The following is a 113,503-nucleotide window of genomic DNA, read 5'->3' as shown; positions in this document are numbered from 1 at the left end:
GCCGGCGCCATCATCGGAGTGGTGCTGTTCCTGGGCGTCGCCGGAGTCAGCTTCACGTACCGCAAGCGCGGCGAGGATCTCGCCGAGATGCGGAGAGACACGAAAGCGAAGGACGGACAGGTGGGTGACGGGCCGCCGGCCGGACCGTCACCTGCCACGCCCTAGCGAATTCACCACACGAGCACGGGCTTGATCACCGTGCCCGCGGCCTGATCGGCGACGGCGCGGTTGATGTCGTCGAATCGATACTCGGTGACGAGACGGTCGAACGGGAACTTCCCGTCCGCGTGCAGCGCCAGCAACTGCGGGATGAACTGCTGCACCGACGAATCGCCCTCGACGCAGCCGCGGAGGGTCTTGCCGCTCAGCATCAGATCCTGAATGTTCACGGTCACTTCGGGCGCACCCAGCCCGACGACCACCGCGCTGCCGCGCGCCCGCAGGGACGACAAGGCCTGGCCGATGACGGCGGGGATCCCGGTCGTGTCCAGGGTGTGGGTGGCGCCCCCACCGGTCGCCGCACGGATCGCGGCGACCACGTCCTGCGATCCGGGATCGATCGCAACCGCGCCGAATTCCTCCGCGAGCGCACGGCGTGCGGGGACCGGATCGACTGCGAGAAGCGTTGCGACGCCGACTGATCGGGCGGCGAGCAGGGCGGCGAACCCGACGCTGCCCGTGCCGAAGACGACCACACTCGAATCGTTGCCCGGCCGGAGCACGTTCAGTACCGCGCCCGCACCCGTCTGGAATCCGCAGCCGAGCGGCGCCGCGGCGGCGAGGTCGACGGACTTGTCGACGACCACGACGTTGTCGGCCGTCGCGAGGACGTGCTCGGCGAAGCTGGACTGGCCGAAGAACGCGGCGCGCACGGGCTCGCCGTTCTGGGTGACGGTGGCGGAACCGTCCGCGCGCCGGCCCGAACTGTTCAGCCGGTGCGCATCGACGCAGTACGCCGGACCCGCGCTTCGGCACTGGTCGCAGTCGCCGCAGTGGCGGTAGCTGAGAATCACGTGATCACCGGGCGTCACCCCATTCACACGTGACCCGACGTCCACGACGATCCCGGCACCTTCGTGCCCGAGGACGGCGGGGCCGAGGGCATGGGGGAGGGACGCCTTGGTGAAGAGGTCCGTGTGGCACAGGCCGGTGGCGACGATGCGCACCAGGACTTCGTCCGCGCGGGGCTCGTCGAGTTCGACGGTCTCCAGTGTGAACGGAGAATCGGGTCCGCGTGAGAGCGCTGCTGTGACCTGCATTGGGGCTCAGTCTCTTTCGAGCAGGAAGTAGTAGTGCCTGCCGTTGTCGAGGACCAGTGCGGACTTGCCGTTCATGATGCCCATCAGAGTGGAGTCGTCCACCTTCTTGAAGTGATCGAAGATGGGTGCGCCGTCGTACACCATGGTCGCCGTGACCTCTCCCCGGAACTCGATGTTCCACAGGCTCGCTTCGCCGTTGCCGGCCTTGACGTCGGAATAGAGGTTGTCGTCCGCGTCACGGCAGATCAACGGCTTCGCATCCTCGAGGGAGTGGAACGTCTTTCCGTGCCAGCGGCTCGCGAACAGTTTCTCGTGGAGGCGGTGTCCGGTGGCGAAGTCGTCGCCCTTCCAGCTGCCGAGGATGTCTTCGGCCCTGACGGTGTCGAGCGCGGCCCACACGGCGTCGAGTTCGTCGGGGGAGACGCCGCTCTCGCGCCCCCGGAGCTCGTGGAACGTGGTGCGGGCCTGATCGATGTCCATGGAAGGTCCTTGGGGTGAGTGGTGCGAGGTTTACGAACCAAACTGTTCGTCAACTGCGCACGCTACGCCGAACCAGATGGTTCGGCAACGGGCAAATAGGATGTCGGAATGCGAACAGCGGGAGAAGCCACGCGAGAACGGATCCTCGCCGCGGCCAAGGAGGAGTTCGCTCACCACGGAGTCGCCGGAGCCCGGATCAACCGCATCGCAGAGACGGCCCGAGCGAGCAAGGACCGTCTGTACGCGTACTTCGACAGCAAGGAAGCGCTGTTCGACGCCGTCATCGCGCAGTGGATCGCCGAGACGACGGAGCAGACGGCGCTGCGGGGAGACGATCTGCCGGGCTACGCGGGCCGGTTGTTCGACGGCTACGTGGCGCACCCCGAGAACGCGAGGCTGCAGAAGTGGGCCGACCTGGAGATGAGCGAGCAGATCACCGACAGCGATGCGCGGACCCTCGCGCTGCGGCCCAAAATCGCCGAGATCCGGCGAGGTCAGCAGGAGGGGTTCGTCGATCCGTCGTGGAACGCAGGCGAGCTGCTGCTCGTGATCACCGACATCGCCCTGTCGCTGGCCACCGCGCGTGGTGGACGCAAGCCGGCGGGGGGAAAGTCGGGGGAGCGCACGGTGGCACAGCGGCGGCAGAGCGCTGTCGAGGCGGTTCGTCGTCTGATCGGGGCGCCTGCGACGGCGGACGTGCCAGGGCGTGGGTGAGTGCTCGCTCCCTTACCCGGCATGCGCCGGGTAAGGGAGAGTGCCCCCAGTAGGGCTCGAACCTACGACCTGCGGATTAAAAGTCCGTAGCTCTACCAACTGAGCTATAGGGGCGCGGGGCCAGAGTCTAGTGCGCAGACGGTGGCCGAGAAAACAGGACCCCCGGCACGGCGCGCCGCGCGGGGGGTGAAATGGGTCGGCTCGGGTGCGCACCCCCTGCAGCGCACCCGAGCCGACCCAAATTATACCACTTGGTGTGTTTTCGGCGGCGGTCCGGTTTCCACTCCATAAAGGTCTTCAGGTTGGTTTCTGAGAAGTTTCCATGATTTACAGACTGCTGTGTCGGTTTTTTCAAAACGGGGATACTGTTATGTATGGCTCCACGCTCGTCCCGGGAGGGCGAAAAGCGGGGTTACTACATCTGGGAGAGGGATTCACCGTCATGGCACGTCAGCAGGAGCGTGCGCGACGCACTCGCGCTGCGCTGGTGGAGTCGGCCGCCATCGAATTCGCGAAGCGCGGCTATGCGGCGGCGTCGGTCAACACGATCCTCGAAGGCTCGAACGCCACCAAGGGGGCGATGTACTTCCACTTCCAATCGAAGGAAGAGCTCGCCCGTGCCGTCCTTCAATCCGGAGTGGAGCAATTCACCGCCCTGACCGACAGGTGGACGAGTCGCACGGACATCGGGCCGTTCGAAGCCCTCCACGGTTTCGTGATCGACCTGGCGAAGCTCTTCCATTCCAGCGTCATCGTGCGGGCCGAATTCCGGCTGATCGTCGAACCCGAGTTCTATCCGGACGTGCAGTCCGGCGGATCGCAGGTGTGGGGGCGCACCGCGCACGAGTTCGCGATCCGAGCTCAACGCAACGGTCTGCTGCGCGCCGACGCCGACCCGGAGAAGTTCACCCGGGTGCTGGCGGCGTCGCTCGCCGGCCAGCGGTACATGTCCGACATGACGTCGCTGGAGGGTGACCTCGGCGAGCGGTTCGCGGAATCGCTCGAAGTGATCCTCGCCGCGATGGCTTCACCCGAGTGGTTGGAGAAGTTTGCGAGGGAAGGATGGCCGGATTCCGGTTCGGAACTGCCCGATTCGTAGTCTGACCTGGCGATTTGGGAAATTCTCGATCCGTGTCCTAAGCTATCCAAGCTCCCAACGGAACGCCGTTGAGGTACTGGTTCGGAGAAATCCGGCGGGCCCCCTTCGTCTAGCGGCCTAGGACGCCGCCCTTTCAAGGCGGTAGCGCGGGTTCGAATCCCGTAGGGGGTACGTTTGACCGGTGTCGAGCATGCGGTATGGTTCGACGGCAGTAAAAGTGACACGCAGTAACGCTTTACACTTGTAAAGCACAGCAGGACAAAGCAAGGCCCTGTGGCGCAGTTGGTTAGCGCGCCGCCCTGTCACGGCGGAGGTCGCGGGTTCGAGTCCCGTCAGGGTCGCAAGTGTGTTGCCGATACCGAGTATCGGCAACACAATGCGATAGGCATTCGGTTCGGGTGCCGTCCGGCCAGGTAGCTCAGTTGGTACGAGCGTCCGCCTGAAAAGCGGAAGGTCGCCGGTTCGATCCCGGCCCTGGCCACCACGATTCACCGAAGCTCCGTTGTCGAGAACGTCGACAACGGAGTTTTTTCGTCGTCCGTGTACCTACGGGGCGATCCGCAGTGTGTCGACGAGGCCGTCGCTGAGAACGAACTCGTACTTCAATTCCACCGGGCTTCCGGGGAAATTTCCTTCCACTGTGGTGGTGATCACGTACCTGTCGTCGGCGACCGCTTCCGTTCCGGTCACCTCGACCGTGTAGGTGAACTTCGATTCGAGGTCCCTGCGCCATTGCCGGATGCCGTCGTGCCCGCGGACGGTCCGGCCTTCGTCGGTCACGGCCCCGTGCTCGGTGAAGCATGCAGTGAGCGCATCGAGGTCTCCTGCGTCGGCCGCCCGAAAGTAGCGCGTGACGATCTCGGGTGTGGTGGTGCTCATGGTGTTCTCCCTGTCCCTGCCGGTGCGGCAGTACCGCGGTATAGCAACGCTATAGAAGTAGCATAGCGGTGTGACAACAAGGAGTGTGGCCGGTAACGCCCGGGACCGTCTGCTGAACGCGGCTGCCCAACTGCTCGACGAGGCCAAGGGCAAGCCCGTGTCCACCCGGGCCGTCTGCGACCTCGCCGGCGTGCAGGCTCCGACGCTGTACCACCACTTCGGCAGCAAGCAGGGCCTGTTCGACGCGGTCGTGGAGTACGGGTTCGGCCAGTACATCCGGGGCACGAATCGGCGAGGGGACGACCCGGTCGACGATCTGCGGCACGGCTGGGACGATCACGTCCGCTACGGGCTCGACAATCCCTCGTTCTACGTCCTGTTGTACGGCCGGATCGCCCCGGGGGAGCCGTGTGCGGTGACATCCGTCGCCGAGGCGAAGCTCCTCGAGTTGCTGACCGAGATCGCGCGGCAGGGACGCTTGCGGGTGACGCCGGCAGTCGCCGCCGGGCAATTCGTGGCGGCGAACGTCGGCATGACCCTGCACCTCATCGCTCAGCCGGAGGGCCGGGCCGACCTCGCCCTGTCACGGGAACTGCGGGACAACGTGATCGCCGGGCTGATCCGGCCGGCACCCGCTGTGACGTCGGAGGCCTCGCGTGAGGTGGTCGAGAATGCCCAGGCGCTCGCTGACGCCCTCGACGCCGACGCGGGGCGGTCCGGGCTGAGCGCCGGCGAACTTCTCCTGATGCGGGAATGGCTCGACCGGCTGGTGGCAGCCACCTAGCCCTCCGAGCGCCGCCGGAGGGTGTCGAAGATCTCGCGGTAGTGCAGGTGAGCCATGAAATGGCCACCGGTGCGGATGTTCAGCGTGGCACCGGGAATTCGGCGGGCGAGCGCGGGCGGCCAGTGCGTGGGCACGAGTTCGTCCTCGCTTCCACCCCAGACGTCGACCGGCACGGCCAGATCCTCGGGCGCGAACCCCCACGGCCGCATCCACGCGCGGTAGTCCTCCACCATCCCGGGCGCCGTCCGGAGTGCCTCGCCGGACATGAGCGAGAAGTTCCGGACGGGCTCGGATCGGAGAACGGCTGCGTCCGCGGCACCGAGGTCGCGGGCGCCGAGCCGCCGGAACAGCTGCGGAGCACGCAGCGCGACGCCGCCCATGACGCGAAAGCAGATCCGCGCCACCAGCGGGGCGTGCTGGGACAGCCGGGTGAACGCGCGGTCCCCGGCGGGAAGCTGGGCGAACACCCCCGATTCGGTGAGGGGCAGAGCCCCGGCGATCACCGCGACACTGGTCACGCGCGACGCGACCCCGGAGCCCACCGCGAGCGCGTACTGCCCGCCCATCGACCACCCCATGACACCGAAACGGCCGACGCCGAGGTGATTCACGAGGTCTTCGACGTCCCGGACCCAGTCGAGCACCGTCCGGCCCGGCTGCGGATCGGACAGTCCGATCCCGGGACGGTCGGGGGACAGGAGACGGATCCCCGCGTCGCGGGCACTCCGGTCGGCGGCCGCGACGTCGAGGCGGCCGGCGAGTCCGCCGTGCGCGTTCACGACCGTGAATCCGCCGGGGTCGCCGTACTCCGCGATACCCATCAGGCGTCCGTCGCGCAGGCGGATCACACGATCCTCGGGTCCGACATGAACTCTGGGCACGGGAACCTCCGGCGGTCGAGGCGAGTCTATCCGGGGGAGGCCCACGCAATCCGGACATCGTGACGACCGGAACCGGTGCCGTCGCCGGACGACACCGAGGTGACTGTCGCTAGGCTGACGTCCATGAGCAGTGCTGAAGAGCCGCTGACGGCGGGCCGCGACGGACTCCTGTCGTTGCTTCGCAACGGGCAGCTGCCCTCGCGTGGGGCCAAGGCCCCGCAGCGGGAGCGTTACCAGCGGATCGTCGCCGCGGCGATGGAACTCGCCTCCGAGGGCGGGTACGACGCCGTGCAGATGCGGGCCATCGCCGATCGGGCGGGAGTCGCGCTGGGCACCGTGTACCGCTACTTCCCGTCGAAGAACCACATGCTGGTGATGGGCCTGCTGATGGTGTTCGAGGGAATGCGGTCCCGGTTCGAGGACGTCGCGATCCCGGGGGACACGCCGTCCGAGCGGATCCTGTTCGTCCTCCGGAAGAACACGGAAGTCCTCGAGAAGGACCGGCCCCGATACGAGGCCCTGGTGCGCGCGTTCATGTTCGCGGACGCGTCGGCTTCGGCCGAACTGGATGCGTTCGGCGCCCTGATGACCGAGATGTTCGCCAAGACCATCGGTGTCGAGCAGATCTCCGACGACCAGTTGAACGCCATCCGCGTGATCGGCGACGTCTGGATGTCGAGCCTGGTGTCCTGGGTGGCCGGCCGCATCTCGGTGGACGAGGTGATGGCTCACCTCGGGCTCGCGGTCCGTCTCGTGTTCCGGCGACTCGGCGGGTGATTTTTCAGCCGACGCGTCCGAAGTAGGCGTCGCGAATCACCGCTCTGTCGTCGATCCCGCCCGCGTCCGCATCCATGACGACGCGTCCGACGTCGAGGACCGTGACGTGGTCGGCCACGCTCATCGCAGCGTCGACCGCCTGCTCGACGAGGAGTACCGCCAGCCCGGATTCCTTCAGCACGGTCACGCGTTCCATCACTTCGTTGACGATCACGGGCGCCAGTCCGCCGGAAGGCTCGTCGAGCAGAAGCAGGGTGGGGTCGGCCATCAGCGCCTGCCCGATTGCCAGCATCTGCTGCTGCCCGCCGGACAGCGCACCCGCGAGCAGGCCACGTTTCCGGCCGAGGACGGGGAACAAATCGTAGATGCGCGCGACCTCCTCGCGTACGGCCGACCGTCTCATCTTGCGGACGTACCCGCCGAGAATCAGGTTCTGTTCCACGGTCTGTCGGTGGAACACCCTCTTGCCCTCCTGCACGTACGCCATTCCCTGGCGGACCCGCCGGTGCGGCGCCACCTTCGAGATGTCGCGGCCGTCGAACTCGATCGTTCCCGCGGAAACCTTGTTCAGTCCCGAGATGGCGCGCAGGGTGCTGGTCTTCCCTGCGCCGTTCCGCCCGAGCAGTGCGGTGACCTTGCCGGGCCACACGTCGAGCGAGACGTCCCACACCACCCGGAGGTCGCGGTAGCCGGACTGTACATTCCGCAGGCTCAGTAGGGGTTTCGTCGTCTGCTCGCTCATGAGGTCGCCTCTCCGGCCAGTTCCGTGCCCTCGGCGACCACGCCGAGGTATTCGCTGAGTACGCGCGGGTTGTGTTCGATCTCGGACGGCGCACCCGCCGCGATGACGTGTCCCTGGGCGAGTACGACGATGGTGTCGGCGAGTGCCAGTACCAAGCGGAAGTTGTGCTCGACCAGCACGATCGTGCATCCGGCATCCCTGAGCTGCCGGAGCAGGCCGGCGAGCCGTTCCACTTCGTCCTCGTCGAGGCCGGACGCCACTTCGTCGAGTAGCAGAAGCCGTGGCTCGGCGACCACCGACCGGGCGACCTCGAGAAGCCTCCGCATTCCCAGGGGAAGTGCGGTGGCGGTCTCGTCGCGGAGATGCGACAGCCCCACGATGTCGAGCGCGCGTTCCGCCTCGGCGATGTCGCCGGCGCGGACCTTGTGGTGGCGGGGAAGCCGCAGCACGGTCGAGAGCATCGACACTCGATCGGTGCTGTACCGACCCGAGGCCACGGCCTCGAGAACAGTGACGCCGTCGGGGATGTCGGGTGTCTGGAAGGTTCGTGCCACTCCGCATCTGGCGACCTGTTCCGGCGCCCTGCCCTGGACTTCGTTGTCACCGATCAGGATTCGCCCGCTGTCGGGACGGTAGAACCCGCAGATCATGTTCAGCATCGTGGTCTTGCCCGAACCGTTCGGTCCGATCAGTGCGGTGATGTTGCCGGGTTCCGCACGCAGCGACGCGTTGTCGAGTGCCTGGTTGCCGCCGAATGCCTTCGAGATGCCGTCGACCACGAGCGTCCGACCCGACATCGGGTCCATCGCGGATCGATCCGTCTCCGCGGGGCGGGTTCCTGTTCGACTGCCGGTCAGGCCTGCCGCCCGGTCCAACCGCGCCGTGGCCTGTTTGGCGACCTTCGCGAGGCCACCACTGAGGAGGACGCCGCCGAGTATCAGGAATCCACCGTAGAAGACCAGCGCGTACTGCTGGAACTCGGACGACTGGTTCGGACCGAGCTGCATGATCGCCGCCCCGACCGCGGCGCCGTAGACGCTCGTCGCGCCGCCGAGGATGCACGCCGCCAGAACTGCCGTCGCGAAGGTGAACCCGAACGCCTCGGGAGAGACGTACATGTCGATGTTCGCGAACAATGCGCCTGCGAGGCCGGCGGGGAACGCGCCGATCGCATAACCGAGCAGTTTCATCCGGAACACCGAGATACCCACCGAGGAGGCCAGGACGGGGCTCTGTTTCAGTGTGCGGAACGCGATACCGTGCCGGGAGACCACGAGGTTGCGCATGACCGCGAACCAGAGGATCGCGACGACCACGACGACCATGTAGAACCGGTCGGCGTCCACTACTTCACCGAACAGGGTTGCCGGTTCGATGCCGCTGAGTCCGTTCCGGCCACCGGTGGTATCGCCGAAGACGGCGATGATGTCCGGTACGAGGAGAACGAGGAAGAACGAGGTCATCGCCAATGACCAACTGCCGAGCCGCAATCCGGGGATGCCGGTGACGATGCCCACCGCGAGCGCGACCACACCCGAGGCGATCAACTGCAGCACGATGTCCGTGTAACCGGCGATGGACATGAGCCCTGCGGTATACGCCCCGGCCGCGTACATCGCGGCCTGGCCGAGCGCGAGTTCACCCGCATAGCCGAGACCGAGGTTGAGTCCGCTGACGACCAGCGCGAGGATGCAGGCGAGTTGCACCTGGCGGGACAGCGCGAAGTCGAGACCGAACTCCGGCAGGAACAGCACGAGGAGGCCGACGGCGAGCGGGAAGAGCCAACTCGGAACCGATCGAATGAAGCGCCACAAGGACATCGTTCACACCACCCGTTCCCGCACCCGGCCGAACAGTCCGGCCGGACGCACCATGAGGATCGCGATGAGGACCACGAAGACCGCGATGTTGCTGTACTGGCTACCCAGCTCGAGAGCTGCGAACGACTCGACGAGACCGACGGTGAGACCCCCGACCAGTGCGCCGGGGAGCGAGCCGAACCCGCCGATCGCCAATGCGACGAAGCCCTTGATGGCCAGCGTCGAACCCAGGGTGGCCACCGCGAACGTCTTGGGACCGACGAAGAGCCCGAGGAATCCGGCGAGCGCGCCGGAAAAGGCGAACGCACCGAGGGCGAGCGCCCGGACGTTGACACCGCGCAGCAGGGCGGTTTCGCGGTCCTCGGAGATGCCCAGGAGGGCGAGTCCGGTCATGGTCCGTGTGCCGACCCGGCCGAGCACGACCACCAGCACGATCGCCAGAATGAGCAGCACGATCTCGACCGGATACGTGCGGCCGCCGAGTACCGTGATCGGATCGTTCGAACCGAAGAACGGGACGGTGAGCGGTTCGCTTCCCCAGATCAGTTGCGTCGCACCGTTGATCAGTGTCGCGGCGCCAAGTGTGGTGACGAGCTGATTCTGGTGATCCCGGACCGGCCGGACTGCGACGATCTCCTCGATGCCGGCCAGGATCGTCACCGTGGCCGTCGCTGTCACCGCCACGACGAGGATCGGCAACTTCAGGGTGACCAGCCCGGTGTAGGCGACGAAGGTTCCGACCATCATCAGCTGGGCCTGAGCGAAGTTGAACGTGTGGGACGAGATGAAGACGATGTTGTAGCCGATCGCGACGAGCGTGTAGACCGCCCCCAGCGCGAGGCCCGACCAGACGATGGTCATCGGGATCTCCTGTGGTCGAGTGTCACGCGCTCGGGTTTCCGTACTGGCCGTTGAGGAGTGGGCTCGGAGGCACGAACTTGTACGCCTCGTCTCCGGGTTTCGACGCATGCGAGTCTGCCGAGAAGTGATAGGAGGGGGAGAACGCGGTTTCGGCGCTGTCGAGGACTTCCTGGTTCTCGAGCGCGTCGGCGAGAGCCTCGGGGTCGGAGGAAGATCCGGCCTTGTTCGCGGCGGCCACGACGAGGGGCAGTGCGTCGTAGTTGTCGGCGAGGATCAGCGTCGACGGGATGTCGCCCATGGCCTTCATGTTGTCGACCATGGTGTTGACAGCGGTGTCGTTGGCGTCGTAGACGGTGCTCGAGAGGACGTGCATGACCAGATTCGCCGTTGCCGGAGTGCCGAGCACGCCTTCCGGTGCAGCCTTCGAAACCAGTGACGTCCCCGCGACCGAGGTGTTGCCGACGAGCGGAATGTTCCAGTCGAGCCGCTGAAGGCTCGCGAGAAGATATCCGAGTGGCGCCCCGTAGGCGTCCACGACCAGCGCCTGCGTGCCCCGGTTCTTCAGCGATTGCAGCTGCGCCGTCATGTCGAGGGCGGCGGTGTCGTACTCCTCGGATCCGGTGCTGCTCACACCTTCACCGCTCAGCGCGTCGTCCATCGCCTGTCCGAACACTTCACCGTAGGCGCTGCTCCCGTGGACGACGCCGACGGACTGATATCCCTTGCCCTTGATGTATCGCGCGATGGTCTCGGCGTTCTCGGCCGGCCCCGACGCGAGGTCGAAGTTGAGCGGGTACTTCTCCGGATTCGCCGAATCCTCGGTGGGCCCGATGTTGAACGAGAGGATCTTGTTCTGCGCGAGGATCGGCAGGGTCGCCGTGGTGATGGTCGACGGGCCGGAGTTGAGGAAGAGGTCGGGCTTCTTTCCCGACGCGATGGCCTCCCGCAGCTTGGACACGGCGGTGGTGGCGTCGCCCGCGTCGTCGACGACGGTGATCTCCACTTGGCGTCCGCCGACGCCGCCGGCCAGGTTCACCGCCTCGGCGCTGGCTTTCGCTGCGAGCACGGACGTCTGAGCATTCGCGGCGAGCGCACCCTGCCCGCTGATTCCGCCGGTCACGAGCACCCGGTACGGGCCGTCTGCGGCGTCGGCGGAGTCTGCGCCCGCGCCGGAACAGCCGGTGAGCGCGAGTGCGGTCACGGCGAGCGCCGCAGTGAGAGCTGTGGATCGAATTCGCATGGGCGCCCCTTTGACGTCACGGAAAGCAAGCAAGTGCTTGGTTCGGCAAAAGGTAGCAGAACTAACGGTCGGTGTCCGCCGAATGTCCCACTCGGCGGGAGGATCTCGACGGACCGCGCTCAGCGGAACGACTGCCGGATCACCGGTTCTCGCCGCTCGAGGATGGTGGCGGTGTGCTGGCGCACCATGCTGTCGAGGTGCTCACCCTGCGGTGCGAGCCAGAAGTCGCCCCGGTCGATGCCCGCGAAGACCAACTCGGCGAACGTGTCTGGGTCGAGTCCGTCGGTGCCGAGCAGTTCGCGCATCTGCGCGACCATGTGGTCGACGGCCGGATGGGAGACCGACCCGAACGGGTTGTCGAAGACGGACGTGACGACGGGCCCCGGCGCCAGCACGCTCGCGGACACCGGGGCGCCCACCATGCTCAACTCCATCTGCAGGCACTCGGTGATCGCGACGACCGCGAACTTCGATGCGCTGTACGGCGACATCATCGGACCGGGCGCGAATCCACCGACCGACGCCGTGTTGACGACCCGGCCCCCGCCCTGGTCGATCATGCGCGGAACGAACGCCCGGATCCCGTTGACGACACCCGTGACGTTGACACCGAGGGCGGCGTCCCAGTCGGATTCGCCGAGTTGCCACAGGAACCCGGCGCGCATGATTCCGGCGTTGTTGAAGAGCAGGTCCACCCGGCCGAACGTGTCGAACGCGAGATCGGCCAGGGCGTGAACGGACCCGGAGTCCGCGACGTCCGTTGCGCACGTGAGGGCGGCTCCGCCCAGGTCCGCGGCCAGACGGTCCAGTGCGGCCGTGTCGATGTCGGCGAGCACCACCGTCATACCGCGGGCGTGCGCGTGCCGGGCGATCCCCGCCCCGATTCCCGAGGCCGCGCCGGTGACGACGACAACCTGCTTCTCACGTGTTTCCGGTTCCGTCACGGCTCGACCGTAGGGCCGTCGCCGGCCGCCTCGGCCCGGGTTTCTCTCTCAGCGGGACGTATTCACGTGCCGCGCCGCCACAGCGGTTCGAGGTCCGGGCCCTCCTCGCCCTGCTGTTGCGCGCCCCGGAAGCGTGCCGCGAAGACGATCCAGCCGATGGCGGCCATGAGAAGGAAGCTGACCAGCCGGTAGACGACGATCGCGGATACCGCTTCGGCGCCGGTCATTCCGCTGGCAGTCAACGCGGGGACGAGCACGGCATCCATGACGCCGAGTCCGGCGGGCAGGAGTGGAATGGCCGAGCCCGCGGCGTTGCCCGCCGCGTACGCGACGGCGAGTCCGGCGAACCCGGGATGCGCGCCGACCGCGTAGCACGCGAAGGCGAGGCACGAGGCGTCGGCGATCCAGTTGAACAGCGACCACCCGAACGCGCGGGCCGTGTCGCGGCGATCCATCCGGACGGCGCTCATCTGGTTGACGATGTGCTTCCACTGGCGAACACCGGTCAGCGGAGGCTTCTTTCGAAGCCTGTTGAATCCGCGCAGCGCGGTGATGCCGACCCCCTCGAGGGCGTCGGGTCGCGATGCGGCGTACTGGGCCACCACCAGGAACGCGCACAGGCCGCCGAATGTGAAGATCAGCGAGAACGGGTTGGTCTTCGCCCCGACGAGCAGTGCGCCGGCCAGTCCGACGAGTGCCAGGCCGATCGCCTGGAGGACGCCGGCCATCACCAGTTGCCACGTCGCGAACACCGGTGATGCACCCCAGAGGCGCGTCTGCCGGTACGTGAACGTCGTCGCCAGAACCGGGCCGCCGGGCAGTGTCACGCTCATCGAATTGGAGGCGAACGTCACCGCGAGGGACTGCCGCTGTTTGATGTGCACACCCGCGACCCCCAGCAGGCAGCGCTGGACGCGGGCGAAACTCGACATCGACGCCAGCGACGCCACGACGGCTGCGGCCACCCATCCCCAATGCAGGTCGCCGAGGTTCTGGACGCTCTCCGACAGGTCCGGCCAGATGAGGACGATCTCCACCGTGAGCACGACGACGAGCAGGCCGCCGATCACCCATTCGACACGACGCCTGCGGGGCGTCGGGCGAGTGTCGTCGGCGTCAGTCATACGCGTCCATTACACATGGCCGGTGATCACACCGTGTATCCGCCGTCGACGTCGAGCTTCTGTCCGGTGACGAACCCGGCCCGGTCGCTCGCGAGGAAACAGACCGCCTCGGCGACGTCGACGGCGGTGCCGAACCGGCGTAACGGTATCCGGCTCATGGCGGCGTCGAGTGCGCGCTGATCGAGTTCTTCGGAGCTGATCAGCCGCTCGGCCATGCCGTCGGTGAGCATTCCCGGGCCGACCGAGTTGAAGCGGACGCCGTAGCGGCCCTCCTCGGCGGCGAATCCCTTGACCAGCTGTTCGATCGCGCCCTTCGTGCCCGGCGACAGTCCGTCGCGCACCGGGAATCGGCTGGTGGCCGCGGTCGTGACCGCGACGACGGATCCGGACGCCTCCCGCAGCGCGGGCAGGGCGGCCTTGACGACGGTGAAGAAGGCGACGGCCTCCTGTTCGAGGTGCTCGGCGTAGTCCCGGGGAGCGACCTCGGACAGGTGGATCATCGGAATGTGCGGTCCTGCGGCGTGAACGAGGATGCCGATGCCGCCGAAGTGCTCGACGATCTGCATGACGACACTCGCGACGCGGGGCTGGTCGGTGAGGTCGGCGGAGAACGCCTGCGCTCCGACGCCGCGGCCTTCCAGCTCGCCGACGAGGTCCGCGGCGACGTCGGCATTGGATCGGTAGGTGATGGCCACGTCGTGGCCGTGGGCTGCGAGTTGCCGTGCGATGGCGGAGCCGATGCCGCCGGTGCCGCCCGTGACGAGTGCGGCGCAACGACGTCGGGGGGTGCTGGTGGCGGGTGTCGCCATGAGGAACTCCAAGCGTGTGAGGAACGAGCGTCCCTAACCTAGCAACTGCTTGGTTTCGGTGTGCGGGGAACGGTGCACCCGGCCGAGCGCAGCCTAGCCTGGCTATCCGACCAGGCCTTTTCGTCTTAGCCTGAACGCATGTCAGCAGAGAACGCCGAGCGGGCCGAGCCCTCGGGGCATCCCGACGAGCCGCACGCACCCAGTCTGGCGAGCCGCCTCAACTGGTTGCGGGCCGGGGTCCTCGGCGCCAACGACGGCATCGTGTCGACCGCCGGGCTGGTGGTCGGCGTGGCCGCGGCCACCACCGAGCGAGCGGCAATATTCACCGCCGGATTCGCGGGTCTCGCGGCCGGCGCGGTGTCGATGGCGCTGGGCGAATACGTCTCGGTGAGCACCCAGCGCGACACCGAACGCGCGCTGCTGTCGAAAGAACGGCGCGAACTCACCGAGACCCCCGACGCCGAATTCGAGGAACTCGTCGCGATGTACGAGGCCAAGGGGCTGAGTGACGACACCGCCCGGACGGTCGCGCGCGAACTCACCGATCACGATGCGTTCGCCGCCCACGTGGACGTCGAACTGGGCATCGACCCGGACGATCTGACCAACCCCTGGCAGGCCGCCGGGTCCTCGGCGCTGTCCTTCACGCTCGGCGCCCTGATCCCGTTGCTGGCGATTCTCCTACCGCCCGTGCACCTGCGCATTCCGGTGGCGTTCGTCGCGGTGCTGGTCGCGCTGGCCCTCACGGGCACCGTGAGCGCGGCTCTCGGCGGCGCACAGCGCACCCGGGCAGTGCTCCGCGTCGTGCTGGGCGGAGCACTCGCGATGCTCGTGACGTACGGAATCGGTCAACTGGTGGGGACGGGCATCGCCTAGCGTCGGGCGACCGTCACTCGCTCCGGCAGATCATGACCGGACATTTCGCGTGGTGGAGCAGATTCTGGCTCGTCGAGCCCATCAGCGCGCCGAGCCACGGTCCCCGGCCGTGGCTGCCGACGACGATCAGCTGAGCGTCGTCTGCATGCCGCAGGAGGACGTCGGCTGCGGCGCCCTGTTCGGCCACCCTGGTCACGGACACGTCCGGGTATCGTTCCGATTCGCCCGCGAGGGCCTCGGAGAGCAGCGCCTCCTCTTCCTGCTTGACGGCATCCCAGTCGACGAGCATGCCGGTGCCGCCCGCGCCGAGTGTGGGGGAGCCCTGCCACGTGTGGACGGCGCTCAGCGGCGCCTCGAAGAACGACGCGAACTCGAATGCATGGGCCACCGCGTCACGGCTGAGGTCGCTTCCGTCGACCCCGACCACCACCGGACGCTGGTCGGGGGTGGTGACTTCGCCCCGGAGAACGGTCACGGGGCAGGGTGCGCGGTTGGCGACGTGCAGTGCCGTCGAGCCGAGCAGCACCGAACGGATCGCCCCCGTCCCCGTGGATCCGAGCACGATCAACCGGGCCCAGTCGGCGGCCTCGAGCAGTGCGGTCCCCGCCGGACCGGGACTGATGGTCGTCTCGATCTCGAGACCGGGGAACTTCGGTCCCAGCAGCCTCTTCGCCGTCCCGATGATGGCCTCACCGTCCTCACGCAGCTGACTGAGGAACTGCGATTCCAGCATGATCGCAGCGGGGCTGTACAGCGGACCGTCCTGTGGCAGCGCGTGCACGAGCGACAGCGTGGCACCCCACTTCGACGCGACTGCGGCGCCCCACAGGGCGGCGGCGGTGGAGGCGTCGGATCCGTCCAGGCCGACGACGACGGAATGACTGGCGGGTGTGCTCACGTCTGGCTCCCTTCGCTCACGCTGTTGGGTACTCCCCGACTGTGCCCTACTTCCAGACTTTTCGGGCCACCTTCTTCGCGCTCTTCCACTCCGGTTTCACTTCTGCTGCCAATGCATCGCCGTGCTCCAGTTCGCGCTGCAGCAGCATTCCGAGACCCAGGCTCGACTCGGCGGAGTGCTGATCCTCCGCGACCATCGCCAGGATGTGGTCCCGTGCGACGACCGCGTCCTGGTATTCGCCGAGGATGTCCTGAAAGCCCTTGAACTTCGTCTGAGCGCGGTCGGACGCCTTCGGAGCCAGTGACCGCGTCGCCTCGACCGCATAGCGCATTCGTTTGGCGCGCTTGCGCGCTCGGTGTGTCAGCTCGTCGCGCTCGGCCCGGGCGGTCGCGGCCGCCGCCTTTCCCACGCGCTGGTGCACGGACTTCGACAATGCGCGCAGCGATTTCGTGACGGCCTTCTTCGACGGGCCGCCGCTCCCGGACGCCTCGACGGCGACGAGGAACGTGTCGAGCCCGGCGAGCAGGTCGAGGTAGCGCCGGGAGTTCAGGGCGGCCAGTGCTGCGGGCCGGGCTGTCGCGGCGAGTGCCGAGAAGTATTCGTCGAGGCGTGCCCGCACGACCTCGCGGTCGGGTATTTCCTCGGCGTCGCCGAGCCGATCCACGAGCCGGCTCCACTGCACCTCGGTGTCCCGCGCCGAGCTGAGGGCCTGACCGACCCAGCGGAGTTCGACGATCAACTCGTCGACGGTTTCCTGGTCGCGCAGGCTGGTCCCGTACACCTGGAGGACACTCCGGATGCGCCTGGCCGAGACCCGGAGGTCGTGGACGGACTCGTCGAGGTCGCGGCGCACGCCGAGGTCGGCCGTCACGAGAGAATCCTTCTGCGCCGCCAGATACTCCAGCAGCATCGTCCGGGGAGTGGACCGCTTCTTCCTACCCGCGGGGCGCGGGGTGCCGGTCACCGCGTCGCCGAGCGCCCGCCGCAACTTCGACGGCGCATCCGAACGGGTGATTCCGGCATCGGTCAGCCGGGAGTCGATGGCGTCGAACAGGTTTCGGTCACCGGCTGCGAGTTCGACCTCGACCTCACGCCACACCCGCTCGTCGGATCCGGTCCCCGTCTCGGGGACGGCGGCGATCACGACGTCCGAGACGACCTCGGCGAGCGTCGTTCCCGCCGCGTCCACGAGCCGCCGCCGCTCGCGGTCGGTGCTGATGAGCGCGACCGGGTTCAGGGCCGCGCCGCGGGTGACGGCCGTGAGCAGCTCCGCGAATTCCCGGGGCACCTCCGTCTCGGGGTGCTCGGCGTCGGGCGCCAACTGCAGCTCGGTCCGTTCGTCCGCGCCTGCCGGGATCTTCAGGTGCCAGCCGGCGTCGTCGCCGCCTTCCCGGCGGCGGAGGGTGATTCCGGCGCGGAGCAGCAGGAGTTCGCCCGTGTCGTAGTACAGGGCGGACAGCTGGATCGAGTCGAGCAGAGGTTCGCCGTCCACACCGGGCAGTCCCGAGAGGCTGGGTATCTGCTGCTCCGAACCGGCCTCGTACTTGCGTTCCACTTCGGAGACGGATGTCGCGGTACTCATGTCACCATCCTTCCGGCTGAGCGGGCCGGGGGAAAGAAGCCGAGGTCAGCTCGGCCAGTCGAGGCTCCGGAGGCTCGCGAAGCGTCGCGTGACTCCGGAGTAGGGGTCGACGAACTCGACGGACCGGGCCAGCAGCCGCAGCGGCGTCGAATAGTCGTCGGCGGCAACGTCGTAGAAGTCGGGATAGAAGTTGTCGCCGTGGATCGGGATGCCGAGCGAACTCATGTGCAACCGCAACTGGTGCGTCTTGCCGGTGTGCGGCAGCAGCCGGTACCGGGCCGCGTCGCCGTGGATCTCGAGAAGTTCGATGCGGCTTTCGCTGTTCGCGGGACCGTCCATCTCGTACGCCTTCAAGACGCCCCGCTCCTTGACGATTCGACTGCGGACGGTGGCGGGGAGCCGGAGATCGGGGTCGTAACGGGCGACCGCCTCGTACTCCTTGACCACCCGGCGCTGATCGAACAGCGACTGGTAGTCGCGCCGGACCTCCCGCCGCACCGTGAAGAGCAGCACCCCGGCGGTCAACCGGTCGAGCCGGTGCGCGGGTGTCAGTTCCGGAAGGTCGAGGTCTCGGCGCAACCGGACCAGCGCCGACTCCGCGATGTACGCGCCGCGCGGGGTGCTGGCCAGGAAGTGGGGCTTGTCCACGACGAGGAGATCCTCGTCGCGGTGCAGGATCTCGATGTCGAACGGGACCCGCTTCTCGACCGGCGGATCCCGGTACAGGTACACGAATCTGCGGGGTGCGAACGGGGTGGCCTCGGTGATCGGCTGCCCACGCTCGTCGACGACTTCCGCTGCGGCGACCTTCTCGCGGAGGCGGGTTTCGTCGTGCGGAAAACGTGCGAGCAGGTACTCGAGCACGGTGGGCCACGCGCCGACGTCCGGCATCCTCAGCCGCGTCGGGTTGAGGCCGTCGCGGACGGGAAGCGGGGCGTCGGGCACCTCGTCACGGTAGTCGACAGGCTGCGGAAATCCGTCGTTGACCGCCGGGGGACTCGAGGTTACTATCCGGTAAGTTTGTGACGCGGGCCACCCTGACTGGCCGCTGAGGCGCGTCATCGGGATTTCACGGGGGTTCGAAGTGATCGTGCGTCGATGGGCGTTTCGACCGGGCGCGGTGGCAGTCGCTCTGGCGGTGGGGGTGGGGCTCGCGGTGGTGCCCACGGTGACGGCGTCGGCGGATCCGACGGGTGGGGCGGCCGGGGCCGCGTGGACCGCGGCGGTCGACGCGCCGCCCGAGTACCCGGTGATCGCGATCGACTGGGACGTCCCCATCACCATGAGCGACGGAACGGTGCTGAAGGCCAATGTCTATCGCCCCGCGGACGCCTCCGGCAAGCCGATCGACACCAGGATGCCGTCGGTTCTGGGCGTCACGCCGTACACGAAGCTGGTCGGCAACGTCGTCGATTCCGTGTTCGCGGTGCCGGGACTCGAGGACACGGTCGTCGACCTGGTGAACTCGTTCGATCTCGCCGGAACCCCGTTCGACGGTGTCGGGGAAGCGGCGAAGGTGCTCACCGGTGGCGGCATGCGCGTCTTCGGCATCAACCGCGACCTCATCCGGAACGGGTACACCCAGGTGGTGGTCGATGCGCGGGGCACCGGCTTCTCCCAGGGGGAATGGCAGGCGCTCGGTCCGCTCGAGCAGCAAGACTCCGTCGAGATCATCGACTGGATGAGCAAGCAGGGATGGTCCGACGGCAGGGTCGGCATGGCGGGGGTGTCCTATTCGGGAATCAACTCGCTACAGGCCGCCGGGCATCAGCCGCCGGCATTGAAGGCCATCTTCCCGACCGAACCGGGCAACGATCTGCTCCGCGACATCGTTGGAACGGGCGGTGGTCTCGGTGTGGGATTCATGCCGCTGTGGCTTTCGCTTGTCAACGGTCTCAAGTTCGTTCCCGACATCCAGGCCATCGCGCAGGGGCGTTTCGACCAGCGGTGGCTGCAGGATCGGTTGCGGGATCCGCTGACACTCTTCCCCGCGCTGATCGAGGCCATGACCGCGCCGGACATCAACGGTCTCGACCCCGGCACGCTGCGGGTGGCGCAGGACGGCCAGTTCTACGAGGAGCGGAAGGCGCAGGCCGCGAACATCGAAGTGCCGACGATGCTCTACGGCGCGTGGCACGACATCTTCGCGAACAGCGAGCCGCGGGTCTACAACGACATCCCGCTGCCCGCCGGGGAGAAGCAGCTGATCATGAGCGACGCCTACCACATCTCGTTCGGGGGCGGCTTCGGTGAGCAGGGTGCCCCGCCGCGACTCGACGTCCTCGAACGCGCCTGGTTCGACAAGTGGCTGAAGGGCATCGACAACGGCATCGACGAGTACGGTCCGGTCACGCTGTATCAGCAGGGCAACGGCTGGACCACCACCGATCAGTTCCCGCGGGCGGGTGTCGACTACCAGCGGATGTACCTGTCGGGTGTCTCCAGCGGCACCGCCGGGCACGCCGCCCACGACGGCAGCCTGGTGTCGGCGAAACCCGGCGACGCGGCACAGCTCACCGTCGCACCCGGACTTCGCGGGCTCTGTTCCCGCGACGGCGCGCAGGGCACCGCAGGCGCGGCCGTCGTCTTCGGATCGGTGTGCAGCAAGGACTCCCGGTTCGCCGAGGCCGAGGGACTGACGTTCACCAGTGCCCCGGTCACGCAGCCGACCGAGCTGTCGGGTCCGGTCAATCTGCACCTCGAAACCGTGCTCGACGCCCCGGACGGATTCTGGGCGGTGACGCTCAACGACGTCGCACCGGACGGCACGTCGACTCCGCTCACCAACGGCGCTCTCACCGCTTCCATGCGGGCCGTGGACGATTCGAAGAGCACCAAGTCGGCGAACGGCGACTACACCGAACCGCACCACTATCTGACGGTGGACGCCCGTCAGCCGCTGGTCCCGGGTGAAGTGACACCGGTCGATATCAACTTCGTGCCCACCGACGCGGTCCTCGAACCGGGGCATCGGCTGCGCGTCGATGTGTACGCGGGCAGCGTCCCCCGGTACCTGCCGCTCGGACCGATGCTGGCCGACAGCCAACTGAAGCCGCAGCACGTCGCGTTGTCCCCGGATCGCCCGAGTTTCCTCAATCTGCCGCTGGTCGGAGCGCGGGCGTGGTGAAAGGTTCACGCCATGTCCCGAGATCCGTAGGGTTGACGCCATGACCAAGTGGACAGCTTCGGACATCGTCGATCAGAGCGGCCGCACGTTCGTCGTCACGGGCGCCAACAGTGGTCTGGGGGAGGTGGCCGCGCGGGCTCTGGGCAAGGCTGGCGCGCACGTCGTGCTGGCCTGTCGTAACACCCACAAGGGGGAGGTCGTCGCCCGGTCGATCGGTGACAACGCCGAGGTGCGCCGCCTCGATCTGTCCGACCTCGCCTCGGTGCGCGAGTTCGCCGCCGGCGTCGAGTCCGTCGACGTGCTCGTGAACAACGCCGGCGTGATGGCGGTGCCGCAGCGCACGACCGCCGACGGATTCGAAATGCAGATCGGCACAAACCATCTCGGGCACTTCGCGTTGACCGGCCTGCTGCTCGACAAGATCACCGATCGGGTCGCCACGATGTCGAGTGCCGCACATCAGGCGGGAACGATTCACCTCGACGACCTCAACTGGGAACGCCGCAAGTACAACCGGTGGAGCGCGTACGGGCAGTCGAAACTCGCGAATCTGCTGTTCACATACGAATTGCAGCGCAGGCTGTCCGCGGCGGGGTCACCCGTCAAAGCCGTGGCCGCGCACCCCGGTTACGCGTCGACCAATCTGCAGGCCCACACCGAGTCGGTGCAGGACAAGCTGATGGCCGTCGGCAACCGGATCTTCGCGCAGTCGGCGGAGATGGGGGCGCTGCCGATGCTGTACGCGGCCACCGCTCCCGACGTGATCGGCGGCAGCTACATCGGGCCGGACGGCCTGTTCGAGCAGCGTGGCCACCCGAAAGTGGTGGGCTCCAACAAGAAGTCGCGGGACGAGCACACCGCGCGGGCGCTGTGGTCCCTGTCGGAGGACCTGACGGGCGTCGAGTTCACGTTCCGGTGACCCGACGCCCGTCAGGATTTCTCAGTCTTCGGTGACCTCGAGGGTGACGTCGATGTTGCCGCGGGTGGCGTTGGAGTAGGGGCACACCTGGTGTGCCTTCTCGGTCAGTTCGAGCGCCTCGGCGCGGGGCAGGTGGGGGAGGGAGACCTCGAGGGTGACGGCGAGACCGAATCCGCCGCCGTCCGTCGGGCCGATGCCGACGCGGGCGCCGACGGCCGAGTCGGCGACGTTCGCCTTTGCCTGACGGCCGACCAGCTGGAGTGCGGAGTGGAAGCATGCCGCGTATCCGGCGGCGAACAGCTGCTCGGGGTTGGTGCCGTCGCCGGACCCACCCATCTCCGTGGGGATCGCGAGGTTCAGGTCGAGCCGGCCGTCGGACGTGCGGGCGTGGCCGTTGCGTCCTTCTCCGGTGGCGAGGGCTTCGGCTGTGTAGACGATCTTCATGGTTACTTCTCTCCTGTAGGGGTGTTGACGCTGTGGAGCGATTCGGTGAGCCGCGACAGGGTGTTTCGGAGGGCGACGAGTTCGTCGATGTCCATTCCCGTCGACTGGGCGAGTTCCGCGGGGATGGCCTCCGCGGCGGCGCGGAGGCCCGCACCCTTCTCGGTGAGGTGGATCCCGACGCGGCGCTCGTCGGCGGACGAGCGCCTGCGTTCGACCAGGCCCAGGGTTTCGAGCCGCTTGAGCAGTGGCGACAGCGTGCCGGTGTCGAGGTCGAGGGCGTCGCAGATCTCACGTACTCCGCGACCGTCCTGTTCCCAGAGAACCAGCAGCACGAGGTACTGCGGGTAGGTCACTCCCAGCGAGTCGAGCATCGACCGGTATCTCGCCGTCATCGCCCGGGAAGCCGAGTACAGCGCGAAGCACACCTGGCGGTCGAGGGCGAGGTTGTCGGTCACCACTGAATAGTTGCACACAACTAGGTTGTGCACAACCAAGAATCAAAAACGGTGATTGCGCTTACACTGTTGGCCAGTGACACGGGGTGCTGCCCGGCGACGAGCCGGACGGCTGAGAACACACCCGTCGAACCTGAACTGGGTAATGCCGGCGAAGGGATGTCGCGGAGACGGCCGTATGCGCTCATCCGATATCTCGTCGCCGACCGAACGGAAGGTGACAGCATGCAGCTCGACAAGCAGATCGTCCTGGTGACCGGCGGTGGACGGGGCCTCGGCGCCGCCATCGTGCGGTCGTTCGCGGCGCAGGACGCGCGGGTGATCGTGAACTACCGGAACAGCCGGGAGGCGGCCGAGGAACTCGCGGCCTCCCTGGGCGCGGACCGTGCGGTCGCGCTCCGGGGCGACGTCACCGATGCCGGACAGGTGGCGGCGCTGTTCTCCGCGGCGGAGGAGCACTTCGGCTCCCCGGTGACCACGGTGATCAACAACGCGCTCGCCGACTTCTCCTTCAACGGCGACGCCCGCGACAAGGCGGACGTCATCACGTGGGATGCCTTCGACGCGCAGCTGCGTGGCAGCGTGAAGGCGACACTGCACACGACGCAGGCCGCGCTACCGGGCATGCGTTCGCTCGGGTTCGGCCGGATCGTGAACATCGGCACCAACCTGTTCCAGAACCCGGTCGTCCCGTACCACGACTACACGGCCGCCAAGGCGGCGGCGCTGTCGCTGACCCGCACGCTCGCCTCCGACCTCGGTCCCGACGGCATCACCGTCAACATGGTCTCGGGCGGGCTGCTCCGCACCACCGACGCGAGCGCTGCCACTCCCGACGAGGTGTTCGACCTCATCGCGGCGAGCACCCCGCTGCAGCGGGTCACCACCCCCGACGAGTTCGCCGACGCGGTGCTGTTCTTCGCGTCCCCGTGGTCGCGTGCGGTGACCGGCCAGAACCTCGTCGTCGACGGCGGACTGGTCAAGGACTGACATGAGCGACGCCCGGCAACTGCACTTCAACGCGTTCCTCTACAGCTGCGGGCACCACGGCGCCGCGTGGCGGCACCCCTCGTCCCAGGTCGAGCGACTCTGCGACATCACCTACTACGAGGAGTTGGCGCAGACCGCGGAGCGGGGCTGCCTCGACGCGGTGTTCTTCGCGGACGGGCATTCGGTGCGCGACCCCGCGTCCGGAGGCATGTGGTTCCTCGAACCGCTCACCGCGCTGTCCGCGATGGCGCGGGCGACGGAGCGGGTCGGACTGGTGACGACGGTGTCCACCACGTTCTACACACCGTTCCACGCCGCCCGGATGCTGGCGTCGCTCGACCACATCAGCGGCGGCCGCGTCGGCTGGAACGTGGTGACGTCGATGTTCGACGCCGAAGCGCGCAACCACGGGCTCGAGGAGATGCCGCCGCACGACGAACGCTATTCGCGTGCCGCGGAATTCGTCGACGTGGCACTCGCTCTGTGGGATTCGTGGGGGCCCGACGCGCTCGTACTCGACCGGGACGGCATCTTCGCGGACCCGGCCGAGGTGAAGGCGGTCGAGCATCGGGGCAAGCACTTTCTCGTGGACGGTCCGCTGAACGTGCCGCGCTCGCCGCAGGGTCGTCCCGTGCTGTTCCAGGCGGGCGCGTCCGATCAGGGCCGCGACCTGGCCGCCCGGTGCGCCGAGGGAATCTACGCCGTCGCCTACGACCTCACGGCCGCGCAGAGCTACTACGACGACGTGAAGCGGCGCATCCGCGCGGCAGGCCGCGACGCCGACGCGGTGACCGTGATGCCCGGTCTCGTGACCTACGTCGGCTCCACCACCGAGGAGGCCCGACGGAAGAAGGCGGAACTCGACGCGCTCCTGCCCGTCGAACAGTCGCTGGCGCAGTTGTCGATGTTCGTCCAGCAGGACTGCAGTGCCTGGGAATTGGATGCACCCGTTCCCGCGCTGCCGCAGCTGTCGGAGTTCACCGGGCCGCAGGGCCGGTACGACACGATCCTGCGGATCATCGAGAAGGACCGTCCCACCGTGCGGTCGCTGCTGGGCACGTTGGCGGCCGGCGGCGGGCACTGCACCATGATCGGAACCCCGGAATCGATCGCCGACGAGATCGAAACGTGGTTCCGCGGCGGCGGGGCCGACGGCTTCAACCTGATGCCGCCGTTCTACCCGAACGGCCTCGCCGACTTCGTCGACGAGGTGATCCCCGTCCTGCAGAAGCGGGGGCTGTTCCGCGCGGAGTATGAGACAGAGACTCTGCGCGACCATCTCCGGGGGCGCCCGTAGTTGCCACCACAAAGAACACAACCTTCTCTAAGTACGCAACAGTGACTGTGAGCGTCCCTCCCCCCGACACTGGCTGTTATCGCGATCACACCACGACGCGAGTTCGGACGAGGAGTGGCAATGCTGGTAGCACTCGGCTTTCTGATGGTGGCCGTGTTCATGTTCTTGATCATGTCCAAACGGGCCACTCCCGTGGTCGGGTTGATCGCCGTCCCGGTCGCATTCGGCATCGCGGCCGGGGCGGGCCTCGGAATCGGCGACATGATCACCGACGGGATCAAGTCGCTGGCACCGACGGCCGCGTTGCTGTTCTTCGCGATCATCTTCTTCGGAATCATGATCGACGTCGGCCTGTTCGACCCGCTGGTGAAACTCATCCTCCGGCTCGTCCGCAACGACCCCATGCGGCTCGTCGTCGGCACCGCGGTGCTCGCGATGGTGGTGTCGCTGGACGGTGACGGATCCACGACGTTCATCATCGTGACGTCCGCGCTGTTGCCGCTGTACATGAAGCTGAAGGTCAGCCCCGTGATCCTCACGGTGGTCGCCGGCCTGGCGAACGGCGCGATGAACATCGTCCCCTGGGGCGGACCGACGGTCCGGGCCGCCGCTGCGCTGGGTATCTCGCCGTCGGACGTGTTCGTCCCGATGATCCCGTCGCTGGTGGTCGGACTGCTCGTCGTGCTGCTGTTCGCCGTGCAGCTGGGCTACAGCGAACGCCGCCGCATCGGCACGCTCGAACTCACCGACGAGCGCCTCCTCGTCTCCGCGGGCTCCGGCCTCCGGCGGTCCGCGACCGGCTCCGGGGGTAACGGCGACACACCCCGAACCGGTGGCGGCTCCGGCGATGCCGGATCGGACGACGGCCAGGGCTTCGTCGACGGTCTCGACCCCCAGCGGCCCACGCTGCGCCCGAAGCTGCTGTGGTTCAACGCGCTCGTGACCGTGGCGCTCCTCGTCGTGCTCGTGATGGACGTGCTGCCGATTCCGGTCCTGTTCATGGTGGCCGCATCGATCGCGCTGACGGTGAACTTCCCGCGGGTCAAGGAACAGCAGGAAGCGATCACCCGCCACTCGTCGAGCATCGTCTCCGTGGTCGCGATGGTGTTCGCCGCCGCTGTCCTCACCGGCGTGTTCCAGGGCACCGGAATGGTCGAGGCCATGGCGCAGTGGCTGCTCGAGATCATCCCGGCCTCGCTCGGACCGCACCTGGCCGTCATCACGGGCATCCTGAGCCTGCCGTTCACGTTCTTCATGAGCAACGACGCCTTCTACTTCGGCATCATGCCCGTGCTCGCCGAGACGGCGGCCACGTACGGCATCGAGCCGGTCGAGATGGCCCGCGCATCCATCACCGGCCAGACGTTCCACATGCAGAGCCCCCTCGTCCCGGCCATCCTCCTACTCGTGACCCTGGCGGGTGTCCCGCTGGCGGACCATCACAAGAAGGTGCTGTGGCGCGCAGCGCTGGTGTCGCTGTCGATGCTGGTGATCGGTGTGGTCCTCGGACAGATTCCCTGGTGACCTAGTCCTCTGTGTCGGTGTCGGTGGCGGGCCCCTCGGGGGTCGCGCCACCTTCGCCGCTCCAGTCGGCGCCCGAACTCTTGTCATCCTCGGCCGGATCGGACATCACGTCCTTGTCCGCGCCCGGGGCGCCGCTGTCGGTGGTCGTGGTCTTCGGTCCGGATGAATCCTTGGGTGTCATGTCCGACGAATACCCCGACAACGGGGTGCTCCAATCAGGCGGACCCGGTTCTGCAGTTCGAAAACTCCGTCGGGGATTGGCAGGTGAACAATACTTCGACGTAGTGTTCCCCGGGTTATCGACGATGAAGGAGTGGAACTGTGGCGCGGAAAGTTGTTGTCGAACGCATCGACGACATCGACGGAACTCCGATCAAGAACGGTAAGGGGGAGACCATTCCGTTCTCTGTCGACGGCGTCGACTACGAGATCGATCTGAAGGTCAAGAACGCCAGGGAATTCCACAAGACTCTCGACTACTACATCGAACATGCAACTCGGGTCGGTGGAAGGAAGCGTCGGTCGACTCCTGCAGTGGCATCACCGTCGCAGGGGCGTAGCCAGGCGAAGGAAATTCGAGAATGGGCGACGTCGCAGGGGTATGAGTTGTCCACGCGTGGACGTATTCCTGCCGAGATCGAGGAAGCGTACAACGCCGCTCACTGAGCCCACGGCGCCGCGGGTGGTCACGCCTCTGGCCGCTGTTCAGGTCGACCGGGGGCCGTGGTCGGTCGTCAGTATCGGCGTGCTGCGTGAAATGACATGGAGCTCATGGCTACTCGCGTGACCGGGCGTCCCGGAGCGGGTGCGTGGACGAGCATATCGTTTCCTGCGTAGATCCCCGCGTGGCCGCCCCCGTAGAAGAGGACGACGTCACCGGGCTGCAGGTCGCTCGCGTCCACGGCGGTCCCGTGTCGGAGTTGCTCGTAGGTGGTGCGCGGAACCGGTATGCCGGCCTGCTTGTAGGCCCATTGGACGAGACCGGAGCTGTCGAAGGCGCGGTGGTCGCCGGCGCCGAGGGTGCACGGGATTCCGATTCTGGATGCGGCGGCGTGCAGTGCCTGGCGCCCCGGCCGCACCGGAGGCGGGGGGAACGTGTGAACCAGCTGATATCCGTGGTTCCCGGTGTGTGGGTTCATGCCGTCGTAGCTCCAGTGCACTCGCTGTGGTGTCGCGTCGCGGAGGACGCCTGTTTACAGAGTGGTCCCGTTGCGGTCCGGGCGCATCGGCTGAACTACCCGGGTACGTGCCTGTCTTCTCTGCCTCCGTCCCCCGGACTCGACGGCCTCCGGGTAAATCATTCGATCTGGTCGGTTTGGTACTCGCGAGTAGTGCAGGCCCCTCGTAACGTCGGACGGGTAATTGTCAGGTCAAAGGGAGTGGTCCGCTACGTCCCGTGGACTGGGATGAAGGAGCGGGCGATGACGATCAGAGAATCGGCGAACTGTGCTTTCGGTGTCGCACGCTTGGCGTTCGACGCAGGAGCTGCCCTCCTGTCCGTCGCCGTGGCGGTACCGGTCGCCTTCGCTGCGGGCGAGGCGCGATCGATGGCACACGCGGCACGTGGCGACATCACGCCGGCCACCGAACCGTCGGACAGCGAGCATGTGCACGACCTGGGAACCGTCGTCGAACTGATCTAGCCGGCACACCGGGTGCTGCTCGAACTTGTGGTCCTCGTGGGTTACTACCGGACCCTGTCTCAGATGATGAACGTCTTCGACATCGGGGCACCGGCGGGTCTCGGCGACGAGTAGAACACCGCAGCATCTGTTTCAGCGTCGGCGGGAACGGCGCAGCCGGAGCCGGCTGTAGGTGACGACCGCGAGCACGCAACTGATGAGCACCAGCATGGCGATGCTGAGCAGCCACCACGATGCGGCGTGCTGCCAGAGCGTATCGGGCTCGGTGCCCGTGGCGTTCGTGCGCAGGTCCACCGTCGATGCGGCGGCCGCGAACCCCCAGCGCGACGGGAAGAGCCACGACACCTGTTCGAGCACCGCGCGTCCGGTGATCGTGATCAGTCCTCCGCACATCACCAGCTGCACCATGATCGTGACCACCAGCATCGGCATCACCTGCTCGTTCGAGCGGGCCACCGACGACAACGCCAGTCCGACCAGGACGCAGGAGCAGGTGGTGACGGCGATGTCCACGATCAATTCGACGGAGCCGGAGGGGATCACGCTGCCCCGGCCCGGAAAACCCTTGCCCACGAAGACGATCATCACCATGATCACCGACTGCACGATGGCAGCGGCGCAGAATACGACGATCTTCGCCGTCAGGTAGGCGGACGGGAGCAGACCGGCGGCACGTTCGCGGAGATAGATCATGCGCTCTCCGACCAGATCGCGGATGGTCAGTGAGCAACCCATGAAGGCGGCGCCGAGGATCAGCACGACCAGGATCTGGGTGAGTTCGCCGGATTCGTCGAGGCCCGACGGACCGAATCCCGTGTCGCCGGGCACGAGCACGGCCAGGCCGCCGAGCACGAACGGGAGAAGGGACAGGAAGATCAGGTACCCACGGTCAGCGCGGATCAGCCGCGCCTGGCGGCGGACGACGGTGCTCAACTGCTTGCGTCGCGACGTGTGCGCGGGACTGCCGAGAGGTCCGGGCGGACTCGGTGGTGGCACCTCTACGGCGGGGCGGGTGGCGCGGTACTCGGCGAACACCCCGTCGGGGTCGGCCGCGACGCGGGCGAAGATGTCGGCCCAATCGGTGCTGCCCAGCGCGGCCCCGACCCGGTCCGGCGGGCCCACGTAGGCGGTCTTGCCGCCCGGTGCGAGGAGCAGGACCTGATCGCACATCTCGAGATACGACAGCGAATGCGTGACGATGACGATGACGCGGCCCGAATCGGCGAGGCGGCGCAACGTCGCCATGATCTGCCGGTCGAGCGCGGGGTCGAGGCCCGAGGTCGGTTCGTCGAGGATCAGCAGGGACGGGCCGGTGAGCAACTCCATTGCGACGGACGCGCGTTTGCGTTGTCCGCCGGACAGCCGGTCGACCCTCGTGTCGGCGTGTTCGGACAGCTGCAGTTCGTCGAGCACCGTCTCGATCACCTCCTCGCGGTCGGTCCGGGTGGTGTCCGGCGGCAGCCTCAGCTCGGCGGCGTAGCCGAGCGCCTGCCGGATGGTCAGCTGCCGGTGCACGACGTCGTCCTGGGGGACCATCCCGATGCGGGAGCGGAGCACCTGGTATTCGGCGTGCACGCTGCGTCCCTCGAACTCGACCACACCTTCCGTGGGGCGTTCCGAACCGGAGATGATGGTGGCCACCGTGGTCTTTCCCGCGCCGGAGGGGCCGATCACCGCGGTGAGACTCCCCGGCTGGGCCGTGAACGTGACGTCCTCGAGCAGCCGCCGCCCGCCTTCGATGGTGAGCCCGACGCCGTCCACCCGCAGCCCGCCTGCGGTCGGAGCCACCGCCTGCCGTGGAACGAGCCGGCCGTCCTTCACACTGAGATCGGTGTTGCCGATCGTGACGACGTCACCTTCGGTCAGCTGCGCGCGCGACACCCGGGCGCCGCCGACGAACGTGCCGTTGACGCTCCCCAGGTCGTCGATCTCGAGGCCGGACGGCACGTTGTGGACGATCGCGTGATGGCGTGAGGCCAGCACGTCCCGGACGACGATGTCGTTGTCGGGTGACCGTCCCACCGTGAGTGATCCCGTCGGGACCGCCTCGTGCGGTGTCGGGGGTGGGGCGCTCGATGCCCCCACGTCGATCGTCGACTCGTCCCATCGGCCGCCCACGTCCTGTCGCGTCGCGTCGGGATCCTCGACCGAGATCCGCACGATCGGTCCCTCGACCGCGTCGCCCAGGCGGACGACGACGTGGTTCGTGACGGGAACCTTTTCTCGACGCTCGCCGTCGACGAAGATCCCGTTCTTGCTGTCGGAATCGACGAGCTGCCATCCCTCGTCCCACGTCAGCCGTGCATGCTCACGTGACACCACGGGATCGATGATCGTGATCTCCAATTGCGGATCCCGGCCGATGCGGACGGCCTTGCCCGCGCGGTAGCTCGCCCGGCCGTGTTCGGTCTCGACCACGACCCGCGGGTGCGCTGTGTTCGCCCGGTCGTCCATCGCCACGGCCTCCGGTCAGGTTCTCGGGCGTAGAGCGTCGACTCCTTCCATGGTCGCACGCACACCCCGGGATACGTCGGCATAACGCTCACTCGGTATCGCCGTGGCCAGGAAGTGAGGAACACTGAGCCGGGTGAGTACGTCCCTGGCGAATCCCGGTGTCGGACTGGCTGTGCTGTGCACCGTGATGGTCGTATGCGCGGCGGTGGTCTACCGCTTCACCCACCTCGGTAGCCCACTCGTCGTGCCCGGTGCGGCGATTCGAGGTGCTGCCCAGCTCGTCGCGGTGTCCTTGATCCTGGCCGCGGCGCTCGCGCATCTGTGGTCGTCGATCCTCGTGCTCGTCGTGATGTTCGCGGCGGCGGTGGGAACGTCCGCTCGCCGCGCGAAAGCCGGGCGGTCCGCCGGGTGGCTGGCGCTGTCCCTCGCCGCGGGTGTCGGCATCGTGTTGCCGTTGATGCTGGTCAGCCGGGTGGTGCCGCTCGAAGGTGTCGCTCTCGTTCCCATCGGGGGAATCGTGCTCGGTGGTGCGATGACGGCCACCTCCCTCGCCGCGCGACGCGCGCTCGATGCTGTCGATCAACGGTGGGGTGAGGTGGAGGCGGGGCTCAGTCTCGGACTCGACGTCCGTGATGCCCGCATGGAAGTGGTCCGGTATGCCGCCTCAGACGCGTTGCTCCCGGGACTCGACCAGACCCGGACCGTCGGGCTGGTCACCCTGCCGGGGGCGTTCGTCGGGGTGCTGCTGGCAAGCGGTTCCGCCGTTCAGGCCGGGGCGGTGCAGATCCTCGTCCTCGTCGGGCTGCTGCTCGCGCAGACGTGTGCGGTGGCCGTCACGATCGAACTGGTGGCCCGGGAAGCCGTTCACCGGCCGAGACTCCACACCTCGCGAACGTGACGGATCCGAGTCTGGCCCGAACGCCGGTCACGTGCATCGTGGGTCCCGCATACTGGTCGGTGGTCGGTCCCTGCTGACGAGGCGGTGTCTTGTGGTGCATCCCGAGGTATTGGTGGTCGGAGCTGGTCCGGTCGGTCTGACGGCGGCGATCGAACTGCGCAGGCGAGGTGTCGCCTGCCGCATCATCGATCCCCTGCTCGAGCCACCGCAGTACGCGAAGGCGGTGGGGATCCAACCTCGCAGCCTCGAGGTCTTCGAGAGCATGGGCGTGCTGCGGCACATCCTGGACGCGGCGATCCAGATGCGCGGGCAGATCGTGTACGTCAACGGCGACGAGGTCGCCCGTCTGGAGTTGTCGCTACCGGCCGACGTCCCGTTCGAATTCATCGGGCTGCCCCAGTACGAGACCGAACGCATCCTCACCGAATACCTGGCCACGTTCGGCACCACGATCGAACGAGGAACGAGACTGACGGCGTTCGAACAGGACGACGACGGCGTCGTCGCCACGGTCGCCGGCGCGGACGGCGACGAAACCGTCCGAACCCAGTACCTTTTCGGCTGCGACGGCGCCCACAGCGTGGTCCGCAAGGGCCTCGGCCTGACCTTCGAGGGCGGTGCGTTCCTCGAGCAGTACATGCTCGGCGACGTCGAAGTCGACTGGACGATGCCCCGCGGCTACGGGATCCGGTCGATGCACCAGACGGACGGCGAGACCGACGACCTGCTCGTGTGCATTCCGCTGCCCGGGCGCCGCCGCTACCGGATGTCGATGCTGGTGCCCAGCGACCTGGCCGGCACCGGCACCCCGGCGGCCGACAAGATCGCGCACGGTTTCGAGGCGGGACCGAAACCGGAGCTGAGCCACATCCAGGCCGTGCTCGACCGCCTGTCGCCCGAGCCGACGCGGGCGTCGAACCTCCGCTGGTCGTCCATCTTCCGGATCAGCCACCGCATCGTCGACTCGTACGGGCGCGGGCGGGTGTTCGTCGCGGGCGACGCCGCCCACATTCATCCGCCGACCGGCGCGCAGGGCATGAACACCGGCATCCAGGACGCGCACAACCTGGCGTGGAAGGTCGCGCTGGCCGTGTCCGGCGCCGCGGCCCCCGACCTGCTGGACAGTTACGACGCCGAACGGCGACCCATCGGGGAGGAGGTGGTGGGACGCACCGTGCGCAGCGCCCGGGAGGGGATCGGGGCGGGGTCGTCGGATCCCGACTATGTGATCCGACGCGAGGCCCAACTCCTCATCAGCTACGCGGACAGTCCGATCGTCGCCCAACCGGAGTCGAATGCGGCGCTCGCGCCCGGCAGTCGGGCGCCAGACGCCCGCGGGCTGACACGCGCCGCGGTCGCATCCCCCCTCCGGCTGTTCACTCTCCTCGCGGGACGCAACCACACGTTGCTGCTGTACGCCGACGAATCGGTCGACGCGCGCGGGCTGGAACTGCTCGAGGCCGCGGCGACGTCGGTGGGCGCGGCGACCCAGGGACTCGTCGACACGTACCTCGTCGCGTCGCCTTCCGCCGAGGTCGGGGAAACGGTGCTTCCCCTCGTCCGGGACCGTGACGGCGAGTTCGCGCACGCGTACGGCGCGGAGGGTTCCGCCGCGTTCGTCGTCCGACCGGACGGCTATCTGGGGTTCCGGCAGAGTCCGGTCGCGGTCGACGGTCTCACGGAGTACCTGAAGTCGACTTTCCGCTGAGCTCGGGAGTGGTGGGCAGGCCGCGCCGGATGTCACCCGGCGCGGGCTTGCCGAGCGGCGCCCCGACCCGGGTGGCCGAATCGAGCAGCCACGGCACGCTTGTGACCATCACGCCGGACGTGAACAGCAACCTGCCCTTGAGGCGCAGCGCATTCTGGTTGTGCAGCAGGTGTTCCCACCATCGACCGACCACGTACTCGGGGATGAAGATGGTGACGACGCCGTCCGGGATCCGCTTCCGGACGGATTTCACGTACCCGACGATGGGCCGGGTGACTTCACGATAGGGCGATTCGAGGACTTTCAACGGCACCGGAATTTCGTACTTCTCCCACTCCCGCTGCAGTTTTCCGGTGTTGTCGCCCAGTACGGTGACGGCTTCCAGGGTCGTCGGATGGGTGGCGCGGGCGTAGGCGAGGGCCCGGGCGGTGGGTTTGTTGAGCACGGACACCAGCACGATCGTGTGCACCTGGGAGGGGAGGGTGAAGCTGTCCTCGTCGACGACGAGGGCAGCTGCAATCCGGTCGTAGTGCCGCCGCACCCCGCGCATCAGGAAGAACAGGATCGGCATGGCGATGACCACGAGGTAGGCGCCCTGGGTGAACTTCGTGATCGTGACGATGATCAGGACGGTGCCGGTGAGGACGGCGCCGGTGCCGTTGAGGGCCCGCCTGCCGTGGATGCGACGACGTTCACGGGCGTCGGATTCGGTTGCCAGCACACCATTCCAGTGCCGGACCATGCCCGCCTGGCTGAGGGTGAAGGACGTGAACACGCCGAGGATGTACAGCTGGATGAGGTGGGTGACGGACGCGTCGAACAGGACGATCAATCCGCCCGCCGTCACGGCGAGGAGCACGATGCCGTTGCTGAACGCCAGCCGGTCGCCGCGGGTGTTCAGCTGGACCGGGAGGTAGCGGTCGCGGCCGAGCACCGAGGCGAGCAGTGGGAAACCGTTGTAGGCGGTGTTCGCGGCGAGCACGAGGATCAGCACGGTCGCGGCCTGGACGTAGAAGAAGCCGATGTTGGTGGTGCCACCGAACACGGCCGCCGCGATCTGGGCGATGACGGTGCGCTGCGGATCGGTCTCGCAGTTTCCGGCGAACCCGATCAGATCGCACGGGTTCACCGCGACGTGCACCTTGGCGACGATGGCCAGCGCGGTGATTCCCGCGAACATCACGATCGCTGTGGCCGCCATCGCCATGAGTGTCTTCGCGGCGTTGGCGCTCTTGGGTTTACGGAACGCGGGCACCCCGTTGGAGATCGCCTCCACACCGGTCAGCGCGGTACATCCGGACGAGAACGCGCGCAGCGCGAAGAACACGAGGGCCAGACCGGTCAGCCCGGACAGTTCCGGTTCGATGGTGTACCCGGCACTTTCGGCGACGGGTGTCGAACCGGCCGCGACACGGACGAACCCCGTCACGATCAGGATCATCACCCCGGCGATGAACCCGTACGTCGGGAAGGCGAACGTGGTTCCCGATTCGCGGATCCCGCGCAGGTTCATCACCGTCAGCAGCACGACGAACGCCACGGCCAGCGCCACCCGGTGCGTGTTCAGCGCGGGCACGGCGGAGATGAGATTGTCGACACCCGCCGACACCGACACCGCCACCGTCATGACGTAATCGATGAGCAGTGCCGACGCCACCGTCAGACCCGCGGACGGCCCGAGGTTCTTCGTCGCCACCTCGTACGAGCCGCCCCCGCTGGGGTAGGCGTACACCACCTGGCGGTACGACAGGGCGACCACGGCGAGAAGCACCACGACCCCGGCCGCCAGATACGGCGTCAGGTAGAAATAGGCGAGACCGCCCAGGGACAGGATCAGCAGGATCTCCTGCGTCGCGTACGCCACGGACGACAGAGGGTCGGACGCGAAGATCGGCAGCGCCAGACGCTTGGTCAGCAACTGTTCCCCGAGGTCGTCACTGCGCAGGGGGCGTCCCAGAGCCAGCCGCCGGACCGCTCGAACGAGAGCCACCACCTGTTCAGGGTAGAACCAGGCGCTTCGCGCCCGTGCGCCTTTCCGGTTGTTCCCGCTACCGAAAAGGCGCACGGGGGCGGAGCGCCTGTCCGCGATGGTCGGCCGAGATCTCGGCGACGCCGCGACCGTGATCGACCGCACCGACCGGGACGAACCGACGGGCGTGGTTGCACTGTCCGAGACGGTGCGGGCCGCTCACGCGCTGGCGGACGATCTGGCGGTCGCCATGGCGGACCTGCCGGGCCTGCGACCGCTGGTGGTCCGCGGCGACCGCAGCATTCTGCTCGGGATCTTTCCCGCGCTGCGCAGGCACCTGGGTTCGGTGGGACTGTGGTGGCCACCCGAGTGCTCGACTTACTCGGACGCACCCTGCCGTGAGCGGGAAGATCCGGGTTCCTGTCGTCGTTGGACTGGGTCGGTACCCGCCACGGACCTTAGTGATCGAGCTCACATCCACCCCCGCCGGGAATTGATCGCAGGGTTGGCACGTTAGTTGAGTGATTAACGCTCAACTTTTAGGAGGCTGAGGAATGCCAGCATTCTTCGGGCCGGAGGGCCCAGGTCGCATCGACATCAGTCGGCTCATGAGTCGCTCCACCCAGGAGCTCATGGCTGCTGCTGCCCGCTTCGCCGCAGGTCGTGGTGATGCGGAACTCGATGCGCTCCACGTTCTGCGCGTCATGACAGAACACGAACCCGTCGCGTCTCTGATGCGCCGCGCAGGCGCGAACGCGTCGGCCGTCGCCGACGCAGTCGAACTGCGTCTGCCCCAGGGGCGTGACACCTCAGGCTTTGCAACGCCCGCACTGAGCGGCGCGCTGAAGACGGCGCTGCTCGAGGCGCACCAACTCGCGCGCGCCCTCGGGTCCACCTACATCGATCCCGAGCACCTCTTCCTGGCGCTCGCCGCGGATCAGGACCACGCCGCCGGCCGACTGCTCGCGTCCGAGGGAATCACCCCGGAGCGGCTGCAGACCGCGGTGCAGGGTGGATCGGTGGAGGAGTCGTCGAACTCCGAGACCCCCACGCTCGACAAGTACGGCTTCGACCTCACCGAACGCGCACGCGGCGGCGGAGTCGACCCGGTGATCGGGCGCGCCGACGAGATCGAGCAGACCATCGAGATCCTGTCGCGCCGCACCAAGAACAACCCCGTGCTGGTCGGTGAGGCCGGCGTCGGCAAGACGGCGGTCGTCGAGGGCCTGGCCCAGCGCATCGTCGATGGCGACGTCCCCGACCGGCTGACGGGTAAGCGCATCGTCCAGCTCGACCTGTCGAGCATGGTGTCGGGCACCCGGTACCGCGGCGACTTCGAGGAACGTCTCAACAAGGTGATCGACGAGATCTCGGCCCACTCGGACGAGCTGATCGTCTTCATCGACGAGGTCCACTCCATCGCCGGTGCCGGTGGCGGCGCCGAGGGTGCGATGGATGCGGGCAACATCCTCAAGCCGAAGCTCGCCCGTGGTGAGCTGCACATCGTCGGTGCGACGACGCTCGACGAGTACCGCAAGCACATCGAGAAGGATCCGGCGCTCGAACGCCGGTTCCAGCCGGTGACGGTTGCGGAGCCGAGTGTGGAGGATGCGGTGGCGATCCTGTCCGGTCTGCGTGACCGGTACGAGGAGCACCACGGCGTCCGCTACACGGACGAGGCGATTTCGGCGGCCGTCGAGTTGTCGGCCCGTTACATCGGTGACCGCTTCCTGCCGGACAAGGCGATCGACCTGATCGATCAGGCCGGGGCCCGGTTGCGGCTGCGGACGCCGAGCGTCGACGTGGATGCTCTGCGGGCGAAGCTCGCGGAACTCGAGCAGGCCAAGGAACAGGCTGTCGCCGACGAGCAGTACGAGAAGGCGTCGCGACTGCGTGACGAGGCCATGGAGGTTCAGGCCCGGATCGACGGGAAGGCGGTCGGCGCGTCCGACGCCGCGCCCGAGGTGACCGCCGAGCAGATCGCCGAGGTCGTGTCGCGGGCCACCGGAATCCCGGCCAGCCAGATGACCGAGGAGGAGAAGGAACGCCTCCGCCGGCTCGAGGACGAACTGCATCGTCGTGTCATCGGCCAGGACGACGCCGTGCGGGCCATAGCCCGGGCGGTGCGCCGCAGCCGTACCGGCATGAACGATCCGGATCGCCCCGTGGGTAGCTTCCTGTTCCTCGGACCGACCGGTGTCGGCAAGACCGAGCTGGCGAAGGCGCTGGCCGCCACGCTGTTCGGTGACGAGAACAAGATGCTGCGACTCGACATGAGCGAGTTCGGTGAACGTCACACGGTCAGCCGGCTCGTCGGTGCTCCTCCCGGCTACGTCGGATACGGGGAGGCGGGGCAGCTCACCGAGCAGGTCCGCCGGAACCCGTACTCGGTGATCCTGCTCGACGAGATCGAGAAGGCGCACCCCGACGTGTTCAACACGCTGCTGCAGGTGCTCGACGACGGTCGGCTCACGGACGGTCAGGGCCGGACGGTGGATTTCAAGAACACCGTTCTGATCATGACCAGCAACCTGGGGTCCGACATCATCTCCAGCAAGTCGGGTGCGCTGGGCTTCAGCACCGGTGACGCGGAGGCTTCGGAGAAGCCGCTGCGGGATCGGGTGATGGGCCGGCTGCGTGAGTCGATGCGTCCGGAGTTCCTGAACCGGATCGACGAGATCGTGATCTTCCGCAAGCTCGACAACGAGCAGCTGCACCGGATCACCGACCTGCTGCTGGACGACAGCCGGAAGCGGCTGCAGTCCAAGGGCATCGAGATCTCGTTCAGCGAGGCCGCGGTCGATTGGATTGCCGAGCACGGACACCAGCCCGAGTTCGGGGCGCGTCCGTTGCGCCGGTCGATCCAGCGGGCCGTCGACGATCGGATCGCCGATCTGTTGCTCGACGACGTCCTCGTCGAGGGTGGCAGCATCGCGGTCGGAGTGTCCGACGACGAGTTGGATCTCGTAGTCGGCTGATCCCCGACGTGAGTGGCAGAGCGTGCTTCGGCACGCTCTGCCACTCACGTGTGTGGGTAGCCCCTTGCCCGCCCTCGCCGTCTCGGATCAGCACCCGGTGATGAGGTGTGCGTCGTGCACCGTCACCTGTGCGGTGTGCAGGGCTGCACTGTGATCCGGGTGTGTGCCCGGAGCGTTGCCCTCCACGCCGGAGAAGAGCCGAATTACCGTCGACTCGCGGTGCGTGCTCGCCTCCGAAACGGTTACCTACCACCCAGCATCGGTCAGTCGAGCAACTCGACTTCCCAATTCTCCTTCTGCACTTGCAGATCGATCTCCCGGATCTGCCGGGCGAGATCGTCTGCCGTCCGCCGCAGCTCCCGGACGGGCAACGCCGCGACGAAGACGAGTTCGGAGCGGAGTTGCCTGCCGTATCGGTCCTGCTCACGACCGGAGGCGGCATCCGCGGCGGCGGACACCACCCGGTGCCGGATTCGCAGCATGTCCCGGCGGGCCAGCGCGTCCGTGATGCTCGCGTCGCCCAGTGGTGCAGCGGTATTCGTCCGATTGATCCTTCGGACCAGGACCTCCAGGCGGTCCAGGACCTCCTCGAGTTCGACGAGCAGCGCCGCGGCATCCTCCGCCGGCGACTCGCCCTCCTGATGTCGTGCATTTGTGAGGATGCGCGACTTCAGATGCTCCACCCGACGGGTCAGATCGCCGCGTTCGGCCAGTGCCTCAGCCAACTTCACGGTTACCTCCTTTCTCGAAGTCGTTGTAGGGCAGCGTCAATGGTGAATGGAGAAGTGTCCGCCAGGGAGCGGACGGGTCGCGGCACCGTGAAGGTCGCGATCGAAGCGCGTCGAACGCGCGGGTGAATTCCCCGAACCATCGTGTCGGAGAGATATCTCGGTGGGCGCTCATGCGCCTTTCGTCGAGTCGAATTCGAGCATCTTCAATAGGTACCACATCCCCGCCCGTGTGGCGACAATCGATTCGCCCCAGGTGAGTGCCGAAGTGTGTTCCGCCGTTCGTTGGCACTCACGTGCTGGTGGGGGCGACTATCGTCGAGGGTATGCGAGCGGAAGACGGCGAATTGACCTCCAAGCACCAACCGTTGCTGGTGCTGAGCAAGATCACGGAGATCCTCGATGCCTTCAGCCTGACGCGTCCGTCGATGACGCTGGGCGAGATCCACCAGGCGACGGGTCTGCCGACGTCGACGGTCCAACGGCTGGTCAGCAACCTGGTGGCGCAGGAATTCCTCGACCGGACCGGCGACCAGATCCGGATCGGCGTGAAGATGGCGTTCTGGGCTGCGACGGCCACCAAGGGACTCGACGTGCTGGCTGTCGTCACGCCGGTGCTGAAGGAGATCCGCGACGCCACCGGCGAGACCGCCAGCTTCTTCCGGGTCGAGCAGGGCTACCGCGTGTGCGTGGCCATCGCGGAAACCGAGCACGCGCTGCGCCGCAACATGTACGTCGGGAAGATCGTCCCCCTGCCCGCGGGATCGGCGGGCCGGGTTCTGCTCGCCTGGAACCCGGACCTCACCGAACAGGTCCTCGCCGGCCCCATCGAACCGATGACGGAGGGCACCGTCACCGACACCGCGGTGCTGCGCGAACTGATCCACCAGGCCCGGGCCGACGGGTACGCCATCACCGCGGGGGAGCGGGAGGACAGCGCCTCGGGATTGGCTGCGCCCGTGTTCGATTCGTCCGCCGACGTGATCGGTGCACTGGCGATCAGCGGGCCGACACTGCGCATGCCACGCGAACAGTGCGAGAAGTGGGTGGATCTGCTCGTCGGCAGCGCCGAGCAGGTCACCCGGACGCTGGGTGGCCGCTACCCGTCATGAGTTGCGCCGCGATCGTGCGGCCGGCGTCGTGCATGGCCACGGCGTCCGTGGCGACGAGTACGCCGGCGAACCGGGACCGGTAGTCGCCGAGATCGTCGCCGACGGAGCCGACGACGGCGTACACCGGCGTGGCGCCCGCGCGGGCGAGGATCGCGGAGATGATCTTGCCCGCCTTCGTCTGTCCGTCCAGCCTGCCCTCGCCGACGACGATCGCCGACGCGTCCGCGGCCACGGTGTCGAAGCCGATCACGTCGAGGATGTAATCGGCGCCCGAGCGGAGTTCGGCGCCGTACCGTGCCCACATCCCACCGGAGAACCCGCCGGCGGCGCCGGTCGCGTCGACACTCGACGGGTCGCGGGGCAGGGCCCGCGCCTTCGCTTCGAGTTGCCGGGTGAGGAGTTGCACGGCGCCCGCGTCGGCTCCCTTCTGCGGTCCGAACACCCTGGCCGCGTCCACGTACCGGGTGGTGACGTCGGTCAGCACGGTGACGGAGGCGCCCCGGAGTCCGCCGCCCGCCTCGATGGCGGCGATGGCCCCGGTGCCGCCGTCCGTGGTGGCGGACCCGCCGGCCGCGACGACGATGCGCCGGGCACCGCGCCGGGCGGCGTCCGCGACGAGCATCCCGGTGCCGTAGGTGGTGGCGGTGACCGGGTCGCGGGGGCCGTCGTGCGGCGTGGTGATCCCGGAGGCGGCGGCGATCTCGATGACCGCGGTCCCGTCGTCGGACAGTCCGTACGTCGGCCGGCACGGACTGCCCCAGGGATTGCGGGACCGGGTGGTGATCGGGCGCAGTCCGAGGGGGACGGTGAGAACGTCGAGGGTGCCCTCACCCCCGTCGGCGACCGGCAGCCGGATCGCGGTACCGCCGGACGACTCGACCCCCGTCGCGACCGCGTCGGCGACCTCTCCGGCGGTGTAGGTGCCCTTGAAGCTGTCGGGGGCGATCAGGACGGTCATGAGTTCCAGGCTTCCGGGTTCACCGGATGTGGGGGAATCCGGTGCTGCGCCAGGGCCACAGCGTTCTCGGCGCACAGCCTCGCCATCTCGGCGCGCACCGACACCGTGGCGCTGCCGAGGTGGGGGAGCAGGACCGTGTTCGACAGTTCCGCGAGCCCCGGGGCGAGCACGGGTTCGTCCTCGTAGACGTCCAGCCCGGCCCCGGCGATCTCCCCGGATTTCAGGGCGGCGACGAGGGCGGCTTCGTCGACGACGGGACCGCGGGCGGTGTTGATCAGGATCGCGGAGGGCTTCATCGCGGCCAGTACGCCGGCGTCGACCAGGTGGCGGGTCTGTGCGTTGAGGGGCACGTGCAGCGACAGGAAGTCGCTGGTGGTGACGAGGGTGTCCCAATCGGTGTGGGTGACGAGTCCGGCGAATTCGCCGAGTTCCTCGTCCGAGACCGGCCGGTCGCCGGGCGGCCGTGGGCAGAACAGCACCTGCATCCCGAAGGCCAGTGCCCGTTTCGCGGTCGCCCGCGCGATCCGGCCGAATCCGGCGAGACCGAGCGTGCGCCCCGAAACATCCTGGCCGAGGAGCAGGTTCGGTTCCCATCCGGTGAACCGTCCGGCGCGGACGAACGTGTCGGCCTCCACGGCGCGGCGGGCGGTGGCCATGATCAGCAGCATCGCGACGTCGGCGGTGGCGTCGGTGAGCACACCGGGTGTGTTGCCGACCAGTATCGAGTTCGCGGTCGCCGCCCCGATGTCGACGTTGTTGAACCCGACCGCGTAGTTGGAGATACCGCGGATCTTCGCGGCGGCCAGGAGATCGGCGTCGAACGTGTCGCGAAGCTGGGACACCACCACGTCGTAGTCGCCGGACACGCAGACCTCCCGCAGCCGGGCGGCGTCCGGAAGCTCGTCGGGAACGTCGACGCTGCCCGCGGCGCGCAGCAGCGTGAGAGCGGGTTCGGGGATCGGGGTGGTGACGTAGAACCGGCCGCCGCTCATCGGCCGCCGCCGATGACCCACTCGAACGCGGTGGCATTGGAGCGTGCGCCCTGCGCGGCCTTGGACCGATTGGCTTCGCCGAGTTCGGCGAGAGTCTTCTCGGACAGTTCCACGAGGGATCCGAACGTGGTGGGGTTCAGCCAGTCCGGGCGCGTGGCGAACAACAGGTCCTCGCTGGCGGTGTTGCCGCTGGCACCGGGTGCGAACGGGCAGCCGCCGAGTCCGCCGAGGGCGCCGTCGACGGTCATCGCGCCGGCCGCGACCGCGGCGAGGCTGTTCGCGACCCCGAGACCCCAGGTGTCGTGACCGTGGAAGACGATTCCGCGCTGCGGGGTTTCGAGCCGGACCCGGGAGACGAGCGAGTACACCTCGGCGGGGACGGCCTGGCCGAGGGTGTCGCAGACGACGACATCGACGGCGCCGTGGGCGCGCGGGTCGTTGGCGATGTCGATGACCCGCTGCTCCGGTACCCGGCCCTCGAACGGGCAGGTGAACGACGTCGCGATGCACAGCTGGATGCTGCCGTCGACCTGCTGCGCGAGTTCGATCGCGGAGGGCATCGCGGCGAGGCTCTCCTCGGTGGAGCGTCCGATGTTCGCCTGATTGTGGGAATCGGAGGCGGAGAAGCAGTACTGGAAATGTCGTGCGCCGGCCGCGGCGGCCTTCTCCACGTGCCGGGGCGTCGCCACCCACACCCAGCAGTGGTCCAGTTCCTCCGGGGTCAGTTCCGAGATCACCTCGACGGTGTTCGCCATCGGCGGGACCAGGTCGGGGCGGGCCATCGACCCGATCTCCAGCGCGGGCACGCCGAGTTCGAGGAGCCGCCGGGCGATCTCGAGCTTCCGGGCGGTGGGCAGCATCTTGCCCGTCAACTGCAACCCGTCACGCAAGGTGACGTCGCGGAGCAGGGTGCGTGATTCGAAGGACTGCGTCATGAGAGGCCACCTACCGTGTCGTTGACGATGGAGTCGATCTGTTCCGGGGTCTTGCCGAGCACCGTTTCCAGGACCTCCCGGGTGTGCTCGCCGAGGTCCGGTCCGACGTTGCGGATGGGCAGCGACTTCCCACCGATGACCGGGACGATGCCGGGGAACCCGACCTGCTTCGGCTCGGCCTCACCGGTGTCGACGGTGAACTGCTGAATCATGTTGCGGGCCGCGTACTGCTCGTCGCTGCAGATGTCGGCGGCGGTGTTGATCGGACCCGACGGCACCCCGGCCGCGTCCAGGATCTTCAGCGCCTCGTCGCGCGAGTACTGAATCGTCCACTGGCCGATCGCCGTGTCGAGTTCGTCGCGGCGCGCCCACCGCCCGGCGTTGGTGGACAGGTCCGGGTCGGCACCGAGGTCGGGGCGGCCGATGGTGTCCATGTAGCGCTGGAAGATGGCGTCACCGTTGCCGGCGATGATGATGCTGTCACCGTCGCTGCAGATGTACGCGTTCGACGGGGCGATGCCCTCCATCCGGCCGCCGACGCGTTCGCGTTTGATGCCGTACGCGAGGTAGTCGGGGATCAGCGACTCCATCATCGACAGGATCGATTCGTTGAGCGCGACGTCGATGATCCGATGCGGCAGGGACGGGCCCGGCGTTCCGGCGACCTTCGCGGCCTCCCGCTGGAACAGGGCCATCACCGCACCGAACGCCGCGTAGAGGCCGGCGATCGAGTCGCCGATCGACACCCCCACCCGCACCGGTGGCCGGTCCGGGTCGCCGACGAGTTCGCGGAATCCGCCCGCGGCCTCCGCGACCGCGGCGAACCCCGGCCGCTGCGACATCGGTCCGGTCTGCCCGAACGCGGAGATGCGGGTGATCACCAGGTCCGGATTGGCCGCGTTCAACGCGTCCGGTCCGATGCCCCACTTCTCCAGGGTGCCGGGCCGGAAGTTCTCCAGCAGGATGTCGCACTTGGCGGCGAGGTCCAGGACGAGCTGCCTGCCTTCCTCGGTGCGCAGGTCCAGCACGATCGACTTCTTGTTGCGGTTGATCGTGCGGTACAGCATCGAGGTGTCGCCGGAGTAGAGCCGCCAGTTGCGCAGTTCGTCGCCGGTCTTCGGGCGCTCCACTTTGATGACCTCGGCCCCGAAGTCGGCGAGCATCCGGCCCGCGGTCGGGGCGGCGATGTAATTGCCCAGCTCGAGTACCCGAACCCCGTCGAGGGGCCGAATGGTGTTGTCGGAGAACATGGTGATCCTTAACTGATAGTGACGCTCAGAGAACGAGGCTCATGGGCAGGACGAGCAGTATTGCGACGACCGATGCCACCGATACTCCCACCGAACATGTCTTCAGCGTGCCTCGTGTGGTCTGACCCATCAAGGACTGCAGCAGCCAGAACGTGTTGCTCGTGACGTGCACCGCGAACAGGGAGCCGGCGCCGGCCGCGAGGGCGATGAGGACGGGGTCGAGGCCGAGGGTCGGTGCGATGGGTGCGAGGACGCCCGCGGCGGTGATGGCGGAGATGGTCACCGAGCCGACGGCGACGTGCAGGACGGCGGCGATCACCCAGACCATGAGCAGCGGAGCGGCGTGATTGGCGGTGAAGTACTTGCCGAGGATGTCGCCGAGGCCGACGGCTGCGATCGTCGCGGCGAGGGACCCGCCGACGCCGGTGAGGATGAGGATCTGGCCGCTCTCGCTGAAACCGCTGGCGATCGCCTTCTGGATGCGGTGCTGGCCGACGGTGAGGCGTCCGACGAAGCTGGTGCCGATCAGTCCGATCAGCAACGCGATGAGCGGCTCGGACACGAACGCGACGACCGGATTGCTGATCTCGGCGATGTCCAGGATCGCGCCGGTCGCGATGAGCAGGAGGGAAACGAGCAGCGGAGCGAGGAGCAGGATGAGGGGGCGGTCGTGCGCCGCGCGCCGGGCCGTGACCTCGGTGACGGTCGCGGCGCGTTGCGCCTGGGCGACGCCGCCGCCGGCGTCGGGCCGCGGGGTGGTCCCGCCGCTGCCGCCGTCGGTCCACTGGTCTTCTTCGTCGTCGACGACCGTCTGATGGAAGTGCTCTTCGTCCTTCTCCGGGTTCCACCAACCGCGGGTGAACAGGAACGACATGATCGCGACCGAGATCGCCACGGTCGGGATCACCAGAATGAGTCCGAAGATCAGCATCTTGCCGAGCGGCACACCGAGAAGTCCGGCGAGGGCGAGGGCGCCGACACCGGGAACCATGAGCACGATGCCGCACTCCAGGCCGATGGCGAGGGCGGTGGCCATGCGTGCGGTCCCGACCCGGCCGACCTTCGGGGCGAGGTTGCGGGCGAGCGGGGCGGAGATGACGAGCAGGACGTCGAGGAAGATGGACTGCAGCAACGTCGCGATCGTCAGCGATAGCGCATAGGGCATTCGTTTCGGCCCGAACACGCGCAGAAGTGTCCCGACCAGGCGCTGGATCGCGCCCATTTCTTTCAGCATGGCGCCCATCAGGACGCCGAAGGCGATCAGAAGTCCCACTTCGGCCATGATGTCGCCGAAGCCGGTGCTGATGACGTCCACCGTTTCGGCCGTGCCGAGTCCCGTCGTGAGTCCGAGGTAGGCGGATCCGACGACCAGTGACACCACTGGGTTGAACTTGAAACGCACGATCATCAGAACGACCGCCGCTACGGCGACCGTGGTGTTGATCAGGATTGCTACGTCTGACATGTGCGCGTCCTTATCGAGGAGGCGGGGTAGTGACTGGTGTCACAGGTACACCCATATTATGAGCACACACTCACGATATAAGCAATGGGCCGCCGGCTCCCGTGCGCCTTTCCGGTTGTTCGGGCAACCAGAAAGGCGCACGGGGCCGAAGGCCCTGCGGGTGGGATACTCGACGCATGGTCGCGCTGGATCCGTTTGCTGTGGGACGGCCACCGGCCGCCGAGCGCAGAACGTCGGAGGACTGGAGCGAGATCCAGCTCTGGTCCGACCGCGTGTACATGCCCTATGTCGTGCGTCCGCTCGGTGTCGGGCTGTCGCCCCGGTCGAGCATGTACTCCACGAAGATCGGCGACATCACCGTCACCCGGTTCTCCTACGGAATCCCCGTCTCGGTCGGCGACTTCTCGTCCGACGCCGGAAACGCGCTCGTCCTCACGACCATTCGGGGCAACGCCCGGCACCACCTCGACCACGACGCCACCGCGGACACACCGGCGGGCGACACGTTCGTCGCCGACTGCAGTCGCGTCGACTACCTCGTCGAGTTCTCGCCCGACCACGTCCAGCTCAATCTCACCGTTCCCCACACGCTGCTCGCGGACACGGCCGTGCGGTGGTGGGGATTCGACCCCGGAGGTCTTCTCTGGCAACGCAAATGCGTCATCGGGGGCGGTGGATCCGGCTGGCAGGCTCTGCTCGGGTACGCCATGCGGACGACGGGAGAGCTACCCGGACACGCCACCGAGGGGCGCATCGGTCTCAACCTGCAGGAGTTGCTGGTCGGTCACCTGCTCACCGAATGGGCGGCTCGCGCCGGAGTGGACCCGGACAGGTCCACCGGCCCGGCGGCGCCCGGCTATGTGCGGCACGCCGTCCAGTACATCCGGGAGTACGCCCGCGAACTGCCGACCGCCTCCGACATCGCCGACGCGGTGGGGGTCAGCGTCCGGACCCTGTCCGGGGCGTTCCGGAAATACCTCGACACCACGCCGGCCGAATACGTGCGTGAGCAGCGGCTCCAGGGCATCCGCGAGGAACTGCTCACCGCATCACCGGGGGAGACCGTCGCCTCGATCGCCGGCGCGTGGGGATACGTCAACCTCGGCCTCTTCGCGGCGGCCTACCGTCGCCGGTTCGGCGAGAATCCGTCGCAGACCAGGGCCTTCGGCCCCGTGAGTGGTTGACGAGTCCAGAGACTCCTCAACCACTCACGGGTGGCGGAGCCGCCTACAGCTCCGCGCGGACCAGCTTCGCCGCGTCGACGAGGTTGCGCAGCGACGCCTCGACCTCGGCGGGACCGCGGGTCTTCAGGCCGCAGTCGGGGTTGACCCACAGCCGTTCCACCGGCACCGCCTTCAGCGCCTCCCGCAGCGACGCCGCGATCTCCTCGACACCGGGCACCCGCGGCGAGTGGATGTCGTACACGCCCGGGCCGACTCCCAGGTCGAAGCCGACGGCATTGAGGTCGTCGAGGACCTCCATGTGCGAACGCGCAGCCTCGATGGAGGTGACGTCGGCGTCGAGCCTCGCGATGGCCTCGATGACCTCACCGAACTCCGAATAGCAGAGGTGGGTGTGGATCTGCGTCGAGTCCGAGACACCCGACGTCGCGAGACGGAACGCCCCGACCGACCAGTCGAGGTACCCCGGCTGATCCGCGGCCCGCAGGGGCAGCAATTCGCGCAGCGCGGGCTCGTCCACCTGGACGATCCGGATGCCCGCCCCCTGCAGATCCACCGTTTCGTTCCGGATGGCCAGCGCCACCTGGTTGGCGGAGTCGGCCAGCGGCTGGTCATCGCGCACGAACGACCACGCCAGGATCGTCACCGGACCGGTGAGCATGCCCTTCACCGGACGCTGCGTCAGCGACTGCGCGTACGTGATCCATTCGACGGTCATCGGGTTGCTGCGGCGCACATCGCCGTACAGGATCGGCGGGCGGACGCAGCGGCTGCCGTACGACTGCACCCAGCCGTTGTCCGTCGCGAAGAACCCGTCCAACTGTTCGGCGAAGTACTGCACCATGTCGTTGCGTTCCGGTTCGCCGTGCACCAGCACGTCGAGGTCCAGCTTTTCTTGCAGCGCAACCACATCGGCGACCTCGGCGCGCATCCGCTTCAGGTACTCGGCCTCGTCGATCTCACCCTTGCGCCGCGCGGCGCGCGCGACGCGGATCTGCGTCGTCTGCGGGTAGGAGCCGATCGTCGTGGTCGGCAGCACCGGAAGCGACAGCGCCGACTGGGCTTCCCGACGTTCCGCCGCGGGACTGCGCCCCGGATCGGACGCGGTGAGCGCGTCCAGCCGAGCACGGACCGTGGCGTCGTGCAGACGCCGGTCGGTGCTGCGGGTGGACGCCGCCGCGCGGGCGAGCGCGAACTCGTCGTCCACGGACTCGCGACCGCTGGTCAGTGCGGTGCCGAGTGTGACGACCTCGCGGACCTTTTCGGTGCCGAACGCCAGCCACGACCGCAGCGCCTTGTCCATGCCGGTTTCCGCGTCGAGCGTGTACGGGACGTGCAGCAGCGAGCACGACGTCGAGACGGCAAGCGAACCGGTACTGCCCAGCAGGGTGCCGAGCGACGCCAGGGCCGCGTCCAAGTCGGTGCGCCAGATGTTGCGTCCGTCGACGACACCGGCGACGACGTGCTTGCGGGTCAGATCGGGAACCGTGGCGAGAGTGTCGGATCCGGCAACCAGATCGATCGCGATCCCCTCGACACCGGTCGACGCGATCGCGGGAAGTGCGTCACCCAGGCTGCCGAAGTACGACGCGACGAGGATCGCCGGTCGCGACTCCAGCCCGGACAACCGGTCGTAGGCCCGCTTGGCCGCCGCGATCTCCTCCGGTGTGCGGTCGGCGACCAGCGCGGGTTCGTCGATCTGCACCCAGTCGGCGCCCGCGTCGGCGAGCCGACCGAGCAGGTCCGCATACAGCGGGACCAGTTCGTCGAGGCGGTCGAGGAGGGGTGCGTCCGAGCCGACAGCCTTCGACAGCAGTAGGAACGTGACCGGACCCACCACCACCGGGCGGGCCGGAATGTCCAGGGCACGTGCCTCTTCGAGTTCGCGGAGCACCTTCGACGGGTCGAGGGCGAACGTCGTCGTCGGGGAGATCTCCGGCACCAGGTAGTGGTAGTTGGTGTCGAACCACTTGGTCATCTCGAGCGGGGCGACCGTGTCGTTGCCGCGGGCGGCGGCGAAGTAGCGGTCGAGGTCGCTCTCGATTCCGGCGACACGGTCGGGCAGGGCGCCGAGCATCGCCGCGGTGTCCAGCACATGGTCGTAGTACGAGAACGTGTTGACGGGCACGGAGTCGAGGCCGGCGTCACGCAGGCTCGTCCAGGTCCGGCGTCGCAGATCCCGGGCGAGAGCGTCGAGCCCTTCGGCGTCGAGGCGGCCTGCCCAGTACGACTCGACGGCCTTCTTCAGTTCGCGATTCGGACCGATGCGAGGTGAGCCCAGCACGGTCGCAGTGAAAGAAAATGTCACGGTATCTCCAGTTGCGTACGCGGTACGGCCACCGCCGGCACACGGGTACACCTCTCGAGCCCAGGGACGTGCTGCAGCGCGAGAAGGTCTACACGCCCAATCCACGAGGCGGTAACCGTCGGGCACGGCGTGCCCGACACAGTCGGCAGGTCTTCGGACTCGCAGGCAGCCGGTGCGAAATCACACCGGACCTAGTGGCCGTCGCTTCCCAGGCGGTTGCCCAGTGCATGGTGACGGCGGTCGTTCCTGCTCACCGCTGCGGGACAGTCCCGGATTTTCACCGGGTTCCCTCTCACACGTGAACTCCGGGGAGTCCGACGTGCTTCGACGCCAGGTGCGGTCTTCGGGGCTCCTCACGACCGCGCCGGGCGAACCAGCTGCACCGGCCAGCATAGGCCTTCGGCCCGTGCGCGGTTAAGGGGTCCCTGGACTCGTCAAGCACTCACGGGCGCGAAGCGCCTACACGCCGAGGACAGGAACAGTGCGGCCGCGATGGAGGCGACCGGCGCACCGTCCCGCGCCGCGCGCAGCACGTCGGTCTCCCGGTCGGTGAGCGGCGATTCCCCACTGACGAGTCGTCGGAGGTGAGCGCGATGAACGCGTCTTCGAGCCCTCGGGAGACGATTTCGAGGTCGCAGGCAGGTGTCTGCGTGAGGAGGTGGCGGGCGACGGCGTCGGTGTCCGTCGAGTGGACGAGGACGCTGTCACCGCGAACCTCGATGCTGTCGGCGCCGGGAATCGCGAACAATTGTTCCCTGTCGGCGCCCGGGAAGTGGGCGCGCACCGTCCGTCCCGCGGCCAGCGCCTTCACCTCGGCGGCGGTGCCGTCGGCGACCACTTTTCCCTTGCGCACCAGGACGATCCGATCGGCGTAGGCGTCGGCCTCCTCGAGGTAGTGCGTCGCGAAGACGACAGTCCGGCCGCTGTCCGCGTCGGCGCGGATCGCCGACCAGAAGTCCCGCCTGCCCTCGACGTCCATGCCCGTGGTCGGCTCGTCGAGGATCAACAGCTCGGGATCGGACAGCAGTGCCATCGCGAACCGCAGTCGCTGTTGCTGAACTCCGGAACATTTGCCCACCAACCGGTTTGCGAGATCGGCGATACCGGCCCGGGTGAGGACCTCGTCGACCGGCCGCGTGTCGGCGAACAGGCTCGCGGTGAGCCGGACGGTCTCCTCGACCGTCAGCTCCTTCAGCAGCCCGCCCGTCTGCATGACCGCCGAGACCAGGCCCTGTGCGATCGCGGTGCGCGGATCGGTGCCGAACACGGACACCTCGCCGGCCGTGGGGCGGGACAGTCCGAGGACCATGTCGACGGTGGTGGTCTTGCCGGCGCCGTTGGGGCCGAGGAACGCGACGATCTCGCCGGGCCGGATCTCGAGGTCCAGGCCCCGGACGGCGTGAACGTCACCGAAGTACTTGTGGACGCCTCGCAGGCTGACTGCCGGAGCCGGCGACGCGGAGGCCTTCGTGGAGGTGCGGAGCTCTGTCGATGTCATGCATTCAGCGTGCGAGCCGGACGGCCGCCGACCCCCACACGTCCGTCACGACCTCACCGTGACAAATGTCAGGGGCCCGGGGTGGGTGTGGCGCCGATCGGGGGCAGCCGTTACTGTGGGCGCCATGCAGCGCGCATATTTCTGGTTTAGCAGGCCGGCCCCGGGTGGGCCGGTCAGCGTAACCACGCGCTGACTTCTTCCACCCCAGAGCCGGATTACAGACCGGCTCGCGGGAATCTCCACAGTCTTCGAGGGCCGGCCTGAGAACAGGAACCCGAACCCATGACTGTCACTCTCGACACCACTACCAGCAGTGATCGGCTGGACGACCAGCGCACCGCCAGCATCAGCCCGCTGGTGGCCCCGTCGGTCGTGCGCCGCGAATACGCCCCCGACGACGTCGCGTCCGCGACCGTCCGCTCCGGCCGCGCCGACACGGTGAACGTGCTGAACGGCGACGATGATCGACTGCTCGTCGTGGTGGGCCCGTGCTCGGTGCACGACCCGGACGCCGCCATGGACTACGCCCGCCGGCTCGCCGCGAAGGCCGAGGAATTGCGCGACGACCTGCACATCGTGATGCGGGTCTACTTCGAGAAGCCGCGCACCACGCTCGGCTGGAAGGGTCTGCTGAACGACCCGCACCTGGACGGCACGTTCGACATCGACACCGGGATCCGCATGGGCCGCAAGCTGCTGCTCGACGTGTCCTCGCTCGGCCTGCCGGTCGGCTGTGAGTTCCTCGACCCGATCATGCCGCAGTACATCGCGGACCTCGTCACGTACGGCGCGATCGGTGCCCGCACCGCCGCCAGCCAGGTGCACCGGCAGCTGTGCAGCGCGCTGTCGATGCCGGTCGGGATCAAGAACTCGACGGAGGGCGACGTGCAGGTGGCGGTCGACGGCACCCGCGCCGCCGCGGCGAGCCACGTGTTCCCCGGCACCGACCTCGACGGGCAGGCCGCGCTGATCCGCACGGTCGGCAACCCCGACTGCCACGTCATCCTCCGCGGCGGCAGCGACGGACCGAACTACGACGTGGAGACGGTGGCGGACACGCTCGCCCGGCTGCGCAAGGGCGGTCTGCCGGAGCGGGTCGTCATCGACGCCAGCCACGGCAACAGCAGCAAGAACCACGAGAAGCAGGTCGACGTGCTGAACGACATCGCGGCCCGGCTCGAGGAGGGCGAGAAGGGGATCGTCGGTGTGATGGTGGAGAGCTTCATCGAAGCCGGTCGTCAGGACCTCACCCTCGGGAAGGCCGAGGACCTCACGTACGGGCAGTCCATCACCGACGCGTGCATCGACTGGAACGCGACGGCAGCGCAGCTGGACCGTCTCGCCCAGGCAGTCGCCGCGCGCCGGAAGTGATCACCGCACGCCTCTCGTGCGGAACTGCACGCTGATCCGCGGTCCGAGCGGGCGGGTGCTCTTCGGTACACAATGCTCCCAGGTGCGCTGGCAGGAACCACCCATCACCAGCAGGTCACCGTGGCCGAGCGAGTACCGGATCGAGTGCCCGCCGCCGCGCGGACGCAGCAGCAGCGGACGCGCGGCGCCGAGCGAGAGGATCGCGACCAGGGTGTCTTCGGTGCGGCTCCGGCCGGTGTCGTCACCGTGCCAGGCGACGCTGTCGGAACCGTCGCGGTAGAAGCACAGCCCGGAAGTGGCGAACTTCTCGCCCAGTTCGGGCAGGTAATGCCTGCTCAGGGTGTCCCGTGCCGTCTCCAGCAGCGGGTCGGGGAGCGGCTCACCCTCCGGGTAGAACCGCACGAGGCGTGGAACATCGACCACCCGGTCGTACATCTGGCGCCGCTCCGCCTTCCACGGCACCGTCTCGGCGAGCGTCGCGAACAACTCGTCGGAACCGGTCAGCCACCCCGGTCGCACGTCGACCCACGCTCCCGCGGTCAGCGTGCGACGCTGCACCGCCGACCCGAGCTCACCCAGTTCGACACCGAACGACGCGTCGTCGAACAGTGAAGCCTGGCGCGCATACCGCGCATCCGCGGAAGTCATGCCGCCATGCTACCGGATATTCGAACGTATGTTCACATCATTTGTGAGGCAGCGGTCGCCGATCGGACGCACCCCTTCTTGGTTCGCGCATTGTTTTCGGGCCCTGGAAGTAGTGCGGCTGCGGAGAAGTGGTGCGTCTGTCCGGAAACCCGGGGAACGGCGGCGGTTACCGCGGCACCGCCGGCTCGCGGTCGTCGCCGGTGTCGACGGTCGCCTTCTGCCTGCTCGGCCACCAGAAGGCGCGACGTTCGAGTGCAGACAGGCTCGGTACCAGCATCGGGGCCATTGCGAAGGCGGCGATGGCGACACCGATCGCGACGCCGAAGCCGAGTTCGGCGAGGTTGGCCAGTCCGGTGAGGGTCAGCGAAGCGAACGTCAGCGCCAGGATCAGACCGGCGGCGGCCACGGTGGGAGCGTCGTTGGAGACGGCGATCCGCGCCGCCTCGCGCGGGGTGTACCCGTTGCGGAATTCCTCGCGCAGTCGCGAGGCCAGCAGGATGTTGTAGTCGGTTCCGATCGCGACGACGAACAGGTAGAGCACGATCGGAATCGAGAAGTCGATCCCGACGTAGCCGAGGCCGTGCAAGAACAGGAGCACCACGGCGCCGAGTGTCGCGACGAATGTGAGTGCCACGCACACCAGCAGGTTGAGCGGGGCCAGGACGGCGAGCAGCAGCAGGGCGAGAATCAGCGCGATCGCGACTGCGGCGACGGGGAACACGAGGCGCGTATCGGCCGCGAGTTGTGCGCGGACGTCGACGAACGTGGACGTCTGCCCGCCCACAACGACTTCCGAACCGGGGACCGCGCCGTGGGCGGCGTCGCGGATCGGGCCCTCGACGAGGTCGAGGGACGCGTTCGAATAGGGATCGTCGGCGAGCACGACGTTGACGAGCGCGGCGCGACCGTCCTGACTGGGCCGCGGCGGGGCGACCGAGGACACTCCCGGCACCTGTGTCAGAGCGGTGACGAGCGGGGTCAGCGACGCGGGATCGAGCGGCCCGGGAGCGAGGACGTACACCTGCGTCGGGCTCAGCGCGCCCGCGGGGAAGGATCGGTCGAGGGTGTCGAACGCCTGCTGTGACGGCGTGTCGGAGGGCAGTTCGCCCAGCGTGTTGTACGTCGACTTGTAGCCGGACGCGAAGGCGCCGAGCGCGATCAACACGACGCCGATCGCGACGGCGAACACGGCGGGACGGCGCCCGATCGCGGCGCCGATCGAGGCGAACGGTGTGTAGGGGCTGTCGTGCCCCGGTCCGAGCGGCCAGAACAGGTGGCGGCCCAGCACGGTGAACACCGCGGGGATGAGCGTCAGCGCCGTCACCAGCATGACGGCCACGGCGACGATGAGTCCCGGCGCCAGCGTGGTGAGCGAGCCGAGTTTCGCCAGCAGCAGGGCGGCGAACGCGACGATGACCGTGAGTGCCGACGACGCGACGACGCGCCCGACGACGTCGGTGGAGAACACGAGGGCTTCTCGATGCGTGTCGGTGGTGGACCCAGCCGCGGCCTGCTGCCGGAGACGTTCGCGATAGCGGAACAACAGGAAGACGATGTAGTCGGTGCCGACACCGAAGAGCACGACCACGAGGATGGATTGCAGCGACGTGCTGACCTGGAAGTCGAACAGATCGGCGAGTACGGCGGTCAGTCCGGTGACCACCGACAGCACCACGCCGATCACGAGAACCGGCAGGACGGCGATGACGGGGCTGCGGAAGATCAGGCCGAGCAGGGCGAGGATCACGATCACCGTGGCGATCGTGATGACCTTGTCGGCGTTGTCGTATGCGGCGGTGGTGTCGACCTGAATGGCCGCGTTCCCGGTCAGCCCGCTCACCAGTCCGGTGCCGTTCAGCTGCTGCTCGGCGTCGCCCCGGATGACCGGCACGGCGTCGTTGACCCGGTCGTCGCCGGGTTGTCCGTCGAACACCACCTGCAGTGCGGCGGCCTTCCCGTCGGCGGACAGCGACGCGGGGGACCCCTGCACGCTCACCACTCCCGGGATCGCCGAATTCTGCAGCGAGGCCGCGAGATTCAGTGCCGTCTGCTGGTCGGCGGGTGACAGCGGGGCGGCATCGGCGCGGACCACCACCAGGCTGCCGGTGGCACCGGACAGGCTGGGGAAGTATTCGTTGCCGACGGCCTGCGCCTCGGACGACTCGAAAGTGCTGGGCAGGAACGTCTGCTGGTTACCGGTGGTGTAGTCGTCGAGACTCGGCGCGAACAGGATGACGGCTATTGCGGCGACTACCCAGGCCGCGATGACCTGCCACGGGTGTGCGACGACGGTGCGCGCGATGTAGGCAAACATCATTCCCCGTTCCGGGAGATGAAGGTTCGGCCGGCGCCCGGCCGGGCGGTCGAACCGTGCCAAGCCATCGTCGCATGCAGGGCGGCGCGAAGGCTACGGGTTTCACGGCATCGACAGACCGCGGCCCCGCTCCGACATCAGGGAGCGGGGCCGCGGTACGTCATGGTGCTCGTTACCGCAAGGGGGTGAAATCCCGGCTGCCGAGGTAGTCGGGGCGCGGGGCGGGCGCCGAGAACGGATCCGTCAGGGTGTTCTCGACACTGTTGAACACAATGAAGAGGTTGGACCGCGCGAACGGCGTGATATTGCCGTTCGACCCGTGCATGCAGTTGGAATCGAACACGGTGGCGGAGCCTGCCGGTCCGGTCATCGTGTCGATGCCGTACTCGTTCGCCATCCGGGTGAGCGTCAGCTGATCGGGCGACCCGGTGGGGGGAACGTAACTGACCAGTGATTCCTTGTAGTAGTCCTCGGGGGTCTCGCCGGCGCAGGAGACGAAGGCACGGTGCGATCCGGGCATGATCATCAGGCCGCCGTTGTGCCCGTAGTTCTCGGTGAGCGCGATCGAGATACTCGCGGCGCGGGGAGTGGGCATGCCGTCCTCGGCGTGCCAGGTCTCGAAGTCGGAGTGCCAGTAGAACGGTCCACCGGTGAAACCGGGCTTGAAATTGAGGCGCGACTGGTGGACGTAGACGTCCGAACCGAGGATCTGCCGGGCGATGCCCACCACCTCTGGGCGTCGGATGATCTCGTCGACGACGTCGCTGAGCCGGTGGACGTCGAACACGGAACGGACGGCGCCGTCGCCGTTCTCCCGCACGACCCGGCCGTCGCCGCGGAGGGAGTCGGTCTCGGCGAGGCGGGTCATCTCGTCGACCAGGTTGAACACGTCGCGTGGCGGGATGATCGCGTCGGCGGAGTGATACCCGCGAGCGTCGTAGTCGGCAATCTGATTCACGGTGAGCGGACCGGACCGGGTATCACCCCGTTTCCCGTCCGACCAGGTGACCGGATCCTGACGGACGGTCATCGTGCACTCGTTGCGGTCCCTCGTGGGGTAGGTGTCGGCTACGGCCGTACGCATAACTCGTGTTTCACCCTTTCGGATTGGACAACGCTCTACTCTTCCGACGTTCCCACTGGTCGTCGACGAATGCAACCCGGACGCAGGTCCACCGAGGCCGGACTGGACCGCGACGGCGCGTCGCCGCGGTGGGATCGTCACGGACATGATCGATTCGGCGGCGGTACTCGGAGTGGCGGCGATCGCCCTCGGTATGGTTCTCACACCTGGACCCAACATGGTGTATCTGCTCTCGCGCAGCATCACTCAGGGCAGGGCGGCGGGACTGCTCTCGCTGGCCGGAGTCGCTCTCGGATTCCTGTGCTATCTGGCTGCTGCGACACTGGGCATTTCGGCGGTGTTCTCCGCCGTCCCGCAGGCGTACACCGCGCTGAAGCTGGCGGGCGCGTGCTATCTAGGCTGGCTGGCCTGGAAGGCGTTGCGGCCCGGCGGGCACACGCCGTTCGCTCCGTCCCGGGCGCTGCCCCGGGATTCGTCCGCCCGGCTGTTCCTGATGGGACTCACGACCAACCTGCTCAATCCGAAGATCGCGGTGATGTATCTGGCGCTGATCCCGCAGTTCGTCCACCCCGGCGCCGGGCCCGTGTGGTTGCAGAGCCTGCTGCTGGGCAGTGTCCAGATCGTGGTGGCGCTCACCGTGAACGCGCTGATCGTCTGCGTCGCAGGAGCTGTCGCGGCGTTCCTGTCCGGACGCCCGACGTGGCTGCGCGCGCAGAAGTTCGTGATGGGAAGCGTCCTCGGCGGCCTCGCCGTTCACCTCGCCCTCGACCGGACGCGGCCCGCGACGGTCTGAATCGGCAGTGGCCTGAATCATGCACACCTGAGCATGTTTCGCGGGTACCGTCGGGAGCGACGACGACGAAGGGGTGAGAGATGGCCGGGACCATGCGGGCGCAGCGATTCCATGCTGACACGAAAACCATTGCTGTGGAGGATGTTCCGATTCCGGAACCCGGGCCCGGTGAAGTGCTCGTCAAAGTGGAGTTCTGCGGCATCTGCCATTCCGACCTGAGTCTGATCGACGGCACGTTCCCCGCGCTGCTGCCCGAGGTGACCCAGGGGCACGAGGCGTCGGGCACCATTGCGAAGCTCGGTGCCGGAGTAACCGGCTGGTCCGAAGGAGACCGCGTCGTGCCGTCCGCGGGCAGGCCCTGCTTCGGGTGCCGCAACTGCCGCCGCGGGGACCTCACGAACTGCCTGAACATCCAGCTCATGGCGTTCGCCTACGACGGCGCGTGGGCCGAGTACACGGTGGCGCAGGCCGGGGGACTGACCCGTATTCCGGACAACGTTCCGTTCGAGCAGGCGGCCATCCTCGCCGACGCGGTGTCGACGCCGTTCGGCGCGGTCGTGCGCACCGGCAAGGTGGTGGTCGGGGAGACCGTGGGGGTGTGGGGTGTGGGCGGAGTCGGCACCCACATCGTGCAGCTGGCACGCCTCGTCGGCGCCGTCCCGGTGATCGCGTTCGACATCAATCCCGCTGTGCGGGAACGCGCCCTGGAACTCGGGGCCGATTACGCGTTCGACTCCCGGGACGAGAACCTGAAGGAGAAGGTCGCCGAGGCTACGGGCGGCCGGATGCTGGACGTCGCGTTCGACGCGGCCGGGCTGAAGGTGACGTTCGAGCAGGCACTCGACTGCCTGACGGTCGGTGGCCGACTCGTCGCGGTCGGGCTGAGCGCGCAGGAGGCGTCGGTGGGCACCACCGCGCAGTTCGGGCTGTCGCAGAAGCAGGTACTCGGCCACCTGGGCTACAAGAACGTGGACATCGAAACCCTCGCCGAACTGGTGTCCCGTGGCCGCCTCGACCTGTCGCGGTCGATCAGCGAGATCGTCCCGCTCGAGGACGTCGCGAAGGGCATCGAGAAACTCGCGAACCACGAGGGCGATCCCATCCGGATCCTCGTCGAACCCTGATACCGGCAGATCCCGGGATTCGGCTCGTCGGGACCTGTCGGTGCACCGCTGTACCGTCGGGCCATGGGATATGAATTTCAAGTCACAGTGGACTCGGAGAACCCGCATACCCTGGCCAAATGGTGGGCGCAGACGCTCGGCTGGGAGGTGGAGCCGAGCAACGAGGAGTTCATCCGCGGGCTCGTCGAGGCTGGCCACGCGCAGGAGTCCGACACCATGGAGTTCGAGGGTGTCCTGGTCTGGCGGGAGGGTCAGGCGATCCGCGATCCGGAGCACCCGGAGCGCCCGCGTGTGCTGTTCCAGCTGGTTCCCGAACGGAAGACGGTGAAGAACCGGCTCCACCTGGACATCCGGGTCGGGGACGCCCGGTACGAGGTGGCCGAGAAGCTGGAGCAGTCCGGCGCCACCGTGCTCCACCGCGGCCGCCAGGGACCGAGCGAGTGGGTCACCATGGCAGACCCCGAGGGCAACGAGTTCTGCGTCAGCTGACGCGCTGTCACGCTCCGCGGTAGGAACTCGGGGTGCTGCCGGTCCAGCGTTTGAAGGCGCGACGGAACGCGCTGGGCTCGGAGAAGCCGAGCCGCGCCGACAGGTCCTCCACGGTCTCGCCGCGCCGGAGCCCGGCGACGGCGGCGTCCCGGAGCACTTCCTCCCGCAGCTGGTTCAGCGACGTCCCCTCCTGCCGGAGCAGGCGGCGCAGGTGTGGGACGCTGATCGACAGCATCTCCGCGATGTCCTCGGCCGTCGACGTCCGGCCTTTCATACCGAGTTCGAGGACCCGGCGCACCTGCGCCGACGCCGTGCTGTCGTAGTCACGCTCCGACATCAGCAACGTCGGTGACTCCCGGAGATAGTCCGCGAGCGTGTCCTCGGTCTGGATGATGGGCGCCCGCATGACCGCGTTGTCGAATTCGATTGCGGGAATGTCGGAATCGAATGTCACCGGGACGCCGAAGATGTGATCGTAGTTCTCGGCGAGCTGCGGCAGCGGCGCCGGATACGGCAGTTCCACCGCCAGCAACCGGACCCTCTTGCCCACGAGCCACGCCGCGAAACGGTGAAGCAGGATCAGTAGGAAATCGGTGGTCACCCGCGTCGCCTCGAGCGACGACTGCACGTCCTCGATGGACCGTTCGGCCGCGGCCGGGCGGATGTCGATGGTCATCCGGGTTCCACCGTTGACACCGGGACCGATGTGCAGGGCCGGAAGTGACGGCAGGGCGCGCAGGATGTCGGCCATCCGCTCGAGGGCCGCGGACAGGTCCGCGGTGTGGATCAGGGCGAGGCAGACGAGCCGAAACGTGCCGCGGGGGACCGGGGCCGGCCCGAGGCCGAACAATTCGTCGCCCGTGATCTGCCAGACCGCCTGGGTGAACGCCGTGACCTGGGTCGGCGTCAACCGGGCCAGCGGATCCTCGAGCGACGCCGCCGTGATCCCCGCCGCCGACAGCGCGGGGGAGAGGTCGACCCCACTGCGCGCCGACAGTTCGAGCGACCGCCGCACGAAGTCGGCGGGGATGGTGCGGGCAGTCACGATCCGGGCTCCCCGAGGGTCCGGAGCCGCCGCGCAGCCTCCTCGAGCACGTGATCCTGCTTGCAGAACGCGAACCGCACCAGCGGGTTCCACGGCACCGGATGGTCGGTGAACACACTGACCGGCACCGCGGCCACGCCGATGCGCTCCGGAAGCCTGCGGCAGAAGTCGATGCCGTCGCGTTCACCGATCGCGGTGATGTCGGCGCACAGGTAGTACGTGCCGCCACCCGAATGGACCTCCAGACCGGACGCGACGAGCGCGTCGTACAGCACGTCCCTCTTGGCCTGGAGACTGTCCCGCAATTCCTTCACCCACTGCTGCTCGTGGCTCAGCGCATGCGCCACCGCGGGCTGGAACGGTCCGCCGCCGACGAAGGACATGTACTGCTTCGCGGTACGGACGGCGTCGATCAGTTCCGCCGGACCGCACGCCCAGCCGATCTTCCAGCCGGTGACATTGAACGTCTTGGCGGCGCTCGACACCGAGACGGTCCGTTCGAACATTCCCGGCAGAGTGGCCAGGGCGGTGTGCTTCCGGCCGTCGAAGACCAGGTGCTCGTACACCTCGTCGCTGAGAACCAGCAGGTCGTGCTCGCAGGCCAGCTCCGCGACGGCGGCGATCTCCTCCGGGGTGAACACGGTGCCGGTCGGATTGTGTGGGGTGTTGATCACCAGCATCCGGGTCTTCGGGGTGATCGCCGCCCGCAGAGCGTCGAGGTCGACGACGAACTTCGTGCCGGAGCGGGCGAGCGGCACGCTGCGTCGCACCGCCCCCGCCAGCGCGACAGACGCCGCGTAGGAGTCGTAGTACGGCTCGATCAGCACCACTTCCTCACCCGGTTCGACCAGCCCCAAAATGGCGGCGCTGATGGCCTCGGTTGCGCCGACGGTGACCAGCACCTCCGAGTCTGGGTCGTGGTCGAGCCCGTACCTGGCGAGCCGGTCGGCCGCGACCGCCTGGCGGAGCACGGGCATGCCGGGGCCGGGCGGGTACTGGTTGAGCCCGTCCGCGATGGCTCGGCGCGCGGTGTCGAGCATGGACGCGGGACCGTCGGTGTCGGGGAAACCCTGACCGAGGTTGATGGCGTCGTGGCGCACGGCGAGCGCGGTCATCTCGGCAAAGATGGTGGACGCGAACGGCTGCAAGCGCTGGACGGTGCGGTTGCGCGGCGTTGCGGGCATTACTGCAGCGTAGTCGGTGTGACGGCGAGGGTTGCACACGGCCGCGTCACGTTCTGCAGGGCTGTCTCGTCTTCTCTGTAGACGGCGCGCGAAGGGCGCCCGGTGACGATGGAGGACGCAATGCCCCGCATTCCCGCAGTGGCCCCGGCGGACGCGAGCCCGCTGGTGAAGGTCGCCTACAAATATGCTGCCCACAAGTTCGACGAGGTGCCCGAGCCGTTCACCGTGCTCGCCCATCACCGCAAGCTGTTCGTCGCGTCGGCCCGGCACGAGCTGGCGGTGCAGAAGGCGTCGACCGTGCTTCCCGCGAACGTGCGGGAGATCGCCGTCTACCGCGTGGCGTGGACGATCGGCTGTTCGTGGTGCGTGGACTTCGGCACGATGCTGCAACGCCTCGACGGCCTGGACGTGGAGCGGCTCCAGCACATCGCCGACTACGCCGTCTCGCCCGCGTACAGCGATGACGAGCGCGCGGCCATCGCATACGCCGACGCGATGACGGCGACGCCCACCACGGTCACCGACGAACAGGTGGCGGACCTCGAGCGCCGGTTCGGCCGGGCCGGTGTCGTCGAACTGTCCTATCAGATCGGCATCGAGAACATGCGTGCCCGGATGTACTCGGCGCTGGGCATCACGGAGCAGGGTTTCGGCACCGATTCGTGCCGGGTGCCGTGGGCCGACGACACCGCGGTCACGAAGGAAGGTCCGGGAGCCTGATCCCGCCGAACTTCTCTGGATTGGCGATGTCGTACGCCGCGTAGACGAGTCCGTCCCGGACGGTGAACCCACCCACTCGCGGCGGCGAGCTGCGGTGGGCATCGTCGCCGGTGAGTGTGGCACTGAAGAAGCCCAGCTGGCCGTTGACCAGGACCGGCTGCATGACGGTGAACACCGCCGGCCCGTACCGCTTGATGAGGCCGAGGAAGAAGCGGGCGAACTTGTCCGCGCCGTGGATGACGTTGACGGCGGTGCTCGTGGTGCCGTTGGCGTCGCCGATGACGAGGGCGTCCGGGTGCAGCGCCGCGATCACCGCGTCGAGGTCACCGGCGGCGAGTGCCTCGAGCAGTCGCTGCACGGCGACGGCATGCTCGTCGTCGGGAACGGCGGGTGTGGTTGCGGCAGCGGCCTTGCGGGCCCGCGACGCGAGCTGACGTGCCGCGGGCGTCTCGATGCCGAGAATCCCGGCTACCTCGTCGAACGGGACCCCGAAACCGTCGTGCAGCACGAAAGCGACCCGTTGCGCAGGGGTGAGCGTGTCGAGCACGATCAGCGCGGCGAGGCGGTTGTCCTCGTCCCGGACGACCGCTTCCAGCGGGTCCGGCTCGGCCGACGGTGACAGTCCGGTGACGATGGGTTCCGGAAGCCATTGGCCGACATACTGTTCCCTCCGCACCGCCGCCGACCGCAACCGGTCGAGGCAGATCCGCCCGACCACCGTCGTGAGCCACGGCCGGAGGTCGCGGATGTTCGCGGCGTCCGCGTCGTCGAGTCGTAGCCACGACTCCTGCACGGCGTCCTCCGCGTCGCTGACGCTTCCCGTCAGCCGGTACGCTACGGAGAGCAGATGCGGCCGGTGGGACTCGAATTCGTCTACCAGCGTCGCAGTGGGCATGCCGATATCCTACGTGCGGTCCAGACATAAAATCCGTCGTGTGCGTAACCGTTGACCCTGGTGGTGGGTCCGGACGTATGGTGTGGCGACCACACCACCTCCAGGGAGTCTGCCATGTTCCAGTGTTTCGGCTGTCGTAGCTGACCTGGCTTTTTCGCACCCCTTTTTCTTCTGCACGTCCTGCTGACCCGTCCGGCGACCGCCGGTCGGGGTTCGCCGAGTGCGCTCGCACGACCCGCCGCTTCGTCGTGTGCGGGCATCACACACTAGGAAGACCTTCGATGATTCGTCCACGTTTCGCGCGGACTCTGGCCGCAGCGGCCGCCCTTCTCACGTTCACCAGCCTTGCTGTCGCGTGCTCCGGTTCGGAAGCGACCACGACAGCCGACGGGAAGACGGTACTTCGCTACGAGGGGACCACGGGACAGGTCTCGTTCCCGGAACTCGCGGCCGACCTGGGCTACTACCAGAAGGTCGAACTGAACTGGATCGGCGACACCACCAGTGGGCCGCAGAGCATTCAGAATGCCGCCACGGGGCAGACCGACTTCGGTGGCGCGTTCAACGGTGCGGTGTTGAAGCTGGCCGCGGCCGACTCGCCGATCACGTCCGTCATCGGCTACTACGGCTCCGACAAGGAGACCTTCAACGGGTACTACGTGCTCGACGGAAGCCCGATCACGTCGGCACGTGACCTGATCGGCAAGAAGGTCGGCATGAACACGCTCGGCGCACATCACGAGTTCCTCGTGCGGGAGTGGCTGGCGCGGGAAGGGCTGACCCCGGACGAGATCAAGCAGGTCGAGCTGACCGTGGTGCCGCCGGTGAACACCGAACAGGCGCTGCGGCAGGGTCAGATCGACGTCGGCACGCTCGGAAGCGTGTTCCGCGACAAGGCAGTCGAACGCGGCGGCATCCGCCCCCTGTTCACCGACGAATCGATCTTCGGTTCCTTCACCTACGGTTCGCTGCTGTTCCGCGACGACTTCATCGCGAAGAACAAGGACGCCGTCGCCGACTTCGTGCAGGGCACGGCCCGCGCCATCCGATGGACCCAGACGACTCCGCGCGACGACGTGATCGCGAAGTTCAGGGACATCATCACCAAGCGCGGCCGCAACGAGACCACCGACCTCGTGGGCTACTGGAAGACGCCGGGTGTGGCGGGTCCCGGTGGCGTGATCACCGACAAGGAGATCCAGACCTGGATCGACTGGCTCGTCCGCAACGGTGAACTCGAGGACGGCAAGCTCACGCCGGCCGACGTCTACACCAACGAGTTCAACCCGTATGCCAACGGCACGTACCCCGCCGACAGCGGCCCCGACGGACAAGCACTGGCCGCCAAGTGAACTCCACCCCAGGTCCCCACGAGAAGAAAGTGACGTCGATGTCCCACTCCCGGTTCCGGCGCGGCGCCGTGCGCGCCCTCGCGGCGACCGCAGCACTGTTCACGTTGGCCTCGGGAGTGGCGGGGTGTGCCGGCTCGTCGGATACCGCCACCACCGAGGACGGAAAGACGGTCCTGCGCTACCAGGGGTGGGCCGGGGACGTGGGCTTCCACGAACTCGCCGAGGACCTGGGGTATTACGACAAGATCAAGCTCGAATGGGTCGGCGACACCACCAGCGGCCCGCAGGACATCCAGTCGGCGGCCACCGGTGACATCGAGTTCGGCTCGGCCTTCAACGGAGCCGTCGTCAAGCTCAATGCCGCGGGGGCACCGATCACGTCGGTGCTGAGTTCCTACGGCGCCGATGCCGGCGAGTACACGGGATACTTCGTCCTCGACGGCAGCCCCATTCGCTCGGCGCGCGACCTGATCGGCAAGAAGGTCGGGATGAACACGCTCGGTGCGCACCACGAGTTCCTGGTCCGGGAGTGGCTGGCCCAGCAGGGGTTGACCCAGGACGAGATCAAGCAGGTGGAGCTGACCGTCGTCCCGCCGGTGAACAACGAAACGGCCCTGCGCGAAGGTCAGATCGACGTGGCGGCCATCAACGGCATCTTCCGCGAAACAGCCCAGGAGCGTGGGGGTATCCGGCCGCTGTTCACGGACCGGGATCTGTTCGGCGCCTTCAGTTACGGCACCTACGTGGTGCGCGACGACTTCCTGGCGAAGAACAAAGACGCCGTCGCGGACTTCGTGCAGGGCACGGCCCGGGCCATCCGATGGACCCAGGTGACTCCGCGTGAGGAGGTCGTCGCACGGTTCAAGAGCATCATCGGCAAGCGTGGCCGCAACGAGAGCGACGAGGCCATCGACTACTGGCGCAGCTCCGGTATTCCCGTCGCCGGGGCCGTGATCCAGGAGAAGGAGCTGCAGACCTGGATCGACTGGCTCGTCCGCAACGGTGAGCTCGACGAGGGCAAGTTGACCGCAACCGACCTCTACACCAACGAATTCAACCCGTACGCCAACGGCACGTTCCAGCCCGAGAGCGGGCCCGACGGAGAAGTACTGGAAGGACAGAAATGAGCATCACCGCCTCGAACCCCGATCGGGTTCAGACGCCCAAGCTCCGCCTCGAGCACGTCACCAAACAGTTCGACGTGCGCGGGTCCAAGGACAAGTTCACCGCGATCGAGGACATCGACATCGATCTCGCGGACGGCGAGTTCCTCGTCCTCGTCGGTCCGAGTGGTTGCGGGAAGTCCACGCTGCTCGACCTGCTCGGCGGGCTCAGCACCCCCACGTCGGGCCGGATCCTGCTCGACGGGCAGCCGGTGACCGGGCCGGGTCTCGACCGCGGAATCGTCTTCCAGCAGTACGCACTCCTGCCGTGGCGGACGGCTCGGCACAACATCGAATTCGGGCTCGAGGCCAAGGGACTGCCCAGGAAGGAACGGCGCGAACTCGCTGAGCACTACCTCGAGCTCGTCGGCCTGAAGGGCTTCGGCGACCGGTACCCGCACGAGCTGTCGGGCGGCATGAAGCAGCGCGTCGCGATCGCCCGCAGCCTCGCGTTCGATCCCGAGGTGCTGCTGATGGACGAGCCGTTCGCCGCGCTCGATGCGCAGACCCGTGAGTCGCTGCAGGACGAACTGCTGCGCATCTGGAAGGCCACCGGCAAGACCATCCTGTTCATCACGCACGGCATCGACGAGGCCATCTACCTCGGGCAGCGGGTCGCCGTCCTGACGTCGCGGCCCGGCCGGGTGAAGACGTTCGTGGACATCGACATCGACCGCAGCGGCGAGGACGTCCGGTCCAACGAGCAGTTCCGGCACTACCGCCACCGCATCTGGACGCTGCTGCACGGCGAAGTGGAGCGTGCACAGGTAATCGAGAAGGAGGAAGCACATGTCTAGCGCACTCGCGTCACCGGAAGCTCCCGTCGCAATCGATCCACCCGGGACCTCGGCTCCGTCGCCCGCTTCCACCCCACCGCAGCCGGGTGCCGTCCAGCGTGCCGGCGCGGCACTGCGTCCGATCGCCTGGCGGATCCTCAAGCCGTCCGTCGCGATCGTCGCCTTCCTGGCACTCTGGGAGATCGCTCCCCGGGCCGGTCTCGTCGACGAGGTGTTCCTGCCCCCGTTCAGCACGGTGGTCGAGGCGTTCTTCGATCTGGTCAAGAGCGGTGAGCTGTGGCAGCACGTGTCCGCCAGCCTCTCCCGGGCCCTGATCGGGTTCTTCGTGGCGGTCGTGATCGCGATCCCGCTGGGCATCGCGATCGCCTGGTACCGGCCGGTGTCGGATTTCCTGAACCCGATCCTGGAGCTGTTCCGCAACACAGCGGCGCTGGCGTTGCTCCCCGTGTTCATCCTGATCCTCGGCATCGGTGAGGAGTCCAAGATCGCCCTGGTGATCTACGCGTGCACCTTCCCGATCCTGCTGAACACGATCTCCGGTGTGCGGACCGTCGATCCGCTGCTGATCAAGTCGGCGTCCTCGCTGGGACTGTCGCCCGTGCGCCTGTTCCAGAAAGTCGTGCTGCCCGCCGCCGTTCCGACCATCTTCACCGGCATCCGCATGGCGGCGGCGTCGTCGATCCTCGTGCTGATCGCCGCCGAGATGGTCGGGGCCAAGGCCGGCCTCGGCTACCTGATCACGGCCTCCCAGTTCAACTTCCAGATCCCCAACATGTATGCGGGCATCGTCGCCATCTCGGTTCTCGGGCTGACGCTCAACGCCGTTCTCGTACTGATCGAACGCAGGCTGTCCCGCTGGCGGGTCTAGTCACTTACCGGAAAAGAAACTCCACATGTCACAGGATTCCCAGTTCCACCTCAACGCGTTTCTCATGGGTGTGGGACATCACGAGGCGGCGTGGCGCCATCCTCGTACCGAGGCGCACCGCGTTCTGGACGTCGCCCACTTCCAGGAACTCGGCCGGATCGCGGAGCGGGGCAAGCTCGACTCGGTGTTCTTCGCCGACGGCCTCGCCGTCGGACCGCGGATCAAGCACAACACACAGGCGATCTTCGAGCCCGTCACGTTGCTGTCGGCGATCGCCGTCGCCACCGAACACGTGGGGCTGATCGCCACGGCGTCCACGAGTTACTCCGACCCGTACAACCTGGCACGCAAGTTCACGTCGCTCGACCACATCAGCGGCGGCCGGGCGGGGTGGAACATCGTGACCTCGGCCGGTGCGGACGAGGCTGCGAACTTCGGCGTCGACGGCATCCCCGCACACAGCGGACGGTACGAGCGCGCAGAGGAATTCGTCGACGTCACGCTCGCCCTGTGGGACAGCTGGGAGGACGGCGCGGTGGTGCTCGACCCGGAGACCGGCGTGTTCGCCGACCCCGGCAAGGTTCACACCATCGACCACGACGGACCACGGTTCCGGGTCAAGGGCCCGCTCAACTCGCCGCGCTCCGCCCAGGGGCGGCCGCTGCTGGTGCAGGCCGGATCGTCCGAGAGCGGCAAGGAGTTCGCCGCCCGGTACGCCGAGGCCGTGTTCACCGCGCAGCGCACCCTGGAACAGGGGCAGGAGTTCTACCGCGACCTCAAGGCGCGTGTCGTCAAGCACGGCCGCAATGCCGGCGACCTGAAGGTGCTGCCCGGCATCGTGCCGTTCATCGCGGACACCGAGGAGGAGGCGAAGGCGCTCGAGCAGTCGTTCACCGACCTGATCTCGCCCGAGTACTCGCTGCGGCAGCTGTCCACGATGCTCGGTGTCGACCTCACCAAGCATTCCCTGGATGCCCCGCTTCCGCCGCTTCCTCCGCTGGACGAGATCCAGGGCAACAAGAGCCGCTACCAGCTGGTGAAGGATCTCGCGGCGGACGGTTCGCTGACCGTCCGGCAACTGATCGGGCTGCTCGGCGGCGGACGCGGGCACCGCACGTTCGCCGGAACCCCCGAACAGGTGGCCGACGAGCTGCAGACGTGGTTCGAGCAGGGCGCGGCCGACGGTTTCAACATCATGCCGCCCTACCTGCCCGGCGGACTGGACGACTTCGTCGACCGTGTCGTCCCGATCCTGCAGCAGCGCGGACTGTTCCGGACGGAGTACACCGCGACCACCCTGCGCGGTCACTACGGTCTCACGGACGTCGGTAACCGGTTCGCGGGCGCGGTCGACGAAGCGAGCGCATGAGCGGCGAGACCGGTCTGAAACCTCTCGTCACCACCGTCTTCGTCCCCGCCGCGATCTTCGGCATCGGCCAGGGGGCCGCAGCCCCGGTCATGGCACTGACAGCCCGCGAACTGGGCGCGTCCGTGGCCGTGTCCGGGCTGATCGTCGCGGTCGTCGGGCTCGGCGCCGTCCTCGGCGACCTGCCCGCAGGCCGGATCGTCGCCAGGTTCGGGGAGCGGCGGTCCATCATCGGCGGCAGTACCGTCGGCGCCGCCGGAGTGCTGGTCTGTCTGCTCGCGCAGACACCCTGGATGCTGGGCGTGGGGGCACTGCTGACCGGGCTCGCGAACGCCGTGTGGGGGCTGGCCCGCCAGAGCTACCTGGCCGACGCCGTGCCGATCGGGCTGCGTGCCCGGGCGATGTCGTCGTTCGCGGCGATGTGGCGGCTCGGCTTCTTCGTGGGACCGCTGCTCGGCGCCGCCGTGATCCTGGTGGTCGGCGCCCGGGGCGGATTCATGGTGCAGTTCGTCGGCGTCGTGCTGTCCGGGTGGCTGATGTCGAGGGTCCCCGACCCGCCGAGGCACCACGCAGGCACCGCCGGTACCCACGCGACGCTGCCGTCGATTCTGCGCCGGCACCGGAAGCTGCTGGCCACGCTCGGCGCCGGGTCGCTCCTCATGGGTGCGGCCCGCGCCTCGCGGGAGGCGGTGCTGCCGCTGTGGGCTGCCCATCTCGGACTCGACGCCGCCCAGGTCAGCCTCGTCTTCGGAGTCGGAGCGGCCGTCGATCTGCTGTGCTCGTATCCGGCCGGACACTTCATGGACCGGTACGGACGCCGGTTCATCGCGGTGCCCTCGCTTCTGGTGATCGGGGCGTCCTACCTGGCGTTGCCGTTCTCGCACGACCTCCTGTCGATCGGGGTCGTCGCCGTCGTGATGGGCATCGGCAACGGGCTCGGCAACGGCGTCATCATGACGCTCGGCGCCGACATCGCCCCACCGGCGACGCGCGCCGAATTCCTCGCTGCCTGGCGGCTCACCCACGACACCGGCATGTTCGCCGGACCCTTCGGCGTCGGCGCGCTCGCCGCGGTGGTCCCGCTCGGGGCTGCCGTCGCCGCGATCGGGGGAGCGGCGCTGGTCGGCGCAGGTCTCCTGTTCCGGTTCATCCCGGTCTATTCCCCGTGGCCACCGCCGACCGCGTCGGAGCCCGGGTCCTCACCGCTCGAAAAACAGGAAGCATAGGTACATTCGTTTCATGCGCTTCGGATTGTTCGTTCCTCAAGGTTGGCGTCTGGATCTCGTCGGAATCGATCCCTCGGATCAGTGGTCGGTGATGCGCGACTTCGCGTTGCGCGCCGATCAGGGTTCGTCCTGGGATTCGCTGTGGGTCTACGACCACTTCCATACCGTCCCGGCACCGACCGAGGAGGCCACGCACGAGGCGTGGACCCTCATGTCCGCGTTCGCGGCGGTCACCTCACGGGTGCGTCTCGGCCAGATGTGTACGGCGATGAGCTACCGCAACCCGGCCTACCTCGCGAAGGTCGCCGCCACCACCGACCTCATCTCGGGCGGACGCGTCGAGATGGGTATCGGCGGCGGCTGGTACGAGCACGAGTGGCAGGCGTACGGATACGGATTCCCCTCTGCCGGTGTGCGTCTCGGCCGCCTCGACGAGGGCGTGCAGATCATGCGTCAGGCCTGGACCAACGGCATCGCGACCCTCGAAGGCAAGCACTACCAGGTCGACGGGGCCATCGTCCGCCCACTTCCGTTGCAGGAAGGCGGCATCCCGCTGTGGATCGCCGGTGGCGGCGAGAAGGTGACGCTGAAGATCGCGGCAAAGTACGCGCAGTACACCAACTTCGACGGCACACCCGAGGGCTTCGCGCAGAAGTCCGAGATCCTGCGGAAGCACTGCGACACCGTCGGTACCGACTTCGACGCCATCACCCGCTCGGCCAACTACAACGTCGCGATCGGCACCACCGAGGCGGAGGTCGAGCAGCGGTTGCTCACCCTGAAGGACCGCCTCACCCCCCACGTCGGTGCCGACGCCGCCGAGGGTGCCCTAGGAGCCTTCCGCGGAATGCCCGGTGTGGGAACGCCGGAGCAGATCGTCGAGAAACTGTCGGCGCTGAAGGCGCAGGGCATGTCCTACGGCATCTTCTACTTCCCGGAAGCCGCGTACGACACGTCGGGCATCGAACTGTTCGAGAAGGAAGTGCTGCCCGCGCTGCGTTGATCAGCAGGCCGCCTCACCGGGCATAGAGTGGCGGGCATGTTCGTCGTCACCCTCGCCGCCGACACACTGTGGCTGAGCCCGCCGGTCGTCTCCGACGTCGACGAGATCTGCGCGGCGTGCAGCGACGCGTCGATCGCCGAGTGGACGACGATGCCCGCGCCGTACACAAGCTCGGACGCCGAGCAGTTCGTGCGGCAGACGGTGCCGTCCGGGTGGGCCGATCGCAGTCCCACCTGGGCGCTGCGCGACCGCGAGGACGGTCCCGTGCTGGGGATGATCGGTCTGATGGCGCGGGACGTGACGGCGGCGGAGATCGGATACTGGCTGTCGCCGGCGGCACGGTCGCGGGGCCTCATGACGACCGCGGTGAACCTGGTGTGCGATTTCGCGTTTCGGCCGGACGGCATGGGGCTCGAACGCATCGAATGGCGCGCGTTCGTCGGCAACGTCGACTCGGCGGCGGTCGCCCGCCGGGTCGGCTTCCGGTTCGAGGGCGTCCAGCGCGCCGGACTCGTGCAGCGCGGCGTCCGGCGTGATTCGTGGGTGGCCGCCCTGCTCGCCGGCGACCCGCGGCAGCAGGCCGAAGGCTGGCCCTAGCGGCCGATCAGCGCAGGCCCTCCGGAAGGTCGTGCTCGGACACCGCGACCCGCTGGTCGGGGCTGGTCCGGATGTGCTCGGACTCGGGGATCCGGCTCTGCAGGAAATCCCACTCGACCTGATCGATGGCGTCCTCCGCGCGGGAACGCACCGTCGCGTCGCGGGTGCCCCACGCGATCGGCATCGGGCTGACCATCTCCCACGTGTCGGCGTCGTTGTGGGTGCTGCGGTCGTTCAGGAGTGCGACGGACGGCACCCTGTCGCCCACCCGCTGCTTCTGACCGGTCCGGATCGGAACGTTGCGGGTGACGAGGGCGTACGACGCCCGGCCCGCGGAGGGCTTCGCGACGTCGATCAGCGACAGCAGGGTGACCGCGCGGGGATGGACCTCCGAGACGACCGCAGGCACCAGCGGGCTCTTCGCGTACAACTCCTCGATGCTGCCGACTTTCTTCGGCACCCAGAACGCCACCCACACCGACGTCAGCGCGGCGATCGCCACGACGACACCGAGGATGATCGACCAGGGGTGGGCGAGCAGGATCAGACCGGCAGCGGCGGCCGCGAACAGCAGCGCCACCACGATCGCCGACACCTGCAGGCGTCGCATGTCGGCGAACGTCTGGTTGACAGACTTCGCGTAGGCTCGGTCGACGGTGAACTCGAAATGTCGCACGGCCCCAGCTTAGAGCTCCCGGTCCGGTGGCAGGCGGTCACCCGATGGCCGGGCCCAGCAGATCGTCCGCGTCGGTGATCCGGTACGCGTACCCCTGCTCGGCGAGGAAGCGCTGCCGGTGGGCGGCGTACTCGGCGTCGAGCGTGTCGCGTGCCACCACCGAGTAGAAGTGGGCCTGGCCGCCGTCGTGCTTGGGTCGCAGCAGGCGGCCCAGTCGCTGAGCCTCCTCCTGGCGGGAACCGAACGTGCCCGAAACCTGGACGGCGACAGACGCTTCCGGCAGGTCGATCGAGAAGTTCGCGACCTTGCTGACGACCAGCGTCTGGATCTCGCCCGCCCGGAAACGGTCGAACAGTTCCTCGCGCTCCTTGTTCTTGGTCGACCCCTTGATGACCGGGGCGTTCAACGCCTCACCCAGTTCGTCGAGCTGGTCGAGGTACGCGCCGATGATCAACGTCGGTGCGTCGGTATGCCGTTCCAGGATCGACTTCACCACCGCGATCTTGGTGTGCGCGGTGGAACACAGCTTGTACCGCTCGTCGGGTTCGGCGACGGCGTACGACATCCGTTCGGCGTCCGTCAGCGTCACCCGCACCTCGACGCAGTCGGCGGGCGCGATCCACCCCTGCGCCTCGATGTCCTTCCACGGTGCGTCGTACCGCTTGGGTCCGATCAGCGAGAACACGTCGCCCTCACGGCCGTCCTCGCGCACCAGGGTGGCGGTGAGGCCGAGGCGTCGACGGGACTGCAGGTCGGCGGTCATGCGGAACACCGGGGCGGGCAGGAGGTGTACCTCGTCGTAGATCACAAGACCCCAGTCGCGGGAATCGAAGAGCTCCAGATGCTTGTATTCGCCCTTGGTGCGCCGGGTGATCACCTGGTACGTGGCGATCGTGACCGGACGGATCTCCTTGCGCTCGCCCGAGTACTCGCCGATCTCCTCCTCGGTGAGCGACGTGCGCGCGATCAGCTCACGCTTCCACTGCCGTCCCGCGACCGTGTTCGTCACCAGGATCAACGTGGTGGCCTTCGCCTTGGCCATCGCCGCCGCACCGACCATCGTCTTACCCGCACCACAGGGCAGGACGACGACACCGGACCCGCCCGCCCAGAACGAGTCGGCGGCCATCTCCTGATAGTCGCGCAGGTGCCACGTGCCGTCCGCGGACCCGGGGGACGTGCCGTCGAAGTCCAGGTCGATGGCGTGCGCCTCGCCGTCCACGTACCCGGCGAGGTCCTCCGCCGGCCAGCCGACCTTGAGCAGCAACTGCTTGAGACGGCCGCGCTCGCTCGGGTGGACCACGACCGTGTCGTCGTCGACGCGCGCACCGAGCATCGGGGCGATCTTCTTGTGCCGGGTCACCTCGGTGAGGACCGCGCGGTCCAGGCTGACCAGCGTCAGACCATGGGCCGGGTTCTTCACCAGCTGCAGGCGCCCGTACCGGGCCATCGTGTCGACGATGTCGACCAGCAACGGCTGAGGCACCGCGTACCGGGAGAAGTTGACCAGCGCATCGACCACCTGCTCGGCGTCGTGTCCGGCGGCGCGCGCGTTCCACAGGGCCAGCGGGGTGATCCGGTAGGTGTGGACGTGTTCGGGCGCGCGCTCGAGTTCCGCGAACGGCGCGATCGCCTGGCGGGCGTCGTTCGCGCGTTCATGATCGACCTCCAACAGCAGGGTCTTGTCGGATTGGACGATCAACGGTCCGTCGGTCACGGAAGCCTCCTCGAAAATGCGGTGCCGGATGTAGCCAGCCTGTCCATTGTCCTGATCTGAGCGACACCGCGCCACGTCGCGGCCTCCGACGCGGCCCGATACCTGCACATCCGGGGCGGTCGGGGCCTAAATTGAGGGACAGCCGGATGGATCGACCCAGAGACGAGGCTCGCGATGACCCAGCCCCCCGACGACCCCAACCGTCCCGATCCGAACATCCCCGGCGAACCGCCGAACAACCCGCAGCAACCGTACCCGCAGGGCGGGCCGCAGCAGCCGTACCAGCAGGGCCAGTACCCCCAGCAGCCGTACCCGCAGGGGCAGTACGCCCAGCAACCCGGCCAGTACCCGCCCGGCCAGTACGGGCAGCAGCCCGGCCAGTACCCGCCCGGCCAGTACCCGCCGCCGCCGAAGAAATCGCGGAAGGGGCTGTTCATCACTCTCGGCGTCGTCGCCGTCGTGATCCTCGCCGCTATCGCCGCGTTCGCTGTGTTCGCCGTGAAGAGCGCCGACAAGAATGCTCTCGACGTCGGCGACTGCCTCTTCTTCGAGTCCGCGTCGACGACCGCGGCCGACACCTCGCACGAGAAGCGGGACTGCTCCGACAGCGAGGCCACGTACGAGGTGGCGCAGAAGAACGACGGCGACGTCCAGTGCGCGGAGGACTACTTCTCGTACACCCTCGTGAGCGAGGACGAAGACGTGCAGACCACGCTCTGCCTCGTTCCGAACATGCTCGAGGACTCCTGCTACCTGCTCGAGGACGACGGCCGGATCGTGCCGTCCGACTGCACCGAGGCGCAGACCGTGAAGGTCGTCAGACGTGCGGACGGCGAGAACGACGAAACCCTGTGCAACGAGTTCGACAGCGCATTCCCCATCGCGTTCTCCGAACCCGAGCGCACGTACTGCATCGAGGTCAATCTGGGCGGCTAGCCCCAGTGAGTACTTATTAACCGCGGGACGTCAACAAGTACTCACGGGGAGTTAAATTCACGGGAATCGAGTCCGTTGAACTGCACGTTCCCCTTCGTTAGCGTTCGAGATCAATCGAAATCACTGCGCGCGGGGAAGGTGGGAACGATGGCGCGAACCCAGCCCGACACCCGGCGTGGTGCCGGCCGTTCCGGCGCCAGCGCGGGCACGGTGCTGCGCACCGTCCTCGACCGTGGGCCGATCGCGCGCAGCACGATCGCGCGGGTCACCGGGCTCTCACCCGCGACGGTGACCACCGCCAGTGCGCAACTCGTCGAACGCGGCCTGCTGCGGGAACTGCCGGAGATCTCGGGTCCCACCGGTCTGGGACGGCCACACGTCCCGGTGGACCTCGACGACACCCGCTTCGTCGTCTACGGCATCCACCTGGCGATGACCCACGTGACCACCGCGTTGCTCGACCTGCGTGGGCAGGTGGTGGCCCGATCCCGTGATCCACATTTCGGGCTCGGACCGGCCGAGATCCTGCGGAACGCCGTGACGACCCTCGAGGCGCTGGCCGCCCGGCACGGTGACGTGTCTGTCCCGATCGGCGTCGGTTTCGCGGCCGGCGGCTGGATCGACTCGGAATCGGGTGTGGTGCGTGAGCATCCGATCCCCGGGTGGAACGGATACCCGGTCCGGGCGGATCTCGAGCACCGCACGGGTCTGGACGTCCGGATGGATTCGCACGCGCGGGCCCTCATCGACGCGGAGGTGTTGTTCGGGGAGCCGAGGGCGCGAGACAGTGTGGTGCAGCTCTTCGTCGGGAACGTGGTGGACGCCGCGTTCGCGACCGGAGGCGTGGTCCACCACGGCCCGCGCGCGGCGGCAGGCGCGGTGGCGCACGTGCCCGTCGAGAACAGTGTCGAGGAGTGCGCCTGCGGGCGTACCGGATGCGTGCAGGCCACCCTGTCGGATCGGGTGCTGGTGCGCAGGGCGATGCAGCTCGGCACCATCGAGCGGCCGATCTTCGGCGACCTTCTCGACGCGGGTCGACGTCGGCAGCCGGCGGCACTGGCACTGTTCGAGGAACGGGCGCACGGCGTCGGGGTGGTGGCAGCCCGGCTGCTCGATCTGTTCAATCCGGAGGTCCTGATCGTCTGCGACCAAGGCGTGAGCCAGATTCCGGGTACTCTCGACACGGTTCGGCGAGCAGTCGGGGAGTCGTCGGCGACGTGTGACGACCCGTCGCAGTCGGTGTTGTCCACCAGTTTCCCCGGGCGGGCACTGCCGGTATCCGCCGGTTCCGTGATCCTCGCGGAGCTCTACCGGGCGCCTCTCACCAGCTTCGTGCGGCCGTTGGCCGGCATATCGTGACATGTATCACACATCCGGAGTTAATTCGGTGGGAAGCAATGTTGACGTCTATTACGCTGGATCGCAAGGATATTGGTGTGAACACCACCATGGCGGACAGTGTGCGTACAACCTCGTGTCGCTCCGAGTCCTGTTGTCGCCGCACGCGACCGGGTCGCATCTGACGTCTCCGCGCTGACTTCGGCGGACGCTCGAAATACCTTTCTGTTCTTCCTTTCTCGCTCCTCTGTGGCACTCGACGAACTGTCCGATGTGCCCGACCGGAGATCACATCCTTCGAAGGATCAATCATGTCCAGTTCACTCGTGTCTTCCGCCGGGTATCGGCGCCTCACGCGCGCCGCCTTCGCCGGCGTCGTGGCGCTCGGGCTCGCGTCCTGCTCGTCCGGTCCCTCCGGCGGGTTGTCTCTCGATGATGCTGTACCCGATCAGGTTCCGGACGGAACCTCGCTCAGCGTGTCGATAAAGACAACCCGGCTTCAACTCGAGGCGACCGACCAGCTCGCGGACCTCCCGTTCACCGTGTCGGACTGGCCGGACGTCAGTGCCGGTCCCGACGTGATCCAGGCCTTCCGGGGCAACGCGGTCGATCTGGCCACCAACGCCGCGATCCCGCCGATCCAAGCGCACGCCACCGGGCTCGACGCGAAGATCGTCGCGGTCCGAGAGAAGGAACAGCCGCAGTACCTGCTGGCCACCGCTCCCGGCTCGGACATCACGGAACTGCCGGACCTGCGGGGCAAAAAGATCGCGTTCTCACCCGGGCAGGCGCAGGGTGTCGTGATCCTGCGAACGCTGAAGGCGCAGGGTCTGACCACCAAGGACGTCCAGCTCGTCGAGCTCCCCAGCCCGCAGTTCCTCACCGCGCTGCAGTCGAAGCAAGTGGACATCGCGCCGCTGTCGGAGCCGACGGTGACGAAGTACCTGAACCAGTACGGGCCGGACGGAGCCAAGGCGCTGGCCACCGACGCCGTGGACGCGCTCACCGTGCTCTGGGCACCGGTGGAAGTCCTCCAGGACCCGGCCAAGGCCGCGGCGATCAAGGCGTTCATTCCGTTCTGGGCTCGCGGGGAGGTCTGGGCGTGGGAGAACCAGGACGCCTGGATCCAGAAGTACTACGTGGAGAGCGAACAGGTATCGGCCGAGGACGGTAAGCGCATCGTCGCCTCCGTCGGGCAGCGTCCGGTCTACCCGGCCAACTGGGACGCCGCCGTCGAATGGACGCAGGACACCGTCCAATTGCTGTCCGATGCAGGGTACTTCAGTGAGTTCGATGCCGACGAGTTGTTCGACCGACGATTCGAGACGATCGCCGCCGACGCTGTTCCGGCCGAGTACCGGGGCGGTGTGCAGCGATGACCAGCACTCTCTCCGCGCCCGCACCGGCACGCAGTGTCGCCCCCGAGGCCCCGAGGCTCGGCGTCGCCGATCGGCAGATCCGCCGACTCGGGCTGCGCAAGGCGTTTCCGTTCTCCCGGCTGGCCGGTGTCCTGCTCCTCCTCGCGGTGTGGGCAGTGGGAAGTCTCACCGGCTTCATCGACGCACGAAAGCTGTCCGCGCCGTGGACCGTGGTCACCACGGCCGTCGAGCTGATCTCCACCGGCATCCTGCAGGAACACGTCCTCGCATCGTTGAGCCGTGCCGCCATCGGTTTCGCGTTCGGTGTGGTGATCGGGACGGCCCTGGCCGTCGTCGCCGGTCTGACGCGTTCCGGTGACGCTTTGATCGACGGGCCGATCCAGCTCAAACGCGCCATCCCGACGCTCGGCCTCATCCCGCTGCTGATCCTCTGGCTCGGCATCGGCGAGACGTTCAAGATCGTGATCATCGCGCTCGGTGTCGTCGTCCACATGTACATCCAGACGCACAATTCGTTGACGTCGATCGACAACCGGTACGTCGAACTCGCCGAGGTCCTCGGGTTGTCCCGGGCCACGTTCATCCGCAAGGTCGTACTGCCGGGTGCAATGCCGGGATTCTTTCTGGGACTGCGCCTCTCGGTCACCGGTGCCTGGCTCACCCTCATCGTCGTCGAGGGAATCAACGCGGTGACCGGTTTGGGAAAGATGATGTACAACGCGCAGAACTACGGACAGTCCGACGTGATTCTCGTGGGGCTCGCGGTCTACGGCATCTTCGGTCTCCTGTCCGACTCCGTCCTCCGCTACATCGAAAGGCGGTCCCTGTCATGGCGCAAGACGCTCGCCGGCTAGAAGCCGCCGCCGTGCAGGTGCGATCCCTCGTCCGCGGATTCGGCGACAAGACCGTCCTCGACCGCCTGGACCTCGACATTCCCGAAGGCCAGTTCGTGGCCCTGCTCGGAAAGAGCGGGTCCGGCAAGAGCACGCTGCTCCGCGCGCTCGCCGGCCTCGACTACGACGTCGAGGGCCGCGGCGGAACCCTCACCGTGCCCGAGGAGGTGTCGGTGGCATTCCAGGACTCACGGCTGCTGCCGTGGCTGAAGGTGCTGGACAACGTGACGCTCGGACTGGGCCGCACCGGCACGAGCAGGGGAGCGGCGGCGCTCGCGGAGGTCGGGCTCGCGGGCCGGGAGAAGGCGTGGCCCAGCGAACTGTCCGGCGGTGAACAGCAACGGGTGGCGCTGGCCCGAGCGTTGGTCCGCGAGCCCCGACTGTTCCTGGCCGACGAGCCCTTCGGCGCTCTCGACGCGCTGACCCGGATCAAGATGCACGCCCTCCTACAGGAGTTGATCCGTCGCCACCGCCCGACCGTCCTGCTCGTCACACACGACGTCGACGAAGCGATCGCGCTCGCCGACCGGGTACTCGTTCTCGATCGCGGGCAGATCGTCGTCGACGAGATCATCGACATCCCGAAGCCGAGAGCGCTCGGCGACAGCAAGTTCCACGAGTTTCGCACCACGCTGCTCGGCGCCCTCGGCGTCGAGGTAGCGGCACAGTAAGGGAGTTTCACCATGAGTTCGTCACCCCAGCGCCGGCTGCATCTCAACGCATTCCTGATGGCGATCGGACACCACGAGGCCGCCTGGCGCCTACCCGAGAGCGATCCGAACGCCAATCTCGATATCAAGCACTACATTTCGTTGGCGCAGACCGCCGAACGCGGAAAGTTCGACTCGGTGTTCCTCGCCGACAGCCCGGTGCTGTTCAGCAATCCGGAACGCAGGCCGAGCGGCAAGCTGGAGCCGACGATCATCCTGACGGCGATCTCCGCGGCCACCGAGAAGATCGGCCTGATCGCGACCGCGTCGACCAGCTACAACGAGCCGTACAACCTGGCGCGGCGGTTCGCGTCCCTCGACTTCGTCAGCGGTGGACGCGCCGGCTGGAACATCGTCACCACGGCCGGCGCCGATGCGGCACAGAACTTCGGTCTCGACGACACCCCCGCGCACCGGAGCCGGTACGAGCGGGCAGCGGAATTCGTGGAGGTGTCCACCAAGCTGTGGGACAGCTGGGAGGACGACGCCATCGTCGCGGACAAGGACGTCGCGATCCATGCCGACTCCGCCAAGGTGCACGTCATCGAACACGAGGGCCGGTTCTTCAAGGTGCGGGGACCCCTCAACGTGCCGCGGTCGCCGCAGGGATATCCGCTGCTCGTGCAGGCCGGGTCGTCCGAGGACGGGAAGGATTTCGCCGCCAGGTACTCGGAGGCCATCTTCACCGCCCAACCCACCCTCGACGAGGGGAAGGCGTTCTACGCGGACGTCAAGGACCGTGTCGCGAAAGTGGGCCGGGACCCCGAGCAGGTGCTGATCCTGCCCGGCATCGTGCCGGTCATCGCTGACACCGAAGAGGAGGCCCGCGAACTCGAGGCGGAACTGGAGAGGTTGATCTCGCCGGAATACGCCCGCAAGCAGCTGGCGCAGCGGTTCAATCTCGAACCGGAGCAGCTCCCGCTCGACGAGGAACTTCCCGAGGACTTGCCGTCCGAGGACGAGATCGAGGGTGCGAAGAGCCGGTACACGCTGATCGTGGACCTCGCCCGCCGCGAGAAGCTCACCGTCCGGCAGCTGATCGGGCGACTCGGTGGTGGTCGCGGTCACCGCACGTTCGCGGGCACCCCGCTCCAGGTGGCCGACACGATCGAATACTGGTTCAAAAACGGCGCGGCCGACGGATTCAACATCATGCCCGCGGTCCTTCCGTCCGGGCTGGAGAAGTTCGTCGACTCCGTGGTTCCGATTCTGCAGGAACGCGGACTCTTCCGCACCGACTACACCGAGTCCACACTGCGCGGGCACTACGGATTGCCGCGGCCCGCCAATCAGTTTGCGGTCGAGAAGGATTCCACGCTGGTGTCTGCGCAGTGACGACGGAAGTTTCGGGGGAGAACGTCGGCTGGCTGCGGTACCTGTTCGGGTACTGTCTGCGCCAACGCCGCAATCTCGTTCTCGCGTACGGGGCGGCGGCGGTGGCGGCCGCCGCCACCGCCACCATCCCGCTGGCCGTCCGGCACGTGATCGACAACGCCGCGGTCGACACGAATCATGCACTGGCGCCGTGGATCGCGGTGCTCATCGCCCTCGCATCGCTCCGTTTCGCCGCCGCGTACACGCGTCGGTACCGCTCCGGGCAGCTGTCCCTCGGAGTGCAGTACGACCTGCGGGGCGACGCCTTCCGGTCCCTGCTGCGGCTGGACGGCGTCAAGCAGGACGGACTGCAGACCGGGCAGGTGGTCAGCCGGTCGATCTCGGATATCACGCTGATCCAGATGCTCCTGCAGTTACTGCCGCACATGGCAGGGAACCTGCTGATGTTCGCGATCTCCCTGGCCGTGATGGCCGTGCTGTCGCCGATCCTCACCCTGGTCGCTCTCGCCGTCCTGCCTGCGTTGTGGTTCATCTCGATGCGCAGCCGCGTCGACCTGTTCCCCGCCAACTGGCATGCCCAGGAACAGGCGGCGATCGTGGCCGGGGGAGTCGAAGCCGCCGTCACGGGGGTGCGCGTCGTCAAGGGATTCGGCCAGGAAGGCCGCGAACTCGAAGACCTCGAGAAGCGGGCAGGGGACCTCTTCCGTTCCCGGCTGCGCGTCGCACGGCTGACCAGCCGGTACAACCCTGCACTGCAGGCGGTCCCGATGCTCGGGCAGGCACTCGTCCTGGCACTCGGAGGATGGCTGGCGCTGCACGGCACGCTGTCGCTCGGCACGTTCGTCGCCTTCACCACGTATCTGGCGTCGTTCGCCTCGCCCGTGCGTCAGCTCGCCACGCTGCTGACCGTGAGCCAACAGGGCCGGGCCAGCGTCGAGCGTGTCCGCGAGGTGATCGACAACGCCCCGGCCGTCACGACCCCACCCGGCGCCGTGGACTTGCCGGGCGGGCCCCTCGAAGTGGTGTTCGACGACGTGGCGTTCGGATACGACCCGTCGAATCGCCTCCTCGACGGACTGTCCCTGCGGATCGCACCCGGGGAGACGGTGGCGGTGGTCGGCGCCGCCGGATCGGGGAAATCGACTCTGGCCATGCTCGTTCCGCGGTTGTACGACGTCGACGCGGGTGCGGTCACCGTCGGGGGGATCGACACCCGTCGGCTGTCGCTCGGCTCGCTGCGCTCCGCGCTCGGCGTCGTCTTCGAAGACAGCTACCTCATGTCCGAAACCATCCGCGCCAACGTGTCCTACGGCAGGCCGGATGCCGACGAGGCACTGGTGCGTGAGGCGCTCCGCGTGGTGCAGGCGGAGGAATTCGTCGACGCACTGCCGGACGGCCTCGACACCGTCGTGGGGGAGCAGGGGGTGACGTTGTCGGGTGGGCAGCGGCAGCGGATCGCCCTCGCCCGGGCATTGGTGACCGATCCGCGGATCCTGGTGCTCGACGACGCGACATCGGCGGTCGACGCCCGCGTCGAGGCCGCCATCCACCACGAACTGAGCGTCGCGACCAGCGAGCGGACCACGCTGATCATTGCGCATCGCCGGTCGACGCTCGCGTTGGCCGACCGCATCGCGGTCCTGGCGCACGGGCGCATCGTCGATGTGGGCACGAGTGCCGAACTCGACGAAAGGTGCCCCCTGTTCCGCGCGCTGCTGTCGAGCGCGGACGACGTGACCGCTCCGGACACGTCGAACGAGCCGCCGGACGTCGACGGTGTCACCGCCGAACTGTGGCGCCGGGAAGACGGCGACGAGGCATCCGGGGTGTTCGATGCCAGAGCCGCAGCGGCTTTCGCAACCGCGGCCGCGGGTGCCAGTGGACCCTCACGCGGAGGCGCGTCGGGCGGAATCCTCTCGTCGGCGCCGCCCAGCCCCGAAGTCATGGCTCGGCTCGACGACCTGCCGCCACTCACGGGAGACCCCGACGTCGCCGCGGACGAGGCCCGGGCCGCCGACCCGGCGTTCAGCCTCCGCTCACTGCTGCGGCCGCTCCTCCTGCCGCTGGTCGCCGGCTTGGCGCTCGTCGGGCTGGACGCCGTCGCGCAGATCGCGGTGCCGGTCCTCGTCCGTACCGGGGTGGATCGGGGAGTGCTGCAAGGCGCCCGCGACCTGCTGCTGCTCGCGGCGGCCGCGACCAATCTGGTGGTGCTGCTGGACTGGGCCGTCAACATCGCCCAGGCGCGGGTGACCGGGCGGACAGGCGAACGGCTGCTGTACACGTTGCGGGTCAAGACGTTCGCGCAGCTGCAGCGGCTCGGGTTGCAGTACTACGAGCGAGAACTGGCAGGCCGGATCATGACACGCATGACCACCGATGTCGACAGCCTGTCCAACTTCCTGCAGACAGGTCTGGCGACGGCGGTGGTGAGCGCGCTGACGATCTCCGGTGTGCTGGTGGCACTCCCGGTGATCGACGCGGAACTGGCCCTCGTGCTGGTCCTCGTGGTGCCCGTCCTCGTCGCGGCCACGGTGGTGTTCCGCCGAAAGTCCGTGCCCGCCTACGCCGAGGCCCGCGATCGCGTCGGGATCGTCAACGCCTACCTGCAGGAGAACGTGACGAATATTCGCGTCACCCAGGCATTTCGGCGCGAGGACTACAACGCGGCCCAGTTCGCCCGTCGGGCCTGGGACTTCCGTGAGTCGCGGCTACGGGCTCAGCGGTACATGGCCCTGTACTTTCCGTTCGTCGAGTTTCTGTCGGTGGTCGCGACCGGGCTGGTGCTCGCGGCAGGGACGGCGCGGATCCACGGCGGAACCCTCACCGTCGGCACCCTGATCGCCTTCGTGCTCTACGTCGAACTGTTCTTCGCTCCCGTACAACAGCTTTCACAGGTGTTCGACGGCTACCAGCAGGCCGTGATCGGACTCGGTCGACTGCGGGGGCTGATGAGGACGCCGACCACCACGCCGCAGGCGGGCGATCCGATCGTCCTCGACCGCCTCCAGGGCGGCATCGTGTTCGACGACGTCCACTTCGCGTACGAATCCGGCAAGGGAGAGGTGCTGCGGGGGGTCGCGCTTCGCATCGAACCGGGCGAGACGGTCGCCCTCGTCGGTCAGACCGGCGCGGGCAAGTCGACCGTGCTCAAGCTGCTCGCCCGGTTCTACGACCCCACGCAGGGTGCGGTACGCGTCGACGGCATCGACACTCGGTCGCTCGACCTCGCGTCGTTCCGGCAGCGACTCGGTGTCGTTCCGCAGGAGCCGCACCTGTTCGGCGCCACCGTCCGCGACGCCGTCGCCTATGGGCGCCCGGACGCGACCGACGCGGAGGTCGAGGCCGCCAGCCGCGCTGTCGGTGCCCACGAGATGGTGTCCGGGCTCGCCCTCGGATACCTGCAGCCGATCGGGGAGCACGGGCGCAACCTGTCGGCCGGACAACGCCAGTTGCTGGCACTCGCCCGCGCCGAACTGGTGGACCCCGACATCCTGCTGCTGGACGAGGCCACGGCGTCACTGGACCTGGCCACCGAGGACCGCGTCCGGCTCGCGACCGAGAACCTGTCCCGGCGGCGCACCACCGTCGTCGTGGCGCACCGATTGAGCACCGCGGCGCGAGCCGACCGGGTGGTGGTCCTCGACGGCGGGCAGGTCGCGGAAGTCGGAACACACGACGAGCTGCTCGACCGGGGTGGTGTCTACCGGGAACTCTGGGACGCCTATGCGGCTTCGCCGCCCGTGAGTACTTATTAACCGCCGGACGTTAATAAGTACTCACGGGGCCGGAGGCCACGCTCAGGCGCCGATCGACGCCTTCATCATCGGCAGCATGGCCCACAGCTGGTCCTGCCAGTAGCCCCAGCTGTGGGTTCCCGTCGCCGGAAAGTCGTAGTGCGCGCCGATGCCGAGGGTGTCGAGCCGCACCTGGAAGGCACGGTTCTGGGCCAGCGCGATCGCCTCGAGGCCCATGCCGGTTCCGACGTTGAAGACGTCGATGGCGGACTGCGGCTGATCGTGCGGGCCGGGGAGGCCTGCGCCCGCCGAGATCCACATCGGAAGCCCGCGGAGCAGCGGGGCGGCGACGAACGGATCGTTGCGGAGCCACGCCGGATCCCACGGCGGACCCCACATGCAGTCGGAGTTGTAGCCGCCGGAGTCGAGCATCGCCACCCGGATCGCCTCACGCATGCCCGGCGCCGACAGGTTCAGATACCCCGACATCGACCCGGCGAACGTGAACTGGTTCCGGTGGTAGGCGGCGAGGATCAACGCCGCGTTGCCGCCCATCGACAGTCCGGCGATCGCGTTGCTGGTGCGGCTGATGCCGTAATTGTTCGCCAGGAAGTCGGGCAGGTTCTGGGTGAGGAACGACTCCCACTTGTACGTGTAGGGCTGACCGTTGGTGTTGCTGGGCGCGTACCAGTCCGTGTAGAAGCTGGACTGTCCGCCGACCGGTTCGACGACGGTGATCCCGTGGTCGGACAGCCACGCGGCGTTGGTCTCGTGCTCCCACCCGCTGACGTCGTTGGTCGCGCGGAGGCCGTCGAGGAGATAGAGGGCCTTGTTGCTGCCGTTGTTCGCGAGCCACATCCGCACCTTGATCTGCCCGACCCCGCCGGGTGCGTCGACCCAGTGCTCACGCAGACGGCTGTACGGGTCCGCGGAGGCCGTCCCGCCGCCGACGAGGACGAACGCCAGCGGCAGGATCACCACGGCAATCATGAGCCGGACGACGCCTTTTATCCAACTTTGTGACGGCTTCGTTGCTGTGACAATCACGGTTCTGCCTCCTGGTAGTCGTCCCCGGCCAGGTACATATCAGCATCACGGTATTGCGCGCCCCGAAATTCCTCGGCGTTTGCGCAGAATCGTTATCTGACCCGTGAGTAGTTGTTAACCGCCCGTGGTTAACAACTACTCACGGGTCAGTCGACGCGGGCGACGGACGTGATGCGGTGAAGGGTGAACCGCCGGACCGCGCCGCTCGCCGGGTCGAACGCGTCGAGTTGACCGCCGCCGACGCTCACGGGATCGACGATGCGGTGCGTCGCCACGCCCTGCGCGTCGACATAACCGATGGTCACGCTGGTGCGTTCCCGCGCCGCCGCGTTGAGCAAGGCGATGGTCGCGGCGCTGCTGGCCCGCGACCCGTCGGAGCGGATGCTGCCGGATCCCCGGGCCGACGCGGCCAGGTCGCCCGCGCGGAGGGTCCGGACGACCGCGTCGAGTTGGGCGTCCGTGGCGACGGCCGGGGTGCGGCCGGCGGGAGCCTTGCGCCGGGTCACGACCCGGGCGCCGCGGGGACGCAGGTCGACCAGGGCTCCGGACGAGTCCTCGCCTGCGGGCGCGAAACCGGCCGCCCGCAGTTCGCCCAGAACTTCCCGCAGCGGTGCCTGCGACACCGCAACCGTCGGAGCCAACGCGCGCAGGGCCAAAGTTGCAGCCACCGGCGACGCCAGGACCTCCGCGAGCAGGGTGGGGTCCTCGCAGCGGACGAACGACGCCGCGACCCCCGCCCGGAGCCGCCCGTGCCGCCTCGCGACGTCGTCGATCAGATACGACAGCGACTGCGGGACGGGTGTGCGCGACCGGGTCGCGAAGAGGCTGTGCAGTTCGGCCGCCGTCATCCCGACGTCGAGGGCACGCCGGACGCTGTCTTCGCTGATCCGGTACATCGACGCCGCACCGGCGGACTCGATGTCCGCGACCAGGGTGATCTGCTCCAGCAGGTCCGGAGTCAGCGGGCCGGGGGCGACGACGGTGAGGTCGGCCTGGACGAGGACGTGGTCGACGGGTTCGGGCAGCGACGCGTGCATCTCGGCCTCGGCGTCGCCGCCGTGGAGCAGTGCGCGTCCGGGTGAGCTGAGCGCTCCGCGGGCGACGAGACCGAGCGTCGCGGCCTCGTCGAGGGTGCGTTCGACCGCGTGGACCCGCAACCGGGCACCCCAGCGGGGGCGGCGCCACGCCAGCAGTCGGCTGACCTCCGCCGGATCCGCCGAGTGGCCGCTGCCCAGTTCCGCCAGCAGTCCCAGGATCGCCTGCCGGTCGCGCGGCGCGGACGGCGCGCGCACCTCCTCGGACAGCGCGGCGACCGGTTTGTCGTTGGCATCGCGCATGCCGATGAACCACGCCATGCGCGGAAGTTCCAGCCACGCGGCGGCCAGAGCGTGCCACCGCCGGGCGACCGGCGCGGTGAGCCAGTTGTCGACCGCGGTGGTCGGGGCCCAGTAGTTCTCCCCGTTGTCGGACGTCGGCGCCGGATCCGGGGTGCCGCTCGCGATCAGTCCCGCAGCGGAGAGCAGTTCGACGAGCAGGCTCAGCCGGTTCTCGTCGATGCCGGACGTCTTGGCGATCCGGCGCAGTTCGCGGACACCGAGCCCACCTGCCCGCAGGGCGGGCGCCGGGATCTCGCCGAGAGCCTTGACGACGTCCTCGCAGTGGCGAACCAGTTCCAGCGCCTCACCTGCCGCGGCGGCGTTGATGTCGGCCGGCTTGTGCTTGCGGCCCGTGACGGTGGGAGCGGCCAGCGACGTGGGGTCGAAGACGGCCTCCCCGCGCAGGACCTGCCGCACCTGATAGGGCAGTTCGACGGTTTCGTCGTCGATCCACCGCAGCAGCCCGGCGGCGAGGAGTCGCTGCACGGGACGGTCGGGGGGTGTTCCGGGGGCCGCGTCCCGGGTGCGTCCGATCGAACTCGACTTCGACAGGGTCTCCAGGATGTCCCGCTCGACGCTCTGCAGTCCGGCCAGCGCGGCCGTGATGCCGGGTTCGTCCAGCGTCTCGTCGGGTTCGGCGCTGCGTCCGACGCGCCACGGGATGGTGGCCACGACAGCGGGAACGATGCGCAGCGACGTCTTGTCCCCCCAGACGATCCCCACGGACCGCAGGCCGTCCAGCGTGGCGTCGACGGTCTTCTTCGTCGCCCGCGACCCCACTGCGTCCTGCAGCGTGGCCCGCGGCACGGCGACCTCGTCGGCCCGTTCGAGCGCCAGGAGTTCGAGGATGCCGAAGTCCAGCGACGTCAGGTTGTCGGCCGCGCGGGCCACCGATGCCCGCTGTTCGGCGCGGCCGGCGAGGACGACGATCGTGGCAGGCGGTGGAACCGCCAGGTCGGGGCGCTTGCGGAGCAGATCCGTCAGTTCGGCGTCGCTGCGCGCGGCCAGCCAGTCCGCGAGGGTCGCGGCGCCGCGCGGGGAGGCAGCGGTGCCGTTGGTGCTCGCGGTGGCGTCGTCGGTGTCGGTCATCGACTATCAGATTAGAGACCTGGGCTGTACGTCGCCGAATGCTCCTGTCAAAATGGCACCGTGGCTAACAATTCGAAGAAGCAGTACGTGGATCCAGGGTGGCCCGAAACCGCCGATGGAGATAGCGCCGTGACCGAACTGTCGTCGAGCCGTGCGGGCGGATTGTCCCCGTTCGGCGAGGACACCGAGTTCCCGCTGCCGGCGGACTCGCTGCCGTACGCGCATCCGCACACCGTGATCAACCGCTGACCCGACGACACAAGAGGGGCCCTGCACCGGATCGGTGCAGGGCCCCTCTTCTGTGAGTCGCGGGGGATTACTGCGGGAGCAGTCCCTTGTTCGCGTCGATGAGCTGCAGGATCTGGGGATCGATCGCGATGCCCTGAGCCTTGACGGCCTCGATCGCGTTGTCGACGGCACCGGCGTACTGCGACGTGCCGTTGGTGCTGGGGACGCCGCCCGTGAGGTCGGGGAGTGCCGGCGCCGCGGGGGCCTCGGGCACGGTTGCGGGGGCGGTGCGCTGGGTGGGTGCGCTGCTCAGGCCGAGGCTCGAGGAGCAGGACGGCCATGCGCCCCAGCCCTGGGAGTCGAGGACCTTCTCGGCGACGACGATCTGCTCTTCACGCGAGGCCTGGTTGGCGGTGGCCGCGTACTGGGTTCCACCGTGTGCGTTCCAGGTGCTCGGGGAGAACTGGAGTCCGCCCTGGAAGCCGTTTCCGGTGTTGATTCCCCAGTTTCCGCCGGACTCGCACTGCGCGAGGCGGTCCCAGTCGGAGTCGGGTGCCGCGTTCGCGGTGCCCGAGAAGGCTGCTCCGGCGACGCCCATGATGGCGCCGGTGACGGCGACCTTGGCGACGGTGCGGCCGGTGTTGGTGGGCTTGCGATGGCGTCCGCTCATAGTGGTCGAGATCCTCTCCACACGCGCCTGCGAGGTCAGCTGTCGGGTTCGGGCTGAGAGGTCGCCCGGCCTCGCCTCTCCTGGCTGGAGAGGGTCTGGCTTCACCCCAAGATCCGAGTGTGCGAAGCACATTCGGATCGGTGTCCGTCTGAGAACTTGCGTTCCCTGGAGGACTTTGGGTCCCCCGTCCTCGTCCCTGGAATGCTTCGTCGGGACTCCGGTACCCGCGGGACGAGGTTTGGCGCGGCGGGCCGGATGTGACCGATGTTTCCTCGGCCGGTGACGACGGTAACGGGCCGAGGCCGCAGTGTCACCATTTGATAACGCGGAGTGTCTTCGCCTGTTGCGGGGCCTCATTGGGCGCGCAGGGACTCTTCCCAGCTAGTGGCGACAAGACGTGCGTATCGCCGAGCCGTTGCCCTTCCGTTACCGGGCCGTTATGTGAGGAAGCTCACATCACTGGGGGGCGTCGACGATGTCCTTGCCGAGGGGCATGAGCGAGATGGGGATCATCTTGAGATTTGCGACCGCGAGCGGAATCCCGATGATCGTGATCGCCATGGCGATTGCCGTCACGACGTGCCCGATCGCGAGCCACAGACCGGCGATGACGAACCAGATGACGTTGCCGATCAGCGAGGCGACACCGGCCGTCGGCTTGTCGATGACGGTCTTCCCGAACGGCCACAGCGCGTAGACGCCGACCCGGAACGACGCGATGCCGAACGGGATCGTGATGATCAGGATGCAGCACAGGATTCCGGCGACGAAGTACCCCAGCGCCAGCCACAGACCGCCGAAGATCAGCCAGATGATGTTGAGCAGAATTCTCATGATCGTCCCATCGGTCGGTGGTCGGGTGTGTCAGCGCGAGCGTCTGCCCTGTCTGAGCGCCGCGACGATTCCGAGGAGGAAGCCGATCGGGCACGCGAGGGCGATGAGATAGAGAACGAGGCCCGGTTCGGAATCGGAGAGCACCGGGGTCAGGAAGATCGCCACGATCGCGACGAAGCCGATCGCGAAGAGGGCGAGTGCGACGCGCAGGAGTCCGTCGCTCCTCCGGGGTGTGTGAGGAGTGCTCGGAGGAGTCGGTTCGTGGGCCACACCAGCAACGATAGTGCCTGGAAACCCGGATGTCGGAGGGGGTCTCTGCAAGGTAGACTGTGGGCACTGCGCGTCCCGCACCAGAGGTGGGGCGCGCTGTTTTGCATACCAAGTGCAACCAACTGCACTCCAAGTGATGAGCGGGTGAACGCGGTGCCGACCGGCAAGGTGAAGTGGTACGACGTCGAAAAGGGCTTCGGCTTTCTGTCGCAGGAGGAGGGGGAGGACGTCTACGTGCGTTCGTCCGCTCTTCCCGAGGGCGTCGAGGGCCTCAAGGCCGGCCAGCGCGTCGAGTTCGGCATGGCCGCCGGTCGACGCGGCCCCCAGGCTCTGAGCCTGAAGGTGCTCGACCCGGCGCCGTCGCTGCGTCAGAACGCCGCGCGCAAGGAGCCGTCCGCCAAGAAGCACACGCCGGACGAACTCCACGGCATGGTCGAGGACATGATCACGCTGCTCGAGGCGAAGGTCCAGCCCGATCTGCGCAAGGGCAAGTACCCCGACCGCAAGACCGCCCAGCGCATCTCCGAGGTGGTCCGCGCCGTCGCGCGCGAGCTCGACAGCTGATTCGACGGACAACGAAAAGGCCCCTGCGCTCCGGCGCAGGGGCCTTCTTCGTGTGTCGTGCTAGGCGGTCTTGATCGACCAGGCTGCCCGGGCCTGCGTGAGCCCCTGCTCGTCGATGACGGCGGACGGCAGCTGGATCTCGACGCCTGCCAGCTGCAGGTCTTCCGAGGAGGGCACGGTCACGGCGCGGGTCTCACCGGCGCGGTGGGCCTGTTCCTGGACGACGACCTGTCCCGATGCGTCCTGGTAGACGACGAGCATGCGCCACGGCGCGTCGACGATCTCCTGCGGCAGCGACAGCTGCAGCGACGAGCCGGGGGGCACGTCGAGTTCGGCGAGGTCACCGGTTGTGCAGTCCTCGAGATACAGGTTGCAGTACGCCAGCGGGGGGATCTGCTCGGCCCGGTTGTGGGCGAAGGCCGTGATCTCGGGCAGGCGGGGCGAGGAATTGCGGATGAGCGCGTACATGACTCCGACGAAGGCCACCAGGACCACCATCAGGCCCACCACGATCAGTGCCAGGATCTTCTTGGTTCGCGCCTGCATTCTCACTTACGTCACATTTCCTGTCGATCGGTCGGCCCGGTGGGTCGAGTGGGGCTCGGTCACTTCTTGTTCGGCCAGGTCGGGACGTTTTCCGCCGAGCCCGGGCAGGAGGGTGCTCCCGCGGTAGGTGAGGACGGTCTGGACGAGCCCGATGGTCATGACGGCAGAGACCACGGAGAACCCGATCCAGTATTCGGTGGGCAGGAGGACGCCCAGCGCGCCGCCCACGACCCAGCTCAGCTGGAGGACCGTCTCCGACCTACCGAATCCGGACGCGATCGATTCCTCGGGCAGGTCGTGCTGCAGCGACGCGTCGAGCGACACCTTCGCCAGGGCGCTGGCCGCCGACGCGACGAGGGTGGCCAGGGCGGCGGTCAGCAGATTGTCGGTGATCGCGGCCAGGACGGCGATGATCCACACGGCACCCGTGCAGCGCAGCACGATGAGGGCGGGGCGGCCGAGTTTGATCCGGGCGCCCGCGGCGTTGCCTGCGAAGTTGCCGATACCGGCGGCCGCGCCGACCAGGCCGAGCATGGCGGCCTGCACCAGCGGCTCGTGGTCGGTCTTCGACTTCGCGACGAACGCGATGTACAGCGTGAGGAACCCGGTGAGCACGCGGATCGTGCTGTTTCCCCACAACCCGGTGATGACCGCGCGGCCCAGCGGTTGCCTGCGTCTACCGGATTTCGCGGTGGCCGCGGCTTCCGGCTGCAGCACCCGGGTGCGTCCCAGCACCTCGGTCGGGTGCTCGTCGCCGTGGTACGTGAGGGTGGCGGGTACCTCGCCCTCGGTGACCTCGACCCACGACGGGATCCGCATGCTGAGGTACGCGCCGAGGGCGGTGATGACCGCCGCCAGCCACAGCGCGCCGACGGACCCGGTGGCCATGGCGAGACCACCCGCGAGGGCGCCTGCGCCGATGGTTCCGCCGAGAAGTCCGAACACGGTGAGCCGGGAGTTGACCCGCACCAGGTCGATCTCCGGTGGCAGCACACGTGGAGTGACCGCACTCTTGAGCACCGAGAACGACTTGCTGAGCACCATCATTCCGAGCGCGGCCGGATACAGCACCCAGCTGTCGAAGTTGAAGACGAGAACGATCGCCAGGATCGTCCGGAGACCGAACGACGTGGCCAGTGCGACGCGACGGCCGTGCTGAAGCCGGTCGAGCATCGGACCGATCAGCGGAGCGATGACGGCGAACGGGGCGATGGTGATCAAGAGGTACAGCGCGACCTTCGTCTTGTCCTCACCCGTCGCGGCCGAGAAGAACAGGGTGTTCGCGAGGGCGACGGCGATGGCCGCGTCGGTCGCGTTGTTGGCCATCACCGCGTAGGTCAGTGCGGTGAGCCCCGACTTGTCCGCACCGTCCGCCTTGGCCGCGCGATGGAACGTCGCGATGCCCTTGTTGGTGAGTTCCCGGCTGCGCATCGCCGCGACCCGGGTGACGGTGAGCTTGCGCGGCATCGGCGGCGCCTTGGGGGCGTCGGCCCGTTCCTCGTCGGAACGGGGACGCTGCCCGCCGCCGACCGGATGGAGGGGAGGGAGCGGTGTGCGTCGACCTCCCGACCGGGCGGCGGGCGGGTATTTGTCGTAGCCGGGATGAACGGGGGGCCCGGAATTCTCGTCAGGAGCCCGACCGCCGTCAGGCTCGTAGGGTTCGCGCGGTCCGGTCACTCCCTAATTCTGTCCTAGTCGGGAGACATGCGACCACAGCAACCCCGGCCAATGCTGGTCAGATCGGCCTGTCAGGGAACGAACCGCACCTCGAACATGCGCGGCCAGTACTTTCCGGTGACGAGGAAGCGGTCCGTTCCCGGGATCTGCGCGATGCCGTTGAGGACGTCGACGTCCCGCGGGCCGGGCGGGAGCGCGTCGCGGAGGGCCGTGGCGTCGATCTCCGCGGTGACCCGCCCGTCCGAGGGATCGATGCGGACGAAGGCGTCGGTGGTCCAGACGTTCGCGTAGACCGCGCCGTCGTCCGCGCATTCGAGTTCGTTGAGGCGGCCCAGGGGGTTTCCGTCCCGCACCGCCTGCACGGTGCGCCGTGGTTCGAATGTGACCGGGTCGCGGAACGTGAGGGTGGGTGAGCCGTCGCTCGTGACCAGTGCGTCGGGCAATGCGCAGATGCCCCACCCTTCGCCGTCGAACGGGACCCGCCGCTGTTCGGCGAGTGTCGCGCGATCCCGGGCGACGGCGACCCCGTCGCGCCACGTCAGCTGCCAGACCGTGTCGCCGCTCACCGTGATGCCCTCGCCGAACAGGGGCGACGGCAGGTCCGCGCGCGCCCGGACGGTGCCGCTGGCGAGGTCGGTGGCCTGCACCCAGGACTCACCGGGGCGGCCGGTGCCCTCGAGCAACTCGGTGCCGTCGATCTCGAGTCCCTGGGTGAACGCATTCGGGTCGTGGTCGAGGGTGCGGAGGATCTCCACGCGAAGGTCCGCGCCGGACGCGCCCGCCGCCACGGAACTCTGCGGGGAGCACGCGGTGACCAGCCACGCCACCGCGAGCAGGGCTGGGACGAGGTGCCTCCGGCCGGTCATCGGACCAGCATGACAGCCCAGGTGGGCACGCACTTGCGGTGGTGCGGCAAACTGGTGGTGTGAGTGTTGCTTCTTCCGACGAGCGCGCAGTGGCGCGTCCCGTACTGACCGACGCCGTCGAGCTCGCCCGAACCGCCTTGGTCGAACTGCAGGAAGGGGGAGTCGGCGACTACCTGGGCGTCACGGCCGAGGACGCGTGCGCCGCGACTCACCGTTTCGTTGCGGACCTTCCGGGCTACCGGGGCTGGCAATGGGCGGTGGTGGTGGCTGCCGATCCCGAAGCGGACCATGCCACCGTCAGCGAACTCGCGCTCCTCCCCGGACCCGATGCGCTGGTCGCACCGGAGTGGATTCCGTGGGACCAGCGCATTCGCCCTGGCGATCTGTCCGCGGGCGATCTGCTGGCACCGCCGGCCGGTGACCCCCGCCTCGTCCCGGGCTATGTGGCGACGGGTGACCCCGAGATCGACGAGGTCGCCCTCGAACTCGGCTTGGGCCGCAAGCAGGTGATGAGCCTCGAAGGTCGCGTCGACGCTGCCGAACGCTGGCACGACGGCGACTACGGCCCCGATTCCGAGATGGCCAAGGCCGCGCCGTCGACGTGCGGGCTGTGCGGCTTCTACCTCCCGCTCGCCGGTTCGCTGCACGCGTCGTTCGGGGTGTGCGGCAACGAGATGGCCGCCGACGGGCATGTGGTCGACGCGACCTACGGTTGCGGCGCCCACTCCGACACCCTGCTGCCGACGGGTGCCGGTTCCCCGCAATTCGACGCCTACGACGACGGCGCCGTCGAGGTCGTCGAGCGGGCCGTCGCCGAAACGGAGAACGAACCCGAAGCTGCTGCCGAGGTCACCGAGGCCGAGGAATCCGCATCGACCAGCTAGCCGATCCTTTCGGCACCGCCGCCCTGAGGGATTCGACGCTTCTGGCGTGGCGAACGTCCCCGACCCGTCTGCGGGAGGATGCGGCGGCCGAATCCGATCTAGCCCGCGCCGGCTACCGCGACCGGCTCCTCACCGAGCTGGCGCAGAACGCGGCCGACGCCGCCGCCCGCGCCGAAGTGCCCGGCGAGCTGTCCGTGCAACTCGACGGCCGCGTGCTGAGCGTGTCCAACACGGGCACGCCGCTGGACGAGCCGGGAGTCCAGGCGCTGGTCGCGTTGCGGGCGTCGAACAAGTCCGGCACGACCGTCGGCCGCTACGGTGTCGGTTTCACGGCGGTGCTGTCGGTGAGCGACGAGGTCGAACTGCGGTCGACGTCCGGTTCGGTGCTGTTCTCCGTGGAACGGACGAGGTCGGAGCTGCGGGAACTCGACGGTGCAGACCCGGGAGCGGACGTGCCTGCCCTGCGGCTGGCGTGGCCGACGGACACCCGCCCGGCCGCAGGTGCGGCGTCGGAAGTCGTGTTGACGCTGCGCGAGGACGTGGACGGTGAATCGCTGCTCGCCTACATGGCCCGCGAGGCGCCCGACCTTCTGCTCGAACTGCCGGCGCTCGTCTCGATCACCGTGGGCGACAAGCAGTTCCGCCGCCGTGAACGGCCACTCGATTCCGGATTGACCGAGGTCGCGATCGGCGACGACCGCTGGTGGCAATACGAGTCCGGGCGCGCACGCTGGCTCGTCCCGGTCCGCGACGGCGTCGTCTCACCCGTGACGGAAGACGTCCTGCGCGCGCCCACCCGGTCGGACGAGGAACTGTCGATACCCGCGATCCTCGTCGCGGACATCGCCATGCAACCCGACCGCAGGCGCATCCTGCCGGGCGCCGCGATCGCCGAGTTGGCATCCGGCTACGCCGAGTTCGTGGCCGCGGTGCCGCCCGAGCAGCGACTGACGCTGGTTCCCGTTCCCGCTTTCGCGCGCAGCGAGGTGGACTCGGCGTTGCGTGACCATCTCGTCACCGAACTCCGGGAGCAGCCCTGGCTGCCGACCGTCGGCGGCACGAACAAGGCCCCGGTTCGGGCGTCGGTGGTCCCCGGGCTCACCGACGAACTCGCCGAACTCCTCGCCGAGATCGTCGACGGCCTGGTCGTTCCGGATCTGTCCGGGCCACGCTGGGCGCCCGCCCTGGCGGCCGTCGACGCCCACCGCCTCGGCCTGGCGCGCCTCACCGAACTTCTCAGTGGCATCGAACGGACACCGTCCTGGTGGCAGCGCCTGTATGCGGCGCTCGAACCACTGGCCGTCGACGCCCTCGCGGCGGAGGAACTGGCGTCGATCCCGGTTCCGCTGTCCGACGGCCGCACGGTGACCGGTCCGCGAACGGTGTTGCTGGGCCACGACATCGACGGTGTCCTGGGGGTCGACTGGACGCGGCTCGTCCACCCGGATGCCGCGCACCCGCTGCTGTCACGGCTCGGTGCGAAGACCGCCACCGCCGTAGACCTGCTCTCGGATCCGGCGTTGCGGGCCGAGATCGAGGACCTCGACCCCGACGACGCGGCGGCGGCCGAAAAACTGTCGACCGCGGTGCTCGCACTCGCCGGGCGCGTCGACCCCGGCACCTTGCCGTCGTGGCTCGGACAGCTGCCCCTCCCGGATGTCGATGGGGAGTTGCGTGGTGCGGACGAATTGCTGTTGCCCGGTGCGCCTCTCGCCGACGTCCTGGTGGACGACTCACCGTTCACGTCCGTGGACGCCGCGTTCGCCGAGCGGGTGGGGGAGGACGCCCTCCGCGCCGTGGGCGTCGGCTGGGGTTTCACCGTGCTCCGCGCCGAACTCCCCACCGGTCCCGATCACGACCTCGACGACGAGGACCACTGGTGGGACACACTCGACGACGACCCCGACGAGATCGGGGCGGTGCGCGACCTGGACCTGGTGGACGAGGACCGCTGGCCGCAGGCGCTGACGATGCTCGCCCGCGACCAGTCGACACGTCCGCTGCTCGCCGACCGCGCCGGGTACACGGCCTGGTGGCTGCGTCACAACGCAGAGTTGGACGGTCAGGTGCTCGGTCTGCTCCGCGATCCCGCCGACGCGACGTTCGCCGGACTCCTCGACCCCGCCGAGCACCCGGAGTCCGCCGTGTTCGTGGCGGCCCTCGCGCCGTCGACGGTCGACTCTCCCGAACTCGCACAGCTACTCCTGGATCGACTGGCCGACCCGGATCGCGAACCGAGCCCGGCGGTGATCGCGCGGGCACACAGCCTGCTCGCGGCCGCTGCGGCCGCACATCTTCTCGACCTCGAGGACCTTCACCTGCCCGAACACGTGCGCGGCCTGACGGGCGCCCTCGTCGATCCCGGCGACGCCCTCGTGCTGGACGCACCGTGGCTGGCCGCCGCGGTGCCGCGTGAGCGGCTGGTGGTCGGGAGCCTGGACACCGCCGAGGCTCTCGCCGATCTGCTGGACCTCCCCCTCGCGTCCGCGGCGATCCGCGGCACCGTCACCGGTTCCGGCCGTGAATCCTCATGGGATCGCGAACCTGCCGCGGTGCTCGCCTTCGCCGCACTCGGTCGCGACCTGCCGCACGGGCCCGTCGTCGTCCATCCCCGGCTCACGGTGAAGCTCACGGGCGCGGTCGACACCAAGATCGCGGTCCCGTGGTGGGTGGACGAGCAGGGGACCACCCATTGCTCCGAGTCGTGGGCCGAAGGCACGTGGGGCGCCGGTGTCGTTTGACCAGAGCGTTCTCGACAGCGCCGTCGGGGACCGCACACCGTGGTTGATCGACGTCGTCACCGTCGTCACGCAAAGCGGCGGAACGGTCGCGGCCTGGATCGTGTCCACCGTCCTGACAACGGCCCTCCTGCTCCAGGGCCGTCGGCGCGAGGCCGTCCTCGTGGCCGGCGCCATGCTGTCGGGTCTGGCCGTGATGACCACGCTCAAGAATCTGTTCGAGCGGCAGCGCCCGCCGCTGCCGGATCGGCTGGTGGAGATCTCATCGTTCTCGTTCCCGTCCGGTCACGCGATGATGACCGCGATCCTCGCGAGCGTTCTCGTCGCCGTGACCCTCCGGGTGGTGCTGGTGGGGCACGCCCGGATCGCACTGGTCTTCCTGTTGGTGCTGTACACGCTGGCAGTGGGGCTGTCGCGCGTCTACCTCGCCGCGCACTGGATGACCGACGTCCTCGCCGGGTGGGCGTTCGGTGCGCTGTGGGCGGCGTTCTGGATTCTGCTGACCCGCACCCGGCCCCGCCGCGCCGTGACCTCGAGCGAGATCTAGAGCTAGAGCAGTCCCTGCTGCATCACTAGAGCAGACCCTGCTGTGCCCCGCGGCTGCCGCGCCGGGCCGCCCGCCGCTGCAACGCGAACAGTCCGTAGCCCAGGAATCCGACGACGACCCCCGCTATACACGTCGGAAGCGCATCCGACCACCGGTCGCCCGTGACGATCACCACGACGATCGCGACCGCCCACGCCAGTGTTCCCAGTATCAGCGCAGGTCGCGGGTCGGCGAGGCGCTGAGTGAGGGGTGGGCGATCTGCGGATTCGTTCACCGAATGAACGCTACCCTCGCCGTGGTGCCCTAATCTCCAAGGGCGACGCGCGACTTCTGGCGATGGGGACTGAACAATGGGTGCTGCTCCGAAACTGCTCGACAACTACTTCAAGATCACCGAGCGTGGTTCGACGGTAGGCGCGGAGATCCGCGGCGGAGTGGTGACGTTCGTCGCAATGGCATACATCGTGGTGCTGAACCCGCTCATCCTCGGCAGCTTCTCCGCCGACGACGCCGTCGCGAAGACCGACGTCCTCGGCAACATCCTCCCCGTCAACCAGGTGGCGGCGGTCACAGCTCTGGTGGCGGGACTGATGAGCATCGTGTTCGGGGTCGTCGCGAACTATCCCTTCGCGATCGCGGCGGGCCTCGGCATCAACAGTCTTCTCGCCGTCACCATCGCACCGCAGGTCACCTGGCCCGAGGCGATGGGCCTCGTGGTGATCGACGGTGTCATCATCGTCGTGTTGGCGCTCACCGGTTTCCGGACGGCCGTATTCAATGCCATTCCGGCCGAGCTCAAATCCGCCATCGCCGCCGGTATCGGCATGTTCATCGCGTTCATCGGTCTCGTCGACGCCGGGTTCGTGCGGCGCATCCCGGACGCCGCGGGCACCACCGTCCCCGTCGGCCTGGGCATCAACGGATCGATCTCCTCCTGGCCGACCGTGACGTTCGTGTTCGGTGTGCTGCTGATGGGTGTCCTGGTGGTGCGCAAGGTGCGCGGCGGTCTGCTGATCGGCATCGTCGTCACCACCGTGCTGGCCGCGATCATCGAGGCCGTCGCCGGTGTCGGACCGTCGCTGGGCGTGAACCCTCAGGGCTGGAACCTCAGCGTCCCGGCCGCTCCCGATGTGCTGGCGGAACTTCCGGATCTCAGCCTCGTCGGCGACGTCAGCATCTTCGGCGCGTTCACCCGCATCGGCGTACTCGCCGCCAGCCTGCTGGTGTTCACGCTCGTACTCGCCAACTTCTTCGACGCCATGGGCACGATGACCGGGCTCGGCAAGGAGGCCGGTCTCACCGACGAGGACGGCAACCTGCCCAACATCGGACGGGCCCTGGTCGTCGAGGGCACCGGAGCCATCGTCGGTGGCGGCGCGTCGGCGTCGTCCAACACGGTGTTCGTGGAATCCGCTTCGGGTATCGCCGAGGGCGCCCGTACCGGACTCGCGAATGTGGTGACGGGACTGCTGTTCCTGGCCGCGATGTTCCTGACCCCGCTGTATTCGGTGGTGCCGATCGAGGCGGCCGCGCCGGCACTGGTCGTGGTGGGCGCGATGATGATCGGTCAGGTCCGCGACATCGATTTCACCCAGTTCTCGATCGCGCTGCCCGCGTTCCTCACCATCGTCGTCATGCCGTTCACGTACTCGATCGCCAACGGCATCGGCGTCGGATTCGTGTCGTGGGTCGTCCTCAATGCTGCGAGCGGTGGTATCAAGAAGATTCACCCGTTGATGTGGGTGGTGGCGCTTCTCTTCGTGGCCTACTTCGCGGTCGGTCCGATCACCGACGCAGTAACGTAAACGGCGGCCGACCGGTCCCGTATTGTCATTCCCGTGACCACGGATACGCGAGCACTCGCCAGTGACCTTTCTCTGGCTGTCGTGCGCCTCACGCGTCACCTGCGTGGGCGCCGCGTCGACGCCCAGGTATCGCTGACCCAGCTGTCGGCTCTGGCCACCCTTGCCCGCGACGGCGCCATGACGCCGGGCAATCTCGCCGCTCGGGAGAAGGTGCAGCCGCCGTCGATGACCCGGGTCATCGCGTCGCTGGTCGAACTGGGCCTGGTCGAGCGGGCACCGCATCCCACCGACGGACGGCAGATCATCGTCACGCTGTCGGATGCCGGTCACGCGCTGATCGCCGACGAGACCCACGCCCGCGAGGCATGGATGAACGAGCGGCTGTCCGGGCTCGACGAGGCTCAGCTGAAGACCCTCCGCGACGCGGTCGGCATCATCACGTCCATCGTCGCGGACTCGGAGTAGCCCGAAGGCTGCCTGCAGTCCCCACCCGTACAACGTCATTCGACTGCCCGCACCCCGAGGTGCAGGGAACCCGTTGCCGGAGAACGTAGCCGGCATCCGGAGTGATCTCTCCCCAGGGCCGGTCGATGGTACGCCGGGTCCGGGAGCAAGATGGATGTGTGCCGCCCGAATCCGAGACCACCGCCTCAGCCCAGCCGAAGACCGGCATGTTCGCCGCTCTCCGCACCCGGAACTACCGGTTGTGGGCGTCGGGGCAGATCGTCTCCCTCGTCGGAACCTGGATGCAGCGGGTGGCGCAGGACTGGCTCGTCCTGACGTTGTCGAACGGCAACGCGCTCGCGGTCGGCATCGTGATGGCACTGCAGTTCGGTCCGACCCTGTTCCTGTCCGTGTGGGGCGGGGTGCTCGCCGACCGGTACGACAAGCGGCGCATCCTGATCGCGACGCAGGTGTCGATGGCGTTGTGCGCACTGGTGCTCGGGCTGCTGGACGTCGGCGGGCTGGTGGCCCTGTGGCACGTCTACCTCATCGCGTTTCTGCTCGGCTGCGCGTCGGCGATCGACGCGCCGGCGCGGCAGTCGTTCACGATCGAGATGGTGGGCAAGGAGTCGCTGCCCAATGCCATCGCCCTGAACTCCATGACGTTCAACACCGCTCGCATCATCGGTCCGGCGATCTCCGGTGTGCTGATCACTCTCATCGGCACGGGGTGGGTGTTCCTGCTCAACGTGGGCACGTTCACCGGCGTGCTGATCGCCCTGCTGATGATGAACACCCGCGAACTGTTCACGGCGCCCCAGGCGGAACGCGGGAAAGGGCAGGTCCGCGAGGGTTTCCGGTACGTGTGGGGACGCACCGATCTGCGGGTGCTGATGGTGGCGGTGTTCATGGTGTCGACGTTCGGGCTGAATTTCCCGATCAGTCTCGCCGTTCTCGCCCGCAACACGTTCGATCGCGGTGCGGACGCCTACGGACTGTTGTCGACCACCCTCGCCGTAGGCACGCTCGCCGGCGCCACGATCGCCGCGAGACGCAAGACCCCGCCGCGGCTGCGCACGTTCCTCGGGGCCGCGGCCGCATTCGGGGCCTTCGAGATCCTGGTGGGACTCATGCCCACCTACTTGCTGGTCGCGATCATGCTCGTCCCGACCGGCGCGCTGACGCTGACGTTCACGACGGCGGCGATGAACATCCTGCAGATGTCCGTGCCGTCCGAGATGCGCGGCCGGGTGATGGGCATCTACATGCTCTGTTTCCTCGGCGGCACCCCGCTGGGCAGTCCCGTTCTGGGATGGCTGGCCGACGTCCTCGACCCCCGCGCCCCGCTCGTGATCGGAGGCGCGATCTCGCTGGTGAGCGGGATCGGCGCGGCCCTGTACCTGATGCGGCACCAGCGCGTGCGGGTGACGGTGCGCAGACCGGATGCCGGCAACTATCTCCCGGTGATCGAACTGCACAACGTTCGCGAACCGCACCCCGTGGTGGTCTGCGACGCCACCGAGCAGGCCGTGGAAGCGAGCCGCGACCCGCGGCCCTGACGGCTGCCGGAACCGTTCAGACGTCGACCGCCGTCGCCACGGCCCGCCGGGTCAGCACTTTCGCGAGGTGGCTGCGGTACTCGGCGTCGGCGTTGCCGTCGGTGACCGGGTCGGTGCCCTCGGCGGCGTGCTCGGCCGCCGCCCGGATCAGCTCGGGATCGGCGGCATTGCCGACGAGCGCGTCCTCGACGCCGCGAGCCCGCACCGGCACGGCCCCCATGTTGGTCAGCGCCACCCGGGCCTGCCGGATGATGCCGCCGTCGACCTGGATCGTCGCGGCCACCCCCACGATCGACCACGCTTCCGCGACCGTGTTGAACTTCTCGTACCGCGCCTCCCAGCCGGTGTGCTTGGGAAACCGGACGTCCACGAGGATCTCGTCCGGGCGGAGCGTGGTCGTGTAGTAGCCCTCGAAGAAGTCCGCGACCGGGATGCTCCGCCTGCCCGCGGTACCCACGGCGGTCAGGGTGGCGTCGAGTGCCAGCGCGGGCGCGCACAGGTCACCGGCCGGATCGGCATGCGCCAGAGCACCACCCAGCGTGCCGCGGTGCCGGATCTGCGGATCGGCGACGGTGCGGGTGGCCTCGACGAGCAGCAGTGCGTGCTCGTGGACGAGCGGGTCGCGGATCACGTCGTAGTACGTGGTCATCGCACCGATCACGATGCTGTCCCCGTCGTCGCGGACCCCGCGCAACTCACCGATCCGGCCCAGGTCGACGAGGGTGCTCGGCGAAGACAACCGCAGCCGCAGCACCGGCAGCAGGCTCTGACCGCCCGCGAGTATCTTGGCGTCCTCCCCGGCCTCGGCGAGCGCGGCCACCGCCTGTTCGACGGAGGTCGGGGACACGTAGTCGAAGCTCGACGGAATCACTGGGCACCTCCCTGAGCGGTGTGGATGGCATGCCAGACCCGCATCGGCGTACACGGCATCTCGACGTCACGCACCCCGAACTGGCGAACGGCGTCGAGCACGGCATTGACGACGGCCGGGGTGGACGCGATCGTCCCCGCTTCACCGACCCCCTTGACGCCGAGCGGATTACCGGTGGCGGGAGTCTCGGTGCGGCCCGTGGTGAACGTCGGCAGATCCGCCGCCGACGGTACGTGATATTCGGCGAAGGAACCCGACAGGAGGGTGCCCGACTCGTCGTACACCGCCTCCTCGTACAGGGCCTGCGCGATGCCCTGGGCGAGTCCGCCGTGCACCTGACCCTCGACGATCAGCGGGTTGACCACGTGCCCGATGTCGTCGACACACACGTACGAGCGGATGCCCACCTTCCCGGTCTCGGTGTCCACCTCCACCGCGCACAGGTGCGTGCCGTGCGGGAACGAAAAGTTCTCCGGGTCGTACGCGGCCTCGGAGTCCAGATTCGGCTCCACACCCTCGGGCAGGTCGTGCGCGGCGAACACGGCGAGCGCGACGTCGGCGATCCCGACCGCCTTCTCGGTGCCCTTCACCCGGAACCGGCCCTCGGTGAACTCGAGATCGTCCTCGGCGCACTCCATCAGGTGCGCCGCGATGGGCCTGGCCTTCGCGATCACCTTCTCGGCGGCCTTCACCACCGCGATCGCCCCGACCGCCAGAGACCGGGAACCGTACGTGTCCATGCCCCGCGGCGACGTCTGGGTGTCGCCGTGCAGCACCTCGACGTCCTCGAACGGCACCCCGAGCTGATCCGCGACCACCTGGCTCCACGCGGTCTCGTGCCCCTGGCCGTGCGCCGAGGAACCGGTGACCACCTCGACCTTGCCGGTGGGCAGCATCCGGATCGCCGCGTGTTCCCACCCGCCGGCACCGTAGGCCAGGGCGCCGAGGGTGCGCGACGGCGCCAGACCGCACATCTCGGTGAACGTGGACACCCCGATGCCGAGTTGCACCGGGTCCATCCGCTCGCGGCGCTCCGCCTGTTCGCGCCGGAGCCCGTCGTAGTCGAACAGCTCCCGCGCATGCGCGGTGGCGGCCTCGTAATTGCCGGAGTCGTACGTCAGGCCCGCGACGGTGTCGAACGGGAACTCCTCGTGGGTGATCCAGTTCTTCGCCCGCAATTCCAGCGGATCCAGCGACAGCTCGGTCGCGAGTTCGTCCATCATCCGCTCGATCGCGAACGTCGCCTCCGGGCGGCCCGCCCCGCGATACGCGTCGGTGGGCACCTTGTTGGTGAACACGTTGGTGCACGTGAAGTGATACGCCGGGAACTTGTAGATGCCGTTGAACATGAACGCGCCCAGGATCGGCACCCCCGAGGTGACCAGCCGCAGGTACGCGCCCATGTCGGCGAGCAGTTCCACCTTCATCCCGGTGACGGTGCCGTCGCGGCGGGCGGCCAGTGTCAGTTTCTGGATCTGGTCGCGTCCGTGATGCGCCGCGACCATCGATTCGCTGCGGGACTCGGTGTATTTGACGGGCTTGCCGAGTCGCCGCGCGACGAGCAGCGCGATGACTTCCTCCGGCGTCACCTGAAGCTTGCCGCCGAAACCGCCGCCGACGTCCGGGGCGACGACGCGCAGTTTGTGCTCCGGGATGCCGAGCGTCATCGCCAGCATCAGCCGCAGGATGTGGGGGATCTGCGTGGCCGACCACATCGTGATCTGGGCGCCGGTCGGGTCGACCACCACCGAGCGGGGTTCCATGAACGCCGGGATCAGCCGCTGCTGGCGGAAGGTGCGCTCGACGAGTACCTCGGCGTCGCGGATGGCCTGCTCGACGTCGCCGCCGGTGCCGGCCTCCGCGGAGTCGAAGGTCCAGGTGGCGCTGACGTTCGTCCCGAGATCCGGGTGCACGAGGTCGGCGCCGTCGGCAGCCGCGGCCGCGAGATCGAGCACGACCGGCAGGTCGTCGTACTCGACGTCGATCGCCTCGAGTGCGTCGTGCGCCTCGTAGGCGCTGCGCGCCACCACAACCGCGACGGCCTCGCCTGCAAAATTGACGGCGTCGACCGCGAGGGACGGGGCGGGCGGCGACTTCATGTCCGGTGTGATCGGCCAGGCACACGGCAGGCTGCCCTGCTCGTCGGCGAGATCGGCGCCGGTGAGGACCGCGACGACACCGGGCATCCCACGGGCGGCGGAGGCGTCGACACCGGTGATGCGGGCGTGCGCGAACGGGCTGCGCAGGATCGCCAGGTGCTGCATGCCCGGCAGCACCAGGTTGTCGGTCCAGCGGGTGCGGCCCGTGACCAGATGCTCGTCTTCCTTGCGCTTGCGGGCCTTCCCGATTTCCGGTTCCGTGGTGGCGGTCATCGCACACCTCCCTGCGCGGTGTCGGTCTTCGGTGCATCCGCCGTCGCCGGTGTTTCGGTGGTGCCGCCGCCGCGCAACCGCTGCGCCGCATCCTGCACCGCGCTGACGATGTTCTGGTACCCGGTACAGCGGCACAGGTTGCCTTCCAACCCCAGCCGCACCGTCCGCTCGTCCGGATCGGGTTCCTCGGCGAGCAGGTCGAGGGTCTGCATGATCATGCCGGGGGTGCAGTAACCGCACTGCAGGGCGTGGTTGTCGCGGAACGCCTGCTGCACGGGGTGCAACGTCCCATCCCGGGACAGGCCCTCGACGGTGAGGACGTCGCCGCCGTCGGCCTGCACGGCGAGCACCGAGCAGGACTTGACGCTGTGACCGTTCAGATGAACGGTGCACGCCCCGCAGTTTCCGGTGTCGCAGCCGATGACGGTGCCGACCTTGCCGAGCCGGTCCCGAAGATAGTGGACGAGGAGTAGTCGCGGTTCCACCTCGTCCGTGTATGCCGTTCCGTCGACGGTGACAGTGATGCGCATTGCGCCTCCAAAGCCGGGAGCCTCAGGTGATATGTCCTACTCTGCGCCGACGGAGCGCGAACAACACCCGAAATCGTGGAACCGGTTCCGGATCGGTCACGTTCGGCGCGCAACCTCGAGCAGTTCCTGCAGTGTCGCGAGACTGTGGCCGGCGAGCAGACGATCGACGAACGGCAGGGCGGCCGCGATCCCCGACTGCACCGGCTCGTATCCGTCCGCGCCGGCGTGCGGGTTCACCCACAGCACGGTGCGCGCGAGCCGGCGCAGCTGAGCCATCTGGTCCGCGAGCAGGGCCGGGTCACCGCGCTCCCAGCCGTCGGAGAAGATCATCACGACCGCGCCGCGGGCCACACCGCGCCTGCCCCAGCGGTCCAGGAACGCGCGCAGCGTCTCGCCGAGGCGGGTGCCGCCCGCCCAGTCGGGAACGGCCCGGCCCGCGGCGGCGAGCGCCACTTCCGGGTCGCGGACCCGCAGCGCCCGGGAGAGCCGCGTCAGCCGGGTGCCCAGTGAGAACACCTCGGTGCCTGCGGGGTTGCCGCGGGCGACGACGTGCGCGAAGCGCAGCAGCGCGTCGGCGTACGGGCTCATCGATCCGGACACGTCGATCAGCAGCACCATCCGGCGCGGCCGGGTGGCCTTGCGGTGGTGGCTCGGCCGCACCGGTTCGCCGCCCGCCGCGAGCATGCCCCGCACCGTGCGCCGCGGGTCAACGGCACCCCGGCGGGCCGGCCGCATCCGGATGGCCGGGCGGGTCGGGGGCCGCGGGCGCAGGGCGGCGATCAGTTCGGCGAGGTGCGCGCGTTCGGCCGCGGTGAGGTCGGCGATGTCCCGGTGGCGCAACACCTCGGTGTCGTCCGCGGCGACCCGCAGATGCGGCGCGTTCCCACCGATGTCGCCGCCGTCGGCCGTGGTCAGAGCGGCCGCCGTGGCGCGGCGAGGCTGTTCCCCGGACCGCGGCGTGCGCGCCGGGACGCTGCCGCCGAACCAGCCCGCGAACGCCGAGTCGTACCGCGGGATGTCGTCGGGACCACGGCACAGCGTCGCGCGACCCGCCCAGTACACCTGACTCGGATCGCCCACATCCACCTGGTGGAGGGCCCGCGTGAACGCGGCGACGGCGTCCGACGCGACCGACAGTCCCGCCGCCGCGAGGGCGTGCGCGAACCCGGCGATGCCCACGAGCGGGTCGCCGATGTCCGGGGTCGTGGACGTGCCTCTCATCCCGCCAGGAGCCGGTCCAGTCCGGCACGGGCCACCCGTTCGAGGTCCTCGCGGTACTTGAGGACCGCGCCGAGCGTCGCGGCGGCGGTCTCCGCGTCCAGCACGTCCCGATCGAGTTCCCGCAGTGCGCGGGCCCAGTCCAGCGACTCGGCCACTCCCGGCGGCTTGAGCAGTTCCATCTCACGCAGGGAGTGGACGGCCCGGGCGACCTGACCGGCGAGTTCGGCCCCGATGCCGGGGATGCGGCGGCGCAGGATCGCGACCTCCCGCGCCAGATCGGGGTGTTCGAGCCAGTGGTACAGGCAGCGGCGTTTGAGGGCGTCGTGCACCTCACGGGTGCGGTTGGAGGTGAGCACCACCAGCGGCGGTGTCGCCGCCCGCACCTCGCCGAGTTCGGGGATGGTGACGGCATTCTCGTCGAGCACCTGCAGCAGGAATGCCTCGAACTCGTCGTCGGCGCGGTCGATCTCGTCGACGAGCAGCACACACGGCGCTTCGGTGAGGGCCCGCAGCAAGGGGCGCGCCAGCAGGAACCGCTCGGTGTACAGCGAACGTTCGACCGTGTCGGCCTCGAGCAGGCCGTCGCTCGCCGCCTCCAGCGTCCGCAGGTGCAGCAACTGTCGCGGGAAGTCCCAGTCGTAGAGCGCCTGCGCGGCGTCGATGCCCTCATGGCATTGCAGGCGGATCAGCGGCAGTCCGAATGCCTCCGACAACGCGGCCGCGAGCGACGTCTTGCCGGTGCCGGGTTCGCCCTCGCAGAACAGCGGACGTCCCATGCGTATGGCGAGGAACGCGGCCATCGCGACGCCGTCGTCGGCGAGGTATCCGGTGGCGTCGAGCGCCCGCGCCAGTTCCGCAGGCGAACCGACCGTCGGCGTGGAATCACTCACGCCCGCGAGCCTAGGTGAGTGCCCGCCCCCGGATACGCGACTCGGACAACCCCGGTCGGCGGTCAACCCTCCGGCTCCACCCTGCCGCGGTCCTCGCTCAACCGCCGGAACATCGCGGTGGCGCCGAATCTCGCGGCCGCCCGTTCGACGAGTCCCGGCGCGATCTGCGCCAGCGCGAGCAGCGGGCGGATCGGTGCTCCGCTCTCCACGATCTCGGGCCGGTCACGCTGGATTGCCCGGATCACGGCGGCCGCGACCTTGTCGGTGCTGGTCTCGCCCGTGATCCGGCCGGCCCTGATTCCGCGTTCCGTCATCCGCTGGTACATGCCGTCGCCCGCGATGAATCCGGGACACACGACGGAGAAGCCGACGGGCGAGCCCGCGTACTCCGCGCGCAGCGACTGGGTGAGACCGATCAGCCCGGCCTTCGTCGCCGCATACGGCGCGCAGTACGCCGGACCGATCTTCGCCGCCAGCGACGAGATGAACACCACGTGACCGCGACCGCGGCCCCGCATCCCGGGCACCACTCGGCGCGTGAGAAGCAGTGGCGCGGTGAGATTCACGTCGACCATCGCGGTGAGTTCGCCGGGCTCGAGTCGGGTGAAGGCCGAGACGTTCTCCACGCCGGCATTGTTCACGAGGAGGTCGAGGGGACCGACCGCCGCCTCGGCGCGTTCGACCAGCGAATCGAGCTGACCGAGTCGGTTCAGGTCCGCGGGCACGGCCTCGGCGCGCACACCGAGCGCACGCAATTCTCCGACGACTTCCGCGAGTCGGTCCTCACGCCGCCCGGACACCGCGACGGCGACGCCCTCCCGGGCGAGGGCCCGGGCGACGACGCGGCCGAGACCGCCGGAGGCGCCGGTCACCAGAGCCGTGCGTCCCTGCAGTTGCTTCATTCCTCCGAGCTTTCGCGCTCGGTGGAGGGGAGTCAACGCTGTGACGCCCCGCATACGGCACGATGGACCGGTGGTTCACGTCATCGACATAACAGATCCGGCCGACACCAGGCTGGACGACTTCCGCGATCTCAATTCCTCGGACCGGCGTCCCGACCTCCCCGAGGGCAAGGGCCTGGTGATCGCGGAAGGCGTGCTGGTGGCGCAGCGCCTGCTCACGTCCCGGTTCGACCCGATCGCGCTGCTCGGCGTCGATCGGCGGCTGGAGGAACTCACGGACGACCTCGCAGACGTGGACGTGCCGTTCTACCGGACGACGGCGGATGTCATGGCCGAGGTCGTCGGGTTCCACCTCAACCGGGGCGTGCTCGCGGCGGCGCGTCGCCCCGCGCCGCTCGAACTGCCGGACGTGCTCGAGCACGCCCGGACGGTCGCGGTGCTCGAGGGCGTCAACGATCACGAGAACCTGGGCTCGATGTTCCGTAACGCGGCAGGGCTCGGCGTCGACGCCGTGGTGTTCGGCAAGGGCTGCGCCGACCCGCTGTACCGCCGGGCGGTCCGGGTGTCGATGGGGCACGTGCTCCGGGTCCCGTTCGCGCACGTCACGAAGTGGCCACACGACCTGGACGCCTTGCGGGAGCGGGGTTTCCAGCTGATCTCGCTGACCCCGAACCCCGAGGCGGTGACGCTCGCCGAGGCGATGACAGGGGAGAAGGTGGCGTTGCTGCTGGGCGCGGAAGGCCCCGGACTCACCGAACACGCCATGCGGGCCACGGACATTCGTGCCCGCATCCCGATGGCACCCGGAACGGACTCGCTCAATGTCGCGACGGCGGCGGCGATGGCGTTCTACGAGCGCGTCCGCACGGGTCGGTGAGAATGCTGCACCCTCATTCCCCGTATCCGCAGCCGACGGGAACACCGTGGTTCACGGGACTTCTCGTGGCGGGGTTCGCCGCGGTAGTGGTGGCGGTCGCGATCATGGCCTTCGGCTCGCAGCTCGCCCGGATCCACCTCGCCCTGGCGGTGGTCCTCGAACTCGTCGTGGTCGCCGGGGTCGCACCGTCGGTGTGGCGACTGCGCCGGACGCCGGTCTGGCGGTGGCTGGTGTACGGGGCCGCCGCCGGAGTTGTCGCCGGCTGGACGGCGCTGCTCGTCGGTGCCGCCTGACTGCGCCTGACTCCGGCCGGAGTGGTCAGAAACCGAAGTAACGGCGGAGGAGTCCGCCTTTGCGAGCTGGCGGCGGAGCGGGTGCCGGCACCGGGCCGGGGGCGGGAGCGGGGGCAGGTTGTTCCACCTCGGCTTGTTCCACCTCGGCGGGAGGCTCGATTTCGGGACCCTCGCCGGGCGGGTGAACGGTGAAGCCGAGCACGATGAGCGCCTTCGGGTCGGTCTCGGTGCCCTCGGGGGCGCCCGTGTACCGGAAGCCCAGCCATTCCCGGTTGGCGCCCTCGGCGAACTGCTGCGGGTGGAACGGCAGCGACTGCGGGTCGGGCAGGACACCCGCCGGATGTTTCAGCGGAAACTCGCCCGCCCAGAACGGCCTCTCCCACACCAGGGGGAGGCCGAGGTCCTCGTGGATGTGAACCGGCGTCGCGCTGAACGACCGCGTCAGGTGCCCGTCCTCCCACATCGCGAACGAGCCCCACGCGATGTCCGGCTTGGACGCCACGTAGTACGTCTTTGCGAATTCGGTGGGCCGGACGCGTGTTTCGGGCAGAGTCGACGGCCGGGGGACGGCCAGATCGGGTCCGCATACGACGGTGACGCCGGGGTAGGAACCGATGTGCACGGTCCCGGCGGAGTCGAGCCGTGCGGCCTCGGCCAGCGGAACCGGGCCGGTGGGGGTGGCCACCAGGTCGGGATAGAGACGGGAGGCGAGTTGCTGCGCTGCGCCCGGATCAGGCTCCGGGTGGCCGCGCAGCACAGCCGCAGGGTCGGGGACGTCGACGTACCAGATCGTTGATACCTTGGCCCCCACGGTCATCCCTCTCTTCCGGTGTCTTCCTGAAAGAGTACGACCTCGACCGTGTTCCCGGCCTGCTCACCGCGCAAACGGTCAGCGTCCGCTGCTGCGGACACCGAGCAGGACGTCGTCCCAGGACGGGAGGGCGGGTTTGCCGCGCTTGTCCTTGTTGTTCGTCTGGTGCGGGGCGATCTTGGGTGCGGCGGGCTCTTCGGACGGGGCGGGCTCGTCCTCGGGTTCCTCGGTGACGTCGGCCTCGATGATCTCCTCGGGCTCGATTGTCGGCACCTCCACCTCGGTGGGGAACTCGGCGAGTTCGAGTTGCTCCGGCTCGTCGGACGCCACCGGCGCCAATCCGCGGAGCGGACGGCCGAAGTCGGGATCGATCAGGTCGAACGCGGTGTCGTCGAGCGCGACGATGGTGCCACCGTGCGCGTCCGGCTGGTACCGCCAGTGCGCCGCGTTGGTGGTCCGCCCGGCCTGCCACTGCAGCTGGGCGACCCAGTGATTGTCCTCGTCGCGCCACGCGTCCCAGGTGGCGTCGTCGATGTTGTGCCCCCGAGCGCGGAACGCCTGCGTGACGATCTCGGCGAGAGTGGGAACGGCGGGGCCGTTGTCGCGGACCGGGTGTCCGCCCTGCGCCATCTCGGCCGCACGGGAGCGTTCGAGCAGAACCGGATACGCGAAACGCTCCACCTTCGCCAGGGGGATGCCGGCCTCGTCGGCCACCTGTTCGACGGAGGCGCCGGCACGGATGCGGGCCTGGATTTCACGGGGCCTGAGCTGACTGTCCATTTCGATCTCAATCTGGCCGAGTCGAGCGATGTCCCCGCGGGATGCGGCGCGGAGTTTGTCATCGGCGGGAAGCCGGAATTTTTCGCCGGTACTGGCATCTGCGCACACGACGTGCGATCCATCTGGCTCGAGACCGATCACTCGAAGCTCTCGCACGTTGACCTCCTTATCGCGCCGGCTCGCGACTTTGCACCTGGGCAACTGTAATTCATTCGTGACAGCCCGCGCGGCAGGACACGCGCGGGTAAATCCCGTCCCGGCGTCGCGGCCGCGCTAGGCTTCGTCGTTTCGTGATCGGCCCTTCCTGCGGGGTGTGCGCTGCCTCGTGCGGGTGGCTTCGACCGGGTCGATCGCCGGTGCAGACCAGTGTTCGGCCAGCGCGAGGCTGGGTTCGCGGCCCGACGCGACGTGCCGGTACGCGATCTCGGCGGCGCGGTCGGCGTCGCCCGCAGCAATGGCCTCGTACAAGTCGGCGTGCTCGTCACATTGCTGACCGGGATCGCGTTCCTTGGTGAGGTGGAACAACCACTGCACGCGCGTCGCGAGAGGTTGCAGCATCGACTGCAGCAGCGGACTGCCGGACATCTCCACGATGACGGCGTGGAATGCGGCGTTCGCGGCGGCGATGGCGGGCTTGTCGTCGCGCGCTGTGGCCGAACGCGCCGCGGTGAGTTGGTCGCGCAGTGCCGTGAGGTGGGAGTCGTCCGCTCGCTGCGCGGCGAGCCGGGCCGCGAGCACCTCGAGGCTTTCGCGGACGTCGAAGAGGTCGCGGACCTCGTCGACGCCGAACGGGGCGACGATCGCTCCGCGCCGCGGGACGATCACGACGAGTCCGTCGGTCTGGAGCTGTTGCAGGGCCTCGCGCAGCGGGATCCGGGACACCTGCAGTTCCGCGGCGAGGTCGCGTTCGAGCAGGCGCTGGCCCGGCGCGAGCTGCAGGTTGACGATGCGCCTGGCCAGTTCTTCGTACGCGGTCTCGCGCAGTGACTTCGGCGCCGACGCGTCGGTTGCACCGTTCACGCGGTCTCCTGTCGTCGTGGTGGCCACGTCAGCCACCGTAGAGCGCACAAGCGCGCCGCCCTCGGGTGGATGCGGGTCCTTACGTCTGTGTAACACGGCGGAAATGACGCGCCCCCAAGATTCAAATAACGGTATACCGCTAACTGTGGCGGTTCCTGAGTCAAGGAGTCCAGCGCGTGAACACGACCCTCTCCGCCCGAGCCCGAACCCTCGTCCCCGCGCTGTGCGCGGCCGCGACTCTCGCGACTACCCTGACGGCCTGCGGGTCGTCGGACGCAGGCACCGCCTCCGGTGACACCCTCCGCGTCGGGGTGTTCTTCCCCGGCTCCGTCTCCGACACGGGCTTCATGGAATCGGGGTATCTCGGCTACCAGCGTCTCGAGGAAACCCTCGGCGACCGGGTGGAGCTGAGTTACGTCGAGCAGGTCGCCGCCGCCGACTACCAGCAGGCCCTGGTGCGGTTCGCGACCGCGAACGACGTCGTCGTCTCGCTCGGCGGTCAGACGGACGCCGACGTCCGCAAGGTCGCACCCCAGTTCCCCGACGTGAAATTCGTCGAGATCGGCGGACCCGCCGACGCGTCACCGCTGCCGAACCTCGCCTACTACGACCCGCAGCAGGCGGAGGCCGAGTTCCTCAGCGGAGCGGTCGCGGCGACGGCGTCCAAGACCCCGTCCGTATCGTTCGTCGGCGGCGTCGAACTGCCCGCCATCGTGAACGCCGCGAAGGCCTTCGGCAACGGCGCCGAGTTCGCGCGGCCCGGCACCCAGGTGCTCACCCCGCAGTACCTGGGCGATTTCAACGACCCGGCCAAGGCGAAGCAGGCCGCGCTCGCCAACTACGGCGCCGGCGCGGGCGCGGTGGGGCAGATCGTGAACCTCGGCAAGTCCGGGCTGGAACAGGCCGCCGCGCAGTCGGGCGCGTTGATGGTGGGCGGGCCGATTCCCGGCGACTGCTCGAACCCCGCCTACGTCGGCTACGTGCACACCGACATCGGCAAGGAAGTGGAGTATGCCGTCCAGGCCACCCTGGACGGAACGTGGAAGGCCGAGAACGTGGCGTTCGGCCTGACGTCACCGAACGGCGGCACCGACTTCGTGCTCTGCAGCGCCGACCCCGCCGTCGCCGACGCGCTCGGCAAGGCGAAGACCGCCCTGGCCACCGGTGCCGTCGAGCCCTACCGAGCGGGCTGACATGAGCACACCAGCACTGCAGCTCAACGGAATCGGGAAGAGCTTCGGCGACGTCCGGGCCCTCCGCGGTGTCGACCTGTCGGTGCAACCCGGCACGGTGCACTGCATCCTCGGGGAGAACGGGGCCGGGAAGTCGACGCTCTGCAACGTGGTGTACGGCGGTCTGTGGCCGGACACCGGAACGATGACCCTGGCCGGTCGCCGATACGCGCCCGGTTCGCCCGCGGCCGCGATGGCGGACGGCGTGGCGATGGTGCACCAGCACTTCAGTCTCATCGGCACGATGACCGTCGCCGAGAACCTGCTGCTCACCGGACGGGGACTGCGACTGCGCCGCGCGGAACTACGGACCCGCCTCGATCGACTCGCCGACGACTATCACCTGAGGATCGATCCGGACGCGCTGGTCTCCGCCATGCCGATCGGTGCGCGGCAGAAGGTCGAGATCGTGAAGGCCCTGCTCGCCGACCCCGCGCTGATCCTGCTGGACGAGCCGACCGGGGTACTCGATCCCGGCGAGATCGACGCCCTGATCGAGACGTGCCAGGCGGTCGCGGCGGCGGGCAAGGCGGTCGTCCTCGTCACCCACAAACTCGGTGAGGTGGCCCGGGTCGCGGACGCCGCGACCGTGCTGCGCGGAGGTGAGGTCGCAGGTGGGGGCCGCATGTCGGAGCTGACGATCCCCCAGCTGACGACGGCGATGGTCGGAAGACCGGTGTCCGAACTCGGTCCGGCGCTCGCCGCGGGCGTCGGTACGGAGAGCGACAGCGGCGCGATGCCCGAGCGGCGGGCGACCGGCCCCGTCGTCCTCGGGCTCCGCGGCGTCCGCGCCACCCGGGTGGACGGCAGTGTCGCCCTGTCCGGCGTGGGGCTCGAGGTGCGGGCCGGCGAGATCGTCGGAATCGCGGGCGTCGAGGGGAACGGGCAGAGCGAACTGGTCGCCGTGCTCTCCGGTGCCACCCGACCCGAGTCGGGCACGGTCACGCTCGGCGACGCCGACATCACGTCGGCATCCCCGGCCGAACGCACCCGCCTCGGTCTCGGGGTGGTGCCGGAGGACCGCCACCGGGAGGCGATGGTGGCGGAACTGTCCCTGTCGGAGAACCTCTTCCTCGGCCGCCTGCACCGCTTCCGCCGGATGGGCCTGCTCGACCGAAGTCGGATGGATGCCGCGGCCCGCGACCTGATCGAGCAGTTCTCGGTACGGACACCCGGACCGGGAACCTCCATGGGTGCGCTG

The 113,503-nt window shown here is 68.3% G+C and carries 105 protein-coding genes, 4 tRNA genes and 3 riboswitches (2 of these 112 only partly in view); of the genes, 54 read left to right on the top strand and 55 right to left on the bottom strand.

Features of this window, described 5'->3' with window-relative positions; genetic code table 11:
- On the top strand, positions 1–165 hold the final stretch of the coding sequence (locus JVH1_RS11910; RefSeq protein WP_009477933.1) for a hypothetical protein. 438 nt of this gene lie to the left of the window's left edge; only the last 165 of its 603 coding nucleotides appear in the window; its start codon lies beyond the left edge, outside the window; its stop codon occupies positions 163–165.
- 5 nt (positions 166–170) lie between these two features.
- On the opposite strand, the gene JVH1_RS11905 is transcribed toward JVH1_RS11910, so the two are convergent.
- Both JVH1_RS11905 and JVH1_RS11900 read right to left on the bottom strand, forming a co-directional pair.
- Positions 171–1,259, bottom strand: coding sequence for an NAD(P)-dependent alcohol dehydrogenase (locus JVH1_RS11905; RefSeq protein WP_009477934.1), 1,089 nt, complete (start codon positions 1,257–1,259; stop codon positions 171–173).
- A gap of 6 nt (positions 1,260–1,265) precedes the next feature.
- Entirely contained in the window at positions 1,266–1,739 is a 474-nt protein-coding gene (locus tag JVH1_RS11900) for a DUF4334 domain-containing protein (RefSeq protein ID WP_009477935.1), read from the bottom strand.
- Positions 1,740–1,847: 108 nt separating this feature from the next.
- Here JVH1_RS11900 and JVH1_RS11895 point away from each other — a divergent pair, with 108 nt between their 5' ends.
- Positions 1,848–2,453: a TetR/AcrR family transcriptional regulator gene (locus JVH1_RS11895; RefSeq protein ID WP_009477936.1), complete on the top strand. Its 606-nt coding sequence runs from the start codon at positions 1,848–1,850 to the stop codon at positions 2,451–2,453.
- A 41-nt stretch (positions 2,454–2,494) separates the two neighbouring features.
- On the opposite strand, the gene JVH1_RS11890 is transcribed toward JVH1_RS11895, so the two are convergent.
- A tRNA-Lys gene (locus tag JVH1_RS11890) sits at positions 2,495–2,567 on the bottom strand.
- Between the two features lie 328 nt (positions 2,568–2,895).
- On the opposite strand from JVH1_RS11890, the gene JVH1_RS11885 reads away from it, so the two are divergent.
- The 4 genes from JVH1_RS11885 (at position 2,896) to JVH1_RS11870 (ending at position 4,036) form a co-directional block, all read left to right on the top strand.
- Positions 2,896–3,552, top strand: a complete 657-nt coding sequence (locus tag JVH1_RS11885; RefSeq protein WP_009477937.1) for a TetR/AcrR family transcriptional regulator — start codon at positions 2,896–2,898, stop codon at positions 3,550–3,552.
- Between the two features lie 98 nt (positions 3,553–3,650).
- Positions 3,651–3,723, top strand: a tRNA-Glu gene (locus JVH1_RS11880).
- Between the two features lie 96 nt (positions 3,724–3,819).
- Positions 3,820–3,893: transfer RNA gene (locus tag JVH1_RS11875), tRNA-Asp, on the top strand.
- Positions 3,894–3,959: 66 nt separating this feature from the next.
- A tRNA-Phe gene (locus tag JVH1_RS11870) sits at positions 3,960–4,036 on the top strand.
- A gap of 62 nt (positions 4,037–4,098) precedes the next feature.
- On the opposite strand, the gene JVH1_RS11865 is transcribed toward JVH1_RS11870, so the two are convergent.
- On the bottom strand, positions 4,099–4,431 hold the full coding sequence (locus JVH1_RS11865; RefSeq protein ID WP_009477938.1) for a nuclear transport factor 2 family protein: 333 nt from the start codon (positions 4,429–4,431) through the stop codon (positions 4,099–4,101).
- A gap of 70 nt (positions 4,432–4,501) precedes the next feature.
- Between JVH1_RS11865 and JVH1_RS11860 the strand changes: the two genes are divergently transcribed.
- Positions 4,502–5,215: a TetR/AcrR family transcriptional regulator gene (locus JVH1_RS11860; RefSeq protein ID WP_237735249.1), complete on the top strand. Its 714-nt coding sequence runs from the start codon at positions 4,502–4,504 to the stop codon at positions 5,213–5,215.
- Here the strand turns inward: JVH1_RS11860 and JVH1_RS11855 are convergent.
- Complete coding sequence (locus JVH1_RS11855; protein WP_009477940.1) at positions 5,212–6,063, bottom strand: alpha/beta fold hydrolase; 852 nt, start codon at positions 6,061–6,063, stop codon at positions 5,212–5,214. The genes JVH1_RS11860 and JVH1_RS11855 overlap by 4 nt on opposite strands.
- A 156-nt stretch (positions 6,064–6,219) precedes the next feature.
- Here JVH1_RS11855 and JVH1_RS11850 point away from each other — a divergent pair, with 156 nt between their 5' ends.
- Positions 6,220–6,873 (top strand): TetR family transcriptional regulator, encoded by a 654-nt coding sequence (locus JVH1_RS11850; RefSeq protein ID WP_128970053.1) that lies wholly within the window; start codon positions 6,220–6,222, stop codon positions 6,871–6,873.
- 4 nt (positions 6,874–6,877) lie between these two features.
- On the opposite strand, the gene JVH1_RS11845 is transcribed toward JVH1_RS11850, so the two are convergent.
- From JVH1_RS11845 to JVH1_RS11815, 7 genes are all read right to left on the bottom strand, one after another.
- Positions 6,878–7,615, bottom strand: a complete 738-nt coding sequence (locus JVH1_RS11845) for an ABC transporter ATP-binding protein (protein ID WP_009477942.1) — start codon at positions 7,613–7,615, stop codon at positions 6,878–6,880.
- Positions 7,612–9,435: an ATP-binding cassette domain-containing protein gene (locus tag JVH1_RS11840; protein ID WP_009477943.1), complete on the bottom strand. Its 1,824-nt coding sequence runs from the start codon at positions 9,433–9,435 to the stop codon at positions 7,612–7,614. The genes JVH1_RS11845 and JVH1_RS11840 overlap by 4 nt, the downstream gene beginning before the upstream one ends.
- Before the next feature lie 3 nt (positions 9,436–9,438).
- Positions 9,439–10,296 (bottom strand): branched-chain amino acid ABC transporter permease, encoded by an 858-nt coding sequence (locus JVH1_RS11835; RefSeq protein WP_009477944.1) that lies wholly within the window; start codon positions 10,294–10,296, stop codon positions 9,439–9,441.
- A gap of 22 nt (positions 10,297–10,318) precedes the next feature.
- Positions 10,319–11,536 (bottom strand): ABC transporter substrate-binding protein, encoded by a 1,218-nt coding sequence (locus tag JVH1_RS11830; RefSeq protein WP_009477945.1) that lies wholly within the window; start codon positions 11,534–11,536, stop codon positions 10,319–10,321.
- A gap of 119 nt (positions 11,537–11,655) precedes the next feature.
- The gene (locus tag JVH1_RS11825; protein WP_009477946.1) at positions 11,656–12,480 is read right to left on the bottom strand and encodes an SDR family oxidoreductase; all 825 of its coding nucleotides are present in this window, start codon (positions 12,478–12,480) and stop codon (positions 11,656–11,658) included.
- Positions 12,481–12,542: 62 nt separating this feature from the next.
- Positions 12,543–13,604 carry a YbhN family protein gene (locus JVH1_RS11820; protein ID WP_009477947.1) on the bottom strand — a complete coding sequence of 354 codons (1,062 nt, stop codon included), beginning with the start codon at positions 13,602–13,604 and terminating at the stop codon, positions 12,543–12,545.
- Between the two features lie 26 nt (positions 13,605–13,630).
- The gene (locus JVH1_RS11815) at positions 13,631–14,413 is read right to left on the bottom strand and encodes an SDR family NAD(P)-dependent oxidoreductase (protein WP_009477948.1); all 783 of its coding nucleotides are present in this window, start codon (positions 14,411–14,413) and stop codon (positions 13,631–13,633) included.
- A 138-nt stretch (positions 14,414–14,551) separates the two neighbouring features.
- Between JVH1_RS11815 and JVH1_RS11810 the strand changes: the two genes are divergently transcribed.
- The gene (locus JVH1_RS11810; protein WP_009477949.1) at positions 14,552–15,289 is read left to right on the top strand and encodes a VIT family protein; all 738 of its coding nucleotides are present in this window, start codon (positions 14,552–14,554) and stop codon (positions 15,287–15,289) included.
- Positions 15,290–15,302: 13 nt separating this feature from the next.
- Here JVH1_RS11810 and JVH1_RS11805 read toward each other — a convergent pair whose 3' ends face one another.
- The 3 genes from JVH1_RS11805 to JVH1_RS11795 are packed head-to-tail and all read right to left on the bottom strand — an operon-like array spanning position 15,303 to position 18,714.
- Positions 15,303–16,187 (bottom strand): universal stress protein, encoded by an 885-nt coding sequence (locus tag JVH1_RS11805; RefSeq protein ID WP_009477950.1) that lies wholly within the window; start codon positions 16,185–16,187, stop codon positions 15,303–15,305.
- 46 nt (positions 16,188–16,233) lie between these two features.
- Positions 16,234–17,769, bottom strand: coding sequence for a CYTH and CHAD domain-containing protein (locus JVH1_RS11800; RefSeq protein WP_009477951.1), 1,536 nt, complete (start codon positions 17,767–17,769; stop codon positions 16,234–16,236).
- Between the two features lie 45 nt (positions 17,770–17,814).
- Entirely contained in the window at positions 17,815–18,714 is a 900-nt protein-coding gene (locus JVH1_RS11795; RefSeq protein WP_009477952.1) for a pseudouridine synthase, read from the bottom strand.
- Between the two features lie 139 nt (positions 18,715–18,853).
- On the opposite strand from JVH1_RS11795, the gene JVH1_RS11790 reads away from it, so the two are divergent.
- Positions 18,854–20,896 carry a CocE/NonD family hydrolase gene (locus JVH1_RS11790; RefSeq protein ID WP_009477953.1) on the top strand — a complete coding sequence of 681 codons (2,043 nt, stop codon included), beginning with the start codon at positions 18,854–18,856 and terminating at the stop codon, positions 20,894–20,896.
- Positions 20,897–20,936: 40 nt separating this feature from the next.
- Complete coding sequence (locus tag JVH1_RS11785; protein ID WP_009477954.1) at positions 20,937–21,815, top strand: oxidoreductase; 879 nt, start codon at positions 20,937–20,939, stop codon at positions 21,813–21,815.
- Between the two features lie 21 nt (positions 21,816–21,836).
- Here the strand turns inward: JVH1_RS11785 and JVH1_RS11780 are convergent, their stop codons facing one another.
- Both JVH1_RS11780 and JVH1_RS11775 read right to left on the bottom strand, forming a co-directional pair.
- Positions 21,837–22,259, bottom strand: coding sequence for an organic hydroperoxide resistance protein (locus JVH1_RS11780; RefSeq protein WP_009477955.1), 423 nt, complete (start codon positions 22,257–22,259; stop codon positions 21,837–21,839).
- 2 nt (positions 22,260–22,261) lie between these two features.
- A complete protein-coding gene (locus JVH1_RS11775; protein ID WP_037230710.1) occupies positions 22,262–22,714 on the bottom strand; it encodes a MarR family winged helix-turn-helix transcriptional regulator in 453 nt (150 codons plus the stop codon).
- A gap of 72 nt (positions 22,715–22,786) precedes the next feature.
- A riboswitch (TPP riboswitch) is annotated at positions 22,787–22,891 on the top strand.
- A 48-nt stretch (positions 22,892–22,939) separates the two neighbouring features.
- Here JVH1_RS11775 and JVH1_RS11770 point away from each other — a divergent pair.
- The 3 genes from JVH1_RS11770 (at position 22,940) to JVH1_RS11760 (ending at position 26,525) form a co-directional block, all read left to right on the top strand.
- Positions 22,940–23,704 (top strand): 3-oxoacyl-ACP reductase, encoded by a 765-nt coding sequence (locus tag JVH1_RS11770; protein ID WP_009477957.1) that lies wholly within the window; start codon positions 22,940–22,942, stop codon positions 23,702–23,704.
- A gap of 1 nt (position 23,705) precedes the next feature.
- Positions 23,706–25,001, top strand: coding sequence for an LLM class flavin-dependent oxidoreductase (locus JVH1_RS11765; protein WP_009477958.1), 1,296 nt, complete (start codon positions 23,706–23,708; stop codon positions 24,999–25,001).
- Positions 25,002–25,121: 120 nt separating this feature from the next.
- A complete protein-coding gene (locus JVH1_RS11760; RefSeq protein ID WP_009477959.1) occupies positions 25,122–26,525 on the top strand; it encodes a CitMHS family transporter in 1,404 nt (467 codons plus the stop codon).
- A 1-nt stretch (position 26,526) separates the two neighbouring features.
- On the opposite strand, the gene JVH1_RS11755 is transcribed toward JVH1_RS11760, so the two are convergent.
- A complete protein-coding gene (locus JVH1_RS11755; protein WP_016883897.1) occupies positions 26,527–26,706 on the bottom strand; it encodes a hypothetical protein in 180 nt (59 codons plus the stop codon).
- Between the two features lie 140 nt (positions 26,707–26,846).
- Here JVH1_RS11755 and JVH1_RS11750 point away from each other — a divergent pair, with 140 nt between their 5' ends.
- Positions 26,847–27,191: an Lsr2 family protein gene (locus JVH1_RS11750; RefSeq protein WP_009477961.1), complete on the top strand. Its 345-nt coding sequence runs from the start codon at positions 26,847–26,849 to the stop codon at positions 27,189–27,191.
- Between the two features lie 68 nt (positions 27,192–27,259).
- On the opposite strand, the gene JVH1_RS11745 is transcribed toward JVH1_RS11750, so the two are convergent.
- Positions 27,260–27,664 carry a C40 family peptidase gene (locus JVH1_RS11745; RefSeq protein WP_043780956.1) on the bottom strand — a complete coding sequence of 135 codons (405 nt, stop codon included), beginning with the start codon at positions 27,662–27,664 and terminating at the stop codon, positions 27,260–27,262.
- Positions 27,665–27,946: 282 nt separating this feature from the next.
- On the opposite strand from JVH1_RS11745, the gene JVH1_RS11740 reads away from it, so the two are divergent.
- Positions 27,947–28,168 carry a hypothetical protein gene (locus tag JVH1_RS11740; protein ID WP_043780959.1) on the top strand — a complete coding sequence of 74 codons (222 nt, stop codon included), beginning with the start codon at positions 27,947–27,949 and terminating at the stop codon, positions 28,166–28,168.
- A gap of 132 nt (positions 28,169–28,300) precedes the next feature.
- Here the strand turns inward: JVH1_RS11740 and JVH1_RS11735 are convergent, their stop codons facing one another.
- Entirely contained in the window at positions 28,301–30,622 is a 2,322-nt protein-coding gene (locus JVH1_RS11735; protein ID WP_009477964.1) for an ATP-binding cassette domain-containing protein, read from the bottom strand.
- Positions 30,623–30,755: 133 nt separating this feature from the next.
- On the opposite strand from JVH1_RS11735, the gene JVH1_RS11730 reads away from it, so the two are divergent.
- Both JVH1_RS11730 and JVH1_RS11725 read left to right on the top strand, forming a co-directional pair.
- On the top strand, positions 30,756–31,520 hold the full coding sequence (locus JVH1_RS11730; protein ID WP_009477965.1) for an ABC transporter permease: 765 nt from the start codon (positions 30,756–30,758) through the stop codon (positions 31,518–31,520).
- 91 nt (positions 31,521–31,611) lie between these two features.
- Entirely contained in the window at positions 31,612–33,228 is a 1,617-nt protein-coding gene (locus JVH1_RS11725; protein WP_009477966.1) for an FAD-dependent monooxygenase, read from the top strand.
- On the opposite strand, the gene JVH1_RS11720 is transcribed toward JVH1_RS11725, so the two are convergent.
- The gene (locus JVH1_RS11720) at positions 33,197–35,221 is read right to left on the bottom strand and encodes an APC family permease (protein ID WP_009477967.1); all 2,025 of its coding nucleotides are present in this window, start codon (positions 35,219–35,221) and stop codon (positions 33,197–33,199) included. The two genes, JVH1_RS11725 and JVH1_RS11720, sit on opposite strands and share 32 nt — an antisense overlap.
- A gap of 94 nt (positions 35,222–35,315) precedes the next feature.
- On the opposite strand from JVH1_RS11720, the gene JVH1_RS11715 reads away from it, so the two are divergent.
- Together JVH1_RS11715 and JVH1_RS11710 are read left to right on the top strand one after the other, a co-directional pair.
- The gene (locus JVH1_RS11715) at positions 35,316–35,714 is read left to right on the top strand and encodes a hypothetical protein (protein ID WP_009477968.1); all 399 of its coding nucleotides are present in this window, start codon (positions 35,316–35,318) and stop codon (positions 35,712–35,714) included.
- Between the two features lie 37 nt (positions 35,715–35,751).
- Positions 35,752–38,175 carry an ATP-dependent Clp protease ATP-binding subunit gene (locus JVH1_RS11710; protein ID WP_009477969.1) on the top strand — a complete coding sequence of 808 codons (2,424 nt, stop codon included), beginning with the start codon at positions 35,752–35,754 and terminating at the stop codon, positions 38,173–38,175.
- Positions 38,176–38,438: 263 nt separating this feature from the next.
- Here the strand turns inward: JVH1_RS11710 and JVH1_RS11705 are convergent, their stop codons facing one another.
- Positions 38,439–38,906: a DIP1984 family protein gene (locus JVH1_RS11705; protein ID WP_009477970.1), complete on the bottom strand. Its 468-nt coding sequence runs from the start codon at positions 38,904–38,906 to the stop codon at positions 38,439–38,441.
- 323 nt (positions 38,907–39,229) lie between these two features.
- Here JVH1_RS11705 and JVH1_RS11700 point away from each other — a divergent pair, with 323 nt between their 5' ends.
- Positions 39,230–40,015, top strand: coding sequence for an IclR family transcriptional regulator (locus tag JVH1_RS11700; RefSeq protein WP_009477972.1), 786 nt, complete (start codon positions 39,230–39,232; stop codon positions 40,013–40,015).
- Here the strand turns inward: JVH1_RS11700 and JVH1_RS11695 are convergent.
- From JVH1_RS11695 to JVH1_RS11675, 5 genes are read right to left on the bottom strand one after another with little or no spacing between them, the layout of a single operon-like run.
- On the bottom strand, positions 39,981–40,973 hold the full coding sequence (locus JVH1_RS11695) for a glycerate kinase (RefSeq protein WP_009477973.1): 993 nt from the start codon (positions 40,971–40,973) through the stop codon (positions 39,981–39,983). The genes JVH1_RS11700 and JVH1_RS11695 overlap by 35 nt on opposite strands.
- The gene (locus JVH1_RS11690; protein WP_009477974.1) at positions 40,970–41,965 is read right to left on the bottom strand and encodes a D-glycerate dehydrogenase; all 996 of its coding nucleotides are present in this window, start codon (positions 41,963–41,965) and stop codon (positions 40,970–40,972) included. The genes JVH1_RS11695 and JVH1_RS11690 overlap by 4 nt, the downstream gene beginning before the upstream one ends.
- The gene (locus tag JVH1_RS11685) at positions 41,962–42,900 is read right to left on the bottom strand and encodes a hydroxymethylglutaryl-CoA lyase (RefSeq protein ID WP_009477975.1); all 939 of its coding nucleotides are present in this window, start codon (positions 42,898–42,900) and stop codon (positions 41,962–41,964) included. The genes JVH1_RS11690 and JVH1_RS11685 overlap by 4 nt, the downstream gene beginning before the upstream one ends.
- The gene (locus tag JVH1_RS11680) at positions 42,897–44,150 is read right to left on the bottom strand and encodes a CaiB/BaiF CoA-transferase family protein (RefSeq protein ID WP_009477976.1); all 1,254 of its coding nucleotides are present in this window, start codon (positions 44,148–44,150) and stop codon (positions 42,897–42,899) included. Before JVH1_RS11680 ends, JVH1_RS11685 begins: the two co-directional genes overlap by 4 nt.
- A 25-nt stretch (positions 44,151–44,175) precedes the next feature.
- Complete coding sequence (locus tag JVH1_RS11675; RefSeq protein WP_009477977.1) at positions 44,176–45,615, bottom strand: GntP family permease; 1,440 nt, start codon at positions 45,613–45,615, stop codon at positions 44,176–44,178.
- A 176-nt stretch (positions 45,616–45,791) separates the two neighbouring features.
- On the opposite strand from JVH1_RS11675, the gene JVH1_RS11670 reads away from it, so the two are divergent.
- Positions 45,792–46,799, top strand: a complete 1,008-nt coding sequence (locus JVH1_RS11670) for a helix-turn-helix transcriptional regulator (RefSeq protein ID WP_009477978.1) — start codon at positions 45,792–45,794, stop codon at positions 46,797–46,799.
- A gap of 43 nt (positions 46,800–46,842) precedes the next feature.
- Here JVH1_RS11670 and metE read toward each other — a convergent pair whose 3' ends face one another.
- Complete coding sequence (gene metE / locus JVH1_RS11665) at positions 46,843–49,104, bottom strand: 5-methyltetrahydropteroyltriglutamate--homocysteine S-methyltransferase (RefSeq protein WP_009477979.1); 2,262 nt, start codon at positions 49,102–49,104, stop codon at positions 46,843–46,845.
- A gap of 126 nt (positions 49,105–49,230) precedes the next feature.
- A riboswitch (cobalamin riboswitch) is annotated at positions 49,231–49,438 on the bottom strand.
- Positions 49,439–49,546: 108 nt separating this feature from the next.
- Complete coding sequence (locus JVH1_RS11660) at positions 49,547–50,602, bottom strand: ABC transporter ATP-binding protein (RefSeq protein ID WP_009477980.1); 1,056 nt, start codon at positions 50,600–50,602, stop codon at positions 49,547–49,549.
- A gap of 282 nt (positions 50,603–50,884) precedes the next feature.
- Between JVH1_RS11660 and JVH1_RS11655 the strand changes: the two genes are divergently transcribed.
- A complete protein-coding gene (locus JVH1_RS11655) occupies positions 50,885–51,973 on the top strand; it encodes a 3-deoxy-7-phosphoheptulonate synthase (protein ID WP_009477981.1) in 1,089 nt (362 codons plus the stop codon).
- On the opposite strand, the gene JVH1_RS11650 is transcribed toward JVH1_RS11655, so the two are convergent.
- The 3 genes from JVH1_RS11650 to thpD form a co-directional block, all read right to left on the bottom strand.
- The gene (locus JVH1_RS11650) at positions 51,974–52,621 is read right to left on the bottom strand and encodes an alpha-ketoglutarate-dependent dioxygenase AlkB (RefSeq protein WP_009477982.1); all 648 of its coding nucleotides are present in this window, start codon (positions 52,619–52,621) and stop codon (positions 51,974–51,976) included.
- Positions 52,622–52,787: 166 nt separating this feature from the next.
- A complete protein-coding gene (locus tag JVH1_RS11645; RefSeq protein WP_009477983.1) occupies positions 52,788–54,938 on the bottom strand; it encodes an MMPL family transporter in 2,151 nt (716 codons plus the stop codon).
- A 169-nt stretch (positions 54,939–55,107) separates the two neighbouring features.
- Positions 55,108–56,019, bottom strand: coding sequence for an ectoine hydroxylase (thpD, locus tag JVH1_RS11640; RefSeq protein WP_043780963.1), 912 nt, complete (start codon positions 56,017–56,019; stop codon positions 55,108–55,110).
- 145 nt (positions 56,020–56,164) lie between these two features.
- On the opposite strand from thpD, the gene JVH1_RS11635 reads away from it, so the two are divergent.
- The 3 genes from JVH1_RS11635 to JVH1_RS11625 all read left to right on the top strand — a co-directional run bounded on the left by JVH1_RS11635 (position 56,165) and on the right by JVH1_RS11625 (position 58,425).
- Complete coding sequence (locus JVH1_RS11635) at positions 56,165–56,812, top strand: LysE family translocator (protein WP_043780965.1); 648 nt, start codon at positions 56,165–56,167, stop codon at positions 56,810–56,812.
- 80 nt (positions 56,813–56,892) lie between these two features.
- Positions 56,893–57,936, top strand: a complete 1,044-nt coding sequence (locus JVH1_RS11630) for a zinc-binding dehydrogenase (protein ID WP_009477986.1) — start codon at positions 56,893–56,895, stop codon at positions 57,934–57,936.
- A 63-nt stretch (positions 57,937–57,999) separates the two neighbouring features.
- On the top strand, positions 58,000–58,425 hold the full coding sequence (locus JVH1_RS11625) for a VOC family protein (protein ID WP_011597222.1): 426 nt from the start codon (positions 58,000–58,002) through the stop codon (positions 58,423–58,425).
- A 7-nt stretch (positions 58,426–58,432) separates the two neighbouring features.
- Here JVH1_RS11625 and JVH1_RS11620 read toward each other — a convergent pair whose 3' ends face one another.
- Complete coding sequence (locus JVH1_RS11620; protein ID WP_009477988.1) at positions 58,433–59,470, bottom strand: AraC family transcriptional regulator; 1,038 nt, start codon at positions 59,468–59,470, stop codon at positions 58,433–58,435.
- Positions 59,467–60,654: a pyridoxal phosphate-dependent aminotransferase gene (locus JVH1_RS11615; RefSeq protein WP_009477989.1), complete on the bottom strand. Its 1,188-nt coding sequence runs from the start codon at positions 60,652–60,654 to the stop codon at positions 59,467–59,469. Before JVH1_RS11615 ends, JVH1_RS11620 begins: the two co-directional genes overlap by 4 nt.
- A 120-nt stretch (positions 60,655–60,774) precedes the next feature.
- Between JVH1_RS11615 and JVH1_RS11610 the strand changes: the two genes are divergently transcribed.
- Positions 60,775–61,374, top strand: coding sequence for a carboxymuconolactone decarboxylase family protein (locus JVH1_RS11610; RefSeq protein WP_009477990.1), 600 nt, complete (start codon positions 60,775–60,777; stop codon positions 61,372–61,374).
- On the opposite strand, the gene JVH1_RS11605 is transcribed toward JVH1_RS11610, so the two are convergent.
- Positions 61,349–62,269, bottom strand: a complete 921-nt coding sequence (locus JVH1_RS11605) for a sigma-70 family RNA polymerase sigma factor (RefSeq protein ID WP_009477991.1) — start codon at positions 62,267–62,269, stop codon at positions 61,349–61,351. The genes JVH1_RS11610 and JVH1_RS11605 overlap by 26 nt on opposite strands.
- Before the next feature lie 281 nt (positions 62,270–62,550).
- Here JVH1_RS11605 and JVH1_RS11600 point away from each other — a divergent pair, with 281 nt between their 5' ends.
- Genes JVH1_RS11600 through JVH1_RS11565 form a run of 8 tightly spaced genes read left to right on the top strand, consistent with a single transcriptional unit; the run spans position 62,551 to position 70,641 of the window.
- Positions 62,551–63,621 carry an ABC transporter substrate-binding protein gene (locus JVH1_RS11600; protein WP_043780971.1) on the top strand — a complete coding sequence of 357 codons (1,071 nt, stop codon included), beginning with the start codon at positions 62,551–62,553 and terminating at the stop codon, positions 63,619–63,621.
- A 38-nt stretch (positions 63,622–63,659) separates the two neighbouring features.
- On the top strand, positions 63,660–64,748 hold the full coding sequence (locus tag JVH1_RS11595; protein ID WP_083849819.1) for an ABC transporter substrate-binding protein: 1,089 nt from the start codon (positions 63,660–63,662) through the stop codon (positions 64,746–64,748).
- Positions 64,745–65,581, top strand: a complete 837-nt coding sequence (locus JVH1_RS11590) for an ABC transporter ATP-binding protein (RefSeq protein WP_009477992.1) — start codon at positions 64,745–64,747, stop codon at positions 65,579–65,581. The genes JVH1_RS11595 and JVH1_RS11590 overlap by 4 nt, the downstream gene beginning before the upstream one ends.
- Positions 65,574–66,449, top strand: a complete 876-nt coding sequence (locus JVH1_RS11585; protein WP_009477993.1) for an ABC transporter permease — start codon at positions 65,574–65,576, stop codon at positions 66,447–66,449. The genes JVH1_RS11590 and JVH1_RS11585 overlap by 8 nt, the downstream gene beginning before the upstream one ends.
- A gap of 25 nt (positions 66,450–66,474) precedes the next feature.
- On the top strand, positions 66,475–67,818 hold the full coding sequence (locus tag JVH1_RS11580) for an LLM class flavin-dependent oxidoreductase (protein WP_009477994.1): 1,344 nt from the start codon (positions 66,475–66,477) through the stop codon (positions 67,816–67,818).
- A complete protein-coding gene (locus JVH1_RS11575; RefSeq protein WP_009477995.1) occupies positions 67,815–69,041 on the top strand; it encodes an MFS transporter in 1,227 nt (408 codons plus the stop codon). Before JVH1_RS11580 ends, JVH1_RS11575 begins: the two co-directional genes overlap by 4 nt.
- A gap of 13 nt (positions 69,042–69,054) precedes the next feature.
- A complete protein-coding gene (locus tag JVH1_RS11570) occupies positions 69,055–70,044 on the top strand; it encodes an LLM class F420-dependent oxidoreductase (protein WP_009477996.1) in 990 nt (329 codons plus the stop codon).
- Between the two features lie 36 nt (positions 70,045–70,080).
- Complete coding sequence (locus JVH1_RS11565; protein ID WP_043780976.1) at positions 70,081–70,641, top strand: GNAT family N-acetyltransferase; 561 nt, start codon at positions 70,081–70,083, stop codon at positions 70,639–70,641.
- A gap of 7 nt (positions 70,642–70,648) precedes the next feature.
- On the opposite strand, the gene JVH1_RS11560 is transcribed toward JVH1_RS11565, so the two are convergent.
- On the bottom strand, positions 70,649–71,317 hold the full coding sequence (locus tag JVH1_RS11560) for a DUF3239 domain-containing protein (RefSeq protein WP_009477998.1): 669 nt from the start codon (positions 71,315–71,317) through the stop codon (positions 70,649–70,651).
- A gap of 37 nt (positions 71,318–71,354) precedes the next feature.
- Entirely contained in the window at positions 71,355–73,034 is a 1,680-nt protein-coding gene (locus JVH1_RS11555) for a DNA repair helicase XPB (protein ID WP_009477999.1), read from the bottom strand.
- Positions 73,035–73,208: 174 nt separating this feature from the next.
- Here JVH1_RS11555 and JVH1_RS11550 point away from each other — a divergent pair, with 174 nt between their 5' ends.
- From JVH1_RS11550 to JVH1_RS11520, 7 genes are all read left to right on the top strand, one after another.
- A complete protein-coding gene (locus JVH1_RS11550; protein WP_009478000.1) occupies positions 73,209–73,970 on the top strand; it encodes a hypothetical protein in 762 nt (253 codons plus the stop codon).
- Positions 73,971–74,117: 147 nt separating this feature from the next.
- Positions 74,118–75,329 carry an ROK family transcriptional regulator gene (locus tag JVH1_RS11545; RefSeq protein WP_009478001.1) on the top strand — a complete coding sequence of 404 codons (1,212 nt, stop codon included), beginning with the start codon at positions 74,118–74,120 and terminating at the stop codon, positions 75,327–75,329.
- Positions 75,330–75,619: 290 nt separating this feature from the next.
- Positions 75,620–76,687: an ABC transporter substrate-binding protein gene (locus JVH1_RS11540; RefSeq protein WP_009478002.1), complete on the top strand. Its 1,068-nt coding sequence runs from the start codon at positions 75,620–75,622 to the stop codon at positions 76,685–76,687.
- Positions 76,684–77,541 (top strand): ABC transporter permease, encoded by an 858-nt coding sequence (locus JVH1_RS11535; protein ID WP_009478003.1) that lies wholly within the window; start codon positions 76,684–76,686, stop codon positions 77,539–77,541. The genes JVH1_RS11540 and JVH1_RS11535 overlap by 4 nt, the downstream gene beginning before the upstream one ends.
- On the top strand, positions 77,517–78,251 hold the full coding sequence (locus JVH1_RS11530; protein WP_043780978.1) for an ABC transporter ATP-binding protein: 735 nt from the start codon (positions 77,517–77,519) through the stop codon (positions 78,249–78,251). The genes JVH1_RS11535 and JVH1_RS11530 overlap by 25 nt, the downstream gene beginning before the upstream one ends.
- A gap of 12 nt (positions 78,252–78,263) precedes the next feature.
- Positions 78,264–79,625, top strand: a complete 1,362-nt coding sequence (locus JVH1_RS11525; protein WP_009478005.1) for an LLM class flavin-dependent oxidoreductase — start codon at positions 78,264–78,266, stop codon at positions 79,623–79,625.
- Entirely contained in the window at positions 79,622–83,380 is a 3,759-nt protein-coding gene (locus tag JVH1_RS11520) for an ABC transporter ATP-binding protein (RefSeq protein ID WP_009478006.1), read from the top strand. The genes JVH1_RS11525 and JVH1_RS11520 overlap by 4 nt, the downstream gene beginning before the upstream one ends.
- 42 nt (positions 83,381–83,422) lie before the next feature.
- Here the strand turns inward: JVH1_RS11520 and JVH1_RS11515 are convergent, their stop codons facing one another.
- Together JVH1_RS11515 and JVH1_RS11510 are read right to left on the bottom strand one after the other, a co-directional pair.
- Positions 83,423–84,406 carry an alpha/beta hydrolase family protein gene (locus tag JVH1_RS11515; RefSeq protein ID WP_009478007.1) on the bottom strand — a complete coding sequence of 328 codons (984 nt, stop codon included), beginning with the start codon at positions 84,404–84,406 and terminating at the stop codon, positions 83,423–83,425.
- Between the two features lie 146 nt (positions 84,407–84,552).
- A complete protein-coding gene (locus tag JVH1_RS11510) occupies positions 84,553–86,871 on the bottom strand; it encodes a helicase-associated domain-containing protein (protein ID WP_009478008.1) in 2,319 nt (772 codons plus the stop codon).
- Positions 86,872–86,931: 60 nt separating this feature from the next.
- On the opposite strand from JVH1_RS11510, the gene JVH1_RS11505 reads away from it, so the two are divergent.
- On the top strand, positions 86,932–87,120 hold the full coding sequence (locus tag JVH1_RS11505) for a hypothetical protein (protein WP_025431899.1): 189 nt from the start codon (positions 86,932–86,934) through the stop codon (positions 87,118–87,120).
- Positions 87,121–87,187: 67 nt separating this feature from the next.
- Here JVH1_RS11505 and JVH1_RS11500 read toward each other — a convergent pair whose 3' ends face one another.
- The 3 genes from JVH1_RS11500 to JVH1_RS11490 form a co-directional block, all read right to left on the bottom strand.
- Complete coding sequence (locus JVH1_RS11500) at positions 87,188–87,769, bottom strand: transglycosylase family protein (protein ID WP_009478009.1); 582 nt, start codon at positions 87,767–87,769, stop codon at positions 87,188–87,190.
- Between the two features lie 8 nt (positions 87,770–87,777).
- Positions 87,778–87,991, bottom strand: a riboswitch (cyclic di-AMP (ydaO/yuaA leader).
- Between the two features lie 234 nt (positions 87,992–88,225).
- Positions 88,226–88,603: a YccF domain-containing protein gene (locus JVH1_RS11495; protein WP_009478010.1), complete on the bottom strand. Its 378-nt coding sequence runs from the start codon at positions 88,601–88,603 to the stop codon at positions 88,226–88,228.
- A gap of 30 nt (positions 88,604–88,633) precedes the next feature.
- Positions 88,634–88,873, bottom strand: a complete 240-nt coding sequence (locus JVH1_RS11490) for a hypothetical protein (RefSeq protein WP_009478011.1) — start codon at positions 88,871–88,873, stop codon at positions 88,634–88,636.
- 153 nt (positions 88,874–89,026) lie between these two features.
- Between JVH1_RS11490 and JVH1_RS11485 the strand changes: the two genes are divergently transcribed.
- The gene (locus JVH1_RS11485) at positions 89,027–89,437 is read left to right on the top strand and encodes a cold-shock protein (protein WP_005255275.1); all 411 of its coding nucleotides are present in this window, start codon (positions 89,027–89,029) and stop codon (positions 89,435–89,437) included.
- Positions 89,438–89,497: 60 nt separating this feature from the next.
- On the opposite strand, the gene JVH1_RS11480 is transcribed toward JVH1_RS11485, so the two are convergent.
- The 3 genes from JVH1_RS11480 to JVH1_RS11470 all read right to left on the bottom strand — a co-directional run bounded on the left by JVH1_RS11480 (position 89,498) and on the right by JVH1_RS11470 (position 92,526).
- Positions 89,498–89,983 carry a DUF2771 domain-containing protein gene (locus tag JVH1_RS11480; RefSeq protein WP_009478013.1) on the bottom strand — a complete coding sequence of 162 codons (486 nt, stop codon included), beginning with the start codon at positions 89,981–89,983 and terminating at the stop codon, positions 89,498–89,500.
- 6 nt (positions 89,984–89,989) lie between these two features.
- Entirely contained in the window at positions 89,990–91,660 is a 1,671-nt protein-coding gene (locus tag JVH1_RS11475) for an MFS transporter (RefSeq protein ID WP_043780985.1), read from the bottom strand.
- A gap of 71 nt (positions 91,661–91,731) precedes the next feature.
- The gene (locus JVH1_RS11470; RefSeq protein WP_009478016.1) at positions 91,732–92,526 is read right to left on the bottom strand and encodes a glutaminyl-peptide cyclotransferase; all 795 of its coding nucleotides are present in this window, start codon (positions 92,524–92,526) and stop codon (positions 91,732–91,734) included.
- Between the two features lie 38 nt (positions 92,527–92,564).
- On the opposite strand from JVH1_RS11470, the gene JVH1_RS11465 reads away from it, so the two are divergent.
- The 3 genes from JVH1_RS11465 to JVH1_RS11455 all read left to right on the top strand — a co-directional run bounded on the left by JVH1_RS11465 (position 92,565) and on the right by JVH1_RS11455 (position 96,695).
- Positions 92,565–93,410, top strand: a complete 846-nt coding sequence (locus JVH1_RS11465; protein WP_016883856.1) for a DUF3027 domain-containing protein — start codon at positions 92,565–92,567, stop codon at positions 93,408–93,410.
- A 176-nt stretch (positions 93,411–93,586) separates the two neighbouring features.
- Positions 93,587–96,151: a hypothetical protein gene (locus JVH1_RS11460; RefSeq protein ID WP_009478018.1), complete on the top strand. Its 2,565-nt coding sequence runs from the start codon at positions 93,587–93,589 to the stop codon at positions 96,149–96,151.
- Positions 96,141–96,695: a phosphatase PAP2 family protein gene (locus tag JVH1_RS11455; RefSeq protein WP_009478019.1), complete on the top strand. Its 555-nt coding sequence runs from the start codon at positions 96,141–96,143 to the stop codon at positions 96,693–96,695. Before JVH1_RS11460 ends, JVH1_RS11455 begins: the two co-directional genes overlap by 11 nt.
- A gap of 25 nt (positions 96,696–96,720) precedes the next feature.
- Here the strand turns inward: JVH1_RS11455 and JVH1_RS11450 are convergent, their stop codons facing one another.
- Positions 96,721–96,969, bottom strand: a complete 249-nt coding sequence (locus tag JVH1_RS11450; protein ID WP_009478020.1) for a DUF2530 domain-containing protein — start codon at positions 96,967–96,969, stop codon at positions 96,721–96,723.
- Positions 96,970–97,045: 76 nt separating this feature from the next.
- Between JVH1_RS11450 and JVH1_RS11445 the strand changes: the two genes are divergently transcribed.
- The 3 genes from JVH1_RS11445 to JVH1_RS11435 all read left to right on the top strand — a co-directional run bounded on the left by JVH1_RS11445 (position 97,046) and on the right by JVH1_RS11435 (position 100,503).
- Positions 97,046–98,500 carry an NCS2 family permease gene (locus JVH1_RS11445; RefSeq protein WP_009478021.1) on the top strand — a complete coding sequence of 485 codons (1,455 nt, stop codon included), beginning with the start codon at positions 97,046–97,048 and terminating at the stop codon, positions 98,498–98,500.
- 33 nt (positions 98,501–98,533) lie between these two features.
- Entirely contained in the window at positions 98,534–98,965 is a 432-nt protein-coding gene (locus JVH1_RS11440) for a MarR family winged helix-turn-helix transcriptional regulator (RefSeq protein WP_005244136.1), read from the top strand.
- Positions 98,966–99,171: 206 nt separating this feature from the next.
- The gene (locus JVH1_RS11435; RefSeq protein ID WP_043781047.1) at positions 99,172–100,503 is read left to right on the top strand and encodes an MFS transporter; all 1,332 of its coding nucleotides are present in this window, start codon (positions 99,172–99,174) and stop codon (positions 100,501–100,503) included.
- A 16-nt stretch (positions 100,504–100,519) separates the two neighbouring features.
- Here the strand turns inward: JVH1_RS11435 and JVH1_RS11430 are convergent, their stop codons facing one another.
- The 6 genes from JVH1_RS11430 to JVH1_RS11405 all read right to left on the bottom strand — a co-directional run bounded on the left by JVH1_RS11430 (position 100,520) and on the right by JVH1_RS11405 (position 107,289).
- The gene (locus tag JVH1_RS11430; protein WP_009478023.1) at positions 100,520–101,374 is read right to left on the bottom strand and encodes a xanthine dehydrogenase family protein subunit M; all 855 of its coding nucleotides are present in this window, start codon (positions 101,372–101,374) and stop codon (positions 100,520–100,522) included.
- The gene (locus tag JVH1_RS11425) at positions 101,371–103,746 is read right to left on the bottom strand and encodes a xanthine dehydrogenase family protein molybdopterin-binding subunit (protein ID WP_009478024.1); all 2,376 of its coding nucleotides are present in this window, start codon (positions 103,744–103,746) and stop codon (positions 101,371–101,373) included. The genes JVH1_RS11430 and JVH1_RS11425 overlap by 4 nt, the downstream gene beginning before the upstream one ends.
- Positions 103,743–104,276: a (2Fe-2S)-binding protein gene (locus JVH1_RS11420; RefSeq protein ID WP_009478025.1), complete on the bottom strand. Its 534-nt coding sequence runs from the start codon at positions 104,274–104,276 to the stop codon at positions 103,743–103,745. The genes JVH1_RS11425 and JVH1_RS11420 overlap by 4 nt, the downstream gene beginning before the upstream one ends.
- A 96-nt stretch (positions 104,277–104,372) precedes the next feature.
- Entirely contained in the window at positions 104,373–105,497 is a 1,125-nt protein-coding gene (locus JVH1_RS11415) for a VWA domain-containing protein (protein ID WP_009478026.1), read from the bottom strand.
- Complete coding sequence (locus JVH1_RS11410; protein WP_009478027.1) at positions 105,494–106,387, bottom strand: MoxR family ATPase; 894 nt, start codon at positions 106,385–106,387, stop codon at positions 105,494–105,496. Before JVH1_RS11410 ends, JVH1_RS11415 begins: the two co-directional genes overlap by 4 nt.
- 62 nt (positions 106,388–106,449) lie before the next feature.
- Positions 106,450–107,289 (bottom strand): SDR family oxidoreductase, encoded by an 840-nt coding sequence (locus JVH1_RS11405; protein WP_009478028.1) that lies wholly within the window; start codon positions 107,287–107,289, stop codon positions 106,450–106,452.
- Positions 107,290–107,359: 70 nt separating this feature from the next.
- Between JVH1_RS11405 and JVH1_RS11400 the strand changes: the two genes are divergently transcribed.
- A complete protein-coding gene (locus JVH1_RS11400) occupies positions 107,360–108,166 on the top strand; it encodes an RNA methyltransferase (protein WP_007301148.1) in 807 nt (268 codons plus the stop codon).
- Positions 108,167–108,168: 2 nt separating this feature from the next.
- The gene (locus JVH1_RS11395) at positions 108,169–108,459 is read left to right on the top strand and encodes a DUF2537 domain-containing protein (protein WP_009478029.1); all 291 of its coding nucleotides are present in this window, start codon (positions 108,169–108,171) and stop codon (positions 108,457–108,459) included.
- A gap of 25 nt (positions 108,460–108,484) precedes the next feature.
- On the opposite strand, the gene JVH1_RS11390 is transcribed toward JVH1_RS11395, so the two are convergent.
- From JVH1_RS11390 to JVH1_RS11380, 3 genes are all read right to left on the bottom strand, one after another.
- Complete coding sequence (locus JVH1_RS11390) at positions 108,485–109,276, bottom strand: hypothetical protein (protein WP_009478030.1); 792 nt, start codon at positions 109,274–109,276, stop codon at positions 108,485–108,487.
- Positions 109,277–109,348: 72 nt separating this feature from the next.
- The gene (sepH, locus tag JVH1_RS11385) at positions 109,349–110,206 is read right to left on the bottom strand and encodes a septation protein SepH (RefSeq protein WP_009478031.1); all 858 of its coding nucleotides are present in this window, start codon (positions 110,204–110,206) and stop codon (positions 109,349–109,351) included.
- 117 nt (positions 110,207–110,323) lie between these two features.
- On the bottom strand, positions 110,324–111,070 hold the full coding sequence (locus JVH1_RS11380) for a GntR family transcriptional regulator (protein ID WP_009478032.1): 747 nt from the start codon (positions 111,068–111,070) through the stop codon (positions 110,324–110,326).
- Positions 111,071–111,246: 176 nt separating this feature from the next.
- Between JVH1_RS11380 and JVH1_RS11375 the strand changes: the two genes are divergently transcribed.
- Both JVH1_RS11375 and JVH1_RS11370 read left to right on the top strand, forming a co-directional pair.
- Complete coding sequence (locus tag JVH1_RS11375; RefSeq protein ID WP_009478033.1) at positions 111,247–112,263, top strand: BMP family protein; 1,017 nt, start codon at positions 111,247–111,249, stop codon at positions 112,261–112,263.
- A 1-nt stretch (position 112,264) separates the two neighbouring features.
- A protein-coding gene (locus JVH1_RS11370) for an ABC transporter ATP-binding protein (RefSeq protein WP_009478034.1) crosses the window boundary here: on the top strand, positions 112,265–113,503 show its 5' portion. It continues 309 nt past the right edge of the window; the window shows 1,239 of its 1,548 coding nt (coding positions 1–1,239); the start codon lies at positions 112,265–112,267; its stop codon lies beyond the right edge, outside the window.

The organism is Rhodococcus sp. JVH1, assembly GCF_000280725.2.
GTDB classification, from domain to species: domain Bacteria; phylum Actinomycetota; class Actinomycetes; order Mycobacteriales; family Mycobacteriaceae; genus Rhodococcus_F; species Rhodococcus_F jostii_A.
The sequence above is the reverse complement of the archived record's forward strand: the minus strand, read 5'-3'. Positions and strand labels throughout refer to the sequence as shown.

Coding starts and splice junctions, on each gene's coding strand:
- JVH1_RS11650 (WP_009477982.1), bottom strand. CDS start 52,621: ATGACTTCCGCGGATGCGCGGTATGCGCGCCAGGCTTCACTGTTCGAC.
- JVH1_RS11675 (WP_009477977.1), bottom strand. CDS start 45,615: ATGTCAGACGTAGCAATCCTGATCAACACCACGGTCGCCGTAGCGGCG.
- JVH1_RS11625 (WP_011597222.1), top strand. CDS start 58,000: ATGGGATATGAATTTCAAGTCACAGTGGACTCGGAGAACCCGCATACC.
- JVH1_RS11765 (WP_009477958.1), top strand. CDS start 23,706: ATGAGCGACGCCCGGCAACTGCACTTCAACGCGTTCCTCTACAGCTGC.
- JVH1_RS11700 (WP_009477972.1), top strand. CDS start 39,230: ATGCGAGCGGAAGACGGCGAATTGACCTCCAAGCACCAACCGTTGCTG.
- JVH1_RS11525 (WP_009478005.1), top strand. CDS start 78,264: ATGAGTTCGTCACCCCAGCGCCGGCTGCATCTCAACGCATTCCTGATG.
- JVH1_RS11550 (WP_009478000.1), top strand. CDS start 73,209: ATGACCCAGCCCCCCGACGACCCCAACCGTCCCGATCCGAACATCCCC.
- JVH1_RS11830 (WP_009477945.1), bottom strand. CDS start 11,536: ATGCGAATTCGATCCACAGCTCTCACTGCGGCGCTCGCCGTGACCGCA.
- JVH1_RS11810 (WP_009477949.1), top strand. CDS start 14,552: ATGTCAGCAGAGAACGCCGAGCGGGCCGAGCCCTCGGGGCATCCCGAC.
- JVH1_RS11595 (WP_083849819.1), top strand. CDS start 63,660: ATGTCCCACTCCCGGTTCCGGCGCGGCGCCGTGCGCGCCCTCGCGGCG.
- JVH1_RS11655 (WP_009477981.1), top strand. CDS start 50,885: ATGACTGTCACTCTCGACACCACTACCAGCAGTGATCGGCTGGACGAC.
- JVH1_RS11495 (WP_009478010.1), bottom strand. CDS start 88,603: ATGAGAATTCTGCTCAACATCATCTGGCTGATCTTCGGCGGTCTGTGG.
- JVH1_RS11480 (WP_009478013.1), bottom strand. CDS start 89,983: ATGCAGGCGCGAACCAAGAAGATCCTGGCACTGATCGTGGTGGGCCTG.
- JVH1_RS11740 (WP_043780959.1), top strand. CDS start 27,947: ATGACGATCAGAGAATCGGCGAACTGTGCTTTCGGTGTCGCACGCTTG.
- JVH1_RS11415 (WP_009478026.1), bottom strand. CDS start 105,497: ATGAGAGGCACGTCCACGACCCCGGACATCGGCGACCCGCTCGTGGGC.
- JVH1_RS11900 (WP_009477935.1), bottom strand. CDS start 1,739: ATGGACATCGATCAGGCCCGCACCACGTTCCACGAGCTCCGGGGGCGC.
- JVH1_RS11800 (WP_009477951.1), bottom strand. CDS start 17,769: ATGAGTACCGCGACATCCGTCTCCGAAGTGGAACGCAAGTACGAGGCC.
- JVH1_RS11565 (WP_043780976.1), top strand. CDS start 70,081: ATGTTCGTCGTCACCCTCGCCGCCGACACACTGTGGCTGAGCCCGCCG.
- JVH1_RS11845 (WP_009477942.1), bottom strand. CDS start 7,615: ATGAGCGAGCAGACGACGAAACCCCTACTGAGCCTGCGGAATGTACAG.
- JVH1_RS11530 (WP_043780978.1), top strand. CDS start 77,517: ATGGCGCAAGACGCTCGCCGGCTAGAAGCCGCCGCCGTGCAGGTGCGA.
- JVH1_RS11785 (WP_009477954.1), top strand. CDS start 20,937: ATGACCAAGTGGACAGCTTCGGACATCGTCGATCAGAGCGGCCGCACG.
- JVH1_RS11570 (WP_009477996.1), top strand. CDS start 69,055: ATGCGCTTCGGATTGTTCGTTCCTCAAGGTTGGCGTCTGGATCTCGTC.
- JVH1_RS11535 (WP_009478003.1), top strand. CDS start 76,684: ATGACCAGCACTCTCTCCGCGCCCGCACCGGCACGCAGTGTCGCCCCC.
- JVH1_RS11685 (WP_009477975.1), bottom strand. CDS start 42,900: ATGACGCAGTCCTTCGAATCACGCACCCTGCTCCGCGACGTCACCTTG.
- JVH1_RS11610 (WP_009477990.1), top strand. CDS start 60,775: ATGCCCCGCATTCCCGCAGTGGCCCCGGCGGACGCGAGCCCGCTGGTG.
- JVH1_RS11670 (WP_009477978.1), top strand. CDS start 45,792: ATGGTCGCGCTGGATCCGTTTGCTGTGGGACGGCCACCGGCCGCCGAG.
- JVH1_RS11405 (WP_009478028.1), bottom strand. CDS start 107,289: ATGAAGCAACTGCAGGGACGCACGGCTCTGGTGACCGGCGCCTCCGGC.
- JVH1_RS11760 (WP_009477959.1), top strand. CDS start 25,122: ATGCTGGTAGCACTCGGCTTTCTGATGGTGGCCGTGTTCATGTTCTTG.
- JVH1_RS11630 (WP_009477986.1), top strand. CDS start 56,893: ATGGCCGGGACCATGCGGGCGCAGCGATTCCATGCTGACACGAAAACC.
- JVH1_RS11715 (WP_009477968.1), top strand. CDS start 35,316: ATGGTCGGCCGAGATCTCGGCGACGCCGCGACCGTGATCGACCGCACC.
- JVH1_RS11850 (WP_128970053.1), top strand. CDS start 6,220: ATGAGCAGTGCTGAAGAGCCGCTGACGGCGGGCCGCGACGGACTCCTG.
- JVH1_RS11895 (WP_009477936.1), top strand. CDS start 1,848: ATGCGAACAGCGGGAGAAGCCACGCGAGAACGGATCCTCGCCGCGGCC.
- JVH1_RS11645 (WP_009477983.1), bottom strand. CDS start 54,938: ATGATGTTTGCCTACATCGCGCGCACCGTCGTCGCACACCCGTGGCAG.
- JVH1_RS11435 (WP_043781047.1), top strand. CDS start 99,172: ATGTTCGCCGCTCTCCGCACCCGGAACTACCGGTTGTGGGCGTCGGGG.
- JVH1_RS11885 (WP_009477937.1), top strand. CDS start 2,896: ATGGCACGTCAGCAGGAGCGTGCGCGACGCACTCGCGCTGCGCTGGTG.
- JVH1_RS11780 (WP_009477955.1), bottom strand. CDS start 22,259: ATGAAGATCGTCTACACAGCCGAAGCCCTCGCCACCGGAGAAGGACGC.
- JVH1_RS11840 (WP_009477943.1), bottom strand. CDS start 9,435: ATGTCCTTGTGGCGCTTCATTCGATCGGTTCCGAGTTGGCTCTTCCCG.
- JVH1_RS11600 (WP_043780971.1), top strand. CDS start 62,551: ATGATTCGTCCACGTTTCGCGCGGACTCTGGCCGCAGCGGCCGCCCTT.
- JVH1_RS11500 (WP_009478009.1), bottom strand. CDS start 87,769: ATGAGCGGACGCCATCGCAAGCCCACCAACACCGGCCGCACCGTCGCC.
- JVH1_RS11865 (WP_009477938.1), bottom strand. CDS start 4,431: ATGAGCACCACCACACCCGAGATCGTCACGCGCTACTTTCGGGCGGCC.
- JVH1_RS11395 (WP_009478029.1), top strand. CDS start 108,169: ATGCTGCACCCTCATTCCCCGTATCCGCAGCCGACGGGAACACCGTGG.
- JVH1_RS11695 (WP_009477973.1), bottom strand. CDS start 40,973: ATGACCGTCCTGATCGCCCCCGACAGCTTCAAGGGCACCTACACCGCC.
- JVH1_RS11680 (WP_009477976.1), bottom strand. CDS start 44,150: ATGTTCTCCGACAACACCATTCGGCCCCTCGACGGGGTTCGGGTACTC.
- JVH1_RS11445 (WP_009478021.1), top strand. CDS start 97,046: ATGGGTGCTGCTCCGAAACTGCTCGACAACTACTTCAAGATCACCGAG.
- JVH1_RS11820 (WP_009477947.1), bottom strand. CDS start 13,604: ATGACTGACGCCGACGACACTCGCCCGACGCCCCGCAGGCGTCGTGTC.
- JVH1_RS11585 (WP_009477993.1), top strand. CDS start 65,574: ATGTCTAGCGCACTCGCGTCACCGGAAGCTCCCGTCGCAATCGATCCA.
- JVH1_RS11770 (WP_009477957.1), top strand. CDS start 22,940: ATGCAGCTCGACAAGCAGATCGTCCTGGTGACCGGCGGTGGACGGGGC.
- JVH1_RS11835 (WP_009477944.1), bottom strand. CDS start 10,296: ATGACCATCGTCTGGTCGGGCCTCGCGCTGGGGGCGGTCTACACGCTC.
- JVH1_RS11745 (WP_043780956.1), bottom strand. CDS start 27,664: ATGAACCCACACACCGGGAACCACGGATATCAGCTGGTTCACACGTTC.
- JVH1_RS11905 (WP_009477934.1), bottom strand. CDS start 1,259: ATGCAGGTCACAGCAGCGCTCTCACGCGGACCCGATTCTCCGTTCACA.
- JVH1_RS11590 (WP_009477992.1), top strand. CDS start 64,745: ATGAGCATCACCGCCTCGAACCCCGATCGGGTTCAGACGCCCAAGCTC.
- JVH1_RS11540 (WP_009478002.1), top strand. CDS start 75,620: ATGTCCAGTTCACTCGTGTCTTCCGCCGGGTATCGGCGCCTCACGCGC.
- JVH1_RS11470 (WP_009478016.1), bottom strand. CDS start 92,526: ATGACCGGCCGGAGGCACCTCGTCCCAGCCCTGCTCGCGGTGGCGTGG.
- thpD (WP_043780963.1), bottom strand. CDS start 56,019: ATGCGTACGGCCGTAGCCGACACCTACCCCACGAGGGACCGCAACGAG.
- JVH1_RS11390 (WP_009478030.1), bottom strand. CDS start 109,276: ATGACCGTGGGGGCCAAGGTATCAACGATCTGGTACGTCGACGTCCCC.
- JVH1_RS11735 (WP_009477964.1), bottom strand. CDS start 30,622: ATGGACGACCGGGCGAACACAGCGCACCCGCGGGTCGTGGTCGAGACC.
- JVH1_RS11425 (WP_009478024.1), bottom strand. CDS start 103,746: ATGACCGCCACCACGGAACCGGAAATCGGGAAGGCCCGCAAGCGCAAG.
- JVH1_RS11635 (WP_043780965.1), top strand. CDS start 56,165: ATGATCGATTCGGCGGCGGTACTCGGAGTGGCGGCGATCGCCCTCGGT.
- JVH1_RS11420 (WP_009478025.1), bottom strand. CDS start 104,276: ATGCGCATCACTGTCACCGTCGACGGAACGGCATACACGGACGAGGTG.
- JVH1_RS11575 (WP_009477995.1), top strand. CDS start 67,815: ATGAGCGGCGAGACCGGTCTGAAACCTCTCGTCACCACCGTCTTCGTC.
- JVH1_RS11755 (WP_016883897.1), bottom strand. CDS start 26,706: ATGACACCCAAGGATTCATCCGGACCGAAGACCACGACCACCGACAGC.
- JVH1_RS11660 (WP_009477980.1), bottom strand. CDS start 50,602: ATGACATCGACAGAGCTCCGCACCTCCACGAAGGCCTCCGCGTCGCCG.
- JVH1_RS11615 (WP_009477989.1), bottom strand. CDS start 60,654: ATGCCCGCAACGCCGCGCAACCGCACCGTCCAGCGCTTGCAGCCGTTC.
- JVH1_RS11545 (WP_009478001.1), top strand. CDS start 74,118: ATGGCGCGAACCCAGCCCGACACCCGGCGTGGTGCCGGCCGTTCCGGC.
- JVH1_RS11815 (WP_009477948.1), bottom strand. CDS start 14,413: ATGGCGACACCCGCCACCAGCACCCCCCGACGTCGTTGCGCCGCACTC.
- JVH1_RS11580 (WP_009477994.1), top strand. CDS start 66,475: ATGTCACAGGATTCCCAGTTCCACCTCAACGCGTTTCTCATGGGTGTG.
- JVH1_RS11605 (WP_009477991.1), bottom strand. CDS start 62,269: ATGCCCACTGCGACGCTGGTAGACGAATTCGAGTCCCACCGGCCGCAT.
- JVH1_RS11690 (WP_009477974.1), bottom strand. CDS start 41,965: ATGAGCGGCGGCCGGTTCTACGTCACCACCCCGATCCCCGAACCCGCT.
- JVH1_RS11510 (WP_009478008.1), bottom strand. CDS start 86,871: ATGACCGACACCGACGACGCCACCGCGAGCACCAACGGCACCGCTGCC.
- JVH1_RS11710 (WP_009477969.1), top strand. CDS start 35,752: ATGCCAGCATTCTTCGGGCCGGAGGGCCCAGGTCGCATCGACATCAGT.